Source organism: Streptomyces spinosus (assembly GCF_020400655.1).
Taxonomy (GTDB): Bacteria; Actinomycetota; Actinomycetes; order Streptomycetales; family Streptomycetaceae; genus Streptomyces; species Streptomyces argyrophylli.
In genome coordinates, this window is sequence record NZ_JAINRC010000009.1 from 57672 (window position 1) to 170177 (window position 112506).

104 protein-coding genes and 2 pseudogenes (1 of these 106 cut by a window edge) are annotated in these 112506 nt (G+C 73.4%); 64 read left to right on the top strand and 42 right to left on the bottom strand.

What is annotated here, in order from left to right; translation table 11 throughout:
* The 4 genes from LG395_RS18215 to LG395_RS18230 form a co-directional block, all read left to right on the top strand.
* Window positions 1-50 carry the 3' portion of a PucR family transcriptional regulator gene (locus LG395_RS18215; protein ID WP_225810465.1) on the top strand. It extends 1732 nt beyond the left edge of the window, so the window shows 50 of its 1782 coding nt (coding positions 1733-1782); its start codon lies off the left edge, out of view; its stop codon occupies window positions 48-50.
* Window positions 51-394: 344 nt separating this feature from the next.
* A complete protein-coding gene (locus LG395_RS18220) occupies window positions 395-775 on the top strand; it encodes a DUF2267 domain-containing protein (RefSeq protein WP_225810466.1) in 381 nt (126 codons plus the stop codon).
* Between the two features lie 269 nt (window positions 776-1044).
* Complete coding sequence (locus LG395_RS18225) at window positions 1045-1890, top strand: aldo/keto reductase (protein WP_225810467.1); 846 nt, start codon at window positions 1045-1047, stop codon at window positions 1888-1890.
* A 13-nt stretch (window positions 1891-1903) separates the two neighbouring features.
* The gene (locus LG395_RS18230; RefSeq protein ID WP_225810468.1) at window positions 1904-2512 is read left to right on the top strand and encodes an NADPH-dependent FMN reductase; all 609 of its coding nucleotides are present in this window, start codon (window positions 1904-1906) and stop codon (window positions 2510-2512) included.
* A gap of 48 nt (window positions 2513-2560) precedes the next feature.
* Here the strand turns inward: LG395_RS18230 and LG395_RS18235 are convergent, their stop codons facing one another.
* Window positions 2561-3613, bottom strand: a complete 1053-nt coding sequence (locus LG395_RS18235; protein WP_225810469.1) for an LLM class oxidoreductase — start codon at window positions 3611-3613, stop codon at window positions 2561-2563.
* Window positions 3614-3658: 45 nt separating this feature from the next.
* Window positions 3659-4036, bottom strand: coding sequence for a DUF2267 domain-containing protein (locus LG395_RS18240; protein ID WP_225810470.1), 378 nt, complete (start codon window positions 4034-4036; stop codon window positions 3659-3661).
* Window positions 4037-4568: 532 nt separating this feature from the next.
* Here LG395_RS18240 and LG395_RS18245 point away from each other — a divergent pair.
* From LG395_RS18245 to LG395_RS18315, 15 genes are all read left to right on the top strand, one after another.
* Window positions 4569-5018, top strand: a complete 450-nt coding sequence (locus LG395_RS18245; protein WP_225810471.1) for a DUF1931 family protein — start codon at window positions 4569-4571, stop codon at window positions 5016-5018.
* 225 nt (window positions 5019-5243) lie between these two features.
* Complete coding sequence (locus tag LG395_RS18250) at window positions 5244-5810, top strand: type 1 glutamine amidotransferase domain-containing protein (protein ID WP_225810472.1); 567 nt, start codon at window positions 5244-5246, stop codon at window positions 5808-5810.
* Between the two features lie 261 nt (window positions 5811-6071).
* Window positions 6072-6257: a hypothetical protein gene (locus LG395_RS18255; RefSeq protein ID WP_225810473.1), complete on the top strand. Its 186-nt coding sequence runs from the start codon at window positions 6072-6074 to the stop codon at window positions 6255-6257.
* A gap of 81 nt (window positions 6258-6338) precedes the next feature.
* Entirely contained in the window at window positions 6339-8243 is a 1905-nt protein-coding gene (gene dnaK / locus LG395_RS18260) for a molecular chaperone DnaK (RefSeq protein WP_225810474.1), read from the top strand.
* A 10-nt stretch (window positions 8244-8253) separates the two neighbouring features.
* Window positions 8254-8838, top strand: a complete 585-nt coding sequence (locus tag LG395_RS18265; protein ID WP_225810475.1) for a nucleotide exchange factor GrpE — start codon at window positions 8254-8256, stop codon at window positions 8836-8838.
* Between the two features lie 6 nt (window positions 8839-8844).
* Window positions 8845-9783 (top strand): DnaJ C-terminal domain-containing protein, encoded by a 939-nt coding sequence (locus tag LG395_RS18270; RefSeq protein WP_225810476.1) that lies wholly within the window; start codon window positions 8845-8847, stop codon window positions 9781-9783.
* Window positions 9780-10154, top strand: coding sequence for a chaperone modulator CbpM (locus LG395_RS18275; RefSeq protein WP_225810477.1), 375 nt, complete (start codon window positions 9780-9782; stop codon window positions 10152-10154). Before LG395_RS18270 ends, LG395_RS18275 begins: the two co-directional genes overlap by 4 nt.
* Window positions 10145-12784 carry an ATP-dependent chaperone ClpB gene (gene clpB / locus LG395_RS18280; RefSeq protein WP_225810478.1) on the top strand — a complete coding sequence of 880 codons (2640 nt, stop codon included), beginning with the start codon at window positions 10145-10147 and terminating at the stop codon, window positions 12782-12784. Before LG395_RS18275 ends, clpB begins: the two co-directional genes overlap by 10 nt.
* Window positions 12781-13227, top strand: coding sequence for a thioredoxin (gene trxA / locus LG395_RS18285; protein ID WP_225810479.1), 447 nt, complete (start codon window positions 12781-12783; stop codon window positions 13225-13227). The genes clpB and trxA (LG395_RS18285) overlap by 4 nt, the downstream gene beginning before the upstream one ends.
* Window positions 13228-13232: 5 nt before the next feature.
* Window positions 13233-13496 carry a UBP-type zinc finger domain-containing protein gene (locus tag LG395_RS18290; protein WP_225810480.1) on the top strand — a complete coding sequence of 88 codons (264 nt, stop codon included), beginning with the start codon at window positions 13233-13235 and terminating at the stop codon, window positions 13494-13496.
* The gene (locus LG395_RS18295; RefSeq protein WP_225810481.1) at window positions 13496-15310 is read left to right on the top strand and encodes an FAD-dependent oxidoreductase; all 1815 of its coding nucleotides are present in this window, start codon (window positions 13496-13498) and stop codon (window positions 15308-15310) included. Before LG395_RS18290 ends, LG395_RS18295 begins: the two co-directional genes overlap by 1 nt.
* A 48-nt stretch (window positions 15311-15358) precedes the next feature.
* Window positions 15359-15859, top strand: coding sequence for an Hsp20/alpha crystallin family protein (locus tag LG395_RS18300; RefSeq protein ID WP_225810482.1), 501 nt, complete (start codon window positions 15359-15361; stop codon window positions 15857-15859).
* Between the two features lie 161 nt (window positions 15860-16020).
* Window positions 16021-16413: a DUF2267 domain-containing protein gene (locus LG395_RS18305; RefSeq protein WP_171150655.1), complete on the top strand. Its 393-nt coding sequence runs from the start codon at window positions 16021-16023 to the stop codon at window positions 16411-16413.
* A gap of 127 nt (window positions 16414-16540) precedes the next feature.
* Entirely contained in the window at window positions 16541-16960 is a 420-nt protein-coding gene (gene panD, locus LG395_RS18310; RefSeq protein WP_171150654.1) for an aspartate 1-decarboxylase, read from the top strand.
* A 30-nt stretch (window positions 16961-16990) separates the two neighbouring features.
* Complete coding sequence (locus tag LG395_RS18315; RefSeq protein WP_225810483.1) at window positions 16991-17335, top strand: GNAT family N-acetyltransferase; 345 nt, start codon at window positions 16991-16993, stop codon at window positions 17333-17335.
* Window positions 17336-17889: 554 nt separating this feature from the next.
* On the opposite strand, the gene gnd is transcribed toward LG395_RS18315, so the two are convergent.
* Window positions 17890-19329: an NADP-dependent phosphogluconate dehydrogenase gene (gene gnd, locus LG395_RS18320; protein WP_171150652.1), complete on the bottom strand. Its 1440-nt coding sequence runs from the start codon at window positions 19327-19329 to the stop codon at window positions 17890-17892.
* A gap of 272 nt (window positions 19330-19601) precedes the next feature.
* Between gnd and LG395_RS18325 the strand changes: the two genes are divergently transcribed.
* Window positions 19602-20774 (top strand): transglycosylase family protein, encoded by a 1173-nt coding sequence (locus tag LG395_RS18325; protein WP_225810484.1) that lies wholly within the window; start codon window positions 19602-19604, stop codon window positions 20772-20774.
* 808 nt (window positions 20775-21582) lie between these two features.
* On the opposite strand, the pseudogene LG395_RS18330 reads toward LG395_RS18325, so the two are convergent.
* Window positions 21583-22419, bottom strand: a pseudogene (locus LG395_RS18330) (DMT family transporter); the annotation flags it as partial.
* Window positions 22420-22647: 228 nt separating this feature from the next.
* Between LG395_RS18330 and LG395_RS18335 the strand changes: the two are divergent.
* The 6 genes from LG395_RS18335 (at window position 22648) to LG395_RS18360 (ending at window position 31564) form a co-directional block, all read left to right on the top strand.
* Complete coding sequence (locus LG395_RS18335) at window positions 22648-23412, top strand: (2Fe-2S)-binding protein (protein ID WP_225810485.1); 765 nt, start codon at window positions 22648-22650, stop codon at window positions 23410-23412.
* A 40-nt stretch (window positions 23413-23452) separates the two neighbouring features.
* Entirely contained in the window at window positions 23453-24604 is a 1152-nt protein-coding gene (gene glgA / locus LG395_RS18340) for a glycogen synthase (protein ID WP_225810486.1), read from the top strand.
* Window positions 24605-24654: 50 nt separating this feature from the next.
* Window positions 24655-25875 (top strand): glucose-1-phosphate adenylyltransferase, encoded by a 1221-nt coding sequence (gene glgC, locus LG395_RS18345; protein WP_171150648.1) that lies wholly within the window; start codon window positions 24655-24657, stop codon window positions 25873-25875.
* A gap of 126 nt (window positions 25876-26001) precedes the next feature.
* Window positions 26002-28323, top strand: coding sequence for a GH92 family glycosyl hydrolase (locus tag LG395_RS18350; RefSeq protein WP_225810487.1), 2322 nt, complete (start codon window positions 26002-26004; stop codon window positions 28321-28323).
* Window positions 28324-28469: 146 nt separating this feature from the next.
* Window positions 28470-29801, top strand: coding sequence for a wax ester/triacylglycerol synthase family O-acyltransferase (locus tag LG395_RS18355; protein ID WP_171150646.1), 1332 nt, complete (start codon window positions 28470-28472; stop codon window positions 29799-29801).
* 245 nt (window positions 29802-30046) lie between these two features.
* The gene (locus LG395_RS18360; RefSeq protein ID WP_225810488.1) at window positions 30047-31564 is read left to right on the top strand and encodes an SDR family NAD(P)-dependent oxidoreductase; all 1518 of its coding nucleotides are present in this window, start codon (window positions 30047-30049) and stop codon (window positions 31562-31564) included.
* Between the two features lie 83 nt (window positions 31565-31647).
* Here the strand turns inward: LG395_RS18360 and LG395_RS18365 are convergent, their stop codons facing one another.
* Window positions 31648-32043 (bottom strand): hypothetical protein, encoded by a 396-nt coding sequence (locus LG395_RS18365; protein ID WP_171150644.1) that lies wholly within the window; start codon window positions 32041-32043, stop codon window positions 31648-31650.
* A 453-nt stretch (window positions 32044-32496) separates the two neighbouring features.
* On the opposite strand from LG395_RS18365, the gene LG395_RS18370 reads away from it, so the two are divergent.
* Window positions 32497-32670 (top strand): hypothetical protein, encoded by a 174-nt coding sequence (locus LG395_RS18370; RefSeq protein ID WP_171150643.1) that lies wholly within the window; start codon window positions 32497-32499, stop codon window positions 32668-32670.
* A 242-nt stretch (window positions 32671-32912) separates the two neighbouring features.
* Here LG395_RS18370 and LG395_RS18375 read toward each other — a convergent pair whose 3' ends face one another.
* Window positions 32913-34286: an amidase gene (locus LG395_RS18375; protein ID WP_225810489.1), complete on the bottom strand. Its 1374-nt coding sequence runs from the start codon at window positions 34284-34286 to the stop codon at window positions 32913-32915.
* A gap of 177 nt (window positions 34287-34463) precedes the next feature.
* Here LG395_RS18375 and LG395_RS18380 point away from each other — a divergent pair, with 177 nt between their 5' ends.
* Window positions 34464-36500 carry an endo-beta-N-acetylglucosaminidase gene (locus LG395_RS18380; protein ID WP_225810490.1) on the top strand — a complete coding sequence of 679 codons (2037 nt, stop codon included), beginning with the start codon at window positions 34464-34466 and terminating at the stop codon, window positions 36498-36500.
* A 90-nt stretch (window positions 36501-36590) separates the two neighbouring features.
* Here the strand turns inward: LG395_RS18380 and LG395_RS18385 are convergent, their stop codons facing one another.
* On the bottom strand, window positions 36591-37292 hold the full coding sequence (locus tag LG395_RS18385) for a FadR/GntR family transcriptional regulator (protein ID WP_171150640.1): 702 nt from the start codon (window positions 37290-37292) through the stop codon (window positions 36591-36593).
* A 163-nt stretch (window positions 37293-37455) separates the two neighbouring features.
* On the opposite strand from LG395_RS18385, the gene LG395_RS18390 reads away from it, so the two are divergent.
* From LG395_RS18390 to LG395_RS18425, 8 genes are read left to right on the top strand one after another with little or no spacing between them, the layout of a single operon-like run.
* Window positions 37456-38520, top strand: coding sequence for a sugar ABC transporter substrate-binding protein (locus LG395_RS18390; protein ID WP_225810491.1), 1065 nt, complete (start codon window positions 37456-37458; stop codon window positions 38518-38520).
* Window positions 38517-40055: a sugar ABC transporter ATP-binding protein gene (locus tag LG395_RS18395; protein ID WP_225810492.1), complete on the top strand. Its 1539-nt coding sequence runs from the start codon at window positions 38517-38519 to the stop codon at window positions 40053-40055. The genes LG395_RS18390 and LG395_RS18395 overlap by 4 nt, the downstream gene beginning before the upstream one ends.
* A complete protein-coding gene (locus LG395_RS18400; protein WP_225810493.1) occupies window positions 40048-41073 on the top strand; it encodes an ABC transporter permease in 1026 nt (341 codons plus the stop codon). Before LG395_RS18395 ends, LG395_RS18400 begins: the two co-directional genes overlap by 8 nt.
* 35 nt (window positions 41074-41108) lie before the next feature.
* Entirely contained in the window at window positions 41109-42449 is a 1341-nt protein-coding gene (locus LG395_RS18405; protein WP_171150636.1) for an L-fuconate dehydratase, read from the top strand.
* Window positions 42446-43219 carry an SDR family NAD(P)-dependent oxidoreductase gene (locus tag LG395_RS18410; RefSeq protein WP_171150635.1) on the top strand — a complete coding sequence of 258 codons (774 nt, stop codon included), beginning with the start codon at window positions 42446-42448 and terminating at the stop codon, window positions 43217-43219. The genes LG395_RS18405 and LG395_RS18410 overlap by 4 nt, the downstream gene beginning before the upstream one ends.
* Window positions 43216-44184 carry an aldo/keto reductase gene (locus LG395_RS18415; RefSeq protein WP_225810494.1) on the top strand — a complete coding sequence of 323 codons (969 nt, stop codon included), beginning with the start codon at window positions 43216-43218 and terminating at the stop codon, window positions 44182-44184. Before LG395_RS18410 ends, LG395_RS18415 begins: the two co-directional genes overlap by 4 nt.
* The gene (locus LG395_RS18420) at window positions 44181-44495 is read left to right on the top strand and encodes an L-rhamnose mutarotase (protein WP_171150633.1); all 315 of its coding nucleotides are present in this window, start codon (window positions 44181-44183) and stop codon (window positions 44493-44495) included. Before LG395_RS18415 ends, LG395_RS18420 begins: the two co-directional genes overlap by 4 nt.
* The gene (locus LG395_RS18425) at window positions 44492-45331 is read left to right on the top strand and encodes an amidohydrolase family protein (RefSeq protein WP_225810495.1); all 840 of its coding nucleotides are present in this window, start codon (window positions 44492-44494) and stop codon (window positions 45329-45331) included. The genes LG395_RS18420 and LG395_RS18425 overlap by 4 nt, the downstream gene beginning before the upstream one ends.
* Here the strand turns inward: LG395_RS18425 and LG395_RS18430 are convergent.
* Window positions 45319-46740, bottom strand: a complete 1422-nt coding sequence (locus tag LG395_RS18430; RefSeq protein WP_225810496.1) for a lipase maturation factor family protein — start codon at window positions 46738-46740, stop codon at window positions 45319-45321. The two genes, LG395_RS18425 and LG395_RS18430, sit on opposite strands and share 13 nt — an antisense overlap.
* 127 nt (window positions 46741-46867) lie before the next feature.
* Between LG395_RS18430 and LG395_RS18435 the strand changes: the two genes are divergently transcribed.
* The 3 genes from LG395_RS18435 (at window position 46868) to LG395_RS18445 (ending at window position 51677) form a co-directional block, all read left to right on the top strand.
* Window positions 46868-48202 carry a DUF6777 domain-containing protein gene (locus LG395_RS18435; protein WP_225810497.1) on the top strand — a complete coding sequence of 445 codons (1335 nt, stop codon included), beginning with the start codon at window positions 46868-46870 and terminating at the stop codon, window positions 48200-48202.
* Between the two features lie 417 nt (window positions 48203-48619).
* Window positions 48620-50686, top strand: a complete 2067-nt coding sequence (locus LG395_RS18440) for a SpoIIE family protein phosphatase (protein WP_225810498.1) — start codon at window positions 48620-48622, stop codon at window positions 50684-50686.
* Window positions 50687-50813: 127 nt separating this feature from the next.
* On the top strand, window positions 50814-51677 hold the full coding sequence (locus tag LG395_RS18445; RefSeq protein WP_171150628.1) for an Fpg/Nei family DNA glycosylase: 864 nt from the start codon (window positions 50814-50816) through the stop codon (window positions 51675-51677).
* Between the two features lie 76 nt (window positions 51678-51753).
* On the opposite strand, the gene LG395_RS18450 is transcribed toward LG395_RS18445, so the two are convergent.
* The 3 genes from LG395_RS18450 to LG395_RS18460 all read right to left on the bottom strand — a co-directional run bounded on the left by LG395_RS18450 (window position 51754) and on the right by LG395_RS18460 (window position 53772).
* Entirely contained in the window at window positions 51754-52407 is a 654-nt protein-coding gene (locus LG395_RS18450; RefSeq protein WP_225810499.1) for a zf-HC2 domain-containing protein, read from the bottom strand.
* 150 nt (window positions 52408-52557) lie between these two features.
* On the bottom strand, window positions 52558-53073 hold the full coding sequence (locus LG395_RS18455; protein ID WP_171150626.1) for a hypothetical protein: 516 nt from the start codon (window positions 53071-53073) through the stop codon (window positions 52558-52560).
* Between the two features lie 150 nt (window positions 53074-53223).
* On the bottom strand, window positions 53224-53772 hold the full coding sequence (locus LG395_RS18460; RefSeq protein ID WP_225810500.1) for a sigma-70 family RNA polymerase sigma factor: 549 nt from the start codon (window positions 53770-53772) through the stop codon (window positions 53224-53226).
* 239 nt (window positions 53773-54011) lie between these two features.
* Between LG395_RS18460 and LG395_RS18465 the strand changes: the two genes are divergently transcribed.
* A complete protein-coding gene (locus LG395_RS18465) occupies window positions 54012-55157 on the top strand; it encodes a CapA family protein (RefSeq protein ID WP_225810501.1) in 1146 nt (381 codons plus the stop codon).
* Here the strand turns inward: LG395_RS18465 and LG395_RS18470 are convergent, their stop codons facing one another.
* Window positions 55158-56579: an amino acid permease gene (locus LG395_RS18470; protein WP_225810502.1), complete on the bottom strand. Its 1422-nt coding sequence runs from the start codon at window positions 56577-56579 to the stop codon at window positions 55158-55160.
* A gap of 203 nt (window positions 56580-56782) precedes the next feature.
* A complete protein-coding gene (locus LG395_RS18475; protein WP_171150622.1) occupies window positions 56783-57262 on the bottom strand; it encodes a universal stress protein in 480 nt (159 codons plus the stop codon).
* Between the two features lie 910 nt (window positions 57263-58172).
* Here LG395_RS18475 and LG395_RS18480 point away from each other — a divergent pair.
* Window positions 58173-59009, top strand: a complete 837-nt coding sequence (locus tag LG395_RS18480; protein ID WP_171150621.1) for a polysaccharide deacetylase family protein — start codon at window positions 58173-58175, stop codon at window positions 59007-59009.
* Between the two features lie 49 nt (window positions 59010-59058).
* Here LG395_RS18480 and LG395_RS18485 read toward each other — a convergent pair whose 3' ends face one another.
* Window positions 59059-59730, bottom strand: coding sequence for a class F sortase (locus LG395_RS18485; protein ID WP_171150620.1), 672 nt, complete (start codon window positions 59728-59730; stop codon window positions 59059-59061).
* Window positions 59731-60062: 332 nt separating this feature from the next.
* On the opposite strand from LG395_RS18485, the gene LG395_RS18490 reads away from it, so the two are divergent.
* The gene (locus tag LG395_RS18490) at window positions 60063-61022 is read left to right on the top strand and encodes a hypothetical protein (RefSeq protein WP_171150619.1); all 960 of its coding nucleotides are present in this window, start codon (window positions 60063-60065) and stop codon (window positions 61020-61022) included.
* Window positions 61023-61183: 161 nt separating this feature from the next.
* Here the strand turns inward: LG395_RS18490 and LG395_RS18495 are convergent, their stop codons facing one another.
* Together LG395_RS18495 and LG395_RS41200 are read right to left on the bottom strand one after the other, a co-directional pair.
* Entirely contained in the window at window positions 61184-61948 is a 765-nt protein-coding gene (locus LG395_RS18495; protein WP_171150618.1) for a bestrophin-like domain, read from the bottom strand.
* 34 nt (window positions 61949-61982) lie between these two features.
* The gene (locus LG395_RS41200) at window positions 61983-62111 is read right to left on the bottom strand and encodes a hypothetical protein (RefSeq protein WP_263982716.1); all 129 of its coding nucleotides are present in this window, start codon (window positions 62109-62111) and stop codon (window positions 61983-61985) included.
* 797 nt (window positions 62112-62908) lie between these two features.
* Here LG395_RS41200 and LG395_RS18500 point away from each other — a divergent pair.
* From LG395_RS18500 to LG395_RS18510, 3 genes are all read left to right on the top strand, one after another.
* On the top strand, window positions 62909-63874 hold the full coding sequence (locus LG395_RS18500) for an SCO0930 family lipoprotein (protein ID WP_171159520.1): 966 nt from the start codon (window positions 62909-62911) through the stop codon (window positions 63872-63874).
* Window positions 63875-64146: 272 nt separating this feature from the next.
* Complete coding sequence (locus LG395_RS18505; protein WP_225810503.1) at window positions 64147-64959, top strand: SAM-dependent methyltransferase; 813 nt, start codon at window positions 64147-64149, stop codon at window positions 64957-64959.
* Window positions 64956-67100, top strand: a complete 2145-nt coding sequence (locus LG395_RS18510; RefSeq protein WP_171150615.1) for a putative bifunctional diguanylate cyclase/phosphodiesterase — start codon at window positions 64956-64958, stop codon at window positions 67098-67100. The genes LG395_RS18505 and LG395_RS18510 overlap by 4 nt, the downstream gene beginning before the upstream one ends.
* Here LG395_RS18510 and LG395_RS18515 read toward each other — a convergent pair.
* Window positions 67037-67957, bottom strand: coding sequence for a LysR family transcriptional regulator (locus LG395_RS18515; RefSeq protein ID WP_225810504.1), 921 nt, complete (start codon window positions 67955-67957; stop codon window positions 67037-67039). The two genes, LG395_RS18510 and LG395_RS18515, sit on opposite strands and share 64 nt — an antisense overlap.
* Before the next feature lie 153 nt (window positions 67958-68110).
* Here LG395_RS18515 and LG395_RS18520 point away from each other — a divergent pair, with 153 nt between their 5' ends.
* Window positions 68111-69001, top strand: coding sequence for an NAD(P)H-binding protein (locus LG395_RS18520; RefSeq protein ID WP_171150613.1), 891 nt, complete (start codon window positions 68111-68113; stop codon window positions 68999-69001).
* 457 nt (window positions 69002-69458) lie between these two features.
* Here LG395_RS18520 and LG395_RS18530 read toward each other — a convergent pair whose 3' ends face one another.
* Window positions 69459-70343 (bottom strand): LysR family transcriptional regulator, encoded by an 885-nt coding sequence (locus LG395_RS18530; protein WP_225810505.1) that lies wholly within the window; start codon window positions 70341-70343, stop codon window positions 69459-69461.
* 120 nt (window positions 70344-70463) lie between these two features.
* Between LG395_RS18530 and LG395_RS18535 the strand changes: the two genes are divergently transcribed.
* The 6 genes from LG395_RS18535 to LG395_RS18560 all read left to right on the top strand — a co-directional run bounded on the left by LG395_RS18535 (window position 70464) and on the right by LG395_RS18560 (window position 76764).
* Window positions 70464-71135, top strand: a complete 672-nt coding sequence (locus LG395_RS18535) for a succinate dehydrogenase (protein WP_225810650.1) — start codon at window positions 70464-70466, stop codon at window positions 71133-71135.
* 1 nt (window position 71136) lies between these two features.
* On the top strand, window positions 71137-73086 hold the full coding sequence (locus LG395_RS18540) for a fumarate reductase/succinate dehydrogenase flavoprotein subunit (RefSeq protein WP_225810506.1): 1950 nt from the start codon (window positions 71137-71139) through the stop codon (window positions 73084-73086).
* A complete protein-coding gene (locus LG395_RS18545; RefSeq protein WP_225810507.1) occupies window positions 73083-73832 on the top strand; it encodes a succinate dehydrogenase/fumarate reductase iron-sulfur subunit in 750 nt (249 codons plus the stop codon). Before LG395_RS18540 ends, LG395_RS18545 begins: the two co-directional genes overlap by 4 nt.
* 92 nt (window positions 73833-73924) lie before the next feature.
* Window positions 73925-74953, top strand: coding sequence for a hypothetical protein (locus LG395_RS18550; RefSeq protein WP_225810508.1), 1029 nt, complete (start codon window positions 73925-73927; stop codon window positions 74951-74953).
* A gap of 144 nt (window positions 74954-75097) precedes the next feature.
* Window positions 75098-75868 (top strand): GNAT family N-acetyltransferase, encoded by a 771-nt coding sequence (locus LG395_RS18555; protein ID WP_225810509.1) that lies wholly within the window; start codon window positions 75098-75100, stop codon window positions 75866-75868.
* Window positions 75868-76764 carry a lysophospholipid acyltransferase family protein gene (locus tag LG395_RS18560; protein WP_171150607.1) on the top strand — a complete coding sequence of 299 codons (897 nt, stop codon included), beginning with the start codon at window positions 75868-75870 and terminating at the stop codon, window positions 76762-76764. The genes LG395_RS18555 and LG395_RS18560 overlap by 1 nt, the downstream gene beginning before the upstream one ends.
* Before the next feature lie 64 nt (window positions 76765-76828).
* Here LG395_RS18560 and LG395_RS18565 read toward each other — a convergent pair whose 3' ends face one another.
* The 3 genes from LG395_RS18565 to LG395_RS18575 all read right to left on the bottom strand — a co-directional run bounded on the left by LG395_RS18565 (window position 76829) and on the right by LG395_RS18575 (window position 80474).
* On the bottom strand, window positions 76829-79165 hold the full coding sequence (locus tag LG395_RS18565) for an ATP-binding cassette domain-containing protein (RefSeq protein WP_225810510.1): 2337 nt from the start codon (window positions 79163-79165) through the stop codon (window positions 76829-76831).
* Between the two features lie 29 nt (window positions 79166-79194).
* Entirely contained in the window at window positions 79195-79392 is a 198-nt protein-coding gene (locus tag LG395_RS18570) for an antitoxin (RefSeq protein ID WP_171150605.1), read from the bottom strand.
* Between the two features lie 74 nt (window positions 79393-79466).
* The gene (locus tag LG395_RS18575) at window positions 79467-80474 is read right to left on the bottom strand and encodes an LLM class flavin-dependent oxidoreductase (RefSeq protein ID WP_171150604.1); all 1008 of its coding nucleotides are present in this window, start codon (window positions 80472-80474) and stop codon (window positions 79467-79469) included.
* 143 nt (window positions 80475-80617) lie between these two features.
* Here LG395_RS18575 and LG395_RS18580 point away from each other — a divergent pair, with 143 nt between their 5' ends.
* Window positions 80618-81109: a phosphatase domain-containing protein gene (locus LG395_RS18580; protein WP_225810511.1), complete on the top strand. Its 492-nt coding sequence runs from the start codon at window positions 80618-80620 to the stop codon at window positions 81107-81109.
* Window positions 81110-81129: 20 nt separating this feature from the next.
* Here LG395_RS18580 and LG395_RS18585 read toward each other — a convergent pair whose 3' ends face one another.
* Entirely contained in the window at window positions 81130-81345 is a 216-nt protein-coding gene (locus LG395_RS18585; protein WP_171150603.1) for a dodecin, read from the bottom strand.
* A 210-nt stretch (window positions 81346-81555) separates the two neighbouring features.
* Between LG395_RS18585 and LG395_RS18590 the strand changes: the two genes are divergently transcribed.
* Window positions 81556-82812, top strand: a complete 1257-nt coding sequence (locus tag LG395_RS18590; RefSeq protein ID WP_225810512.1) for an extracellular solute-binding protein — start codon at window positions 81556-81558, stop codon at window positions 82810-82812.
* A gap of 15 nt (window positions 82813-82827) precedes the next feature.
* Here LG395_RS18590 and egtD read toward each other — a convergent pair whose 3' ends face one another.
* The 4 genes from egtD to egtA are packed head-to-tail and all read right to left on the bottom strand — an operon-like array spanning window position 82828 to window position 87288.
* On the bottom strand, window positions 82828-83787 hold the full coding sequence (gene egtD / locus LG395_RS18595; RefSeq protein ID WP_171150601.1) for an L-histidine N(alpha)-methyltransferase: 960 nt from the start codon (window positions 83785-83787) through the stop codon (window positions 82828-82830).
* A complete protein-coding gene (gene egtC / locus LG395_RS18600) occupies window positions 83784-84599 on the bottom strand; it encodes an ergothioneine biosynthesis protein EgtC (RefSeq protein ID WP_225810513.1) in 816 nt (271 codons plus the stop codon). The genes egtD and egtC overlap by 4 nt, the downstream gene beginning before the upstream one ends.
* Window positions 84599-85942: an ergothioneine biosynthesis protein EgtB gene (gene egtB, locus LG395_RS18605; RefSeq protein ID WP_225810514.1), complete on the bottom strand. Its 1344-nt coding sequence runs from the start codon at window positions 85940-85942 to the stop codon at window positions 84599-84601. Before egtB ends, egtC begins: the two co-directional genes overlap by 1 nt.
* Window positions 85939-87288, bottom strand: a complete 1350-nt coding sequence (gene egtA / locus LG395_RS18610) for an ergothioneine biosynthesis glutamate--cysteine ligase EgtA (protein WP_225810515.1) — start codon at window positions 87286-87288, stop codon at window positions 85939-85941. Before egtA ends, egtB begins: the two co-directional genes overlap by 4 nt.
* Before the next feature lie 272 nt (window positions 87289-87560).
* Between egtA and LG395_RS18615 the strand changes: the two are divergent.
* Window positions 87561-88288 (top strand): annotated as a pseudogene (locus tag LG395_RS18615) (TIGR02452 family protein).
* Between the two features lie 237 nt (window positions 88289-88525).
* Here the strand turns inward: LG395_RS18615 and LG395_RS18620 are convergent.
* Together LG395_RS18620 and LG395_RS18625 are read right to left on the bottom strand one after the other, a co-directional pair.
* Entirely contained in the window at window positions 88526-89014 is a 489-nt protein-coding gene (locus LG395_RS18620) for a type II toxin-antitoxin system PemK/MazF family toxin (RefSeq protein ID WP_225810517.1), read from the bottom strand.
* 46 nt (window positions 89015-89060) lie between these two features.
* Window positions 89061-89534 (bottom strand): cupin domain-containing protein, encoded by a 474-nt coding sequence (locus LG395_RS18625; RefSeq protein WP_225810518.1) that lies wholly within the window; start codon window positions 89532-89534, stop codon window positions 89061-89063.
* 109 nt (window positions 89535-89643) lie between these two features.
* Here LG395_RS18625 and LG395_RS18630 point away from each other — a divergent pair, with 109 nt between their 5' ends.
* Window positions 89644-90327 carry a helix-turn-helix transcriptional regulator gene (locus LG395_RS18630; protein WP_171150595.1) on the top strand — a complete coding sequence of 228 codons (684 nt, stop codon included), beginning with the start codon at window positions 89644-89646 and terminating at the stop codon, window positions 90325-90327.
* Between the two features lie 225 nt (window positions 90328-90552).
* Window positions 90553-90981 (top strand): hypothetical protein, encoded by a 429-nt coding sequence (locus tag LG395_RS18635; RefSeq protein WP_225810519.1) that lies wholly within the window; start codon window positions 90553-90555, stop codon window positions 90979-90981.
* A gap of 283 nt (window positions 90982-91264) precedes the next feature.
* Here LG395_RS18635 and LG395_RS18640 read toward each other — a convergent pair whose 3' ends face one another.
* The 5 genes from LG395_RS18640 to LG395_RS18660 form a co-directional block, all read right to left on the bottom strand.
* Window positions 91265-92752 (bottom strand): SPFH domain-containing protein, encoded by a 1488-nt coding sequence (locus LG395_RS18640; RefSeq protein WP_225810520.1) that lies wholly within the window; start codon window positions 92750-92752, stop codon window positions 91265-91267.
* A 133-nt stretch (window positions 92753-92885) separates the two neighbouring features.
* Complete coding sequence (locus LG395_RS18645) at window positions 92886-93104, bottom strand: NfeD C-terminal domain-containing protein (RefSeq protein WP_189887123.1); 219 nt, start codon at window positions 93102-93104, stop codon at window positions 92886-92888.
* Between the two features lie 26 nt (window positions 93105-93130).
* Window positions 93131-94567, bottom strand: coding sequence for an amidase (locus tag LG395_RS18650; RefSeq protein WP_225810521.1), 1437 nt, complete (start codon window positions 94565-94567; stop codon window positions 93131-93133).
* 422 nt (window positions 94568-94989) lie between these two features.
* Entirely contained in the window at window positions 94990-95952 is a 963-nt protein-coding gene (locus LG395_RS18655; protein WP_225810522.1) for an alpha/beta hydrolase, read from the bottom strand.
* 325 nt (window positions 95953-96277) lie between these two features.
* Window positions 96278-96838 carry an NADPH-dependent FMN reductase gene (locus LG395_RS18660; protein WP_171150589.1) on the bottom strand — a complete coding sequence of 187 codons (561 nt, stop codon included), beginning with the start codon at window positions 96836-96838 and terminating at the stop codon, window positions 96278-96280.
* Window positions 96839-96937: 99 nt separating this feature from the next.
* On the opposite strand from LG395_RS18660, the gene LG395_RS18665 reads away from it, so the two are divergent.
* Window positions 96938-97618 carry a TetR/AcrR family transcriptional regulator gene (locus LG395_RS18665; protein WP_171150588.1) on the top strand — a complete coding sequence of 227 codons (681 nt, stop codon included), beginning with the start codon at window positions 96938-96940 and terminating at the stop codon, window positions 97616-97618.
* 364 nt (window positions 97619-97982) lie between these two features.
* Here the strand turns inward: LG395_RS18665 and LG395_RS18670 are convergent, their stop codons facing one another.
* Together LG395_RS18670 and LG395_RS18675 are read right to left on the bottom strand one after the other, a co-directional pair.
* Window positions 97983-99134: an FAD-dependent oxidoreductase gene (locus LG395_RS18670; protein WP_225810523.1), complete on the bottom strand. Its 1152-nt coding sequence runs from the start codon at window positions 99132-99134 to the stop codon at window positions 97983-97985.
* A complete protein-coding gene (locus LG395_RS18675) occupies window positions 99131-99859 on the bottom strand; it encodes a TetR/AcrR family transcriptional regulator (RefSeq protein ID WP_225810525.1) in 729 nt (242 codons plus the stop codon). Before LG395_RS18675 ends, LG395_RS18670 begins: the two co-directional genes overlap by 4 nt.
* 155 nt (window positions 99860-100014) lie before the next feature.
* Between LG395_RS18675 and LG395_RS18680 the strand changes: the two genes are divergently transcribed.
* Window positions 100015-101028, top strand: a complete 1014-nt coding sequence (locus LG395_RS18680) for a LacI family DNA-binding transcriptional regulator (protein ID WP_372463409.1) — start codon at window positions 100015-100017, stop codon at window positions 101026-101028.
* A 39-nt stretch (window positions 101029-101067) separates the two neighbouring features.
* Here LG395_RS18680 and trxA (LG395_RS18685) read toward each other — a convergent pair whose 3' ends face one another.
* Window positions 101068-101475 carry a thioredoxin gene (trxA, locus tag LG395_RS18685; protein WP_171150584.1) on the bottom strand — a complete coding sequence of 136 codons (408 nt, stop codon included), beginning with the start codon at window positions 101473-101475 and terminating at the stop codon, window positions 101068-101070.
* Window positions 101476-101615: 140 nt separating this feature from the next.
* Between trxA (LG395_RS18685) and LG395_RS18690 the strand changes: the two genes are divergently transcribed.
* Entirely contained in the window at window positions 101616-103046 is a 1431-nt protein-coding gene (locus LG395_RS18690) for a dihydrolipoyl dehydrogenase family protein (protein WP_225810527.1), read from the top strand.
* A gap of 7 nt (window positions 103047-103053) precedes the next feature.
* Here LG395_RS18690 and LG395_RS18695 read toward each other — a convergent pair whose 3' ends face one another.
* Window positions 103054-103698, bottom strand: coding sequence for a peptide deformylase (locus tag LG395_RS18695; RefSeq protein WP_225810528.1), 645 nt, complete (start codon window positions 103696-103698; stop codon window positions 103054-103056).
* Between the two features lie 133 nt (window positions 103699-103831).
* Here LG395_RS18695 and LG395_RS18700 point away from each other — a divergent pair, with 133 nt between their 5' ends.
* The 3 genes from LG395_RS18700 to LG395_RS18710 all read left to right on the top strand — a co-directional run bounded on the left by LG395_RS18700 (window position 103832) and on the right by LG395_RS18710 (window position 106788).
* Window positions 103832-105208 carry a PepSY-associated TM helix domain-containing protein gene (locus tag LG395_RS18700; RefSeq protein WP_225810530.1) on the top strand — a complete coding sequence of 459 codons (1377 nt, stop codon included), beginning with the start codon at window positions 103832-103834 and terminating at the stop codon, window positions 105206-105208.
* Window positions 105209-105435: 227 nt separating this feature from the next.
* A complete protein-coding gene (locus LG395_RS18705) occupies window positions 105436-105834 on the top strand; it encodes a BlaI/MecI/CopY family transcriptional regulator (RefSeq protein WP_171150580.1) in 399 nt (132 codons plus the stop codon).
* A 6-nt stretch (window positions 105835-105840) separates the two neighbouring features.
* Window positions 105841-106788 carry a M56 family metallopeptidase gene (locus LG395_RS18710; RefSeq protein ID WP_225810532.1) on the top strand — a complete coding sequence of 316 codons (948 nt, stop codon included), beginning with the start codon at window positions 105841-105843 and terminating at the stop codon, window positions 106786-106788.
* A 128-nt stretch (window positions 106789-106916) separates the two neighbouring features.
* Here LG395_RS18710 and LG395_RS18715 read toward each other — a convergent pair whose 3' ends face one another.
* The 4 genes from LG395_RS18715 to LG395_RS18730 form a co-directional block, all read right to left on the bottom strand.
* Window positions 106917-107366, bottom strand: a complete 450-nt coding sequence (locus LG395_RS18715) for a winged helix DNA-binding protein (RefSeq protein ID WP_225810534.1) — start codon at window positions 107364-107366, stop codon at window positions 106917-106919.
* On the bottom strand, window positions 107363-107854 hold the full coding sequence (locus LG395_RS18720; RefSeq protein ID WP_225810535.1) for a MarR family winged helix-turn-helix transcriptional regulator: 492 nt from the start codon (window positions 107852-107854) through the stop codon (window positions 107363-107365). The genes LG395_RS18715 and LG395_RS18720 overlap by 4 nt, the downstream gene beginning before the upstream one ends.
* 137 nt (window positions 107855-107991) lie before the next feature.
* Entirely contained in the window at window positions 107992-108819 is an 828-nt protein-coding gene (locus tag LG395_RS18725; protein ID WP_225810536.1) for a cytochrome c oxidase assembly protein, read from the bottom strand.
* Window positions 108819-109379 (bottom strand): DUF2243 domain-containing protein, encoded by a 561-nt coding sequence (locus LG395_RS18730; protein WP_225810538.1) that lies wholly within the window; start codon window positions 109377-109379, stop codon window positions 108819-108821. The genes LG395_RS18725 and LG395_RS18730 overlap by 1 nt, the downstream gene beginning before the upstream one ends.
* Window positions 109380-109652: 273 nt before the next feature.
* On the opposite strand from LG395_RS18730, the gene LG395_RS18735 reads away from it, so the two are divergent.
* Window positions 109653-110510 carry an MBL fold metallo-hydrolase gene (locus tag LG395_RS18735; protein WP_225810540.1) on the top strand — a complete coding sequence of 286 codons (858 nt, stop codon included), beginning with the start codon at window positions 109653-109655 and terminating at the stop codon, window positions 110508-110510.
* A gap of 86 nt (window positions 110511-110596) precedes the next feature.
* On the opposite strand, the gene LG395_RS18740 is transcribed toward LG395_RS18735, so the two are convergent.
* Entirely contained in the window at window positions 110597-112255 is a 1659-nt protein-coding gene (locus LG395_RS18740) for a catalase (protein ID WP_225810541.1), read from the bottom strand.
* Window positions 112256-112506: the final 251 nt, after the last annotated feature.

The following is a 112506-nucleotide window of genomic DNA, read 5'->3' on the forward strand; positions in this document are numbered from 1 at the left end:
TCCAGGTGGCGACCCGCGTGTGGAAGATCGTGCTGGGCGGGCCCGGCTGACGCCTCGCCGGAACGCCTGCGGGAGTGGTGTCGGCAGCGTCGCCCCGGTGACGAAGGCGTCGTGGACGTCGGCAAGGGCGATGAAGCGCTTGTACGACGCGCGGCACTCCAGGCTCTGATCGTCCAGCACGACGACACGACGACACGACGAAGGGATCACTGCCACCCAGAGCGAGGGCGGACCTCTTGACGTTGCGGCCCCTCCCCGGAGTCGGGGTACCCCGGGTTTCCGCGGCCGGACCCGCTCACACGTGCTGACGTGCGCGGGCGCGGCCCGGGTCGGTGTGGGAGGCTTGCAGGGTCCGCGCCGTTCGTCGCAACACAGCAGCGAAGGAGGACGACGCATGGATGAGCAGGAATTCGTCCGTACCGTCGCCGAGCGCACCGGACTGAGCCGGCAGGAGGCGGCGGACCTGACCTGGGCCACGCTCGAGACGCTGGCCCACAGGCTGAGCCCCGGGGAGGCCAGGGACCTGATCACCGAACTCCCCGAGGGCCTCGCGGAGCCGGTGCGCCGGGGGACCACGGACCGCATCGAGCGCTTCGGCCACCACGACAGCGTGCGGCGCGTCGCCGAACGCACCATGCTCAAGGAGGAGGAGGCCGACCGGGGTGTGCGGACCGTACTGGCCGTGCTCCGGGAAGCGATCAGCGAGAAGGAGTTCAGCGACCTGATGTCGCAACTCGGAACGGACTTCTCCCAGGCCCTCGAATCCGCTGGGTGACCCTGGAGCCTTCACCGCCCGCGCCACGCCGGTGGCTTGGAGCGCCCGGGCTCTCGACCTGCGTTGCCGGACCGTCTCCGCCGGGCAGTCCGTGTTCGGGTCGGATGGCAGGGGCTCGTCGCGCACGGGGAGACGCCCGGGCACCCGCGGGTGAGCGACCCCGCCCGACTTCCCTACGGCGCATGCGACACCGCTGTCTGGGAGGCGCGGACCTGGGCACCCGGTGCGGGCCCGCGTGACACGGATCCGCGGCGGACGGGAGGCCGGAGATGTCTGCGGAATCGGCCAGAACGATCGCGCTGCCCTCTGGTGAGGAGATCGCGGCGCTCGGACAGGGCACCTGGTACCTGGGCGAGGACCCGGCCCGGCGTGCACAGGAGATCGCCGCACTGCGGCTGGGTGTGGACCTGGGCATGACCGTCGTCGACACGGCGGAGATGTACGGCGACGGCACAGCCGAGGAGCTCGTCGGGGAGGCCCTCCGCGGACACCGGGAGGAGGTTTTCCTCGTCAGCAAGGTGCTGCCCGGCCACGCCGACCGGAAGGGCACCGTCGCCGCCTGCGAGCGCAGCCTGCGGCGGCTCCGTACGGAACGGCTGGACCTGTACCTGCTGCACTGGCGAGGGCGGTGGCCACTTGCGGAGACCCTGGCGGGATTCACCGACCTGATGGAGGCGGGGAAGATCCGGTACTGGGGCGTGAGCAATCTGGACGTGGCCGACATGGCCGAGCTGACCACCCTCCCCGGTGGCGACGCCGTGGCCGTCGACCAGGTGCTGTACAACCTCACCCGGCGCGGCATCGAGTGGGACCTTCTCCCCTGGTGCCGCGAGGCCGGGGTGACGGTCATGGCCTACTCACCGATCGAGCAGGGGCGGCTCCTGGAGGTTGAGGCACTGGATGCCGTGGCCCGGAGCCTAGGAGCCACGCCGACCCAGGTGGCACTCGCCTGGGTGCTGGAGCAGGGGGTGAGCGCGATCCCGCGTACCGGATCACCCGACCACGTTCGGGAGAACCGCGGCGCAGTGGACCTCCGCCTTCCCGCCGAGGCGCTCGACGTCCTCGACGAGGCGTTCCCGCCACCCGGCGGGCCCACGCCCCTGCAGATGCTCTGAAGGAGTTGACAGGATGACGCGCCCGCTCGTCGTCGGAATGGGAGGTTCGCTGCGCACCCCGTCGACCAGCCTCGCCGCACTGTGTGTGGCGGTCGAGGGGGCGGCCGATGCGGGCGCTCGCACCCTGGTGATCGACCTCAAGCGGCTGGCTCTTCCGTTCTACACGTCCGAGCACGGGATCCCGGCGTCCGCCCGCCGGTTCGCGGACACCGTCGAGGCCGCCGACGCCCTGCTGTGGAGCAGCCCGACGTACCACGGCTCGGTCAGCGGCGCGTTCAAGAACGCGGTGGACTGGCTCGCCCTCCTGGCCGACCACGACCCGCCCTACCTCAGCAACAAACCCGTGGGGATGCTGACGACCGCCGGTGGCGTGCAGGGCCTGCAGGCGATCAACGCGATGGAGTTCATCGTGCGGTCGCTGCGCGGCTGGGCCGTGCCGCTGGTGTTCGCGGTCCCGCGGTCCTCCCGGGTCTTCGACGGCGACGGACGCCTCACCGACCAGGCGGTCGCGGACCAACTGCGCGGCCTCGGCGCGGAGGTGACCAGGTCGGCCCTGCAGTTCCGGGCGGAGGGCACGTGCGACTACGCGCAGGAGCGGCCGTCCGGCGCCGTCCGGGACTGAGCCCGGCCCTGTCACGCGGGGGCGCCGGGGCCGTGCTTCCTCGCTTCCTCAGGGCCCGGTCCGCTCCACGGGCCGCTGCTCGCCGCGCGCCCCTGAGCGCCCGGGCGGGAAGTGCGGCAGCACGTGTTCGGCCAGTTCGTCGATCACTTCGGCGACCGGACGGCGGCTGTGCTTGAAGTTGATCATCAGCTGGTCGATGCCGATGTCCTGCCAGGCCCGCATCATCGCCAGGAACGACACCCGGCCCACCGAGAAGCCCTGGTGGATGCGCCGGGGCAGGGCCAGCGGGTCCTCGGCCAGATCGAGATAGGTGGCCTGCGCGTACGGCTTGAACCCGTCGCCGGCGCCCCGGGTCAGCTCCCGCCACCGCTCGATGTTCTCGGCCTGCTGCTGGAGCGGCGGGGTGTAGTACAGCCAGCCGTCCGTGTTCTCGGCGATCCACCGGACGTCCTGCCGGCCGTGTCCCGTCATCAGTACGGGGATCCGCCGGTACACCGGCTTGGGCAGCAGATCGGTGCCGCGCGTCCGGCCGAGCGGCGACTCCACGTGCGGGAAACGGTGCTCGAGGACGGCACGGAAGTACTCCAGCGACTGCCGGAACCTCTCGGCCCGGCCGCTCAGGTCCTGACCGAAGGCCGGGAACTCCACGGGCCGGTCACCGGTGGCCACCCCGAGCAGGAGCCGTCCGCCCGACAGCTGGTCCACCGAGGCGGCCGCCTTGGCGGTGTGCAAGGGATGCCGCAGCGGCATGACGATGCTGGCGGTCCCCAGTGTGATCGAGGTGGTGCGGGCACTGAGCTGCCCCAGGTACACCCAGGGGTCGAAGACCTGCCCGGCGTCCCCGAAACTCGGGTCAAGCAGCGGCACGTCACGGACCCACACCGAGGCGAAGCCGGCCCGCTCGGCCTGCTGGATCCGCTCGATGTGCCCGGCCAGGGACGGCACAGGCCCGTCGAAGCCCTCCAGGGGCGTGATGGCGCCGACGGTCATCCTGCCGCCGGGAAACGCCCTGGCCATGGCCGCGTGCTCGGAGAACGGCCGCTGCGCCCCGCCTTCGACGTCCACGGGTGCGCCGGCTGAAGGAACTGTCGATTGTGTCATGCGATCCTCCGGCGATTTCCTGCCGAGTCCGAGTCCGAGCCGCTTCTAGCCCTGGGCGCCGACCAGAGCCTCGAAGTCCCGGGGCAACTGGGACAACACCTGGCGGAACTCGCCATCACTGACCGCGTCCCTCAGGGTGCTTAGCTCCGCCCGTACGCCCTCGCGCGCCTCGTCCGGGCTCACCCCTGCTCGCCTGCTCACCCGGTTGATGAACTCGTCGAGTCCGAAGGGCTCGGCCTCCGGAGTGGGAGAGACCAGCGGTTCCTTCAGCGGCTTGGGCAGTTCGGACGCGAGGTCCTCCGCCTCACCCCTGGTGAGCCGCTCGGCCAGGGTTTCCAGGGTGGCACGGGTGAGGGGCTCCGCCTTCTCTGGGGGGACGGGGGCGCGCCGGGTGACGGTGTCGAGGAAGGTGTCGTAGTCCATGAGCCGTTCCCTTTCTGGGGCTTCGCGACTGCCTGGCGTGGGACCTGGGACAGCCACCGAAGGGTGCGTCGTGCGTGTGGGGGGGCGCGGGCCGAGGCGCGTCGTGGTGCACGCGCCTCGGCAGAGGCCATCTCCATGCTCGGGATGTGGGCCGCACCCTGCCTGCTCCCGACGGGGGGAAAAGCGGTGGGCTGCGTGGACCTCCGAGCACAAGTGCGGACGGCCTCCACCCTGGCAGGGGGGACACCGCCGCCGGTCTGCCGGATGTGCGTCGGGGCGCCGTGCCCGTGGGGCGCCGCCGGCTTTCCCGCCGTCTCGTTCCCGGCCGGCCGGTCGACCCGTTCGGCCCGTTGACCGGGGGACGCCCGCGCACTCCATGCTGCTCTGCCAGGGTGGGAGGGGGTGTTCATTTTCGGCCTCGGGTGCGGAGGCGCCCGGCAGGCGGGCTCTGCGAATCTCGACCGGTAACAGCCGATGGCAGCGCCGGCGGGAGCGAACGACGCCGTCCGTTCCCGGTGAGGAGGCGAGAGGCATGGCCGTGATGGGTGTGTCGAAGTTCGAGAGGTTCTTCCGCGCCGCCGCGGGCCTCGACGTGGACAAGAACGACCTGAAGCGGTACGGCGACTTCGTCGACGCCAAGCTCTACGACCTCCTGGTCGTCGGCCAGGCATCGGCCAAGGCCAACGGCCGGGATACCGTCGAACCGTGGGACCTGCCGATCACCAAGGGCCTCCAGGAGAGCATCCACCGGTTCCGGCGGCTCGACGAGGAGGTCGAGCTGAAGCCGATCGTGGAACAGCTCGCCGCGCACCCTCCCCTCGACAGGACACCCACGCAGGAGACCGAAGAGCGCTACCCCGAGATCATCGGCGGTCTCAGCGTCGCCCTGGCCGAGACGTTCAAAACCGTGTATCCGGACGTCAAGAACCCGCAGACCAGCCACTGGGACGGCGTGACCGCGGTGTTCGACCGGCTGCTGTAGCGGTCGCGCCCCGGTGCGTGTGACCGGTCTGAACCGACATGCCGGGCGGGCCGGAAGGTGGAGTCGGGAGCCTTAGCCGAGGCCGGGCCGCGCCGCAGTTGCTCGAGATTCGTGATCGGAAGCCCTCGATGCACGTGTCGAGAAACAAGGCAGCAGACGGATACCAGCACGGCACTCCCGGCCGAGCCTTGACGTCCCCGGTCGACTCGTGAAGGGAGCCATACGATGACACAGGAACTGCGGGGGATGCGGGTGGGGATTCTGGCCGCCGACGGCGTCGAGCGCGTGGAACTCGACCAGCCGCGCGGTGCGCTACAGGGCGCGGGGGCGAAGACCGAGATCGTCTCGCTCCGTCCCGGCGAGATCCAGGCCCGCCAGTTCGACCTCAATGCGGCAGGAACCTTCCCGGTGGACCGCGTGGTCGCCGACGCCTCCGTCGAGGACTACGACGCCCTGCTCCTGCCCGGCGGCACCATGAACCCCGACCAACTGCGCATGGACCGCGACGCGGTGCGGTTCGTGCGGGACTTCATGGCCAGCGGGAAACCTGTCGCATCGATCTGCCACGGCCCGTGGACCCTGGCGGAGGCCGACGCCGTGCGCGGTCGCCGTCTGACGTCCTGGCCCAGCATCCGCACCGACCTGCGCAACGCCGGCGCGGAGGTCGTCGCCGACCAGGAGGTGGTCGTCGACGGGCAGTTGGTCACCAGCCGCGGCCCGGCCGACCTGCCCGCCTTCTGCGCCGCCGTCGTGGAGCAGTTCGCCCGGGCGCACCACCCCATGCCCGGCTGAACCCAGCGGTCGGCCTGCTCTCCACCCCACGGGCCGGTCAGCCGTGGCGGTCGCACCGCGGTGCGCCGCATCACCCGCTACCTCGTGCCGGGCCGACCCGTCAGGAGCCGCGAACCCGAATCGTCGTCGCGCGTCCTGTCCTCGCAGACCGACCGCCGGTGCCACTTTTCGACCCGGTGGGCGCAGGCGGGGTGACCGGGCGGACAGCGACTCTGGGGCCTGGCGGGACCGCTCGGCGGTCCGTCGGCGGAAGGAGTGGCCGTGACCGAGCTGCCCGCGGACTTCGCCTCGGTCCGCTCGACGGAGCCGACCCGGTACGACGTCGTGGTGGACGAGGACGTCGCCGGTGAGGCTGTCCGGCTGGTCGCCGGGCCGGACAGCCGGGCCGGCGCGAAGACGGAGAGCGCCTCCTCCAAGGGCGGCCGTAGCGGCCCCGCCACCAGCTGAACGAGTTTCGAAGCCGGGCGGTCAGGGCCCGGAGGATGAGCGGTCGCCGACGGACGTCGACCGCCGCGGAAGGAGTTCCTCATGGCCAAGGCAGTGGGCATCGACCTGGGCACCACCAACTCGGTGATCGCCGTGTGGGAGGGCGGCGAGCCGTCCGTCGTACCCAACAGCGAGGGCAACCGCACGACACCGTCCGTGGTGGCCTTCACCGACACCGGGGAACGTCTGGTGGGCCAGCTGGCCCGGCGCCAGGCCATCCTCAACCCGAAGGGCACCATCTACTCGGCCAAGCGGTTCATCGGCCGGCACTTCGACGAGATTCCCGACGAGGCCAAGGCCGTCGCCTACGACGTCGTCCCGGGAGAGAACGGCGAGGCCCGCTTCAAGGTACGTGACAAGCTGTACGCGCCTGAGGAGATCAGCGCCCTTGTGCTGCGCAAACTCGCCGACGACGCCTCCAAGCAGCTGGGGGAGCGGGTCACGGAGGCGGTCATCACGGTGCCCGCCTACTTCAACGACGCCCAGCGCACCGCGACCCGTGACGCCGGACGGATCGCGGGACTGGAAGTGCTGCGGATCATCAACGAGCCGACGGCGGCCGCCCTCGCGTACGGCATGGACAAGAAGCAGCACGAGACCGTCCTCGTCTTCGACCTGGGCGGCGGCACCTTCGACGTGAGCATCCTCGATGTCGGCGACGGCGTGGTCGAGGTGCGTTCCACGGCGGGTGACAGCCATCTGGGCGGCGACGACTTCGACCGGCGGCTGGTCGACTACCTCGCGGACGACTTCCAGAAGGAGAACGGCATCGACCTGCGCAAGGACCCGCAGGCGCTGCAACGCCTGTTCGAGGCGGCGGAGAAGGCCAAGACCGAGCTGAGCTCCGTCACCCAGACCCAGGTCAGCCTGCCGTTCATCACCGCCGACGCCTCCGGGCCCAAGCATCTCACCGACTCGATCATGCGGTCCACGTTCGAGCAGATCACCGGCGACCTGGTGGAGCGCTGCCTCGGTCCGGTCCAGCAGGCCATGGCCGACGCCAAGGTCAGCGAGAGCGACATCGACGAGGTCATCCTCGTCGGCGGTTCCACCCGCATCCCCGCCGTCCAGGCGCTGGTGCGCCGACTGACCGGCGGCAAGGAACCCAACATGAGCGTGAACCCCGACGAGGTCGTGGCCCTGGGCGCCGCGATCCAGGCCGGGGTGCTCAAGGGCGAGGTCAAGGACGTCCTGCTGCTCGACGTCACCCCCCTGTCCCTGGGTGTGGAGACGCGCGGCGGAGTGATGACGAAGATCATCGAGCGGAACACCACCATCCCGGTGCGCCGCAGCGAGACCTTCTCCACCGCCGAGGACAACCAGCCGGCCGTCGACATCGTCGTCCTCCAGGGCGAGCGCGAGCGTGCCGCCGACAACCGGGTCCTCGGCCGGTTCCAGCTCACCGACATCCGGCCGGCGCCGCGGGGCGAACCGCAGATCGAGGTCACCTTCGACATCGACGCCAACGGCATCCTCAACGTCAGCGCGCGCGACAAGGACACCGGCAAGGAACAGGGCATCACCATCAGCGAGAGCTCCAACCTGGACCGGAGCGAGGTCGAACGCATGGTCCGGGAAGCCGAGAGCAACCGGGGCCAGGACCAGGCGCTCCGCGAGGCCGTCGACGCCCGCAACGAACTCGACGCGATCGCCTACCAGGTCGAAAAGCGCCTGAACGAACTGGCCGACGCCGCGCCCGCGCACGAGAAGGCCCGCGCCGAGATGCTGGTGGCGGAGGCCCGCGACGCGGTCAAGAACGAGGCCGGAGTGGACAAGACCAGGCCGCTGATCTCCGAACTCCAGCAGGTCTACGCCGGGCTCGCCGCCCACCAGGCCGAAGCCGCGGCGGCGAGTGGTCCGTCGGACACCGCCGGGCCGGACGGCTCCGGGCAGGGCGGAACCGGCACCGACGAAGACGTGATCGACGCAGAGTTCGACAAGGGCTGAGGTACCCGCCATGCCGATCCCTCCCCAGGACCGATCGTCCGACCCACCGCCCGAGGGCGCCGCACGACCGCCGCAGGGCAACCTGCCCGAGCCCGCGCCGCCGACCACGGAACCCGAACCGGGCCCCGACGCGGCCACCGGTCCGACCGGGGGCGAGGACGAGTACGCGGCCGCGCTGAAAGAGGTCGAGGACCGCTGGCGGCGTGCCCTCGCCGACCTGGACAACCTGCGCAAGCGACACGCCAGGGAACTGGACCGGGAGCGCGCGCTCGAACGCGCCCGCACGGCCGCGGCCTTCCTCCCGGTCATCGACAACCTCGATCTGGCCCTGAACCACGCGGGCTCCGACCCCGGGGCGATCGTGGAGGGGGTTCGCGCCGTGCGCGACCAGGCCGTGTCCATCCTCGAGCGCCTGGGCTACGAGCGTCACGGCGAGACCGGCGTCCCGTTCGACCCCTCCCGGCACGAGGTCGTCGGCGTGGTCCAGGACCCCGACGCCGAACCGAACACCGTGGCGCAGGTGCTGCGCCCCGGCTACGGCGAGGCCGACCGGCAGCTGAGGCCGGCCGCCGTGACCGTCGCCAAGCGGGAGTGAGCGGCCATGGCACGCGACTTCTACGAGGTTCTCGGGGTCCCGCGAGACGCCGACAAGGACGAGATCCAGCGGGCGTACCGCAAGCTGGCCCGCAGGTACCACCCGGACGTCAACAAGGACCCCGCGGCGGAGGAGCGGTTCAAGGAGATCAACGAGGCCTTCAGCGTCCTTTCCGACCCCGGCCAGCGGGCCCGTTACGACCGCTTCGGCGAGGACTTCCGCAAGGTCCCCGACGACTGGGAGGAGCGGGTCGGCGCAGGCGCGGGACCCGGTGGCGGCTTCCGCTGGTCCACCGGGGGCGGCCCCCGGGGCCGTTACGCCACCAGCGGCTTCGGCGCGGAGGGCGTCGACGTCGAGGACCTGTTCGGCTCGCTCTTCGGGGGCGCCGGACGGGTGCGTGTCCCCGGAGCCGACCAGGAGGCCGAACTGCCGCTCACCGTCGAGGAGGCCTACCGCGGAGGCCATCGCACCGTCACGCTCGCCGGTCCCACCGGGCAGCCGCGGCGGTACGAGGTCGACGTGCCGCCGGGTGTCACCGACGGGCAGCGTATCCGGCTGGCGGGCGAGGGCGGCCGGGGCCACGGTGACGCCCCCGCGGGGGACCTGTACCTGCGGGTGCGGATCCAGCCGCACCCCCGGTTCCGCCTCGACGGCCGGAACGTGTACGTGCAGCTTCCGGTCACCCCCTGGGAGGCCGCCCTGGGCGCGACGGTTCCGGTGCCCACGCCGAGCGGGGCGACGGCGAAGGTCGGCGTGCCCCCGGGCTCGTCCAGCGGCCGGCGGCTGCGGCTGCGCGGTGAGGGCATGCCGAACCCGCGTGGCACGAACGGCGATCTCTACGCCGAGCTCCGGATCATGGTTCCGTCCAGGCTCGGCGACCGGGAGCGCGCACTTTTCGAGGAGCTCGCCGCCGTCTCCTCGTTCGACCCCAGGAGGACACGATGAGTGACCCACGCGCCGCAGCACGCCAGGCGTCCCGGCCGGCGGCTTCCGCGCCGGCACGCGTCCGGTACGCGATCGTGCCGGTGCCCAGGCTCTCCCTGCAGACCGTGGCCCGCCGCTCCGGGGTCCATCCCGACCTCATCCGCCGGTTCGTCGCTCTGGGCCTGGCCGAGGCCGAGCGCGACGCCTCCGGAGAGCTGGTGTTCGAACCCACGGCCCCGGCCGCCCTCGCCCGTATCCAGCGGCTGCGCACCGGACTCTGCCTCAACTACGCATCCATCGGCCTGGTGCTCGACCTGCTGGACCGCATCAGCATGCTCGAAGCCGCCCTGCGCCGCGCCGGCACGAGGAGTGAAACACCCCCATGGACATGAACCGTCTCACGCAGAAGTCCCAGGAAGCACTCCAGGAGGCCCAGAGCGCGGCCGTCGGCATGGGGCATACCGAGGTCGACGGGGAACACCTGCTGCTCGCGCTTCTCGATCAGGAGGACGGTCTGATCCCACGGTTGCTGCGACAGGCCGGCACCGAGCCGGACGAACTGCGCGCGGCCGTGCGCGAGGAACTCTCCCGCCGCCCGAAGGCCACCGGTCCGGGCGCGGCCCCCGGCCAGGTCTTCGTCACCCAGCGCCTGTCCCGCCTGCTCGACGCCGCCGAGCGGGAGGCCAAACGCCTCAAGGACGAGTACGTGTCCGTGGAGCACCTCCTGCTCGCCCTGGCCGAGGAGGGCTCGGCGACCGCCGCCGGACGCCTGCTCAAGCAGCACGGCGTGACCCGGGATTCGTTCCTGGGCGCGCTCACCCAGGTCCGCGGCAACCAGCGCGTCACCTCCGCCAACCCCGAAGTGGCCTATGAGGCTCTGGAGAAGTACGGCCGCGACCTCGTCCTCGAGGCTCGGTCCGGGCGGCTGGACCCGGTCATCGGCCGTGACGCGGAGATCCGCCGCGTCACCCAGATCCTCAGCCGCAAGACCAAGAACAACCCCGTCCTCATCGGCGATCCCGGCGTCGGCAAGACCGCCATCGTCGAGGGCCTGGCCCAGCGCATCGTCCGCGGCGACGTCCCCGAGGGCCTGCGCGACAAGACGGTGTTCGCCCTCGACATGGGCTCCCTGGTCGCCGGCGCCAAGTACCGCGGCGAGTTCGAGGAACGCCTCAAGGCCGTCCTGTCCGAGGTGAAGGCCGCCCAGGGACGCATCCTGCTCTTCGTCGACGAACTCCACACCGTCGTCGGCGCGGGCGCCGCCGAAGGGGCCATGGACGCGGGCAACATGCTCAAGCCGATGCTCGCCCGCGGCGAACTCCACATGATCGGCGCCACCACCCTCGACGAGTACCGCAAGCACATCGAGAAGGACGCCGCCCTCGAACGCCGCTTCCAGCAGGTGCTGGTCGACGAGCCGAGCGTGGAGGACACCATCTCCATCCTGCGCGGACTGCGCGAACGCCTTGAGGTCTTCCACGGCGTGAAGATCCAGGACACCGCGCTGGTCGCCGCGGCCACCCTCAGCCACCGCTACATCACCGACCGGTTCCTGCCCGACAAGGCCATCGACCTCGTCGACGAGGCGTGCGCCCGGCTGCGTACCGAGATCGACTCGATGCCCGCCGAACTCGACGAGATCACCCGCCGCGTCACCCGCCTGGAGATCGAGGAGGCGGCCCTGTCCAAGGAGACCGACGCCGCCAGCAGAACCCGCCTGGAGGAACTGCGCAAGGAACTGGCCGACCTGCGCGGCGAGGCCGACGCCAAACGCGCCCAGTGGGAGGCCGAACGGCAGGCCATCCGCCGCGTGCAGGAACTGCGCCAGGAACTGGAGCAGGTCCGCCACGAGGCGGAGGAGGCCGAACGCGCCTACGACCTCAACCGCGCCGCCGAACTCCGCTACGGCCGCCTCCAGGACCTGGAGCGCCGGCTGAAGGCCGAGGAGGAGCAGCTCGCCGCCAAACAAGGGCAGAACCGGCTGCTGCGCGAGGTCGTCACCGAGGAGGAGATCGCCGAGATCGTCGCCGCCTGGACCGGCATCCCCGTCGCCCGTCTCCAGGAGGGCGAACGCGAGAAGCTGCTGCGCCTCGACGAGATCCTGCGCGAGCGCGTCATCGGACAGGACGAGGCCGTCAAACTCGTCGCCGACGCCATCATCCGCGCCCGCTCCGGCATCCGCGACCCGCGCCGCCCCATCGGCTCGTTCATCTTCCTCGGCCCCACCGGCGTCGGGAAGACCGAGCTGGCCAAGACTCTCGCGGCGGCCCTGTTCGACTCCGAGGAGAACATGGTCCGCCTCGACATGAGTGAGTACCAGGAGCGGCACACCGTCAGCCGGCTCATGGGCGCACCACCCGGATACGTCGGCTACGAGGAAGGCGGCCAGCTCACCGAGGCCGTGCGCCGCAAGCCGTACTCCGTCGTGCTGTTCGACGAGATCGAGAAGGCCCACACCGACGTCTTCAACACCCTGCTTCAGGTCCTCGACGACGGCCGCATCACAGACTCCCAGGGCCGGACCGTCGACTTCCGCAACACCGTGATCATCATGACGTCGAACATCGGCTCCGAGTACCTCCTCGACGGCGCCACCGCCGAGGGCGAGATCAAGCCGGACGCCCGTGCCCTGGTGATGGGCGAGCTGCGCGGCCACTTCCGCCCGGAGTTCCTCAACCGCGTCGACGACATCGTGCTGTTCAAACCGCTCGGCGAGCGGCAGATCGAGCGGATCGTGGAGCTGCAGTTCGACGAGCTGCGCCGCCGGCTCGCCGAACGCCGCATCACTGTCGAACTCACCCCAGCCGCTCGGGAGTTGATTGCCCACCAGGGCTACGACCCGGTGTACGGGGCCCGGCCGCTGCGACGCTACATCTCCCACGAGGTCGAGACGATGGTCGGGCGCGCCCTTCTGCGCGGTGACGTCCAGGACGGCGCGACGGTCCGCGTCGACGCCGAACACGGAGAGCTGGTCGTCACCTACGACCAGCCCGAGGACGTGAAGGGAGCGCGGGCGGCATGAGCACGACCCAGGCGACGACCGTCAGGTGCCCCCACTGCGGGCGCGCCAACCGGGTGCCCGTGGCCGCGGAGGGCCGCCCCAGGTGCGGACACTGCAAGCAGCCCCTGCCGTGGATGGCGGACGCCGGCGACGACGACTTCACCGAGGTCGCCGAGAGGGCCGACGTCCCCGTCGTGGTCGACCTGTGGGCCACCTGGTGCGGCCCCTGCCGCATGGTCAGCCCCGCACTGGAGAAGGTCGCCACCGATCTCGCCGGCCGGATCAAACTCGTCAAGGTCGACGTCGACAAGAACCCGCGCCTGTCTCAGCGTTTCGAGGTCCAGGCCGTACCGACACTGCTGATCCTCGACCAGGGCGAGACGGTCGCCCGGCAGGCGGGGGCGGCGCCCGCCCCCGTCCTGCGCCAGTGGGTGGAACAGTCGATCTCCGCCCGGAAAGGGTGATCCCGATGACCCTGCACGCAGACCCCCACCTCGCGCTCGTCCGGCCGGTCCAGCCACTGACCCCGCAAGGGTGTCAGGAGTGTCTGCTGCTCGGCTCCCCGTGGGTCCACCTGAGGCTCTGCCTGACCTGCGGGCACGTGGGCTGCTGCGACTCCTCCCCGAACAAGCACGCGCGCAGGCACGCGGCTGCCGACGCCCATCCGATCGTGCGGTCGTTCCAGCCCGGCGAGGAATGGCGCTGGTGCTTCGTTCACGAGGCGTTCGTCTGATGTCCGGCGACCAGTCGCTGCCCGGCGGACGACCGGGACCGGAGAAAGCGGACGGGGCCGCCTTCTGGGAGACCCCGGACATCTACGGCGCGTATCCGCGCCTCACGGAGGACCAGACGGCACGTCTGGCGGAGCACGGGCAACGCCGGAACACGGCTCCGAACGACGTGCTGATCCGGGAGGGGGAGCGCTGCGAGACGTTCTTCGTCGTCCTCAGCGGTACCGTCGCCGTCGTCGAGGACTACGGCACTCCCGAGGAGCACGTGCTGCGCGTGCACGGCCCCGGTCGCTTCATCGGCGAACTCGGCCTGCTGTACGGACAAGTGGCCTTCTACACCGCTGTCGCCAGGGAGCCGGGCGAGGTCCTCGTCGTCTCCTTGGACCGGTTGCGCCACCTGGTGTCCCAGGACTCCGGCATCGGGGACACCGTGCTGCGCGCCTGCCTGTGCCGTCGCGCCCTGCTCGTCGGACAGGGCGCCGGCTTCCGCATCATCGGCTCGCGCTACTCGCCCGACACCAGACGGCTGCGCGAGTTCGCCGTCCGCAACCGGCTGCCGCACCGCTGGATCGATCTGGAGACCGACGAGGAGGCCGAGGAACTGCTGCGCCGCTTCGGCGTCGGCCCGGCGGAGACACCACTCGTCATCTGGCGGGACACCACCTTGCTGCGCAACCCCAGCAACGCGGAACTGGCCAGGCTCATCGGCCTGCCGTCACTGCCCGCCGGAAACCGTCACGGCGACGTCCTGATCGTGGGCTGCGGACCCGCCGGCCTCGCTGCCGCGGTGTACGCCGCCTCCGAGGGCCTGAGCACCACGGTGGTGGAGGCGATGGCCACCGGCGGCCAGGCCGGCACGTCGTCCCGCATCGAGAACCTGCTCGGCTTCCCGTCCGGCATCTCCGGCGCCGAACTCACCGAACGCGCCGTGCTCCAGGCCGACAAGTTCGGCGCCAGGATCAGCCTTCCGCTGGAGGCGATCGGTCTCCATCCCAAGGACGACGACCACTACGTCGTGGCGTTCGCCGACGGCAGCGAGATCGCCGCCCGCGCCGTCGTCCTGGCCATGGGGGCCCGCTACCGCCGGCTCCAGGTGCCCGGCATCGAACGTTTGGAGGGTACGAGCGTGCACTACTCGGCGACCGTCTACGAGGCCCAGCAGTGCCGCACCGACCCGGTGGCCGTCGTCGGCGGAGGCAACTCTGCGGGCCAGGCGGTGCTGTTCCTCGCCGGGTACGCGCCGAAGGTCCACCTGCTGGTCCGAGGAGCCGGCCTCGAGGCCAACATGTCCCGCTACCTGGTCGACCAGGTCGAGCGCCATCCACGGGTGGAGGTCATGCTGCACACCGAGGTCACCGAGGTCATCGGCGAGGAGGTGCTGGAGGAGCTCGACGTGGTCGACAACCGCACGGGCGGGCACCGCCGGCTCGCGGTACGGAGCCTGTTCGTCTTCACCGGCGCCGAACCTCACACCGAGTGGCTCGCCGGCACCGTCGCCCTCGACTCCCGCGGCTTCGTCCTCACCGGGCCGGAGGCCCAGGAAGCCTGCGCCTCCCCCGAGGTGTGGCACGGCCGCGGACGCTCGAGCATGACCCTGGAGGCCAGCCTGCCCGGGGTCTTCGCGGTCGGGGACGTACGCAGCGGCTCGGTGAAGCGGGTGGCCTCCGCGGCCGGCGAGGGCGCGATGGCCATCCACTTCGTGCACCGGCACCTGGGGCACTCGGCCGTGCCCGGCACCACCGGCACGCCGGCTGTCGCGGGCCACTCGGACGTCTCCCCACGCATACGTCGCAAGGAGTCCGCATGGCTCGCATGACGCATGGCGGGCGATGAGATCACGAGAAGGAAGAAGGAGGCGATGGCGATGGCCATGCCCGTCCGCCGCCACCGCGGTGGCGGCCTGCAGGAGAGGCCCGTCTGGGCACCCGCCCCTCTCAATCCCCTCGTCGAGTTCGACGAACTGCTCAACCAGATGAGCGGCCTGCTGGAGTCGACGGTGGGCGCGGCGCCCGCGGTTGCGTGGACGCCCCTCGCGGACGTGTCGGAGTCCGAGGACGCGTTCCACATAGAGATCGAACTCCCCGGTGTGAAGAGCAAGGACATCGACGTAGAGGCCAACGGTCCCGAACTCGTGGTCACCGGAGAGATCAAGGAGCGGGAACGCAAGGGTGTCCTGCGCCGCAGCACCCGCCGCGTCGGAGCCTTCGAGTACCGCTTGCGGCTGCCCGGAGAACTGGACACCCACAAGATCAAGGCCGAGATGCAGGACGGAGTGCTCGGCATCACCGTCCCCAAGGCCGACGTCGCGAAGCCGCGACACGTCGAGATCACCGAGACGAGGGAAAGTACCGAGAGCAGCAGCTGAGACGCGAGCGCCGTTCCGGGCACCCATCGGGCGCCGCGGCCCGGCCCGCGCCCCGACGGCGGGGGGACGCGCTGCGCGTCTCCCCACCGTTGGTGGTTCTCCCTGCTGGTCTCGCTGACGTTCCAGGGACCAACGGCGACCAAGGCAGAAGGAAGTCAGCGATGAAATACGACGGATTCCTCGCCCGTGTCCGCGAGCGGGGCGAATACCACGACCAGGACGAAGCCGCGGACGTCACCAACGCCGTGCTGGAGGTGCTGGCCCAACGGATCAGCCCGGGAGAGGTCAAGGACCTCGCGTCCCAGCTGCCCGGCCCGCTGGGACATGTCCTGGACCATGCCGCGCCGCAGCAGGCGCGCAGCTTCGGCATCGAAGAGTTCTACCGCCTGGTCGCCGAGCGCACCCATGCCCGACCTCGTACGGCGCAGTGGGACGCCAGCGCGGTCCTGACCACCGTCGCCGACGCCGTCACCGGCGGAGAGCTGAATCAGATCATCAGCCAGCTCCCCTCCGGCTACGCGGTCCTGTTCGGCAAGGCCGACCTCGCGGACTGAGCGCCCGAGACGCGCGCTGCTGCGAGGGTCCTGGGACGACCATCGACTCCGGCGCATGCCCGTGTACAGTGAAGACCGCCCTTGACCTGCACAAAGCAGGCAGGGAGCCGTCTTTCAGGAGTTCGACATGCTGCGCACCATGTTCAAGTCCAAGATCCACAGAGCCACCGTCACCCAGGCCGACCTGCACTACGTGGGATCGGTGACCATCGACGCGGATCTCCTCGACGCCGCCGACCTGTTGCCCGGGGAACTGGTGCACATCGTGGACGTCACCAACGGCGCCCGGCTGGAGACGTACGTCATCGAAGGTGAGCGCGGATCCGGGGTCGTCGGGATCAACGGGGCCGCGGCCCACCTCGTGCACCCCGGCGACCTCGTGATCATCATCAGCTACGCTCAGGTCACCGACGCGGAGGCGAGGACGCTGCGGCCCCGGATCGTGCACGTCGACGCCGGCAACCGGATCGTGTCCCTCGGCGCCGATCCGTCCGAACCCGTGCCCGGCTCGGACCAGCAGCGCAGCCCGCAGGCCGTGGGAGCCTGACCGGGACGAGGACCAGGAGCGTGCGTGCCCATGAGCGAGACCGAGATCCGCGACGACCGGGCGGCCGGCCGCCTGGAGGCCGTCGGCGACGGTGAAGTCGTCGGTCACATCGAGTACTTCGTCCTGGAGGCGCCCGAGCGCGCCCTGGTCCCCGTCCACACGATCGTCGAGCCCGCCCACGAGGGCAAGGGCATCGCCGGATCGCTCGCCCGCGAGCTGTACGCCCTCGCCGCGCGCGAGGGCGTCCCGGTGGCCCCGCTCTGCCCGTACGTCGTGAGGTGGGCCGAGCGCCACCCCGAGGCGGCCCCGCCGGCCGACCCGCGGCTGCTGTCGGCCGCCAAGGACTGGCTGCGCGCCCACCCCGACCGCTTCTGACCTGGCGGCGGCCCACCCGGCCGGACCCGGTTCGAGCGCGCGGCACCCCCGGGGCCGTACCGCCGGCACCCGCCCGGACCCGTTCGATGCTGCCGTCGGGTGAGTGGCCGCGCGGTCGTCGGGTAGGCGGGGCAGTAGTCCAGAGGCGACGTGCCGTGACTGCCCGGAGGACAGCATGACGAACCCGCACCCCGACCCGGTACCGCCGGGCCCGACCCCGGGTCCGGGCCCGACCCCGCCGGATCCGTACCCGAGCCCGGTCCCGACCCCGGAACCGGTCCCTGAGCCCACGCCACCCCCACCGGGGCCCGACCCGAGCCCGCCCCCGCCCCACCCCGGCCCCCCGGAGCCGTCCCCGTCCCCCATCCCGCCGGGCCCGGAGCCCGTACCGAATCCGGAACCGGGACCTCCGCTCACCTGAGACAACGGGAGGAGCCGAGACACGGGAGGGGCCGGGCGCCCGCGTCAGGAGAGGCGCCGGGCCCCTCCCCATGTGCGGGGCGGGACCGAGACGTACGGCCGGGAGGGACCCGGCCCTCCGCGCCGGGCGCGCGCTAGGCGGTCACCTCGGTGCGGTCCCCGCCCCACAGCGTGTGGAACGTGCCGTCCCGGTCCACCCTCCGGTACGTGTGCGCACCGAAGAAGTCCCGCTGCCCCTGCGTCAGCGCCGCCGGCAGCCGTTCCGCGCGCAGCGCGTCGTAGTACGCCAGCGCCGCCGAGAAGCCCGGCGTCGGCACGCCCTGCCGGGTCGCCGTGACCAGGACCTCCCGCCAGTCGTCCTGCGCCTCGGCGATCTCGCGGGCGAACGTCTCGTCCGACAGCAGGCTCGGCAGGTCGGCCCGGGCGTCGTACGCGGCGCGGATGCGGTCGAGGAACGCGGCCCGGATGATGCAGCCGCCCCGCCAGATCGAGGCCACCGCGCCCAGGTCGATGTCCCAGCCGTACTCCTCGCTGCCCGCGGCGATCTCGTGGAAGCCCTGCGTGTACGACACGATCTTGGACGCGTACAGCGCCTGCTCCACCCGGTCGGCGAAGGCGGCCGCCTCCGACTCGCCCAGCGGGGACGGCTTCGGGCCGGCCAGGTCCCGCGACGCGGCCCGCAGCGACGCGTGGCCGGACAGCGAGCGGGCGAAGACCGCCTCGGCGATGCCGGACACCGGAACACCGAGGTCCAGCGCGATCTGCACCGTCCAGCGGCCGGTGCCCTTCTGCTCGGCCTGGTCCACCACGACGTCCACGAACGGCTTGCCGGTGGCCGCGTCCACGTGGGACAGCACCTCGGCGGTGATCTCGATCAGGTACGAGTCCAGCCGGCCGGTGTTCCAGGTGCGGAAGATGTCCGCGATCTGCGCGGGGGAGTACCCGGCGACGTCGCGCAGCAGCTGGTAGGCCTCGCCGATCAGCTGCATGTCGGCGTACTCGATGCCGTTGTGGACCATCTTCACGAAGTGCCCGGCACCGTCGGGACCGCAGTGCGTGACGCACGGCGCCCCGTCCTCCGCCTTCGCGGAGATCTTCTCCAGCATCGGGCCCAGCGACGCGTACGACTCCTTCGAACCGCCCGGCATGATGCTCGGGCCGTGCAGGGCGCCCTCCTCGCCGCCGGAGATGCCCGTGCCGACGAAGTGGATGCCCCGCTCGCGCAGCTCACGCTCCCGGCGCCGGGTGTCGGCGAAGTGCGCGTTGCCACCGTCGATGATCATGTCGCCGGGCTCCAGCAGCGGGGCGAACTCCTCGATCACCGCGTCCGTCGGCCGCCCCGCCTTGACCATGACGACCAGCCGGCGCGGACGCTCCAGGGCCGCCACGAACTCCTCGGCGGTCTCGGCCGCGACGAAGTCGCCCTCGTCCCCGAACTCCTCCACCAGCGCCTTCGTCCGCGCCACCGTACGGTTGTGCACGGCGACCGAGTAGCCGTTGCGCGCGAAGTTCCGCGCGAGGTTGCGGCCCATGACCGCGAGGCCCGTGACGCCGATCTGCGCTGAAGTGCTCATACCGCCTGCTCCCTGGTTGCCTCGTGTTCTACGGCTCCGTCAGTACGGGTCCCTGCCCATCCTGACGTGCCGCTACGGCGAGCGCACATCCGACCCGCCAGGCATGTGTACGCAGCGGGACCGCCGTCCGCCTCACCGACCGGCCCGTTGGATCAAGCGGGGGCCGTTCCCGGCCACTTGGATCGCACGGGAGGCCGGATTCCTGTCTTGTCATGGCCAGTTCGTGGCGCTTACCTTTGCCGCTCCTGACGCATGCCGAGGGGATTTCGGACATGGCCGTACGCGGCCGGCACCGCCGGTACCAGCCGAACAGGATCAACCGCGCCTCACTCACCGTCACGGCGGGCGGTGCCGGCCTCGCGATCCCGCTGGTCGCCGCCGGCACCGCGGACGCCGCCGACGTGGCGACCTGGAACAAGGTCGCCGCCTGCGAGTCCAGTGGCAACTGGAGCATCAACACGGGCAACGGCTACTACGGCGGGCTGCAGTTCACCCAGTCGACCTGGGAGGCCTACGGCGGCACCCGGTTCGCGCCGCGCGCCGACCTGGCGACCAGAGCCGAGCAGATCGCCGTCGCCGAGAAGGTCCTCGACGGGCAGGGTCCCGGCGCCTGGCCGGTGTGCTCGGTGCAGGCCGGGCTGACCCGGGGCGGACCCGCCCCCGGTGTGCACACCGAGACCAGCGCCACGCGCCCCGCGAAGACCGGTTCCGCGGCGCTCTCCGGCTCCGCGCACTCCGGCTCCGTCAAGGACGTGCGGCCGCAGACGACCCCGCAGTCCCGGGCCGGCCGGGCCGAGATGTACACCGTCGTGCACGGCGACACCCTCTCCGGCATCGCCGGCGACCACCACGTGACGGGCGGCTGGCGCACCCTGTACGCGGGCAACCGCGCCACCATCGGCGCCGACCCCGACCTGATCATGCCGGGGCAGCGGCTCAGCCTGGACGGCACCGCGACCCGCCCCGCGCCCCCCAACGCGCCGAGGAAGAAGGCGCCTTCGGAGCACCCCACCACCCACCGCACGCCGCCGCCGACCCGGCACGCGCTCGTCGCCCCGGTCACCGCGTCCATCGGCACCGGCTACCACGTGGCGGGCTCCCACTGGTCGAAGGGCTACCACACCGGCGTCGACTTCCTCGTGCCGACCGGCACCTCCGTGAAGGCGGCGGCGGCCGGGCGCGTGGTGGCCGCGGGCTGGGGCGGCTCGTACGGCTACCAGGTCGTGATCCGGCACGCCGACGGCCGCTACACCCAGTACGCCCACCTGTCGGCCATCGCCGTGCGCGACGGCCAGAGCGTCACCGCGGGCCAGCGCATCGGCCGCTCCGGCTCCACCGGGAACGTGACGGGCCCGCACCTGCACTTCGAGGTGCGGACGGGACCCGGGTTCGGCTCGGACGTCGACCCGCTCGCCTACCTGCGGGCCGGGGGCGTCAGGATCTGACGCCGGTACGGTGCAGGGCCGGCACCGGCAGCGGTACGGCGACGCCCGCGGGCAGCGGGGGGTACGACGCCGGGAGCACACCGCCGCCGACCGGCCCGGCACCGCCGGTGTCCACCGCTCCGTCACTCCCGGGCGGCCCGGACGCCGGCAACCCGGGCACGCCGGGCTCGGCGCTCCCCGCGAGGACCGCCTCGGTCGGCTCGGCGCCCACCAGGGCCTCGTCCGGCCCGGTGCGTACGACTCGTCGGGCCGGTCCTGGCCGGCCGGCCGGTCCGGCGATCGCCTCGATGGGCTCGGCGTACGCCATGACCTCGACGGGATCGGCGGGTACGACTGGCCGTGACGGTCCTGGCCGGCCGGCCGGTCCGGCTGTCGTGGCGTGGAGCGCCGGCTCGCCCGTCCCGCTACGCGTCACCGGCTCGGCGTCTTCCGCACGGACGCCCGCCGCGGCACGGACCACGGTCTCGGCCGCCCCCGCACGGACGCCCGCCTCGGTGCCGGCCGCGGCCCCGGTCGGACCCGTGCGGCCGGCCGGCTCGCCGGCCCCGGCCCGGACCGGGGCCGCCGCCCCGGGGGCGCGCAGCGGCTCGCCCGGCCCGGCGGGGAACGCCGAGACGCCCGGCCTCCCCGGCTCGGCCGCTCCGGTGCCGGTTGCCGCGCGCCCGCCCCGCTCCGTACCGGCACTCCCGCCCTCGCGTGGCTGCGGCACGGTGAGACGCGCCTGCTGCTGGGCCCCCGGTACTCCCGGCGCGAAGGGCCCGGCCGGTGCCGGAACGACGGACGCCGGCTCGCCCGGGGGCACCGCCGCGGCCGTCTCGCGGGTCAGCCGCTCCGTCGTCAGCATGATCAGGCCGCCGGCCGCCACCACACCGCAGCCGAGGGCGAGCGCGGTGCCCGTCGTGCCGTAGCGGAACGTCTCGCCGAACATCAGGATGCCGACCGCGGCGGCCAGCACCGGATTGACCACCGTCAGCGTGGCCAGCGGCGCGGCGAGGCCGCCGCCCCGGTAGGAGGCCTGGGACAGCAGGACGCCGGCGACCGCGAACAGAACGATCACCGCGAGCGAGGGCAGGTCGCCCAGCGCGATGCCGTCGCTCCAGTCGACGGCGACGGTCTTGGTGAACACCGACGACATGCCGAACGCTATGCCGGAGGCGGTGGCGAGGAGCACGCTGCGCACGGCGGGGTGCCGGTGCGCGGCCAGGCCCGCGAACATCAGCGCCACCACCGCCCCGCCGGTGACCAGCGCGACCGCCAGCCGCTGGGCCGGGGCCAGGGAGTGCGCGGAGGAGGAGCCGACCAGGGACAGCAGACCGGCGAGGCCCACGGTGGCCATGAGCGCGCCGCGCCAGGCGGTCGCACCGGCCCGGCGGCCGACGCACAGCGCCGCGAGGGGAAGTGCGAAGACGATGGTCAGCGCGCCGAGCGGCTGGACCAGGCTGAGCGGCCCGTAGGCCAGCGCCACGACGTGCAGCACGCCCCCGAGACCGTTGAGCGCCAGCGCACCCCACCATCCCGGCCGGCGCAGCGGCAGGACCCCGCTGTCGGGGGAGGACACCGCGACCTGCTCCTGCACGATCGCTCCGCCCGCGTAGGCGAGGGCGGAGACGACCGACAGGAGCACGGACAACGCCAGGGCGCTCATCGGTGTCTCCTCTGCGTGCGCCGGGCGTCCTGGGCCCGGCGCGGGGTACGGTCGGCTGACATGGGCAACACTCTGCCTGCCCGGCTGCTTCCCGTCGTCGTACCTGAGCACGCAATGCGTCCTACTGCCGATGGAGTACACCAGCGGTCTGATCATCCCCTGGAGGGGTGAACGCGGGCGGACACCCGCCCGGTCACGCCCGCGGCGCGCCTGGTACGAGTGTCTGCCGTGGACCTGGACCCCGATCTCTCCGCCCTGCGCGCGCTCGGCGGCTTCTTCCCGCTGCGCACCCTCCCGGGCACCGCCGACGGCACCGGCGCACGACGGCTGCCGGCCCTCGCGGACGGCTACGCGGCGGCGGCCGCGGAGACCGGCAGCGATCCGCTGGCGCTGCGCGTCGCCACCGTCGCCGGCCGGCTCCGGACCGGCGAGCCCCGGGTCGCCGCCTCCCTCGCCCAGCAGGGGCTGGCCGCCCGGCTGTGGTCGGCGGCCCTCGGCTGCGCCGTGCTGTACGGCCGGGTGCCCGACCTGGACCCGCGTCTGCTGCGCTGGGACGCCCGTGCCGCCGTCCCCGACGATCTGTGGCTCGCCGAGCTGCGCCCGCTGCCGGGCGACGCCGCCACGCTCGCCGGCACCGTGCTGCACGGTCATCTGGAGCCCCTGGCGGCGGCCCTGCGGGCCCGCTACGGCGTCGCGCCGGGCCTGCTGTGGGGCAACGCGGGCTCCGCGCTCGCCGCGACCGCCCGGGAACTGAGCCGCTGGGCCCGCGCCCACGGCCGCGGCGACGTCGCGGCCCGCACCCGGACGCTCACCGGCGACCTCTTCGCCCACCCCCTGCTGAGCGCCACCGGCACCCGCACCGGCACGGCGTTCCGGCGCCGCAGCTGCTGTCTGTACTACCGGGTGCCCGGCGGCGGGCTCTGCGGCGACTGCTGCCTCACCGCGGCGCCGCGCCCCTCCCCGCGCTCTTCCCCGGGCGCCGCATCTGGGTGACCATGAGGGGAACCTGCCGCCGAGACCAGGGGGTTGCCGGGTGCGAGTGGGACTGCTGAGCCGGGAGTACCCCCCGGATGTGTACGGCGGCGCCGGTGTCCACGTGGAGTTCCTCGCCCGCGAGTTGGCGGCCCTGGTGGACCTGGAGGTGCACTGCTGGGGCGAGGGCCGCGGCGTCGGCGTCGTACGGCACCGCCCCTGGTCCGTCCTCGACGGCTCCAACGACGCGCTGCGCACCTTCTCCGTGGACCTCGCCATGGCCGCCGCCCTCGAAGGCCGCGAACTCGTCCACTCCCACACCTGGTACGCCAATCTCGCCGGCCATGTCGCCAAGCTGCTGTACGGCATCCCGCACGTGGTCACCGCGCACTCGCTGGAGCCGCTGCGCCCCTGGAAGGCCGAGCAGCTCGGCGGCGGTTACGCGCTCTCGGGCTGGGCCGAGCGCACCGCGATCGAGGCCGCCGACGCGGTGATCGCCGTCTCCGGCGCGATGCGCGACGACATCCTCGCCTGCTACCCGGCCCTGGACCCGGCCCGCGTCCACGTCGTCCACAACGGCATCGACACCCGGCTGTACCGGCCCGACCACGGCACCGACGCGCTCACCCGGCACGGCATCGACCCCACCCGCCCGTACGTCCTGTTCGTCGGCCGCATCACCCGGCAGAAGGGCGTGCCCCATCTGCTGCGCGCGGTGAGGGACGTCGACCCCGGCGCCCAGGTCGTGCTGTGCGCGGGCGCGCCCGACACCCCCGAGATCGACCGGGAGTTCCAGGAGCTGTTCGAGGAGCTGCGCCGGGTGCGGGCGGGCGTGTTCTGGATCCCGCAGATGCTGCCGCGCACGGAGGTGATCCAACTCCTCACGCACGCGGCGGTGTTCGCCTGCCCGTCGGTGTACGAGCCGCTGGGCATCGTCAACCTGGAGGCGATGGCCTGCGGCACGCCGGTCGTCGCCTCCCGGGTGGGCGGCATCCCCGAGGTGGTGGACGACGGCCGTACCGGTCTCCTGGTCGACGCGGACGACGACTTCGAGTCCGGGCTCGCCCGCGCGCTGGACACCGTGCTCGGCGATCCGGACGCGGCGCGGCGGATGGGCGAGGCCGGACGGGCCCGCGCGGTGGGGGAGTTCGGCTGGGACGCGGTGGCCCGCCGCACGGCGGGACTGTACGAGGAGATCCTCAAGCAGGCTTAGTCCGGCCCGCTCGGGGCAATGATGGTTCAACCACGGTGAGGGGAGCGGCCATGCGTCGTGGAGGGCCTTCCGTACTCGGGATCGTGCTGGCCGGCGGCGAGGGCAAACGCCTGATGCCGCTGACCGCGGACCGCGCCAAGCCGGCCGTCACCTTCGGCGGCACCTACCGGCTCGTCGACTTCGTCCTGTCCAACCTCGTCAACGCCGACGTGCTGCGCATCTGTGTGCTCACCCAGTACAAGTCGCACTCGCTGGACCGGCACATCACCACCACCTGGCGGATGTCGAGCCTGCTCGGCAACTACGTCACCCCGGTCCCCGCCCAGCAGCGGCTCGGCCCGCGCTGGTACCTGGGCAGCGCCGACGCCATCCTGCAGTCGCTGAACCTGGTCCACGACGAACAGCCCGAGTACGTGGCCGTGTTCGGCGCCGACCACGTGTACCGCATGGACCCGCGGCAGATGCTGGCGCAGCACATCGAGGGCGGCGCGGGTGTGACGGTGGCCGGCATCCGGGTGCCGCGCGCGCAGTCCTCCTCCTTCGGGGTCATCACCCCCGGCTCGGACGGCCGTACCGTCGAGCGCTTCCTGGAGAAGCCCGCCGACCCGCCGGGCCTGCCGGACGATCCGGAGAGGGTCTTCGCGTCGATGGGCAACTACGTCTTCACCACCAAGGTCCTGATCGAGGCCCTGCACCGGGACGCCGAGGACAGCCAGTCCGTGCACGACATGGGCGGCTCGATCCTGCCCCAGCTGACCGCGCGCGGCGAGGCGCAGCTGTACGACTTCAGCGACAACCACGTGCCCGGCGAGACCAGCCGCGACCAGGGCTACTGGCGGGACGTGGGCACCCTGGACGCCTACTACGAGGCGCACATGGACCTGATCGCCGAGCGCCCGGCGTTCAACCTCTACAACCGGCAGTGGCCCATCTACACGCACTCCTACCAGCTCTCCCCGGCCCGCTTCAACGCGGGCGGCATCGCGAGCGAGTCCATCATCAGCGCGGGCTGCCTGATCCGCGGCCAGGTCACCCGGTCGGTGCTCTCCCCGGGTGTCCGCGTCGACCCCGGGGCGGTCGTCCAGGGCTCGGTCCTGCACGACAACGTCCGCATCGGCCGGGGCGCGGTGGTCCGCGGTGCGGTGCTGGACAAGAACGTCGAGGTGCCGCCCGGCGCGACGATCGGCGTCAACCCGGAGCGGGACGCCGAGCTGTACACCGTGTCCAAGGGCGGGGTCATCGCGTTGGGGAAGGGGCAGCGGGTGCCCTGACGGACAGCGCGTCAGCCGCCGCCACGGCGCGACGCGTTCGACATCACCCTCTCGGAATGCCCAGGTTTGCACCGTCGGCCGTCCAGGATGCAGGCAACGACGTCCAACCTGCGGAGGTCATCCGACATGAGAGGGACCCGGCGCACGCGGCTGTGCCTGGCCGGGGTGATGGCAGCGTCCGCGCTGATCGCCACCCCCGCCGCACGCGCCGCCGAGCGGACCGACGGCCACCTCACCGACCTGGTCAACCCCTTCATCGGGAGCCAGAACGAGGGCAACACCTTCCCCGGCGCGGCCGTGCCCTTCGGCATGGTGCAGCTCTCCCCGGACACCGGGCACAGCACCGGGTACGACTACGCGCAGAACCGTATCCGCGGGTTCTCGCTGGTCCACCTCTCGGGTGTCGGCTGCCGGATCGGCGGCGACCTGCCCGTGCTGCCCACCACCGGCGACGTCACCCAGACGGACTACGCCCGGTACGCGGCGGCCTTCTCGCACGAGGACGAGGAGGCGAGCCCCGGCTACTACCGGGTCGGTCTCGCCTCCGGCATCCGCGCCGAACTCACCGCGACCGCCCGCACCGGCGTCCAGCGCTACACCTTCCCGGCCACCGACAAGGCCAACGTCCTGCTGAACGCGGCCCAGTCGCTGCACAAGGCGGTGAGCAGCAGCGTACGGATCCTGGACGACCGCACCGTGCGCACCGAGATCACCGGCCACGGCTTCTGCCGGGACACCGGCCCCTACACGGTCTACACGATCACCCGCTTCAGCCGGCCCTTCACCGCCTACGGCACCTGGGACGGCGAGACCGTCACCCCGGGAGCCCGGAGCGGATCCGGCGGCGCCTACGTCCGCTTCGACACCACCCGGGACCGCACGGTCGAGGCGACCACCGCGCTGTCGTACGTCGACTCGCGCGGCGCCGTCGGCAACCTGCGCGCCGAGGGCGGACAGACGTTCGACGCCGTACGCCACCGGGCCCGCGAGGAGTGGGAGCGCCGGCTCGCCGCCGTCCGGGTGCGCGGCGGCACGCCCACGCTCCGCCGGACCTTCTACTCCTCGCTGTACCGCTCCCACCTCGCGCCCAACATCGGCAGCGACGCCGACGGCCGCTACTTCGGCTGGGACCGCCGTACCCACCGCGCCCGCGGCTTCACCTACTACCAGAACTGGTCGCTGTGGGACACCTACCGCACCCAGGCCCAGCTGCTCGCCCTGCTCGCCCCGCGCGAGGCCCGGGACATGGCCCGGTCGGTGGTCGCGGTCGACGAGGACGGCGGGTGGCTGCCCAAGTGGGGCTACGGGCCGGTCGAGACGAACATCATGAGCGGTGACCCGGTCACCCCGTTCCTGACCGCCGCGTACCACATGGGGCTGCTGAAGGGCTTCGAGGAGCGGGCCTACCGCGCGCTGAGGAAGAACGCCGACGGCGTGCCGCCCGCCGAGTACCCGGGCGTCGGCCGGGAGGCCAACGCCGAGTACATCGCCGGGGGTTTCGCCCCCTACGTCAAGGGCCGGCCGTACGCCAAGATGGGCGACTCCGACTACCACCACGGTGCCTCCGTCACCCTGGAGTACGCCCTCGCCGACGCGATGCTCGCCCAGATGGCGCGCGGTCTCGGCCACGCGGAGGACGCGGCCCGCTACGCCGCCCGCTCGCGCAACTACCGGAACGTGTTCGACGCCGGCACCGGATTCTTCCGCGCCCGCGACGCCTCCGGCGCCTTCACCGGCTCGCCCGACCCGGCCCGCGGCACCGGCTTCCACGAGGGCACGGCCTGGCAGTACCAGTGGCTCGTCCCGCAGGACGTCCCGGGCATGGTCGGTCTGATCGGCGGCACGCGCGCGGCCAACGCCCGCCTGGACGCCTTCTTCGCCTACGACCGGCTGCTCGCGGACCCGGAGCGGACCGCCCGCGAGGTGTGGGTGCACGGCGACCCGTACGCCTACTACAACGCGGCCGTCTACAACCCGATGAACGAGCCGGACCTCATCGCGCCCTACACCTACCTCTCCACCGGCCAGCCCTGGAAGACCACCGACGTGGTGCACGCCGCGCTGACCCTGTTCACCGACAGCCCCACCGGCATGACCGGCAACGACGACCTCGGCACGATGTCCGCCTGGAACGTCCTGTCGTCCATCGGCCTCTTCCCGGTCCAGCCCGGCTACGACACCTGGGGCCTGACCACCCCGGTCTTCGACCGCGTCGACCTGACCCTGGACCGCCGCCACTGGCCGGCGGGCCGGCTGACGGTGACCGCGCCCGGCACCTCGGCCGCCGACCGTTACGTCCAGGCCGTGCACACGGACGGCAGGCCGCACGGCCGGACCTATCTGACGACCGGCGCGCTGCGCTCCCTGCGCTCCCTCGCCTTCACGGTCGGCCCGCGCCCGTCGGAGTGGGGTACGTCACCCGAAGCGGCGCCGCCCGTCCTGAAATGACCTCAGCCGCCGCCTGCGTCCCGCCGCTCCCACCGGCGGCGGGACGTAACCCGGTCTTAACTGAGCGTAGTGTGATCGTACTTGACCGTAATCGCCAGCAGGGATTGACTGCTGATGCCCCCCTCGTCGACGCGTGAGGCAAGCCCTTGACTTCCGACCTGCTCGCTCCACTCGACCTGGCCTTCTGGAACATGGAGTCCGACCGGCACCCGATGCACCTCGGGGCGCTCGGCGTCTTCTCCGCGCACTCGCCCACCGCCGGGGCCCACGCCGCCGACCTGCTCGCCGCCCGGGCCGCCGCCGTACCCGGCCTGCGCATGCGCATCCGCGACCTGTGGCAGCCGCTCGCCTTCGGCGGCGCCACGCGCGAGACCGACCCCGACTTCGACCCCCTGAACCACGTACGGCTGCACGCCCCGACCGACGACTTCCACGCGGCCGCCGGCCGGCTGATGGAGCGCCCGCTGGAACGCGGCCGGCCGCCGTGGGAGGCGCACGTGCTGCCCGGCGAGGACGGCGTGTCCTTCGCCGTGCTGTTCAAGTTCCACCACGCCCTCGCCGACGGGCTGCGCGCGCTGAAGCTCGCCGCCGGCGTCCTGGACCCCGTCGACCTGCCCGAGCGGGCGCCCCGCGCGATCGAACCGCCGCGCGGCCTGCTGTCCGACGTGCGCCGGCTGCCCGCGCGGATGCCGGGGCTGTTCCGGGACGCGCTGTCCGACGTGGGCCGGGCCCTGGACATCGGCGCCTCGCTCGCCCGGTCCACCCTCGGCATGCGCCCGTGCGCCGCGCTGACCTCCGCGCCCAGCGGCACCCGCCGCACCGCCGGGGTCGTCCTCGACATCGACGACGTGCACCGGGTGCGCAAGAGCGCCGGCGGCACCGTGAACGACGTCCTCATCGCCGTCGTCGCCGGCGCGCTGCGCCGCTGGCTGGACGAGCGGGGCGACGGCAGCGGGGGCGTGGCGCCGCGCGCCCTGATCCCCGTCTCCCGGCGCCGTCCGCACACCGCCCAGCCACAGGGCAACCGGCTCTCCGGGTACCTGATACGGCTTCCGGTGAACGAGCCCGACCCGCTCGGCCGTCTGGAGACGGTGCGGACCGCGATGGTCCGCAACAAGGACGCGGGTCCCAACCGGGGCGCCGGCGCGGTCGCGCTGCTCGCCGATCACGTGCCGGCGCTCGGGCACCGGCTGGCCGGACCGCTGGTCGGCCAGGCGGCCCGGCTGTGGTTCGACATCCTCGTCACCAGCGTGCCGCTGCCCGGGCTGGGGCTGCGGCTCGGCGGCCACGAGCTGACCGAGGTGTACCCGCTGGCCCCGCTCGCGCCCGGCCAGGCGCTGGCGGTCGCGATCTCGACGTACCGCGGGCGCGTGCACTACGGCCTGGTCGCCGACGCGGAGGCCGTGCCGGACCTGGACCGGTTCGCCCACGCGGTGTCGGCGGAGGTGGAGACGCTGCTGACGGTCTGCGACGGCTGAGCCCGGGTACGGCAGCGCGCCGCCGGGTGCCGGGTGCCGGGCGGTGTTCGGCGCCGGGTGCGAGCCGGGGCGGCGGGCGGTGCGGGTGGCTCCGCGAGGCGCCCCCTCCCGGCCCGTCCGTCGTGATCGCTACCCACCCGGCACGGCAGCGGTTTGGTGCGGTGGGCCGGGCTCCGTAAAATTCGCTGTTCGAAAGCGGGCGCGAGTCGGAGCGCTGCGCGGGTGATCAGGGAAGCGGCAGCGCGATGACGGTGACAGACGACGGCTCGGCGGCGATGGACGTGCCCACGGACGCCGCCATGGACGAGGCGGTCCACGGGCCCGGTATCGACCCGGAGCGGCTCGCCGTCTGCCTGAGCGTGCTGGAGGAGCTCGACCGGATCGACGTCGACCACCCCGACGCCATCGCGGTCCGCCGTGCCACCTCGCACATCTACCGCGCGGTGAAGCAGCGCCGCCGCCAGGAGCGCCGGGCCGCCAAGACCGCGCACGACCGCGCCGTCACCGAGGCCACCGCCACCGGCTCCGCCGAGCGCATCGACGACGAGACCGAGGGCATCCTGCCCTCCTCCAAGGTCGAGGCCGGCCGGATCGCGGGCATACTCCAGCGCCCGCGCTCCTGCTACATCTGCAAGCAGCGCTACGTCGAGGTCGACTACTTCTACCACCAGCTGTGCCAGAAGTGCGCCGCCGAGAACCGGGCCAAGCGGGACGCCCGCGCCGACCTCACCGGCAAGCGCGCCCTGCTCACCGGCGGCCGGGCCAAGATCGGCATGTACATCGCGCTGCGCCTGCTCCGTGACGGCGCGCACACCACCATCACCACCCGCTTCCCCAAGGACGCCATCCGCCGCTTCAAGGCGATGGAGGACTCGGCGGACTGGATCCACCGCCTCGAGGTCGTCGGCATCGACCTGCGCGACCCCGGCCAGGTCGTCGCGCTGGCCGATCAGGTCGCCGAGGCCGGCCCGCTGGACATCCTGATCAACAACGCCACCCAGACCGTGCGCCGCCTGCCCTCGGCCTATGCCGCCCTGGTCGAGGGCGAGAGCGCCCCGCTGCCCGCCGGGGAGCTGCCCGCGCACCACGTCATCGGCGCTTTCAACTCCGGCGCGGTCGACGGTCTGGCCGCGCTGCCCGTCGGCACCAGCGGCCTCGACGCGCAGAAGGTCGCCGACCTCGCCCTGGTCGCGGGCAACGCCAGCGTCGCCCGGCACCTCGAAGGCACCGCCATCGACGCGGGCGGCCTGCTCCCCGACGTGGTGGAGTCCAACACCTGGGTGCAGACGATCGAGCAGATCTCCCCGGTGGAACTGCTGGAGACCCAGCTGTGCAACTACACGGCGCCGTTCATCCTGATCAGCAAGTTGCGGCCGGCCATGGCCGACGCCGCCCGGAAGGCGGCGAGCGGGCGGGCGTACATCGTGAACGTCTCGGCCATGGAGGGCGTCTTCAGCCGGGGTTACAAGGGCGCGGGCCACCCGAACACCAACGCCGCCAAGGCCGCCATGAACATGGTGACGCGGACCAGCGGCCACGAGATGTTCGAGACCGACCGCATCCTCATGACCTCGGTCGACACCGGCTGGATCACCGACGAGCGCCCCCACTACGACAAGCTGCGCCTGGCCGAGGCCGGCTTCCACGCACCGCTCGACCTGGTCGACGGCGCCGCCCGCGTCTACGACCCGGTGGTGCGCGGCGAGGCGGGCGAGGACCTGTACGGCGTCTTCCTGAAGGACTACGCCCCCGGCAAGTGGTAGACGACGGGGCGCGGCCGCCGCGGGAGCCGCGCCCGGGCACCGGTCACGGCCCCGGCGTGCGAGCCGGGGCGGCCGTCGTGCCCTCAGTCGACGGCGCCGAGCCGTGTGTGGCGGGCCGCCACCAGTTCCAGCACCGTGCGCCAGTCCTCCAGCACGCCCGCGTCGAGGCCCGCCGTGCGGCTCTCCTCGCCGGCCTGGCGCAGCCGCAGCGCATCGTCGTCCGCCGGGTCCGCGTCACCCCGGACCAGCCGGAACACCCGTTCCCCGAGCAGGGCGCGCACCGCATCGGCCGCGCCGTGTGCCCCGGCCGCCTCGTCACCCGGGCAGAGCACCGGCCCGATGCCCCGCACCAGCCCCGCCACCTGCAGTTCCTTGTCGGCGGGACGGCTGCGGCGCAGCAGTGCGGCGGTTCGCAGGGCCTGCCGGGGGCGGGCGGCGTGCAGCAGATCCATCAGCTCCTCGACACTGCGCAGCTCCATGCGTCAGCCCTTCCGCGAGACAGCCGTTGCGGCGTCAGCAGAACATGACGAGCTTGCCGCCGGGCCAACAGCACTTGAAGGAGTGTTCGGTCCGGTAGGCCACCTGGGTGATCCGCCGTGTCGGCAGAGTGTGCGGATTGTTTCAAAGAGCCCCATATTGGGGGGTATTGGGTAGCGGGAGGAAGTGCATCGGTTACAGGTTGTTTGCATTCCCTATCGAGCGGATGCCCGCTCATTTGGTTAGTCTGGAGCCGACGGACACCAGCACCGGGGTTCCACCCACACCCACCGTCCGTCCTGGGGCGAGCCGGCGGACAACGGCCTGCTCTGACAGAGGAACCGGCGCCACCGCGTCCGAACCGGCCTTCCATCCAGACCCGAGCGGGCGTCGAGCACCGGAGCGCGGACTGTCCGGTACGCCCCGAGGGTGACCCGACACATAAGGAGTGCGCGGTGACACCGGAGAAGACGAATCGCGAGCAGCGCCCCAAGGAGCACATGGAGCGCGCGGGCCGCCGGCCCGGACAACTCGGCAGCCTCGACGTGTGGGCCCGGTCCGCCCCGATCCGCCTCGCGGGTTACGAGGACGACCTCGCCGAGCCCCACATCCTGCCGAGCGTGGACTGACCCCAGGGCCGGTCCCGTCGCGATCGCCGCCCGCGTGGGCGTGACAGACGCACGCCCATGCGGACCACCCGGGCCGCGGCCCGGACACCGCCCTCGATCCGGCCTCCCGCACACGCCTGCCACCGCCCGCCGACGGCCCGCCGCGCCGCGGCCACAGGTCGTGGACACGCGGACTCCGCACCGCCCGCCGATCCGCCGCCCGCGCGCCTCGGCCGGCCCTTGCCGGCCCGGTCCTCCGCGCATCACCTACCCGGTGCCGGACCCTCGCCCGGCTCCGCCACCGGAGCCGTCCGCCGCCACGGGTCCAGCTCCTCCAGCTCCCGCGCCAGGTCCAGCAGGACGGCCTCCGTGCCCGGCCGGCCCACCAGCTGTACGGCACAGGGAGCACCCGAGGGCAGGGCGCCGGCCGGCACGGACATCGCGGGCCAGCCCGTCAGGTTCCACGGCGGGGTGAAGGGCGAGTAGGCGGTGTTGGCCAGGACGTTGCGCAGCCAGCCGCGCTCGTGCCACGGCCCGGCCTGCGGGGAGCGGCGGGCGAGGGCCGGGGTGAGCAGCACGTCGTACTCGGCGAAGAACGGCGTCAGCCGGGCGCGCAGCCGCTCGCGCGCCTCGCCGGTGCGCACCGGCGGGACGAACCGGCGGCCCACGGCCGCGTGCACCCGGGTCCGACGGGCCAGCCGCGCCCGGTCCAGGCCCTCGGCGTCCACCGCCGTGCCCGCCGTCCAGTGCCGGAGCGCGGTCACGCCCAGGGAGAGCGGGTACGGCGGCTCGGCCCGCCGCACCTGGTGCCCCGCCCGGGCCAGCGCCCCGGCCGCCTGCCGGGCCGCGGCCGTATACGACCGGTTCACGCTCACCCCGGCGAGCGGACTGCGCAGGCCGACGGCGATCTTGCGGCGCGTCCCCTCCCGCGGCCGGACGAACTCCGTGTCCGCGAGGACCGCCAGCATCAGCCGCAGGTCCTCGACCGTCGTGGCCAGCGGGCCGTTCTCCGACATGCCGAACCAGTCGCCGTCGCCGATCCCCGCCGGCACCACCCCGTGCCCCGGCTTCAGCGTGACCAGACCGCAGTTCGCGGCCGGGATGCGCAGCGAGCCCATCCCGTCGTTGCCCAGCGCGAGCGGCACGAGCCCCGCGGCCACCGCCGCCGCGCTGCCCCCGGAGGAGCCGCCGGCCGTGCGGGAGAGGTCCCAGGGGTTGCGGGCGATGCCGTACGGGCCCTCCGTGGTGCCGAAGACACACAGTTCGGGCACGTTCGTCAGCCCGACGACCACCGCGCCGGCCGCCCGCAGCCGGGCCACCGTGACATGGTCCTCGGCGGCCGGGGCGTCCGGGGTGGCGGCGGAACCGTTGCGGCACGACTCACCGCGCACGGCGAGATTGTCCTTCACCGCCAACGGCACGCCCGCGAGCGGCAGTCCGGTCAGATCGGCACGGGACGCCAGCGCGTCGGCCTCGGCGAGCGCCGCCTCGGCCCGGACCTTCCGGAACGCTCCGATCCGGCCGTCGAGCCGCTCGATCCGCGCGAGGTGCCCGGCCACCACCTCCCTCGGCGTCACCCGCTTCTCACGGACGGCGGCGGCGATCTCGGTGGCACTCCGGCCGGCCCAGCTGCTCACGGGCGCTCCTCGTTACTCATGGGTACGGAAGACGGGCAGGGAGAACTGTGCCGGTTCGGGGGGCCGCGCGTCGAGAGGCCGTGCACCGTCATTGACTTCCGCCGATCGCCCCGACAACGATGTCACGGCGCAGTCGTCACAGCAGGTACGTCCCGTCGCCCCTGGAGGCCTCCGCTCGTGAACCCCACCCGACGCACGGTCCTGATCACCGCCGGTGCCGCCGCCCTGACCCCCGCGCTGTCCGTGCCGTCCGCGCAGGCGGCCCCGCGAGCCGCCGCCGCAACCCCGCCGTACGCCTCCTACTGGTACCCGGACTCGCTGCCCGCCGGGAGCCCCGGCCCCGGCGTCACCTGGCGCAGCCTGAAGAACTGGCGCGCGGCCGACGACCCCAACCTCGCCTTCAACGCCGCCTCCATACCGCTCGCCGCCCGCTTCACCCCCGTCCCGGCGAACACCACCGCCCGCTCCGGACAGGCCCGCGTCCAGGCCCTGGTCTCCTTCGGACCCACCTCCGCCAACCCTTCCCAGGGCTCGGCCACCGCCGACTACTACGCCCTGACCCACTGGGCGTACATCGACGAGCTGGTGTTCTGGGGCGGCTCGGCCGGCGAGGGCCTGATCCTCGCGCCGAACGCGCCCGTCGTGGACGCGGCCCACCGGCACGGCGTCCCCGTCCTCGGGAACATCTTCCTGCCGCCGGTGGCCTACGGCGGACAACTCCAGTGGACCCGGGACCTGGTGCAGAAGGACGCCACCGGTCACTATCCGCTCGCCGCCCGGCTCGTCGCGGTAGCCGCGGCGTACGGCTTCGACGGCTGGTTCGTCAACGCCGAGACCAGCGGCGGCAACACCGCGCTGGGCACCGCCATGCTGGGCTTCCTCAAGGAGCTGAAGGCGCTCGCGGCGGCCAAGGGGCAGCGCGTGACCTGGTACGACGCGATGACCGTGAACGGCACGGTCAGCTGGCAGGGCGCCCTGACCAGCCAGAACCAGGCGTTCTTCCAGGCCGCCGACGACATGTTCGTGGACTTCCGGTGGAGCGCGGCCACGCTCGCGGCCTCCGGCACGAAGGCGGACCAGCTGGGCCGCGGCCGCTATGACCTGTGGGCGGGTGTCGACGTCGAGTCGAACGGGTCCGGTACGTCGGTTAACTGGGACGCGATCGTTCCGGCCGGCAAGGCGCACGTCACGTCGATCGGCCTCTACCGGCCCGAGTGGACCCGCAACCACCTGCCCGCCGACCAGCGTGCCCCCGAGGACTTCCACGCGGCCGACGACCGGTTCTGGACGGGGCGGTCACTGGATCCGTCGCGGCCCGACCCGAGCGATCCGTGGCGGGCGCCCGCGGTGTCCGTGGCGGACCGGTCGACGGTGACCTCGGTGCCGTTCGCGAGCGTGTTCAACACCGGTCACGGACTGCGGTGGTACGAGGAGGGGACCGTCACCTCGGAGGCGCCCTGGAACCACCTCGGGCTCCAGGACCGGCTGCCGTCGCGGCGGTGGGCGGTGCGCACGGCGGGGCAACGGCCGGCCGTCTCCTTCGACTTCGCCGACGCCTGGCGTGGCGGCAGCAGCCTGCTCGTCGCGGGTGAACCGGATCAGCCCGCGGTGGTGGATCTGTACGCGACCCGGCTGCCGATCGGTGCGAACACCGTTGTCGAGCTGACCTACCGGAGCGAGGCCGGGGAGGTGACCGTCGAGGCGGCGGTGGCGACGGCCGAGCCGGACGGGCCCGGGGCGACCCCGCCCTACACCTATCTGCCTGTGAACCCGGTCGACAACGAAGTCCGCGTCCGGTCGGTCAACGGCTGGCAGACCGTGACCGTACCGCTCACAGGACTGTCCGGTACCGTCCACGCGCTCGGCGTACGGCTCACCGCGACCGGGGGCCCGGTCCGCTGGCGCCTGGGCGGCCTCGCCGTACGCGACGGCGTCACCGCACCCGCCGCCCCCTCCGGGGCCCGCGTCACCGCGGCGAACGGCGGCGACCTCCGCCTCGCCTGGACCGCCGCCCCCGGCGCCGTCCGCCACTACACCCTCCACCGCCTCCTCCCCGACGGCACCCGCCGCTTCCTCGGCGCCACCGGCCAGCGCGCCTACTTCGTCGCCGGCCAGCGGCCGGAACAAGGCGAGACGGCCGCACGGTTCGAACTGCGCGCGGTGGGGGAGCTGTACAACGCCTCGGCCCCGGTGACCGTCACCCACCCCTGGTAGCCACCCGGAACCGCGGGGACACCACGGGGGCACGGGTGCTCCGCGGGGGCGGAGCCGGTCCGGGGGCCGCCTCGGAGCCGGCCGTCGCCGCTACCCGCCGAGCTGGGTCCGCAGCCACTCCTCCACCTCGCCCACGTGGGCCGCTGCCGCCGCCCGGGCCGCTTCCGGGTCGTGGGCGGCGAGGGCGCGGTGGATGGCGGCGTGTTCGCGGCGGGTGCGGGCGAAGGCGCCCTCCTCCTGGTAACCGCGCCAGACGCGGGCGCGGAACGTGCGGGAGGACAGGCCGTCGAGGATGGCCGCCATGGTCTCGTTGCCCGCGGCGGACGCGATCTCGCGGTGGAAGGCGAGGTCGTGGGCGAGGACCTCCTCGGGGTCGTCGGTGGCGTTCATCGCCGCCAGGTGCTTCTCCACGGCGGCCAGCCGGTCGTCCGTGATGCGCGCGGCGGCCAGCGCGGTCGCCGTCGACTCCAGGATCCGGCGCACCTCGAGGAGCTCCACCAGACGCGGGCCCCGGGACAGGTCGGCGACCACCCCGAAGGTCTCCAGCAGGTCGCCGGCCTCCAGCGCGGTGACGTAGATCCCGGAGCCGTGCCGTGCCTCCAGGACGCCCATGACCGTCAGGGCGCGGATCGCCTCCCGCATCGAGCTGCGCGAGATGCCCAGCCGGGCGGCGAGTTCCCGCTCGGTGGGCAGCCGCTGGCCCGGCTCCAGCCGGCCCTCGGCGATCATCGCCTTGATCTCCTCGATGGCGCGCTGGGTCACCGTGCCCTTCTGCGGGGCTGCCTCGTCCACGCCACTCCTCCAGTCACCGGGTGCGTCGCAGTCTAGCCAGCCGAGTGGTCCGACCACTATGCGTCCACGGCCGGAATTTCCGCTGCACGAGGGTGTTCCGGCGCCTGAGTGGTCTGATAAGTATGCGGTCGTCGCTCGAACCCCCTCGACGAGGAGCCGCGAGATGCCCGCCAGCACAGTGAGCAAACGCAGCAGGTCCCGGATCACCGGCGCGGCGGCCCTGGCCGTCGGCGCCTCGCTCGTGCTCGCCGCCTGCGGCAGCACCAAGGACACCGCGAGCGCGGGAAGCGGCGGCACCGGCAAGGTCGGCGTGATCCTGCCGCTGCTGACCTCGCCGTTCTGGCAGTCGTACAACGACTACGTGCCGAAGATGGCCACGTCCGAGGGCGTCGAGGTGCTGAAGACGGTCAACTCCAACAGCGACCCCTCGCAGCAGATCACCGACATCGACAACGAACTCACCCAGGGCGTCAAGGGGCTGGTCGTCGCCCCGCTGGACAGCGCCGCCATCCAGGCCGGACTCGACCAGGCCGAACGCAAGGGCGTGCCGGTCGTCGCCGTGGACGTGGCGCCCGACAAGGGCAAGGTCGCCATGGTGGTGCGCGCCGACAACGTCGCCTACGGCAAGAAGGCCTGCGACTACCTCGGGCAGCACGTGAGCAGCGGCAAGGTCGTGCAGATCATGGGCGACCTGGCCTCGGTCAACGGCCGCGACCGCTCCGAGGCGTTCCGGTCCTGCGTGAAGGAGAAATACCCGAGGCTCAAGGTGCTGGACATCCCCGCGAAGTGGGAGTCCGACACCGCCGCCGCCAAGCTCGACACCCTCCTCAACGCCAACCCCGACATCAAGGGCATCTACCTCCAGGCGGGCGGTGTCTACCTCGCGCCGACCCTGCAGACCCTGAAGTCGAAGAACATGCTCAAGGCGGCCGGGCAGAAGGGGCACATCGCGATCGTCTCCAACGACGGCATCCCGCAGGAGTACGAGGCGATCCGCAAGGGCCAGATCGACGCCACCGTCTCCCAGCCGGCCGACGCCTACGCCAAGTACGGCCTGTACTACATCAAGGCGGCGATGCGGGGGAAGAAGTTCCGGCCCGGCCCGACCGACCACGACTCCACGATCGTCAGGCTCCCCAGCGGCATCCTGGAGGACCAGCTGCCCGCCCCGCTGGTCACCAAGGACAACGTCGACGACCCCAAGCTGTGGGGCAACTCGGTCCGATGAGCCACGGTCCGCACAGCCACGGTTCGGTGGCCACCCCGCTCATCGACACCACGCCCCTCGTCGAGGCGGAGGGCGTCGTCAAGCGGTACGGCCCCACGGTCGCCCTCGCCGACGGCCGGCTCACCGTGCTTCCCGGCGAGTCCCACGCCCTCGTCGGCCGCAACGGTGCCGGCAAGTCCACCCTGGTGAACGTCCTCACCGGCCTCCAGGCCCCGGACGCGGGCACCGTCCGCTTCGACGGCGAGCCCGCGCCCCCGCTCGCCGACCGGGACGCCTGGCGCCGCAAGGTCGCCTGCGTGTACCAGAAGCCCACCGTCGTACCGGAGCTGACGGTCGCGGAGAACCTCTTCCTCAACCGGCAGCCGCGGGCACGCGGGCTGATCAGCTGGCGGCGGCTGCGCACCGAGGCCGCCGGCCTCCTCGCCACCTGGGACGTCCGCGTCGACCCGGAGGCCCGTACCGCCGACCTCAAGGTCGAGGACCGCCAGATGGTGGAGATCGCCCGCGCGCTGAGCTTCGGCGCCCGGTTCATCGTGCTGGACGAACCCACCGCCCAGCTCGACAAGCGGGAGATCGAGCGCCTGTTCGGCCGGATGCGGGCGCTCCAGGACTCCGGGGTGACCTTCCTGTTCATCTCGCACCACCTGCAAGAGGTCTACGAGGTCTGCCAGACCGTCACCGTGCTGCGCGACGCCCGCTGGATCACGACGGCCCCCGTCGCCGAGCTGCCCAGGGCGGCCCTGGTGGAGGCCATGGCGGGGGAGTCGGTCGCCGAGCGGGCCCGGCCGCGCGCCACCGTGAACGGCACCGCCCCGGTCGTGCTCGACGTACGCGGCCTGACCTCCACCGCGTACGACGGCATCGACCTCACCGTCCGCCGCGGCGAGGTGCTGGGGCTCGCCGGGACCAGCGGCAGCGGCAAGACCGAGCTGGCCGAGACCCTCGCCGGACTGCACACCCCGGCCGGCGGCTCGGCCCTGCTGCAAGGGGAACCGCTGCCGTTCGGCGACGTGCGGGCGGCGCTGGACGCGGGCGTCGGCTGGGTGCCCCGCGACCGGCACGAGCAGGGGCTGGTCCCCGGCATGACCGTCGGCGACAACACCACCCTGAGCGTCCTGGACCGGCTGGGCCGCCTCGGTTTCGTCGGCACCGGCCGCAGGAGCGGTTTCGCCACCGAGTTGATCGACCGCCTCGACATCCGCACCGAGGGCCCCGGACAGCCCGTCTCCGACCTCTCCGGAGGCAACGCGCAGAAGGTGGTCATGGCCCGCGCCCTGGCCTCCGACCCCCGCCTGCTCGTGCTGATCAACCCGACGGCGGGCGTCGACGTGAAGTCCAAGGAGTCCCTGCTGGCCCGCATGGACAGCGCCCGCGAGGACGGCACGGCCGTGCTCGTCGTCTCCGACGAACTCGACGACCTGCGGCGCTGCGACCGCGTCCTCGTCCTCTTCCACGGCCGCATCGTCGCCGAGCACCCGGCCGGCTGGCGCGACCACGAGCTGATCGCCTCCATCGAAGGAGTGGACCATGGCTGACACCAAGGCCCCGCCGCTCACCTCGCCCCGCCTGACCGACCAGCGCGCCGCCCGGGCCGTGCTGCTGCGCCGCGCACGCGAACTCGCCCTCGTACCCGCCCTGGTGCTGCTCATGGTGCTGGGCGCGGTGGTCAACGACTCGTTCCTCACCGAGCGGAACCTGATCTCGATCCTGGGCGCGTCGGCCGCCCTCGCCATGGTGGTGCTCGCCGAGTCGCTGGTGCTCATCACCGGCAAGTTCGACCTGTCCCTGGAGTCGGTCGTCGGCATCGCGCCCGCCGTAGGGGCGCTCCTCGTCCTGCCCTCGGCGCAGGCCGGCTGGGGCACCGGGCTCCCCGCGCCGGTCGCCCTGCTCGCGATCCTCGTCGTCGGCGCGGCCGTCGGCGCCTTCAACGGCGTCCTGGTCGTGAAGTTCAAGCTCAACGCGTTCATCGTGACCCTCGCGATGCTCATCGTGCTGCGCGGGCTGCTGGTCGGCGCCACCAAGGGCAAGACCCTGTTCGGCATGCCCGACAGCTTCTCCTCGCTGGCCACCACCACCTTCCTCAGCGTCCCGATGTCGGTGTGGCTCGCCGCCGTCGCCTTCGCCGTCACCGGAGGCGTGCTGAAGTACCACCGGGTCGGCCGCGCCCTGTACGCCATCGGCGGCAACGCGGAGGCCGCCCGCGCCGCGGGCATCCGCGTGGACCGCGTGATGCTCGGGGTGTTCGTCGTCGCCGGAGTCCTCGCCTCCGTCGGCGGCATCATGCAGACCGGCTACGTCGGCGCGATCAGCGCCAACCAGGGCCAGAACATGATCTTCACCGTGTTCGCGGCGGCGGTGATCGGCGGCATCAGCCTGGACGGCGGCAAGGGCACCATGTTCGGCGCCCTGACCGGCGTCCTCCTCCTGGGCGTCGTGCAGAACCTGCTCACCCTCGCCCAGGTGCCGTCGTTCTGGATCCAGGCCATCTACGGCGGCATCATCCTCGTCGCCCTGATGATCGCCCGTGTCACCACGGGCCGCGCCCAGGACTGATGAACCGTCACCTTCCCCCGGCAGAAAGGGCATCCGTGTCCGACGCTCCCGCCCGCGTCATCGCGGTCGACACCCACGACATCCGCTTCCCCACCTCGCGCGAGCTGGACGGCTCCGACGCGATGAACCCGGACCCCGACTACTCGGCGGCCTACGTCGTCCTGCGCACCGACGCCGCCGACGGGCTGGAGGGACACGGATTCACCTTCACCATCGGGCGGGGCAACGACGTCCAGGTCGCCGCGATCGACGCGCTGCGGGGGCATGTGCTGGGCCGCGACGTCGAGGAACTGTGCGCCGACCCCGGCTCGCTCTTCCGGGACCTGATCGGCGACAGCCAGCTGCGCTGGCTCGGCCCCGAGAAGGGCGTGATGCACATGGCGATCGGGGCCGTCGTCAACGCCGCCTGGGACCTCGCCGCCCGGCGGGCCGGAAAGCCCCTGTGGCGGCTGCTCGCCGACGCCGAACCCGAGTGGCTGGTCCGGCAGATCGACTTCCGGTACATCACCGACGCCCTCACCCCCGAGGAGGCCCTCGACCTGCTCAGGCGCGGCCGGGCGGGCGCGGAGGAGCGCCGGGCCCGCCTCCTGGAGCGCGGCTTCCCCGCCTACACCACCTCCCCGGGCTGGCTCGGCTACGACGACGACAAGCTCGGCCGGCTCGCCGCCCGCGCCGTCGCCGACGGCTTCCGGCAGATCAAGCTGAAGGTCGGCGCCGACCTCGACGACGACATCCGCCGCTGCCGGGTGGCCCGCGCCGTCGTCGGACCGGAGATCCGCCTGGCGATCGACGCCAACCAGCGCTGGAACGTGGACGAGGCGATCCGCTGGACCAACGCCCTGGCCGAGTTCGGCCCGTACTGGATCGAGGAGCCCACCAGCCCCGACGACGTCCTCGGCCACGCCGCCGTCCGCCGCGCGGTCGCCCCCGTGAAGGTCGCCACCGGCGAACACGTGCAGAACCGGATCGTGTTCAAGCAGATGCTCCAGGCCGGCGCCCTCGACATCGTGCAGATCGACGCGGCCCGCGTCGGCGGGGTCAACGAGAACCTCGCCATCCTGCTCCTCGCCGCCAAGTTCGGCGTCCCCGTCTGCCCGCACGCGGGCGGGGTCGGCCTGTGCGAACTCGTCCAGCACCTGTCGATGTTCGACTACCTGGCCGTCTCCGGCAGCACCGAGGACCGCGTCATCGAGTACGTCGACCACCTCCACGAGCACTTCGTCACCCCGGTCGTCATCCGCGACGGCCACTACACGGCACCCACCGCGCCCGGCTTCTCCGCCGCCCTGCTCCCGGAGTCCCTCGCGCGGTACACGTTCCCCGGCGGCACCTACTGGGCCGCCGATCCCGACACCCGGAAGGATGAGGCCGCATGAGCGACTTCGCGGGACTCAGGGCCCTGGTGACCGGCGGCGCGTCCGGCATCGGCCGGGCCACCGCCGACCTCCTCGCCGCCCGCGGCGCCCAGGTCGCGGTCCTCGACCTGGACCCGTCCGCGGTCGGCAAGCCCCTCCTCGGGCTGCGCGCCGACGTCACCGACGACGCCTCGGTGCGCACGGCCGTCCGGGACGCGGCCGAGGCGCTGGGAGGGCTGGACGTCCTCGTGAACAACGCGGGCGTCGGCGCCCAGGGCACCGTCGAGGACAACGACGACGCCGAGTGGCGGCACGTCTTCGACGTCAACGTCCTCGGCATGGTCCGCACCGCCCGCGCCTGCCTGCCGTACCTGCGCCGCGCCGCCACCGCCCGGCCGGGCAGCGCGGCCATCGTCAACACCTGCTCCATCGCGGCCACCGCCGGCCTGCCGCAGCGCGCCCTGTACAGCGCCACCAAGGGCGCCGTGTACTCCCTGACCCTCGCCATGGCCGCCGACCACGTCCGCGAGGGCATCCGCGTCAACTGCGTCAACCCCGGTACGGCGGACACCCCCTGGATCGGCCGGCTGCTGGACGCGGCCGAGGACCCGGCCGCCGAACGGGCCGCCCTGGAGGCCCGCCAGCCCACCGGCCGCCTGGTCTCCGCGGCCGAGGTCGCGGGCGCCATCGCCTACCTGGCGAGCCCCCTCTCCGGCGCCACCACCGGCACCGCCCTCGCCGTCGACGGCGGCATGCAGGGCCTCAGGCCGCGTCCGGCGGCGGACCGGTGACCCTCCTCGGCCGCGGCGGCGTCGACGTCACCTCCCTGGGCCTCGGCGCCGCCGCCCTCGGCAACCTCTACACCCCGGTCGGCGACGAGCAGGCCCACGCGGCCGTACACGCGGCCTGGGAGCGCGGCATCCGCTACTTCGACACCGCCCCCCACTACGGCCTCGGGCTGTCCGAACGCCGCCTGGGCGCGGCCCTGCGGGAGTACGACCGCGCCGCCTACACGGTCTCCACCAAGGTCGGCCGCCGCCTGCAACCGGCCGACGGCACCGGCGACGACCTGGCCAACGGCTTCGCCGTACCCGACGACCACCGCCGCGTCTGGGACTTCACCGCCGACGGCGTCCGCCGCACCCTGGAGGCGAGCCTGGAGCGCCTCGGTCTCGACCGTGTCGACGTCGTCTACCTCCACGACCCCGACGACCACGCCGAACAGGCCTTCCGCGAGGGCTACCCGGCGCTGGAGAAGCTCCGCGCGGAGGGCGTCGTGGGCGCCATCGGGGCGGGCATGAACCAGGCGGAGATGCTGACCCGGTTCGTCCGTGACACGGACGTCGACGTGGTGCTCTGCGCGGGCCGGTACACCCTCCTCGACCAGAGCGCGGCCACCGAGCTGCTGCCCGAGGCCCTACGACGCGGCGTGTCCGTGGTCGTCGGCGGCGCCTTCAACTCCGGGCTGCTGGCGGACCCGTCCCGTCACCCGACCTACAACTACACGCGCGCGCCCCGGGAGTTGCTGGACCGTGCACTGCGGATCAAGGCGGTCGCCGAGCGCCACGGCACCACCCTGCGCGCCGCCGCCCTCGCCTTCTGCTCCGCCCACCCGGCCGTGGCGAGCGTCCTGACCGGCGCCCGCTCGGCCGCCGAGGTCCGCGACTGCGCCGACCAGTTCGCGGCGCCGGTACCGGACGCCTTCTGGCGGGAACTGCGCGCGACCGGCCTGCTGCCCCCTCGGGAGCCGTCATGAGGGTCGCCCTGCACACCAAGGTCCGCGCGGACCGGGTCGAGGAGTACGAGGCCGCCCACCGCGCGGTCCCGGAGGACCTCACCGACGCCATCCGCGCCGCGGGGGCCACCTCCTGGACCATCTGGCGGTCGGGGACCGACCTCTTCCACGTCCTGGAGTGCGCGGACTACGCCCGTCTCCTCGCCGAGCTGGAACGGCTCCCGGTCAACGCGGCCTGGCAGACCCGGATGGCGGACCTGCTGGACGTGCCGCACGACTACTCCGCCGGGGGCGCGGCCGCGACCCTGCCCGTCGTGTGGGAGCTGCCATGAGCGTCGACGCCCACCACCACGTCTGGGACCTGACCGTCCGCGATCAGGACTGGATCCGGGGACCCGGACTCCGGCCGCTGCGCCGGAACTTCACCGTCGCCGACCTCGAACCCCAGGCACGTGCCGTGGGGGTCGACCGTACCGTCCTCGTCCAGACCGTCACCGTGCCCGAGGAGACCCCCGAGTTCCTCGCCCTCGCCGCCGCCCACGACCTGATCGCCGGGGTCGTCGGCTGGACCGACCTCACCCGCCCCGGCATCGCCGACGAACTGGCCCGGCTGCGCGAACTGCCCGGCGGCTCCCACCTGAAGGGCATCCGGCACCAGGTGCAGGGCGAACCCGACCCCGAGTGGCTGCTGCGGCCCGACGTCCTGCGCGGCCTGGCCGCCGTGGCCGACGCCGGCCTGGTCTACGACCTCGTGGTCACACCCCACCAGCTCCCGGCCTGCGCGGCGGCGGCCAAGGCCCTGCCCCAGCTCACCTTCGTCCTCGACCACCTCGGCAAGCCGCCCATCGCCTCCGGGGAGCGCGCGTCCTGGGCCGCCGCCCTGCGCGCCCTCGCCGCCCTCCCCAACACCGTCGCCAAACTCTCCGGCCTGGTCACCGAGGCCGGACCGGACACCCGCGACGCCGCCGGGCTGCGCCCGTACGTCGACACCGCCCTGGACGCCTTCGGCCCCGCCCGGCTGATGGCCGGCTCGGACTGGCCCGTGTGCACCCTGGCCATGAGCTACGCCGAGGTCCACGCGCTCACCCGGGAGGTGACGGCGGGGCTCGGCGAGGCGGAGCGCACGGCGCTGTTCGAGACCACCGCGAGCCGTGTCTACGACCTGTGAGCCACGCCCGCGAGCCGGGTCGGCGGCAGGTACTCCCGCACGAACGTGCGCTCCCAGCACGCCCCCGTCTCGCGCAGCTCCCGCCAGGTCGTGTACCGGTACCGGAACAGCCGGGCCCGGACATGGCGGGGTGGGGTGCCGGGCGGGAAGGGGGAGCGGCGCAGCAGCCGCAGCGTGTCCCGGTCGTTCTCCAGCAGGCGTTCCACCAGACCGCCGAACCACTCCCCGGCGTAGGCCGGCGACAGCGCCGCGAACCACATCAGCCAGTCCAGGCGCAGATGGTAGGGGGCGAACTGGCGCGGCCAGCGGCGGGGATCGCCGGGCTTGCCCTTGAAGACGTACTCCCGCCAGTCCGAGTCCGGGCGCGGGGTGTCGTCCAGCGTTCCCTCGATCACCACCTCGTAACGGACCCGGCTGACGCTGCCGAACGCACCGTAGGTGTTCACCAGGTGCAGCGGGTCGAAGGAGCGGTTCATCACCTGGCGGCGGGAGACCATGTTGACCACCGGGCGGTGGCTCAGGAAGAGCAGCAGCGCGCCGACCGCCAGCACCAGCACCTCGTACCACAGCGGCGCCGGCGGCACCGGCGGCGCGGTCGCCGGCAGCCGCAGCGCGGACAGCGCCAGCACGATGGTGATCCAGTTCAGCCAGGAGAAGTTGCCGGAGAGCACCAGCCACAACTGGGTGGCGATCATCAGCGCGGCGGCGGCCGAGGCGATCGGCTGCGGGGTGAACAGCAGGACCGGTACGACCAGCTGGGTGACGTGGTTGGCGGCCACCTCCACCCGGTGCAGCGGCTTGGGCAGGTGGTGGAAGAACCAGCTCAGCGGGCCCGGCATCGGCTGGGTCTCGTGGTGGTAGTCCAGACAGGTCAGCCGCCGCCAGCAGGCGTCGCCGCGCATCTTGATCAGCCCGGCACCGAACTCCACCCGGAACAGGATCCAGCGCAGCAGGAACAGCACGACGACCGGCGGCGCCACTTCGCCGTTGCCGAGGAACGCGGCCAGGAAGCCCGTCTCCAGCAGCAGCGACTCCCAGCCGAACGCGTACCACGTCTGGCCCACGTTGACGATCGACAGGTACAGCGCCCACGGCACCAGCCACAGCAGGATCCCGGCCCACAGCGGCAGCAGCGAGTCCGCCCCGGCCAGCAGGGCCGCCGACACCGCGCAGCCCGTCCAGGCACAGGCCGCGAAGAAACGGTCGGAGTAGTGCAGGTGGAACAGGCTCGGGGCACGCCGGAACCGCGCCTGGGCCAGGTACCGGGGGATCGGCAGCATCCCGCGCTCGCCCAGCAGGGCCCGGAACTGCAGGGCCGCCGTCAGGAACGCGACCAGGTACACGGCGGCCAGGGCCCGCTGGAAGACCAGCCGGCTCAGCCAGTAGTCGGGTGCGGTGAACCAGTCCACGGCTGTGCGCGCCCTCCTGTACGGCGACACCGGCGCCGCTGTCGTCACGGCGTTCCCCGAGTTGCCAGCCAAACCTGAGCGATGCCAACAATAGGGCGTTATCACCCACAGTGATGCGGAGTGTGCGGTGCGGATACCCACCCGATCCATCGTCGCGGCCTGGGCGCTCTCGGTGGCGCTCCTCGCCGGGGGCTGCGCGGGCGCCGGTGTCAAGCAGACCAAGGCGGGCGAGCTGGTCCTGCTGGAGGCCGCCACCGAGCGGGGACCGGACCCGTTCACCGATTCCGCGGACACCGCCATCCGGCCGGAGTCACCCCGTGGCACCGCCCGGATCGAGCCCGGCGAGGCCGAGGCGCCCCTGCGCGCGGCCCGTACCGTGTCCGGCGCCACCCCCGGCCTGTACCGGGGCACGCCGCGCGTCGCCGCCTGTGACGTCGAGCGGCACATCGACCGTCTGGCGGCGGACGGGGCCAGGGCCGACGCCTTCGCCCAGGTGGCCGGCGTCACCCGGTCGGCGCTGGCCGGCTACCTGCGCGGCCTGACCCCGGTCGTCCTGGGCGCCGACACCCGCGTCACCAACCACGCCTACCGCGACCGGGCGGCGGCCCGCTACCAGGCCGTGCTCCAGGCCGGCACCGCCGTCCTCGTCGACGACCGGGGCATGCCCCGGGTGCGCTGCGCCTGCGGCAACCCCCTCACACCGCCCGCCCCGACGCGCGGCGGCGCCGGGGCCCGGGGCACCCCCTGGGCCGGCTACGAACCGGACGAGGTGATCGTCGTGGCCCCGGCACCCCGGACCGTCACCAGCATCACCATCGTGGACCCCGCGACCCGTACCTGGACCGAGCGCCGGGTCGGCCCCGACGTCCGCCGGGACCGGATCGTGCCCCCGCCCGCGCGGGCCGCGGCCAGCCCGGTCCCGTCCGGCCCGGCGGACGCCGGACCGTCCGTCACCGGGCGGCCCAGCCCGCGCGCCAGCGGCCCGGCCGCGGCCGAGTCCCCGTCCGGCACGCAGCGGTCCCCGGCGGGTACGCCGTCGTCCCCGTCCGGCTCCGCCGTGCCGGACGGCCGTGGCGATCGCCCGGACAGTGCCAGCGGGCTCGCGGACCGGAACTCCGGGACGACGGCGCAGGACCCGCCGCCCGCCGAGGACGCCCCCGATCCCCACCCCGTACCCGATCCGGCCCGCGATCTCTCCCTCGACCTCACCGTGGACCCCTCGGACCCGGGCGCCGCCGACCCGGGCTCCTCCCGTGCGGACGGCCCCGTTCCGAGGGCCTCGGAGCCCGGTACGTCGGATCCGTGGGCCTCCGGCCTGGGTCTCACCGCTCCGGACGCCTCCGCCGGTACCGGCCCGTCCCATGTGCCCGGGATTCCCGGCCTCCCCGACGTCGGCGGCCCGGTCCCGCACGCCCCGCCCGCCGCCGTCCCCGTCCGCCCCACGGCCGGGCCCGGCGGGTGAGCGCGGCCCGGTGCACACCGAAGCCCACCCCCATACCGGGCCCTCGCCGAGCGCACGCCCCCGGCCGGGATCCGGGCGCCGCCGACCCGGGCTCCTCCCGTGCGGACGGCTCTGCTCCGAAGGACTCGGAGCCCGGTACCTCCGATCCGGGCGCCTCCGGCCTGGGCCTCACCGCTCCGGACGCCTCCGCCGGTACCGGCCCGTCCCATGTGCCCGGGATCCCCGGCCTCCCCGACATCGGCGGCCCGGTCCCGCACGCCCCGCCCGCCGCCGTCCCCGTCCGCCCCACGGCCGGGCCCGGCGGGTGAGCGCGGCCCGGTGCCCACCGAAGCCCACCCCCACCGGGCCCTCGCCGAGCGCACGCGTCCGGTCGCCGATCAGGTCGAAGAATCGGCCGGTTCCTGGCAAGGTGGCCCCATGGCCGATCGGGGAGCGAGCGCCCTGTCACTCCCGGAGGACTGGCCCGCACACCCGGACCCGATCCTCGCGCTCAACCGCATGGGCAGCTTCGACTGGGACCTGGACGTCGGTCTGTTCCACATGGACGCCCAGGCCTTCGAGGTGTTCGACCTGCTGCCCGAGGAGTACGACGGGCGCCCGGAGAGCCTGGCCGTAAGGGTGCCGCCGCCGGAGGCCGCCCGGCTCGACGCGGCGGTCGCCCGGGCGATCAAGGACGGCAGCGAGAACTACGGCGCCTACTTCCGCATCCGCTGCCGTGACGGCACCATGCGCTGGACGCACACCCAGGGCTACATCCGGCGCGACGACACCGGCCGCCCGCGCCGGGTCGTCGGCATCGTGCGCGACGCCACCGAGGAACTCGCCGACAGCGCCGCCCGCAGCCTGCGGGCCGCCCAGGACGAGGCCTTCCGGCAGCAGACCGGCGTCGTCCAGGTCATCTCCGCCGCGCTCGCCCACGCCCGCAGCGTCCAGGACGTCATCGACGTCCTCAAGGACACCCACGGCATCCGTCACCTGGGCGCGGCCAGCCTGGTGATGGGCCTGGTCGAGGCGGGCCGCATCCGGCTGGTGGCCGAGGGGCCCGCGGGCGCCTCCGTCCCCGGCACCCGGATCACCCGGATCGACGAGCCGTACCCGATGAGCGAGGTCGTCCGCACGCTCAGCCCCCGGTTCATCGAATCGCCCGAGGAGTTCGCCGGGGGCTACCCGATCCTCTGGCCGCACCTCACCGGCCTGCGCATCACCTCGGCCGCCTATCTGCCCCTGATCGCCCAGGCCCGCCCGATCGGCGCGATGGGCCTGCTCTACGACGACCGGCGCGGCTTCTCCGCAGAGGAGCGCGCCGTCCTCGTCGCACTGGGCAGCAGCATCGCCCAGAGCCTCATGCGGGCCATGCTCTACGAACAGGACAAGGACCTCGCGCAGGGCCTCCAGCAGGCCATGCTGCCCCGCACCATCCCCAGCGTCCCCGGCGCCGACGTCGCGGTCCGCTACCGCTCCGCGGCACTGGGCCGGGACATCGGCGGCGACTGGTACGACCTCATCCCGCTGCCCGGAGGCCGGGTGGGCGCGGTCATCGGCGACGTCCAGGGCCACGACACGCACGCGGCGGCCGTCATGGGCCAGCTGCGCATCGTGCTGCGCGCCTACGCCGCCGAGGGCCACCCCCCGGCCACCGTGATGGCCCGCGCCTCCGTCTTCCTGCACGAACTCGACACCGACCGCTTCGCCACCTGCCTGTACGCGGAGGCCGACCTGTCCACCGGAGTCGTCCAGGTGGTCCGCGCCGGCCACATCGACCCGCTGGTGCGGCACGACGACGGCAGCTGCGCCCGGGTCGGCGTCGAGGGCGGCCTGCCGCTCGGCCTGTCCGCCGAGTTCGGCCGGCTGGAGTATCCCGTCGCCACCCTCGAACTCGATCCCGGCCACACCCTGCTGCTGTGCACCGACGGGCTGGTCGAACAGCCCGGCGCCGACCTGGACGACGGCATGCGCGGCCTGGTCGCCCTCGTCTGCGACGGCCCCCGCGAGGTGCGCGACCTCGCGGACCGGCTGATCCAGCTGGCCGAGGAGCGGGGCGGCGACGACGACGTGGCGCTGCTCCTGCTGCACCGCCGCGGCCGGGAGGCCACGCGGGCTGGCGGCCGGCTCCGGCAGCACGTGGCGCCCGGCGACCCGGAGGCCCTCACCCAGGCCCGGCACATGATCCAGGCCGCGGTCCGCGCCTGGGGCGCCCATGAGCTCGCCGACGAGATCGAGCTGGTCGCCGGCGAGCTGATCACCAACGCGCTGATGCACACCGAGGGCTCGGCGATCGTCACCCTGCGGGCCCTGGACGGCGGCGACCGCAGGCTGCGCATCGAGGTCGAGGACGGCTCCAGCGCCCTGCCGCGGCGCCGCGACGCCGGCGAGACCGGGGTCTCCGGGCGCGGCCTGGTCCTCGTGGAGCGGCTCTCCGACAGCTGGGGCGTGGAGGCACGGGGCGGCGGCAAGGCGGTGTGGTGCGAGTTCCGGCTGCCCTAGGGTCTTCCGTCCGGATCACGCCGGGCTCGCGGGGCCCCGCTCCGGCCCGGTCCGGACGTAGGACCCCGGCCACCGGTCCGGGCGTGACGGCGGGGGCGTTGTCGGTGCCGGATGGCACTCTGGACGTATGCCCGAACTGCCCGAGGTAGCAGCGCTGACGGACTTCCTCACCGAGCACCTGGTCGGACGGCGGGTGGTGCGGGTGCTGCCCGTGGCCATCAGCGTCCTGAAGACCTACGACCCCCCGGTCACCGCCCTCGAGGGGGCCGGGGTGACGGCCGTGCGCCGGCACGGCAAGTTCCTGGACGTCGAGACGGACGGCGGCCTGCACCTGGTGGCCCATCTGGCCCGCGCGGGCTGGTTGCAGTGGAAGGACCGGCTGCCGGACGGCCCGCCGAAGCCCGGCAAGGGTCCGCTGGCGCTGCGCGTGGCGCTGGAGACCGGCGAGGGCTTCGACCTGACCGAGGCGGGCACCCAGAAGCGCCTCGCCGTGTACGTCGTCCGCGACCCGGAAGAGGTGCCCGGTGTCGCCCGCCTGGGCCCGGATCCGCTCGCCGGCGACTTCGACGAGGACCGCTTCGCCGCCCTGCTCCAGGGCGAACGGCGGCAGCTGAAGGGCGCCCTGCGCGACCAGTCGCTGATCGCGGGCGTCGGCAACGCCTACAGCGACGAGATCCTGCACGCGGCGAAGATGTCGCCGTTCAAGCTGGCCGCCTCCCTCACGCCGGAGGAGACCCACCGGCTGTACGAGGCGCTGCGCGACACGCTCACCGAGGCGGTCGAGCGGTCCCGGGGTGTGGCCGCCGGGCGGCTGAAGGCGGAGAAGAAGAGCGGCCTGCGCGTCCACGGCCGCACCGGCGAGCCCTGCCCGGTGTGCGGCGACACCATCCGCGAGGTCTCCTTCAGCGACTCCTCGCTCCAGTACTGCCCCACCTGCCAGACGGGCGGCAAGCCCCTGGCCGACCGCCGGCTGTCCCGCCTGCTGAAATGAGCCCGGGGCCCGGCGCCGGCCGATGTGCCGGCGGGGTGAGGGCGGCGCCGGGGAGTACGGTCACGTCGCGGTGCGGTCACCGCGCCCGTACCGTGACCAGCCGTTTGCCGTCCGTCGTGCGGACCTCGAACCGGGCGATCTGGTCCGGGCGCATCGCGGTGGCGCCCATCGCGGTGGTGGGCCGGGTGCCGTCGCCCGCGTTGGTCCAGCCGGCGACGACCTGTTCCGAGCCGTCGCGGCCGACCGCGACCAGCCGGCAGGCGTGTGCCCCGGAACCGTCCTTGACCTCCAGCCGCAGATCGCTGCCGAAGTCCTCCTCCGCCGAGGTGACCCGTGCCCACACCCCGGTGCCGGGATCGGTCGCCGCGACGACCCGCGCGGCCGCGTCCGGGTGCCCGGCGAACGCCACGATCCCGGGACCGGCCACGGCCAGCACCACGGAGGCGGCCAGGCCGTACAGCATCCGGCGGCGCCGCGTCCGCCGCAGGCGGACCAGCTCGCCGAGCAGCCGGTCCAGCAGCCGGGAACCGGGCTGTGCCATGGGGTGCACGAAGCGCGGCGTGGCCCGGCGGTACAGCATCAACTGCCGGGTCGTGGCTCCGAACTCGGTCACGTGCGCCGCGCACTGAGGGCACTCCATGAGGTGGTCCTCGAAGCGGAAGGCCTCCGCCTCGTCCAGCACGCCGAGCGCGTACGCGCCGGCGTCGCGATGCCTTTCCAGGGACCTCATGCCGAATCCTCGTGCCGAAGGGTGGGGGAAGGGTTACTCCTTGCTCCCACCCGTACGCAGCCGGCCGCCGAATCACTCAAGCCACGCCCAGAATCACGGCAAGAGATTCGGAGCGGTGCGGCCCGCGGATTGGTGTGAATTCCGGAAGGTTCAGAAGAGGTGGATCGCGAGGTGCCCGAGGGGCAGTCCGAGCCGCCAGGCCGGGGTCCACACCTTCGGTCCGTCGTCCTCCCCGGACACCGCCGCGCCGCCGGGCACCGCGTCCAGGTCCGGCGCGAGCAGCTCGGTCTCCTCCAGCCAGCGCCAGGCCTCCGCCGCCAGCGCCAGGTCCGGGCCGGGCGTGCCGGAGCCGGCCGCCCGCTCGGTCAGTTCGGCCAGCCGCCCGCGCACCCAGTCCTGCCACGGCTGGTCGTAGGCGGTCAGCGACAGCCAGTTCTCCAGCTGGGAGATCACCCGGATGCCGGACAGCTCCCCGTCGGTGTCGGACAGGAAGACGGTCAGCGCCAGCGCGTCCCGGCCGGCCCGGAACTCGAACGACGTCGGCGGCATCAGATCGCCGGTGCGCAGCAGCTCGTCGGCGATGTACTCGGCGTACAACCAGGCCATCGGAACGGCCAGTTCACCGCCGTCGGCGCCGTCCGTGCTCTCGTGCCCTCTGTGCAGCATCCCTTCCTGCCTTCCTCCGGTGCGTGCGCGTCGCCCGGGCCGCGTCGGGACCGCGGCCCCGGTGCCCGCAGGAACGCGGATGAGGACAGCCCATGCCCGAACGGGGGCCGCAGCAAGGCGCTTTACCGAGGTTTGACCCGGCTTCCGGTTTCACCGCAGGTCGGTCGCATAACCCGGAAGGACCCGGCGCAGGGCGCGCAACGCGTAATACGCGCGGGATTTCACGGTACCGGGTGGAATACCCAGGGTCTGCGCCGCTTCCGCCACACTGGCCCCGCGGAAATACACGAGTACCAGTACGTCACGGTGTTCGGGCGTGAGTGTCTTCACAGCCTCCCGGACGTCGAGCATCGCGGCGGCCCGTTCGGCGTGGTCGGCGGTGACCCGTGCGTTCTCCGGGACCTCGTCGCCGCTCTCGGGCGGTCGCGCCCGCCGGGCCCGCCGGGCGTCGATCGCCAGCCGCCGGGCCACGGTGAGCAGCCAGGGCCGAACGGAGTCGTAGCCGTCGGCGTGCAGTGCCTCCGGGTGCTGCCAGGCGCGTACCAGCGTCTCCTGGACGAGGTCCTCGGCGCGTTGCCGGTCTCCGTCGCAGAGCCGGTAGAGCAGGGCGAACAGGGGTCCGCCGTGCTCGCGCTGGAGCGCGGCCAGCTCGTGCTCGGCGGTCGTCGTCCCGTGGGTGAGTGAGGTTCCGGCCGTCATGGCCGTATGGCAGCGCAGGGCGCGGCCGGCGGACAGGGGGCGGGCCCGGTCGTGCGACGGACGGTCGAACGCGTCGGCGAACGGTCGGACGAGCGGTACGGCAGGCCCCCGGGCGGGCGGTGCGTCCGGACCCCGGACGGGCTAAGGCGGACTGTCGGGCTGTTTATCCGACTCGTCAGATTCATACGATATGCCCCTGACGGCTTCGTCTGTATATACGACAAATCTGGGGTGAGTTGATGATCGGACGCAGACAGCAGGTGGCCCTGGCCCTGACCGCCGTCCTCGCGGCCGGCGCCGCCTGCCAGAACCAGAACCGGGAGTCCGGCGCGCAGGGACACTCCGCGCCCGCCGCCGACGGCTTCACCCTCGTCGCCTCCGGAGACGTGCTGCCGCACACCTCCGTCATCGAGCGCGCCTCCTTCGACGCCGGCGGCAACGGCCACGACTTCCGCCCGATGCTCGCCGGCGTCGAACCGGTCGTCTCCCGCGCCGATCTGGCGCTGTGTCACATGGAGACCGTCTACGGCACCGACGGCGACTACACCGGCTACCCCGACTTCAAGTCCCCTCCACAGATCGCCCAGGCCCTCGCCGCCACCGGCTACGACGGCTGCTCCACCGCCTCCAACCACGCCCTGGACGACGGCGCCGCCGGCATCCGGCGCACCCTCGACGCCATGGACCGGGCCGGCCTGCGGCACGCCGGGACCGCCCGCAACGAGGCCGAGGCCCGCTCGGTCACGCTCCTGCGGGCGGGCTCGGCCAAGGTCGCCCACCTGTCGTACACCTTCGGCACCAACGGCAACGCGCTGCCGCCCGGACAGCCCTGGGCCGTCGACCTGATCGACACCGACCGGATGATCGCCGACGCACGCGCGGCCCGCCGGGCCGGCGCCGACGTGGTCGTGCTCTCCGTGCACTGGGGCACCGAATGGCAGGACGAGCCCGACCGGCAGCAGCTCACCCTCGCCCAGCGGCTCACCTCCTCGGCCACGGCCGGCCGCCCGGACATCGACCTGATCCTCGGCACCCACGCCCACGTCCCGCAGGCGTACGAGAAGGTCAACGGGACCTGGGTGATCTACGGGATGGGCGACCAGATCGCCGGGGAGATGTACAACGGCGAGGGCGCCCAGGACCCGCGCGGCAACGAGTCCACCCTCGGCCGCTTCACCTTCGCCCCGCCCGCCCGGCCGGGAGAGGCCTGGCGGGTCACCAAGGCCGAGTTCGTCCCGCAGCTGTACGACCTCGACGCCGGCCGGGTCGTCGACCTCAACAAGGCCATCGCCGAGGGCGCCGAACTGGAGGGGGTGCGCGACCGGATCAGGGACGTCGTACTCAGCCGGGGTGCCGGGCAGGACGGCCTGGTCATGGCCGAGTGACTACGGGGCCTGCCGCTGCGCCAGCACCGAGCGGCGGTAGGAGTAGCCGAAGTAGACACCGCAGCCGATCACGAACCACACCGCGAACCGCACCCAGGTCTGCCACTGCAGGAACGTGATCAGCCAGATCGAGAAGACGACCCCCAGCGCCGGCACGACGGGCATCCCCGGCGTCCGGAAGGTGCGCGGCAGCTCCGGCTGCCGGTAGCGCAGCACGATCACCGCCGTGCACACCACCACGAACGCCAGCAGGATGCCGATGTTGGTCAGCTCGGCCGCCTCGCCGATCGGTACGAACCCGGCGATGGCGGCCGAGGCCAGCCCCACGATCCAGGTCACCCGGGTCGGCACGTGCCGCGTCGGGTGCGTTTTGGCGAACCACCGGGGCAGCAGTCCGTCCCGGGACATCGAGAACCACACCCGGGTCACCCCCAGCATGAACGTGAACATGACCGTGAGGATGCCGATGATCGCCCCGACGGCGATCACGTCGGCCAGCGCGTCCAGACCCACCGACTTGAACGCCGTGGAGAAGCCGCTCTCCTTGTCGATGTCCTTGTAGTTCTGCATGCCGGTCAGCACCAGACAGGCCGCCACGTACAGCACCATGGAGATCACCAGCGAGTAGATGATCGCCTTCGGCATGTGCCGCTGCGCGTCCTTCGACTCCTCCGCCGCCGTCGACATCGCGTCGTACCCGAACACGGCGAAGAACACCGTCGCGGCCCCGGTGAACGCCCCGCTGACGCCGAACGGGAAGAACGGGTGGTAGTTGCGCGCGTCGATGTGGAAGGAACCCACCCCGATCACCAGCAGCACCACCAGCACCTTCAGCGCGACCACCAACGTCTCGAAGCGGGCCGCGCTGCGGATGCCCTGGTTCAGCAGCCAGGCGATCAGCAGGCAGAGCAGGGCCGCGAACAGGTCGACCCGGTGCCCGGCCCCGGTGCCGGGCGCGCCCAGCATCCACCGGGGCAGGCCGGCGCCCATCTGCTCGACCAGGAAGCTGAAGTAGCCGGAGATGCCGATGGCCACCACGGCCACGATCGCGGTGTACTCCAGCAGCAGGTCCCAGCCGATGAACCAGCCGGCGAACTCGCCGAGCACCGCGTACCCGTAGGTGTAGGCCGACCCCGCCTTCGGGATCAGCCCCGCGAACTCGGCGTACGACAGCGCCGCGCACGCGCTCGCGACACCCGCGATCAGGAAGGACACCAGCACCGCCGGCCCGGCCGTGCCGTTCGCCACCGTCCCGGCCAGCGTGAAGATGCCCGCGCCGATGATGCCGCCCACACCGATCGCGGTCAGCTGCCAGAGCCCCAGCGACTTGTCCAGCCGGGTGCCCTCGCCGACCTCCGTCTCCTCGATGTGCTCGATGGGTTTGCGGCGCAGAATCCCCTCACCCGCACGGAGCCTGTCCATGGGCCTCACCTCTTCGCCGACGGCAAACGGCTGACGGCCGATCATGATGGCTCAGCGAAGAGTGCCAGGGAAGACGCCACGCACGGCCCCGGCGGCGCCCGGAACCGGGTCCGCGCACCGGGAGAGGGCGGCGAGCCGCCGGGCGGCGACGGCACGGGTGCCACCCGGTCGCCGGGGCCGGCCCGCACCTCCGCCGCGCCGTCCTACGGCACGACGGTGACCGGCCAGCGGCCCGTCTTCACCAGGCGGACCGCCACCGAGCCGATGATCCGGTGGCCGGCCTGTTCCGAGGCGCCCACCACCACCGCGTCCGCCTTCAGCTCGTCCGCCGCCTTCACCAGCCCGTTGTAGGGGTCGCCGCGGAAGGTGTGGAACTCCCAGCGCACCTCGAACGTCCCCTTGAGCCGCTCGGCCGCGTCCCGGATCTGCGCGACCAGGTCCTCGGCGATCTCGTCGGTGGTCTCCGCCACCGGCACCCCGAGCGCCGCCCCGGCCGCGAGCACCGGCTGCACGTACACCACCGCCAGCAGCGCGCGCTGGCGCCGGGCCAGACCCGCCGCGTACGCGGCGGCACGCATCGAGGAGTCGGAGCCGTCCACACCGACCAGGATGACCTTCGGTCCGTCCGTGCCCCGCTCGAACCGGTGCGCGTGCGAGTGCTGCTCGTGATGCTGTTCCGTCACGCCACGAGGCTATCGGAACCGACCGTTCCTGGTGAACGCCGGTTCACGAGGACCTGCGCGACCCTCGTCGCCGCTCCCGGCCCGCTGTGCGCCCCGCGCGCGGTCGCCGGCCCGCCGGCCGCCGCTGCGCCCGGTCGCCGGCCGCTGCGCCCGGCCGCAAGGAGATCCCCCGGTGGCCGGCCGCCGTCCGTCTCGGCCCGCTCGTGCCCGCCGGCGCGCTCGGCACCGCCGCCGGCCCGTGCGCCGGGTCGCTGCCGTCCCTCGTGCTGTGCGCGCTGCTCCTGCTCCTGCCCGTCCTCTCTCCTTCGCCCCCTGGGGCCGCGACGGCGTCTGTCGGACCTGATGCGCCGTGACCTCGCCGCCGCCGGCGGGGTCGTGGAGTTCCACGGTCGCCGAACCGTGCGCGGCTGCGGCGCCGGGCTGCCGCTGTTCCCGTCCCGCCGGTGGCAGTCGGAGGACCGTCGCCGAAGACTTCGGCTCCGGCCCCTTCGCCGTGCGGACTCCGCGGAAAAGGGCACCCGGAGAGCGGACGGCGGCCCGCCACCCCCGGCGGGCCCGCCGTCCCTGCCGGTGTCCGGCCCCGCCGGAGGGGACGGGGCCGGGCCCGCCGACCCCGTACACGGGCCCGTCCGGCCAGGTCCGGGCGTGCTGCCGCACCCTCGGCCGGCCGGCCGCACGCCACCGGCTCCTCCTCCCGCGGGCGCGCCCCCGGCCAACGCCCTCGCCGCCGTCACCCCCGGCGCGGACGGCACCCTGGCCGGACGCGTCCCGCGCCTCCGCGACCTCGGCGGCACCGTCCTCGCCGTGCCGGGCGGCGGGTCCGGCGCCCACTGCGCCGTCCGGGTGTATTACCGCCGCCGCACCGGTGCCGTTGTGGTGCGGCGGACTCCGGCGGGGCGACTGATGGGTCATGCAGAAGGATCAGTTGTTCACCCGGCGCCGGATGCTCCTCGCAGGCGTCGCCGCCCTGGGAGCCGCGGGCACCGCCGGAGCCGTCCTGGCGCAGAGCGGCGAGGAGACCGCCCGCAGCGCCGCGGCCCCCGTCGCCGGCCCGCAGGCCCGCCAGGCGCTCAAGCCCTCGGCCTTCCGGCTCCAGCCGCTCACCGGAGACGGGCCGCCACGCGCAGCGCCCCGCAAGCTGAAGGTGCGCAAGGAACCCATCATGCGGGTCTCCACGAGCGGCAGGCACATGGTGCTGACCTTCGACGACGGCCCCAACCCGGCGTACACCCCGCACATCCTGGACACCCTCGCCAAGCACGACGTCCGGGCGATGTTCTTCGTCTGCGGCGAGTGCGTCGTGCAGAACAGGGAACTGCTGGCCCGGATGGCCGACGAGGGCCACGTCGTCGGCAACCACACCTGGACGCACCCGCTGCTGACCGAGCTGGACCGCCGTGAGATCCGCTCCGAGATGGAGAGCACCAGCGACGCCATCGAGGACGCCTACGGAGAGCGCCCGCAGTGGTTCCGCGCGCCCTACGGCGCCTGGAACCGCGCCGCGTTCCAGCTGGGCGCCCAGATGGGCATGGAGCCGATGGCCTGGACCGTGGACACCACCGACTGGATGGTGCCCGGTACCCGCACCATCATCGACCGTGTGGAGAACGGGGCCGCCCCCGGCGTCGTGGTGCTCTCCCACGACGCCGGGGGCGACCGCTCGCAGACCGTCCGCGCGATCCGTGAGTGGCTGCCCTATCTGATCGACTCCGGGTACCGCCTCACCGTGCCGCGCCGCCGCGTGTGACGCCTTCCGGGAGGACCCGCTCCTCCTTCGCCCGCCTGGCCGCGGTGGTTCAGACGACCGCGGCCAGGCGGGCGAAGACCACGACGTTCCCGTCGTAGCCGTTCTGCTTCGAGAAGCCGCCGCCGCAGGTGATGACCCGGAGCTCCGGCGCCCCCTTCGAGCCGTACACCCGGTCGCCCGGGAAGTTCTTCTTCTCGAACACCTCGACCCCGTAGATCTCGAACACGGCGGTCCTCCCGTCCTGGCGCAGGACCTCGACCTGGTTCCCCTTCTTCAGCGCCCCGAGGCCGTAGAACACGGCGGGGCCCTGCTTGTTGTCGACGTGTCCGACGATGACCGCGGTGCCCTTCTCCCCCGGGGACACGGCTCCGGTGAACCAGCCGGCCAGGCCCGGGTTCTCCGGCGGCGGCGCGGCGACCCAGCCGTCCGCGTCCAGCCCGACCTGCACCACGGGCGCGTCGACCCGGATCGCCGGGATCCGCACCCGCTGCACGGGGGAGAACGGCAGGGAGGCGGGCGCCGGTGCGAGGGTGTCCAAGACGGCGCGGTTGTCCGGGGCCGCGGCGGTGGCCGGCTGCGGCGGCCCGACGTCGAACTCGCCCGAGCCGTTGCGAATGAGCGCCAGGCCGGTCAGCAGAACCAGCGCTATCACGCCCCAGGGGGCGCGCCTCCTCCGCCGCTCCTCCTCTTCGGCAAGCTGGGCCAGCTTGGACGCAGTCATTCGTCACCCCTCTCGACGCGGGCCTCGCCACGTCCCTCGCGCATGGGAAAACGCTAAGTCCCGCGCGTGCGGCGGGCGACGGGTCGAACGGCGAACGGGTGGCCTCGCAGCCGGTCGGTGCGCCATCCGAGTTGCCGTTTCCAGGAAATTTCTGACGGTCTGTGACCTGCGGCAATATCCGATTGTGTGGTTGTCCGTCGGCGTGTCGGATCACCAGGACGGACCATTCTCGACATGCGGGCGTGTTCTGCGCGTCTGAGGGTCTACCCGGGAGGTGTTTTCTCGCCGATCCACCGGGGACGGGACCCGGGGCGCCTCCCGCGGAGGATCACATGCGCAACCAACGCGCCCTGGCGGCGGCGTGCACCGCGGTCGCCGTGCTCGGGCTCGCCGCCCCTGACGCCGTCGCGGACGGCATGGGCAACGGCGGCGGGCCGAGCAGCACCGACAACAACGCCCCGGTCATCGTGCCCGGCACCGGCAACATCGGCACCTTCAGCGGGAACGGCGTCATCCCCGGGACCGGCGTCATCCCCGGGACCGGTGTCTTTCCCGGAAACGGCGTCTTCCCCGGGAACGGCAACTTCAACGGCAACGGGAACTTCAACGGCCACGGCAATTTCAACGGCAACAACAACGGCCACGGCAACGGGAACTTCAACGGCCACGGCAACTTCAACGGCAACGACAACGGCCACGGCAACGGGAACTTCAACGGCAACAACAACGGCCACGGGAACTTCAACGGCAACAACAACGGCCACGGCAACTTCAACGGCAACGGCCGTGGGCATGAAGGCAACGGCCGTGGGGGCGAGGGCAACGGCCGCGGCAACGGACACGGGGACGAGTTCGGGGACCGGGGCGAGGAGTTCGGAGGCCGGGGCGACGAGTTCGCCAACTCGCAGGACATCTTCGTCACGCCCGACATCGTCTCGGCCGGGGGCCGCCTCACCGTCATCGTGAACGGCTGCCGGCGCGGTACGGCCAGTTCCGACGCCTTCGGCACCATCGACCTGGAAGAGGTCCGCGACGACACCGCGCGGGGTGTCGCCATCGTGGACCGCGACGCGGGCCGTGGCCGGTACGACGTCACCGTCCGCTGCGACGGACGCACCCTGACCCGGCGCGGGGCCTTCAGCGTCATCGGCGGCGTCAACGGCGGCCTCGGCGGAAGCAGGACCAGTGGCGCGACGCCCACCGACATGGCCATCGGCGGCGGCCTCGTGGGCGCGGCCGTGCTCGGCAGTGGTGCCTTCTGGATGCGCCGCCGCCACGAGAAGCGCGCCTGAGTCCCCGGTGCGCCGCCGAGGCCACCGGATCCCTCCGTCCCCGAGCCCGCACGTCGGCAGGCCTTCGCCCCGGTTCCGCACGGAAAGCGGGGGCGGAGGCCTGCCATGGTTGCCGCCTCCGCTTTCCGTGGCGGACACCGCCGGTGCGGGGCGGCCGGGGGCTACCCGGTGAGGCCCGGGAACAGGCTCTGGAACGGCTCCGCCGTCACCGCGATGCCCCGGCTGTAGGGCGCGTCGAAGTCCCAGATGAGGAACAGCATGAAGGCGATGGTCGCGGAGAACAGCCCGGCCAGGACCAGTTCGCGCCCGGTGCGCCGGATCTGGAGCGCGAACACCATGCCGATGGTGATCAGCGCACCGGTCAGCAGTCCCCACCACACGACCGGCGGCATGGTGGCCCCGGTGGAGTCGGCGCGCGCGTTGCGGGCCTGGTCGGCGGTGGCCATCTGGTCGAGCAGGGGCTGGTAGGCCTGCGCCTCGAAGTCGTTCTTCGGCTGGTAGTCGGTGACGGCCTCCCGCACCTTGTGCAGCAGTTCGGTGCCGCGGTCGGTGACCCGCTCGTCGTCCGCCATCGTCCGCCACTCGGTGTGGACGACGTAACCGACGTAGGCGTCGATGTCCGCGCGGATCCCGTCCCGAACGTCCGGCGGGTAGACCCGGACCCGCTCGGAGATCTCGTGCAGTGCCTGGGCCTCGGTCTGCACGTGGTCCTGGGCGCTGTTGCGCGCCTCCCACACGCCCGCGATGGCCAGACCCAGGACGATGGCGTAGATGACACCGATCCACATCGTCATGTACTCGATGACGTCCGGGGTCTCGTTGGGATCCTCGTCCTCGGCGGCCGCCCGGTGCCGTAGCAGCGTGATGACGACCACCACGGCACAGGCCCCCAGCATCGCGAGGACGAGAACAAGCCAATCCGACAACTGATGCCTCCAGGGAGTGAGGGGTGCCGGCGCGTCAGCGCGGGCGCAGCGCCGCGACGGCGACGATCGCGGGGACGGTGATGAGCAGGACGTAGGTGACGGGCGAGGTGTGGCCGCGCGTGGGGCGGCTGACGGTGTGCGGGTGGTACTCCGGGTAGCTCACCGGGGCCGCGGAAGGCCGTGGGGCGGGCTTGGGCGTCGGCTTCGGCGTGGGTCTCGGCGGCGGCGTGGGGGTGGGGGTCGGCCGGGGTGCCGGGGCGGCCGGGGGCGCCGGGGCGGGCCGGGCGGGCGGTCGCGGCGGTGGCTTCGGCACCGGCCGGGGTGACGGTTTCGGCGTCGGCGTCGGCTCGGGCGGAGGCGTCGGCTTAGGCGGCGGGGTCGGCGGGGGAGTGGGGGTGGGCGTCGGTGTGGGAGTGGGAGTGGGAGTGGGAGTGGGCGTCGGCGGACACGGTGGCGGGGGCGGCTTCGGACAGGGCGGGTCGGGCCAGTGGTGGCCGCCGGCACGGGCCACCGCCACCGTGCCGTCCGGGCCCGTGGAGGCGTACGCGCAGGCGTCGGCCGACGCGCTGCCGGCCGGCCAGCCCACCAGGGCCCAGGTCAGCGTCAACAGGGCCAGCACCCGTGTGGTGGGCGCGCGTCGGGTCACTTCGGGTCCAGGCACGACCGAGATCATGAGGCGCGGGAGGCCGCCGTACCCCGCAGTGGGCCGAGATTGCTCCGAAAGAGGGAGATGGGGTGATCAGAGGTTTGACGAGCGGAAGTGCCCGCTATCGCCCCGTCTGTCCATCTGCTGCCTCCGCTCCGGCGCCGCGGTCGCACACGATCCGGGCCGCAGCCGCACAGGATCCGGAAAGAAATTCCGGCGGCCGTTGAACGCAGGGCCCCCCGCGGTGCGTACCCATGGCCGTGCGGCGGCACATCAGGGCGCTGCAACATCCAGGCGATAATGGGGAGTTGACGATGAAGACCTCCTGGCGGACCGCCTCACTGGTGGCGACAGCCGCTTCCGTGCTGGCGCTGACGACGGCGTGCGGTCAGGACAATGCCACCACTCCCGCTTCGGCGGCCCAGAACGTCGGGGCCACGGCGGCGGCCGGCGACTACGGCAACCCGGGCAGCGGCACGGCGCCGGGCGCCGGCAACGGCTACGGCGCCGACGGCAGCCAGAGTTCCGCCTCCCCGGCCCCGGTCACCCCCGCGGGCAAGCTCGCCGTGGCCAGCAATCCCCAGCTGGGCAGCGTGCTGACCGACGCGGCGGGCCTCACCCTCTACCGGTTCGACAAGGACACCGCCAACCCGCCCAAGTCCAACTGCGCCGGCGACTGCGCCACCACCTGGCCGCCGGTCCCCGCCGACGACGCCACCGCCGGTGCCGGCATCGACAAGGCGCTGCTCGGCGAGGTCACCCGTGCCGACGGCTCCAAGCAGCTGACCATCGGCGGCTGGCCCGCCTACCGCTACGCCAAGGACGTCAACGCCGGTGACGTCAACGGCCAGGGCGTGGGCGGCAAGTGGTTCGCGCTCGCCCCCACCGGCAAGAAGGCCAAGCTGTCCGACCTGCCCGGCCTGTCCGTCCGCAAGGACGCCGAACTGGGTGACATCGTCGTCGACAAGAACGGCATGACCGTCTACCGGTTCATGAAGGACCAGGCCTGGCCGAAGTCCGTCTCCAACTGCACCGGCGCCTGCCTGGAGAAGTGGCCGGCGGTCGGCCCGGTCAACGCCGACGACACCGACGGCGTCAAGAAGAAGGGCCTGATGCCCTTCACCCGCCCCGACGGGGTGAAGCAGATGACCGTCAACTGCTGGCCGATCTACACCTTCTCCGGGGACAAGGCCCCGGGCGACACCAACGGTCAGGGCGTGGGCGGCACGTGGTACGCCGTCTCGCCCGACGGAAAGCCGGTCGGCGCGCCGGGCAACTGATCACCTCCCCAGGTCGATCGCCCCGCCCGCCCCGGCGCGCGGCCGAAGATCCGCCCCCTCCGCACCGCACGGAGGGGGCGGATCGTTGTGTGCGGTGAACGCGCGCGCTGCCCGTACAGCCGTCACACAGCGGGGCCATACGGGCACTTGCCGCAGGCAGTGACCGGGAACGGACGGTCAATTTCCGGTTCAGGTCGCTCCATTGGCGGGCGATCAGTAGCCTCGGCTCGAACACCGGATCGCCTGCACCCGTCCACGCCTTGGAGAGATACATGGAGCGACCCGCCTGGGCCCCACGGAGCATCGACATCTCGGTGCCCAGCGTCTCGCGGATCTACGACTACTACCTGGGCGGTTCGCACAACTTCGAGGTCGACCGGGAAGCGGCCCGCAAGGCCATGGAGTTCATGCCGGGCCTGCCGAAGATCATGCAGGCCAACCGGGCGTTCATGCGCCGGGCCGTGCGGTTCGCGGCCGGGGAGGGCATCACCCAGTTCCTCGACGTCGGGTCCGGCATCCCCACCTTCGGCAACGTCCACGAGGTGGCGCAGGCGGCCGTACCGGGCGCGCGGGTGGTCTACGTGGACAACGACCCGGTGGCCGTCGCGCACAGCCAGGCGGTCCTGGCGGGCAACGACGACGCCGACGTGGTCGCGGCGGACCTGCGCAAGCCCCGGGACATCCTCTCCAGCCCCCGACTGGACCGGCTGATCGACCTGAATCGGCCAGTGGCCCTCCTCCTCGTTGCCATACTGCACTTCGTGGAAGACGCGGACGACCCGTACGGTGCGGTGGCCGAGCTGCGCGAGGCGCTCGCGCCCGGCAGCCTGCTGGTCCTCACCCATGCCTCGTACGAGGGAATCCCGCTGCCCGCCGAGCGGGCCGGGGGCGCGGTGGACGTGTACAAGGACATTCGCAACCCGCTGATCATGCGCTCGCGCGAGGAGATCGCGCGGTTCTTCGAGGGGTACGACATGGTGGAACCCGGACTGGTGCCGATGCCGCGCTGGCGCCCGGACTCGGCGCCGGAGGACGAGGACCCGTATGCCTTCTCCGGATTCGCCGGCGTGGGGCGTACGGCGTGAGCGCGGAACCGGACCAGCCGGAGGGCAGACTGCGCCGGCTGACGACGATCTGGAGCCGGGCGCTGTTCCCGGTGACCTCCACGTCGCTGACCCGCACCGAGTTCGAGGAACGGCTCCTCCCGCTCGCACGCCGGCTGAGTGAACTGCTGCGGGCCCGCGCCTTCGACGCGGACGCGGCGAAGGCCGTCGGCGCCGCCCTGGTCGGGGCGCACTGCACCGACCCCGAGGCGCTGGCCCGCACCCTCGACTGCGTCGACGCCTACCTGGTGCTGTACTGCGGCGAGGACGGCCCCCAGGACGAACTGCGCATCCGCTCCTCCCGGTTGCAGCACGCCATGGCCGCCGGCTACGCCCAGGCCCTGCGCGAGCGCACCCTCGCCGAGCAGGAGGCCATCGCCCAGGCCGCGTTGCGCGCCCAGGGCGTGGTGGCCCAGGCGCTGCACGCGAGCGAGGCCCGCTTCCGCGCGGTCTTCGAGGGCGCCGCGATAGGAATCGGCATCGCCGACCTCGAAGGCAACGTCCTCCAGGTCAACGAGGCGCTGCTGCGCATGTTCGGCCTCTCCGAGCAGACCCTGCGCGGCCGGCGCGTCCAGGACTGGGCGCACCCCGACGACGCCCCGCAGACCTGGCGGCTCTACGACGAACTCGTGCGCGGCGAGCGCGAGCACTACCACGTCGAGAAGGCCTTCAACCGCCCCGACGGGACGGTCCTGTGGACCAACCTGACCGTGTCCCTGCTGCGTGACGCCGACGGTGACCCGCAGTACCAGCTCGCCCTCATGGAGGACACCACCGAGCGCCGGCTGCTCAACCTCCGGCTGCGCTACGAGGCCACGCACGACGCCCTCACCGGCCTGCCCAACCGCTCTCTGTTCTTCGAGCGGCTGGAGAAGGCCCTCAGCGCGGGCGAGGGCCAGCGCTTCGGCCTGTGCTACCTGGACCTGGACGGCTTCAAGACCGTCAACGACAGCCTCGGCCACGCGGCCGGCGACCGGCTGCTGGTGGAGGTCGCCGACCGGCTCCAGTCCTGCGCGACCGCGCCCGGCGAGATGGTCGCCCGGCTCGGCGGCGACGAGTTCGTGGCCCTGACCACCGGCCCCGGCACCGAACGGAAGGTGGACGAACTCGCCGAGCGCATCATGAACGCGCTGGTCACCCCGATCAGCATCGACGGCCGCGACCTCATGGTGCGCGGCAGCCTCGGCATCGTGGAGGGCCCGGCCGGGGAGCGCACCGCCGCCGAGGTGCTGCGCAGCGCCGACATCACCATGTACCGGGCCAAGTCGGCGGGCGGCAACCGCTTCGAACTCGCCGACCCCGAGGCCGACGCCCGCGCCATCACCCGGCACGGCCTGACCACGGCCCTGCCGACCGCGCTGGAGCGCGGCGAGTTCTTCATCGAGTACCAGCCCCTGGTCCACCTCGGCGACGGCAGCGTGCGCGGCGCCGAGGCCCTGGTGCGCTGGCTGCACCCGCAGCACGGCGTCCTCGGCCCCGACCGTTTCATCCCGCTCGCCGAGCACACCGGCCTCATCGTCCCGCTCGGCCGCTGGGTCCTGGAGGAGTCGATCCGGCAGGCCCGCGCCTGGCGGGAACTCCACGGCGAGCAGCAGGCGGCCGGCCCGCTGCGGATCAACGTCAACCTCTCCCCGTGCCAGCTCAGCCACCCCGGCCTGGTACAGGACACGGTGGACATCCTCGAACGGTCGGGCGTCACCCCGGACGCCCTGTGCCTGGAGGTCACCGAGTCCGCGCTCATCGGCGCCGACGACGACCTGCTCAAGCCCCTGCGCCGGCTCGCGGAGATGGGCGTCGACATCGCACTGGACGACTTCGGCACCGGCTACTCCAACCTCGCCAACCTGCGCCGCCTGCCGGTGAGCATCCTCAAGCTGGACCGCTCCTTCACCCAGGGCATGCAGCAGTTCCCCGCCGACCCCGTCGACCTGAAGATCGTGGAGGGCATCGTCTCGCTCGCCCACAGTCTCGACCTGGCGGTCACGGTCGAGGGCGTGGAGACCGGCGCGCAGGCCGAGCAGCTGCGGGTCCTGGGCTGCGACACGGCCCAGGGCTGGTACTACGCGCGTCCGGGCCCGCCCGAGAGGCTCCACGACCTCGCCCTGGTGGACGCGACGGGCTGATCCGCCGGAGCCGCTCCGCCGTCCTCCTCCCGGGCGGCCGCGGCGACGGCGGCCGCCGCCCGGACGAGGGCCGCGGTCGCCATGGAACGGGACTGCTGCGGCCAGGCGACCGCCAGGAGCGAGGGCGGCGCGTCCGGGACGGGCCGGTAGACGGCACCCGGGCGCGGATAGCGGTCGGCGACGGACGCCGGCAGCAGCGCGACCAGCTCGCCGAGGGCGACACGGGTGAGCAACTGGGCGAGGTCACGGCCCTCGTTGCGCATGTCCTCCAGGAACCGGTGCACATCCCCGGGGCGCAGCCCCAGGTCGGCGAGGAGGACGTGGTCGCGTGCGGCGAGCGGGTGGGCGGCACCGAGCACCGCCACACGCGGCTCGGCGATCAGGGTCTCGCTGTCCAGGCCGGTGCGGTCGAAGGGCTCGTGGACCAGTGCGGCATCGGCCTCGCCGCGCCGCAGCAGCCGTGGCTGCTCCAGCCAGCCGCACAGCCGTACCGTCACCGGGACGGCGGCGGGGTCGGCGGCATAGCGCTCCAGGAGCGGCTCCAGCAGTCCCGCGTCGCCGTCGGCCTTGACCGCCAGGACGAGCTTGCGTTCCGGGTCCGCTGCGCGCCGGGCCCGCCGACCGGCGGCCTCCAGGGCGTCCAGCGCGAACCGCGCCTGGGTGAGGAGTACTTCGCCCGCGCGGGTCAGGACCACGCTGTGGGTGGTCCTCTCGAAGAGGGTGACCCCGAGCTCGGCCTCCAGCGCCCGGATCGCCCGGGACAGCGGCGGGGCGGAGATGCCCAGCCGCTCGGCCGCGCGGGCGAAGTTCAGCTCCTCGGCGACGGCGACGAAGTAGCGCAGCGGGCGGGACTCCATGGCTCCACCCTCCCTCCGGCGGTGCCTCCGACTCGGTCCCGCGCTCGGCATTACCCTCAGGGTAACAACCCGGAGCGAAGTGGTCCTTCAGTCGACGGGCGCCGGACGGCAGGCTCGATCACGTCCATCCCCCCGTTCTTCCAGGAGCGTTCCGTGATCCTCGTCACCACCCCGACCGGCCAGATCGGCAGCCGGGTCCTCGACTCCCTCCTCGACGCCGGGGACGCGGCGGGGGAGATCCGCGTCATCGTGCGCGATCCCGGGCGCCTGTCCGCGCGCGTGCGCGCCCGCGTCGAGGCCGTCACCGGCTCGCACGCCGACCCCGACGTCACCGCCAAGGCGTGCGCGGGCGCCGACCGGGTGTTCTGGCTGGTGCCGCCGGCGCCCACCGCCGACAGCGTCGACGGCCACTTCCGCGCTTTCACCCGGCCCCTGGTCGACGCGATCCGCACCGGGGGCGTCGAGCGGGTCGTCGCCGTCTCCACCCTGGGCCGTGGCGTCGCCCGCGACGCCGGGCAGATCTCGGCCTCGCTGGCCATGGACGACGAGATCCGGGCCAGCGGGGTCCACCACCGGGCGCTGTGCCCGCCGTACCTCATGGAGAACCTGCTCCACCAGGCCGGGGTGATCCGCGACGACGGTGTGATCGCCATGGCGGCCCCCGGCGACCGGGTGCTGCGCACCTGCACCACCCGTGACATCGGCGCCACGGCGGCACGGCTGCTGCTCGACGGCTCCTGGACCGGCCAGGAGGACGTCCCGATGGTCGGTCCCGACGCGCTGACGCCGGAGGACATGGCACGCGTCGTCTCCGAGGTGCTGGACCGGCCGGTCCGCTTCCAGCGGATCAGCGCGGCGGAGTACCGGACGTCGGTACTGCGGTACGGCGCGAGCGAGAACTGGGCCCAGGCCCTGACCGACCTCGCGACCGCGACCGCCGAGCAGGGCTTCTACGGCAGCGCGGCGCCCAGCACGCCCGAGACGGCACCCACGTCCTTCCGCCGGTGGTGCGAGGAGGTCCTCAGGCCGGCCGTCCTGGCCTGACGGCCGCCGTCCGCGGTTCCGCGGTTCCGCGGGCACGGGCTGGGTGCGGGGCGACCGGCGCGGTCCCCGGTCGCGCCGCCACCGCGGGCGGTCCCACCGACGGTCCGACCGAACACCGCCACGGGCTCCGTCGGCGCCGTTCCCCGGGCTGTTCCACGGGCACGGCCCACGGCTTCACCGGCGCGTTCTGCGCTGCCGCCGGCGCCGACGGCGGAACCGTCCGCGCCACCGCCGGCACCCCTCCGCCCCCTGCCACCGGCGGCCCGCCCGGACAAACCGCTGATCACCCGCGCCCCGGCGGCGTCCTCGGCTACCGCTCCGGCGGCCCCATCCCCGCGGCCGGCGGCCACTCCCACCGCCCCGGCGCCGCCACCCGCGTGCCTCGGCGGCGCTGCCACCGCCCCCGGTGGGCCCTCGCCCGGACCAGTGGTCGCCCGCGCCCCGGCGGCGCCGTCGGCTACCGCTCCAGCAGCATCCGCTGTAGTTCCCGGGCCGCCCGTGGCGGAGCCACGTCGCTGCGGTGGGCCAGGCCGATGGTGCGGTGCAGGCCGGGGCGGGCCAGCGGGGTGACCCGTAGGCCCCGGCCCGCCCGGGCGGCCACCATCCGGGGCACGACGGCCACGCCGAGCCCCGCCCGGACGAACCCGAGCACCGCGTCCATCTCCCCGCCCTCCACCGCGAAGTCCGGCTCGAACCCGGCGGAGCGGCACGCGGCGACGGTCAGTTCCCGCAGGTCGTACCCGTGCCGGAACATCACCAGCCGTTCCCCCTCCAGATCGGCGATCTCCACGGCCCGCCCGCCCCGGCCGGGTTCCGGTGCCTCCGGCGAGGACACCACCACGAGGTCCTCGCGCAGCAGCTCCACGGTCGTCAGCGCGGGCGCCGGCGTCGGCAGCGGCAGCACGATCAGCGCGAGGTCGAGCGCGCCGCGCGCCAGCTCCCGCACCAGGTCGTGGGAGCCGCTCTCCTCGATCAGGAGCTGGATACCGGGATACCGGTCGTGGAAGGCCCGCAGCACGTCCGGCAGCAGTCCCGTGCACAGGCTGGGCGTCGCGCCCAGCCGTACCCGCCCCCGCCGCAGCTGCACCAGTTCCTGCACCTCGTGCCGGGCGGTGTCGGCGTCGGCCAGGATGCGCCGGGCCAGCGGCAGCAGCGCCTCGCCGGCGTCGGTGAGCGTGATGTTGCCCCGGGCGCGCAGGAAGAGGTCCGCACCCAGCTCCCGCTCCAGCGCCCTGATCTGCTGGGACAGCGAGGGCTGGGCGACATGGACCAGCTCGGCGGCCCGGGTGAAGTGCCGGGTCTCGGCGACGGCCACGAAGTACTGGAGCTGTTGGAACTGCATCCAGCAAGAATAGCTTCAGCCTATGGAAACAAGCCGGACCATGTCTTGGACCGATCGGGTCGTTCGCCCCTAGCGTGCTGTTCCATGGCTCTGGCAACGCGGACGGACCGACGGCCGTCCATGGCGCGCACGCTGTGGGACTCCTCCGTCGGCAAGAAGACGGTGATGGCCGTCAGCGGCGTGATCATGCTGCTGTACCTGGTCGCGCACATGATCGGCAATCTGAAGATCTACTTCGGCGCGGGCGAGTTCAACCACTACGCGCACTGGCTGCGCACCGTCGGCGAGCCCTTCATGCACTACGAGTGGACGCTCTGGCTCATCCGGATCGTCCTCGTGGTCGCCGTGGTGGCCCACGCCACGTCCGCCTACCAGCTCAGCCGGCGCGACATCAAGGCACGGCCCAGCAAGTACGTGCACAAGAAGCCGCGGGCCAGTTACGCGACCCGCACCATGCGCTGGGGCGGCGTCATCCTCGGCCTGTTCATCGTCTGGCACCTCCTCGACCTGACCACCGGCACCGTGCACTCCGGCGGCTTCCAGGAGGGCCATCCGTACCAGAACGTGGTGGACACCTTCTCCACCTGGTACGGCGACGTGATCTACATCGTCGCGATGCTCGCACTCGGCCTGCACATCCGGCACGGCTTCTGGAGCGCCGCCCAGACCCTCGGCGTCGGCAGCCGCAGCCGCGACCGCGCCCTGAAGACCCTCGCGAACGTCCTCGCGCTGCTGCTCACGGCGGGCTTCATCGCCGTACCCGTGGGCGTCATGACCGGAGTGGTGAGCTGACATGAGTACCTACGCCGACTACACGACCGGCGCGCCGGTCACCGACACCAAGGCCCCCACCGGGCCCATCCACGAACGCTGGGACAAGCGCCGCTTCGAGGCGAAGCTGGTCAACCCCGCCAACCGGCGCAAGCACACGGTCATCGTGGTCGGCACCGGTCTGGCAGGCGGCTCCGCCGGCGCCACCCTGGCCGAACAGGGCTACCACGTCGTCCAGTTCTGCTACCAGGACTCACCGCGCCGCGCCCACTCCATCGCCGCGCAGGGCGGTATCAACGCGGCGAAGAACTACCGCAACGACGGCGACTCCATCCACCGCCTGTTCTACGACACCGTCAAGGGCGGCGACTTCCGGGCCCGCGAGTCCAACGTCCACCGGCTCGCGCAGATCTCCGTCGAGATCATCGACCAGTGCGTGGCCCAGGGCGTGCCGTTCGCCCGCGAGTACGGCGGCCTGCTCGACACCCGCTCCTTCGGCGGTGTCCAGGTCTCGCGCACCTTCTACGCCCGCGGCCAGACGGGCCAGCAGCTGCTGCTGGGCGCCTACCAGGCGCTGTCCCGGCAGATCGCGGCGGGGAACGTGGAGATGCACCCGCGCACCGAGATGCTCGACCTGATCGTCGTCGACGGACGGGCCCGCGGCATCGTGGCGCGCGACCTCGTCACCGGCAGGATCGCCACGTACTTCGCGGACGCCGTGGTCCTCGCGAGCGGCGGCTACGGCAACGTCTTCTACCTGTCGACCAACGCGATGAACTCCAACGCGACCGCCGTCTGGCGGGCGCACCGGCGCGGCGCGTACTTCGCCAACCCCTGCTTCACCCAGATCCACCCGACCTGCATCCCGCGCACCGGCGACCACCAGTCGAAGCTGACGCTGATGAGCGAGTCGCTGCGCAACGACGGCCGCATCTGGGTGCCCAAGGCCCAGGGCGACAACCGTCCGCCGAACGAGATCCCCGAGGACGAGCGCGACTACTACCTGGAGCGCATCTACCCGTCCTTCGGCAACCTCGTGCCCCGGGACATCGCCTCCCGCGCCGCGAAGAACGTCTGCGACGAGGGCAGGGGAGTGGGCCCCGGCGGACAGGGCGTCTACCTGGACTTCGCCGACGCCATCCGGCGCATGGGCCGCAAGGCCGTCGAGGCCAAGTACGGCAACCTCTTCGACATGTACCAGCGGATCACCGACGAGGATCCGTACGAGGTGCCGATGCGGATCTACCCGGCCGTGCACTACACGATGGGCGGGCTGTGGGTCGACTACGACCTCCAGACCACGATCCCCGGTCTCTTCGCGATCGGCGAGGCCAACTTCTCCGACCACGGCGCCAACCGGCTCGGCGCCTCCGCGCTGATGCAGGGACTCGCCGACGGCTACTTCGTGCTGCCGGCCACCATCAACGACTACCTGGCCCGCAACCCGCACCAGGAACCGGTCACCGAGCAGCACCCCGTCGTCCAGGAGGTGCTGGCCGAGACGGAGGACCGGATCAACCTCCTTCTCGCGGTGGACGGCGACCGCACCCCGGACTCCTTCCACCGCGAACTCGGCGAGCTGATGTGGGAGTTCTGCGGCATGGCCCGCTCCGACACGGGGCTGCGCAAGGCGCTGGAGCGCATCCCGCAGATCCGCGAGGAGTTCTGGCGCCGGATCAAGGTGCCCGGCACCGGCGAGGAGTTCAACCAGTCGCTGGAGAAGGCCAACCGGATCGTCGACTACCTGGAGCTCGCCGAGCTGATGTGCCTCGACGCGCTGCACCGCGACGAGTCCTGCGGCGGCCACTTCCGCGAGGAGTCCCAGACCCCGGACGGCGAGGCCGCCCGCAAGGACGACGCGTTCGCGTACGCCGCCGCCTGGGAGTTCACCGGCACCGGCGAGGCGCCCGTCCTGCACAAGGAAGACCTGGTCTTCGAGTACGTCCATCCCACCCAGCGGAGCTACGCATGAAGCTCACCCTGCGCGTCTGGCGGCAGAAGAACGCCGACGCCGAAGGAGCGATGTCCACCTACGAGGTGGACGACATCTCGCCCGACATGTCCTTCCTGGAGATGCTGGACGTCCTCAACGAACAGCTCATCCTCTCCGGCGAGGAGCCGGTCGCCTTCGACCACGACTGCCGCGAGGGCATCTGCGGCGCGTGCTCGCTCGTCATCAACGGCGACGCGCACGGACCGGAGCGGACCACCACCTGCCAGCTGCACATGCGGTCCTTCCGGGACGGCGACACGATCGACATCGAGCCGTGGCGGGCGTCCGCGTTCCCCGTGATCAAGGACCTGGTCGTGGACCGGTCGGCGTTCGACCGGATCATCCAGGCCGGCGGCTACGTCACCGCGCCGACCGGCTCCGCGCCCGAGGCCCACGCCACGCCGGTGCCGAAGGCCGACGCCGACTTCGCGTTCGAACACGCCGAGTGCATCGGGTGCGGGGCGTGCGTCGCCGCGTGCCCGAACGGCGCGGCGATGCTGTTCACCTCCGCCAAGGTCAACCACCTGAACGTCCTGCCCCAGGGCGCGCCCGAGCGGGAGACGCGGGTGCTGGACATGGTGGCCCAGATGGACGCGGAGGGCTTCGGCGGGTGCACGCTGACCGGTGAGTGCGCGACCGCCTGCCCCAAGGGCATCCCGCTGGTCTCGATCACCAGCATGAACAAGGAGTGGCTGAGGGCCACCCGGAAGGCCGGCAAGAGGTAACACCCGAGAACGTTCGCCGACCGGTGGACGGGCGGGGCCGGGTGGTGCTCCCCGGCCCCGTCTGGCTTCTCCGGCCTCGGCAGTCTCCGCGCATGATCTTCGGGAACAAGGGGAAGCCGCGGTTCCTCGACGCCGTCACCGGTTTCGAGGCCGCTGTGCGCGAGCGGGACGCCGACCGGTCCCAGCAGTACTTCCAGGACATGCACCGGTACTTCGGTGAGGCGGCCGGCACGGAGTTCCACCAGGCCGGGCCACGGCTCGCCGCGGTACTCGACGAGGTCCCGCCGGGGCCGCGCGCCACCGTCGCCGTGATCGTCGGCGCTTGCGTCGAGCGCGGCGCCGACGCCTCGCTCTGCGGGCCGCACGTCCTCGCCGGGCTCGCCGGGACGCTCGACGGCGCCCGCGAGTTCTGCGTGCGCTGGGCGGCCACCGGCGGGGGCGACTTCCCCGACCCGGAGGCCGAGGAACCGCACGAGGGCCTCTTCGACCGGGTCGGCCCGGAGGCTGCCCTGGCCTGGCTGACCCTGCACCAGTGGGAGATGGCCGCCGTCGCCATGCTCAACCACGCCGCCGTCCGCACCGCCCTCGACGCCGGGGCCCGCGCCGGCCTCCTCCAGGCGCTGCGCGCGGTCGAGGAAGCCTCCGGCCACGACTTCAAGTGCCTGGCCTACGCCCTGCTCGTCCTCGACGACGAACCGCTGGTCGTCCTGCACCGCCCCACCGGCACCGGCTACGCGATGCGCATGACCGGCATCGGTGACAACTTCCAGCTGCACACCCTGCTCGCCGACGTCCTCGTCGGCGGCGGCCACCTGCCCGGCCGCGCCCCCTCCGCCGAGGAGGCCGCCGTCTGCCGCGACCAGCCCGGCCAGGTGGACACCACCGGCTCCTTCAACCTCGTCACCCCCTCCGGTGACTGGGTGTGGAACGAGGGCACCCCCTCGGACATCCCCGTCGTGGACGGCGTACGCCTGCTCGTCCTGGACCCGCCGCCGTACGAGCGGAGCCGGCCCGCGGGCCGCTTCTTCCCGCACATGCGCGGCGACCTGGTCCTGGAGCGGGTGCTCGACGAGGGCGAGGCCGGGCGGCTGCTCACCGGATGCGTCGCCAAGGACGGCTGACCGAGGCGTTCACCACCCCCACATCCGCCCTCCCGGCACCGGTCACGCGCACGCCAACCGGCCTCGGAAGAACAGGAGCGGCGGGCCGTACGCACCGGGCCCGCCGCCCCCGCCGCCGACCCGGCCCGTGCCCAGGAGTAAGCCATGACCGGCGTTTCCACCCTCGACCGTCCCCCGCAGCCCGCGGCACCCACCCGCTACACCGTCACCCTCGCCCGCGACGAGGCCGACGTGCGCGCCGCCCAGCGGCTGCGGCACGACGTCTTCGCCGGGGAGATGGGGGCCCTGCTGGCCACCGTGGAACCCGGGCACGACGTCGACGCCTTCGACTCCTACTGCGACCACCTGCTCGTCCGCGAGGAGGTGACCGGACAGGTCGTCGGCACCTACCGGCTGCTGCCGCCGGAGCGGGCCGCGATCGCCGGCCGGCTCTACTCGGAGGGCGAGTTCGACCTGGCCGCGCTGGACGCGATCCGGCCCGGCCTGGTCGAGGTCGGCCGCTCCTGCGTCCACCCCGACCACCGCGACGGCACCGTCATCGGCCTGATCTGGGCCGGCATCGCCCGCTACATGACCGACCGGGGCCACGAGTGGCTGGCGGGCTGCTGCTCGGTGCCCCTCGCCGATGGCGGCGCCCTCGCCACGGGCACCTGGGAGCGGGTCAGGAACAAGCACCTGGCACCCGAGGAGTTCCGGGTCCGGCCGCTGCTGCCGTGGACCCCGAACGCCCAGGTCCCGGCCGCCCGCACCGAACTCCCCGCCCTGCTGCGCGGCTATCTCCGGCTCGGCGCCTGGGTGTGCGGCGGGCCCGCGCACGACCCCGACTTCGGGGTCGCCGACCTGTACGTCCTGCTGTCGATGCGCCGGGTCGACCCGCGCTACCTGCGGCACTTCCTCTCCCTCGTCCCGGCCTGATGAACGCCTGGCTGCCCACCGCGCCCTGCACCCCGCGCGCCTGCCTGGAGCCGGTCCGGGCCGCCGCGGCCGTACCCCGTGCCGTGCTGCGGCTCACCGCGGTCGCCGTCCTGCTGCTGGCCGGGATCGCGCTGACCCCGCTCGGCGGGAGGATCCCCGCCGAGTGGGTCGGGCGGTGGTGCCGGACGATCGTGCGGGCCATCGGGGTCCGGGTCCGGATCACCGGAGCCGCCCCGCGGGCCGGCGGGCTGCTGCTGGTCGCCAACCACGTCTCGTGGCTGGACGTCCCGCTGCTCACCGCGGTGCGCCCGGCCCGGATGCTCGCCAAGAGCGAGGTCCGGGGGTGGCCCCTGGCGGGCGCGCTCGCCGCGCGCGGCGGGGCCCTGTTCATCGAACGGGACCGGCTGCGCGCCCTGCCCGGTACGGTCGCCGAGATCGCGGGCGCCCTGCGCGCGGGCGCGGCCGTGGCCGCGTTCCCCGAGGGCAGCACCTGGTGCGGGCGCGCCCACGGCCGCTTCCGCCGGGCCGTCTTCCAGGCCGCCCTCGACGCGGGCGTGTCCGTGCAGCCGGTCGGCCTGCGCTACCGGCGGCAGGACGGCGGGCCCGGCACCGCGGCGGCCTTCGTCGGCGAGGACACCCTGCTCGCCTCCCTGTGGCGGGTGGCCCGGACCCGCGGTCTGGTCGCCGAGGTGGAGGTCCGGCCGGTGATCCCGCCGGGCACCCACCCCGACCGCCGCGCCCTCGCCCTCGCGGCCCAGCCGGCCGCACCCGAACCGGCCTGGACCCACACGGCGCTGGTCGCGAGCGCGCCGGAGGCGCCCTGCGACCGGTTCGGCCGGCCACGGACAGGCACGCAGGACGGCCGGGCGGGAGCCTCCCGGCTCCCGGCGCGCTGACCGCGGCGTGCCGCGCCGCACGGTCGTGCCGGGCGACCGGTCCGGCCGCGCGGGCCACCCGCGCTCAGGGCACCACCCGCTCCAGATAGGGCGCCGTGGCGCTGCCCTCCGCGCGGGCGACCCGCTCCGGTGGTCCGGCCGCCACGATCCGGCCGCCCCGGTCGCCGCCGCCCGGGCCCAGGTCGATCACCCAGTCGGCGCCCGCGACCACCGTCATGTCGTGCTCCACCACGACGACGGTGTGCCCGGCGTCGACCAGTCCGTGCAGGCGGTCCGTCAGGACCTCCACGTCGGCCGGGTGCAGACCGGTCGTCGGCTCGTCCAGCAGGTACAGGGTGTGGCCCCGGCGCCCGCGCTGGAGCTCGCTCGCCAGCTTGATCCGCTGTGCCTCGCCGCCGGACAGCTCGGTCGCCGGCTGGCCGAGCCGCAGGTAACCGAGGCCCACGTCGAGCAGGGTGGCAAGGCTGCGGACGGCGGCGGGGGAGTCCGCGAAGAACTCCGCGGCGGCCTCCACGGTCAGGTCGAGCACGTCGGCGATGGTCCGCCCCCGGTACGTCACCTGGAGCGTCTCGGGGTTGTAGCGGGCTCCGCCGCAGTCCGGGCAGGGCGCGTAGGTGCTCGGCAGGAACAGCAGTTCCACGCTGACGAACCCCTCGCCCTGGCAGGTCTCGCAGCGTCCGCCGGCCACGTTGAACGAGAACCGCCCGACGCCGTAACCGCGTTCCCGCGCCTGACGCGTGCCGGCGAACACCTTCCGCACGACGTCGAACAGGCCGGTGTAGGTGGCCAGGTTGGACCGCGGGGTGCGCCCGATGGGCTTCTGGTCGACCCGGACCAGCCGCTCGACGCCGTCCAGGCCCTCCGTCAACTCGCCGACGAGCGTGGACTTGCCGGAGCCGGAGACACCGGTCACCGCGGTGAACACGCCGAGCGGGAACGCGGCCGTCACCCCCCGCAGGTTGTGCCGGGTCACCGGGCCCACCGTCAACCAGCCGCGCGGTGAACGGACTTCGCGTCGCGGACCGGGCGACTCGTCGAAGAGGAACACGGCCGTCGCCGACTCCTCGACCGAGGCCAGCTCGGCGACCGGCCCGCTGTACAGCACCCGCCCGCCGTGCTCGCCCGCGCCGGGGCCCACGTCGACCACCCAGTCGGCGCCGCGCACGACCTCCAGGTGGTGCTCCACCACGAACACCGAGTTCCCGGCCGCCTTCAGCCGGTCCAGCACGGTCAGCAGCGCCTCGGTGTCCGCCGGGTGCAGCCCGGCGGACGGCTCGTCCAGCACGTACACCACGCCGAACAGCCCGGACCTGAGCTGCGTGGCGAGCCGCAGCCGTTGCAGCTCGCCCGCCGAGAGGGTGGGGGTGGCCCGGTCCAGGCTGAGGTAGCCGAGCCCCAGCTCGACCACCGGTGCGATCCGGGACGCGAGGTCGGCGGTGAGCACCCGGGCCGTCTCGGTGCCGGCGCCGGCTCCGAGCAGTCCCGCGAGGTCGGTCAGCGGCAGTGCGGCCAGCTCGGCGATGGTCCGCCCGCCGAAGGTCACCGCGAGGGCCTCGGGTCGCAGCCGGCTGCCCCCGCAGGCCGGGCAGGGCGCGCTGGTCAGGAAGCGCTCCGCCTTCGCCCGCAGGGTCGGCGACTTGGTGTCGGAGAACGTCTTCAGGACGTACCGGCGGGCGCTCGTGTAGGTGCCCTGGTACGGCCGTTGGATGCGGTCGGCGTCCCGGACCGGGTGGACGGTGACCACCGGCTGCTCGTCGGTGAACAGGATCCACTCGCGCTCACGCGCGGGCAGTTCGCGCCAGGGCCGGTCCACGTCGTGGCCGAGCGCGTCCAGGATGTCCCGCAGGTTCTTGCCCTGCCAGGCACCGGGCCAGGCCGCGACGGCGCCCTCCCGGATGGTCAGCGAGGGGTCCGGGACCAGCAGTTCCTCGGTGGTCTCGTGCACCTGCCCGAGGCCGTGACAGGTGGGGCAGGCACCGGCAGCCGTGTTCGGCGAGAACGCGTCCGAGTCCAGCCGCTCGGCTCCGGGCGGGTAGGTGCCCGCGCGCGAGAACAGCATGCGCAGCGAGTTGGAGAGGTTGGTGACGGTGCCCACCGAGGAGCGGGAGCCGGGGGCGGAGCGGCGCTGCTGGAGCGAGACCGCGGGCGGCAGCCCGGTGATCTCACCGACCTTGGGCGCCCCCACCTGGTGGATCAGGCGGCGCGCGTACGGGGCGACCGACTCGAAGTACCGCCGCTGCGCCTCCGCGTAGACGGTGCCGAACGCCAGGGACGACTTGCCCGAGCCGGAGACGCCGGTGAAGACGGCCAGGACGTCCCGGGGGATGTCCACGTCGACGCCCTTGAGGTTGTGCTCGCGGGCGCCGCGGACGCGGACGTAGGGGTCATGGGGGATGTGCATCGGGGGGAAACTTTAACCGCCCCGGTGCGTCAGACCTGCGGAGGGTTGTCCCGGTCCTGCGGCCGGGTGCCGAACTCGTCGCGCAGCTTGTCCTGGCCGGTGTCGACCTGCGACCGGTACTTGTTCCCGGTGCGCTGGTCGACGTAGTCGCCGCCCTTGTCGATGCCCTTGTCGGCCATGCCCTCACGGCCCTTGAGCATGCCCTTGATCTTGTCCTTGAGGGACATGGCAGCCCTCCTCGTCGCTAGGGGTTCGCCCTCCCAGGGTCACCGGCCCGGGCCGGGTTCGCATCTCGGGCGGGTCACCGGGCCGGCGCGAAGAGCGCGGCGAGGCGCCGGTGGGAGTCGAGCAGGGCCGTACGGTCGTAGGTGCTGGTGGTGACGAGCACCTCCTCGGCGCCCGTCTCCTTGAGCACGCTCTCCAGTTCGTGGGCGACCTGGTCGGCGGTGCCCGCGATGTGCCCGGCGAGCCCGGACACGTACAGGTCCCGTTCCTTCGCGGTCATCGCGCGGGCCTCGACCGCTTCGGCGGGGGCGAGCGGCGGGAAGGTGCCGTGCGTGCGGGAGTACGCCATCGCCCAGGCCTCGGGGACCAGCAGCCGGCGCGCCTCCGCCTCGGTGCCGGCGACCGCGACCGTGCCGGAGATCACGACGTACGGCTCGGACGCCCAGCGGGAGGGGCGGAACAGGGAGCGGTACTGGTCGATGCCGCGCAGCATCCTCTCCCGGGCCCGCAGGTCCCCGATGACCATGGGCAGGCCGGCGCGGGCCGCGATCCGCGCGCCCTCGCCCATGGCCAGCACGAACGGCGGCACGGTCAGGCCCTCCGCGGGACGGGCGTGCACCCCGGTCGGCGAGCCTGCGGTGAACCAGTCCAGCAACTCGCCGAGCTGCGCCGCGAAGTCCTCGGCGTCGCCCTTGTCCCGGCCGAGCGCCCGGCGCACCCCGTCCGTGAAGCCGACGGAGCGGCCGAGCCCCATGTCGACACGGCCCGGGAACAGGGACTCCAGCACCCCGAACTGCTCGGCGACGACCAGGGGCCGGTGGTTGGGCAGCATGACCCCGCCGGTGCCGACCCGGATGGTGCGGGTGGCGGCGGCGACCGCGGCGGCGAGCACGGTCGGCGCGGAACCGGCGACACCCGGCACGCCGTGGTGCTCCGACACCCAGAACCGGTGGTATCCCAGCGCCTCCGCCTCGCGGGCCAGCGCGACGGTGTCGCGCAGCGCCTCGGCGGGCGGGTGGCCCTCGCGGGTGCGGGAGCGGTCGAGGACGGAGAACCGGGTCCGGCTGATCACTGTGCTGCTCACACCAGGGTTCAACGCCGGAGGGGGCCCGGGATTCCCGTGGCCACGCCCGGTGGGTGCGCGGGTACGCACCGTACGGCCCCACGGGCGTGGCGCCGCCGGTGGCGCGCCCCCGGACCGGGCCGGGGCTGGTTAGGGTGGCCGGTGTGACCGACAGCAGCGCGCGCCCGCTCGCCGTGTTCGACCTCGACAACACGCTTGCCGACACCGCCCACCGCCAGCGCTTCCTGGAGAGCCGGCCGCGGAACTGGGACGCGTTCTTCGCCGCCGCGCCCCAGGACCCGCCGATCGCCGAGGGCGTGGCGCTGGCCGTGGAGAGCGCCCGCGCCTGCGAGGTCGTCTACCTCACCGGCCGCCCCGAGCGGTGCCGCCGCGACACGCTGGAGTGGCTCGCCGCCCACGGTCTTCCCGAGGGGCGCGTGCACATGCGCGGCGACGCCGACCGCAGGCCGGCCCGGTTCACCAAGCTGGAGACCTTGCGCCGGCTCGCCTGGGACCGGGAGGTCCGGGTGGTCGTGGACGACGACGAACTGGTCTGTGACGACGCCGAGCGGGCCGGGTTCACCGTCGTACGGGCCCGCTGGGCCGCGAAGTCGGCCGCGCTGGAAGAGGCCCAGGAGCGGGAGGGACGTACCTGAAGGGGCCTGCGTGGGGCGGCTCAGTCGCCGTCCTCCAGGCGGAACCCCACCTTCAGGCCCACCTGGTAGTGCTCGACCCGGCCGTTCTCGATCTGGCCGCGGATCTGGGTCACCTCGAACCAGTCCAGGTTGCGCAGGGTCTGGTCGGCACGGGCGATGCCGTTGCGGATGGCCTGGTCGAGGCCCTCGTGCGAGGTGCCGACGATCTCGGTGACCCGGTAGGTGTTGTTCGTCATGCGGGTGCTCCTCTCGTGTCACGCCGTACTCCACCGTGCCGTATCCCCGCCCCGCGCGCACGGCGTCGCGGGCCGCCCGGGGGCCGGGCCTTGACCTCCGCATTGGTCCATACCAAAATCCAGCACACCCGTACGAGCCGTGCGCTCGTCCCCCCACGCCGGGCCCCCGCCCCTGTCCCAGCACTCCCGCCAGACAGAACAGGACCCCTCGTGAGACGTCGTCTGCTCGCCCTCCTCTGCGTCACCGGCTCCCTCGTCAGCGGCTGCGGGATGCTCCCCGGCGACCACGGCCGCAAGACCGTGACCGTGTGGCTGATGAAGGGCAGCGCCTCCGGTGAGTTCCTGCGGCGGTTCACCGAGGACTTCGAACGCACCCACGAGGACCTGCGGCTGGACATCCGCATCCAGGAGTGGACCGGCATCGTCGACAAGGTCCGCGGCGCGCTCAAGGCGGGCTCGCAGGACGGCCCCGACGTCATCGAGGTCGGCAACACCCAGGTGCCGCTGTACGCGGACGGCGGCCGGCTCGTGGACCTGACCCTGGAGTCGATGCGTGACTGGGGCAAGGACAAGTGGCTGCCCGGTCTCGCCGAACCCGGCAAGGACGGCAACAAGCAGTACGGCATCCCCTGGTACGCCGCCAACCGCGTCGTCATCTACCGCAAGGACCTGTTCGAGCAGGCCGGCATCACCAGCCCGCCCCGGACCCGCGACGCGTGGCTCGCCGCCACCGAGAAGCTCGACTCCGGCGGCAACCAGGGCATCTACCTCGCCGGGCAGGACTGGTACACGCTCTCCGGCTTCATCTGGGACGAGGGCGGCGACCTCGCCCGCGAGAAGGACTACGAGTGGCAGGGCGCCCTGGACACCCCGGCCGCGCTGCGGGGCATGGACTTCTACCGCCGGCTCCAGGCGCTGGGCGAAGGGCCCGTGGACGCCGACGAGGAGCACCCGCCCCAGGCCGGGGTGTTCGCCGGCGGCAAGGTCGCGCAGATCGTCGCCGTACCCGGGCTCGCCCAGGCGGTCGTCCGGCAGAACCCGGGCCTGAAGGACAAGCTCGGCTTCTTCCCGGTGCCCGGCCGGACCGCCGGGCGGCCCGGCACGGTCTTCACCGGAGGCTCGGACCTGGTCGTCCCGGGCAACACCGACGACCAGTTCGCCGCGACCGCCGTCGTCGGGGCGCTCACCGGCGCCAAGTGGGACACCGAGCTCGCCCGCACCATGAACTACGTGCCCAACAAGACCACACTGGCCGGCGCGGTCGGGGGCGAGGAGGGGGTCGCCGCCATGGCCGCGGGCGCGGCACACGGCCGGGCGACCCCCAACACCCCTCAGTGGGCCGACGTGGAGGCCGACAACCCCATCAAGGAGTACATGACCCGGGTGCTGCGCGGCGCGGACCCGGCGACCGAGGCCCACCGCGCCTCACGCCGGATCACCGAGGCCCTCGCCCCGAACGTGGGCTGAGCGGGCACGCCCGGCTCACCGCACCACGCTCAGCGACAGCGCGAACCGGCCCTCGGCGTCCGTCCACCAGTGGGTCAGCTCCAGGCCGGCCGCGGCCAGTTCCCCGGACACGCCCTCCTTGCGGAACTTGGCCGACACCTCCGTGCGCAGCTCCTCGCCGGCCGCGAAGTCGACGGCGAGATCCAGCGCGGGCACCTTCACGGTCTGCGCGGTACGGGAGCGCAGCCGCATCTCGATCCACTCCCGCTCGGCGTCCCAGAGAGCCACGTGGTCGAACGCGTCCGGGTCGAAGTCGGCGCCCAGTTCGCGGTCGACCACGGCCAGCACGTTCTTGTTGAAGGCGGCCGTCACCCCGGCCGCGTCGTCGTACGCCCGGACCAGCACCCGTTCGTCCTTCACCAGGTCCGTGCCGAGCAGCAGCCCGTCGCCCGGGGCGAGCAGCGCGCGCACGGAGGCCAGGAACTCCGCGCGTTCGGCGGGCAGCAGGTTGCCGATCGTGCCGCCGAGGAAGGCGACCAGCCGGGGTCCCGGTGTGGCGGGCAGGGTCAGCGGGGCGGTGAAGTCGGCGATCAGCGCGTGCACTTCGAGCTCGGGACGCTCCGCGGTCAGAGCCTCGCCGGCCTGGGTGAGGGCGCTCTCGCTGACGTCGACCGGGACGTACGCCGCGAGGGGCAGCGCGTCGATCAGATAGCGGGTCTTCTCCGAGGAGCCCGAGCCCAGTTCGACCAGGGTGCGGGCACCGCTCGCGGCGGCGATCTCACCGGACCGGGTGGCGAGGATCTCCCGTTCGGCGCGCGTGGGGTAGTACTCGGGCAGTTCGGTGATCCGCTCGAACAATTCGCTGCCCCGGGCGTCGTAGAACCACTTGGGCGGCAGCCACTTGGGCGTGGCGGTGAGGCCGTGCAGGACGTCGGCGCGCAGCGCGGCGTCCGTGGCGTCCTCGGCGAGCGTGCGGGTGACGTGCAGGGGGCTCAACGGCAGGGCTCCTTCGGTGATCGGGGTGCCAGCGCTCGGGCCGAGCCGTGCGCGGGGGAGAGAGCCGGGTCCTCCAGTGGGGCGAGCAGCACGCCGGCGCGGCTCGCGGTGAGCACCGTGCGGTCGGGGACCTCCCGCCAGATCGGGTCGTCGTCGTACGGCTCGGAGGCGACGACCGTGCTCCGGCCGGGCTCCGTGCGGTACCAGAGCGAGTCGCCCCAGGCGGTGGCGGTGATCGTGGCTCCGTCGGTCAGCAGCAGGTTGAGGCGGGAGGCGGGGGCCGCCCGCGCCAGCTGGCGAACCGTTTCACCCATGGCCTGGTCCGGTTCGTCGCCGCCGCGCAGCCGGTGCAGCACCAGCGCCCAGACGAACGCCGAGTCGTTACGGGCCTGGAGCGAGAGCAGTTCGACCGGCGGCAGCGCGGACACCAGGGGCGCCGCCGCGTCCGGCCAGCCTGCGACCGCGCCGTTGTGGCTGAACAGCCACCGCCCGGCCGCGAACGGCGCCGCGGCGGCCTCGGCGTCCGCCCCCGCGAAGGTCGCGTCCCGCACGGCCGCCAGCACGGCACCCGAGCGCACCACCCGGCACAGGTCGGCGAAGGACAGGTCGGCCCAGATCGGCCCGGCCCGCCGGTAGCGCGCCGGTACCGGGTCCTGGGAGGCGTACCAGCCCACCCCGAAACCGTCGGCGTTGACCGTGCCGTGCCGCTGCCGGCGCGGCGCCCACGACTGGCGGAACAGGCTGTGCGGCGGCTCCGTGAGGATCCGGCCGAGCGGCTCCTCGGGGCCGAGATAGGCAAGGTGACGGCACATCAGACCGCCTCCGAGCGCGCGGTGCGGAACCCGGAGAAGATCTGCCGGCGGATCGGGTAGTCCCAGTTGCGGAAGGTGCCCCGGCAGGCCACCGGGTCCACGGCGAACGAACCGCCGCGCAGCACCTTGTGCTCGGGGCCGAAGAACACCTCCGAGTACTCCTTGTACGGGAAGGCCCGGAACCCCGGGTAGGGCAGGAAGTCGCTCGACGTCCACTCCCACACGTCACCGATCAGCTGCCGGACGCCGAGCGGCGAGGCACCGGCCGGGTAGCTCCCCGCGGGAGCGGGCCTGAGGTGCCGCTGGCCCAGGTTGGCGTGTTCCGGTGCCGGGTCGGCGTCCCCCCACGGGTAGCGCCGCGAGCGGCCGGTGGCCGGGTCGAAGCGGGCCGCCTTCTCCCACTCCGTCTCGGTGGGCAGCCGCCGCCCGGCCCAGCGGGCGTAGGCGTCGGCCTCGTACCAGCACACGTGCAGCACCGGCTCGTCCGGCGGGACCGTCTCCGTGATCCCGAACCGGCGCCGCAGCCACTGGCCGCCGTCGCGCCGCCAGAACAGCGGGGCGGAAATGGCGTGCTGCCTGATGTGCGCCCAGCCCCGCGGTGACCACCAGCGCTCGGTGTCGTAGCCGCCGTCCTCGATGAACGCCTGGTACGCCGCGTTCGTCACCGGGGTGGTGTCGATCCAGAACGGCGCCACCTCGCGCGGGTGCGCCGGGCGCTCGTTGTCCAGCGCCCAGGGCTCGCTGGAGGTGCCCATGGTGAACGGGCCGCCGGGCACGAGGACTTCGGCCGGCCCGGTGAACAGCGGGGCCGGTTCCGGGTCCGGGGCGGTCAGCGCCTGCGGGCCCTTGCGGAGCTGATGGGTGATCAGCATGGTCTCGTCGTGCTGCTGTTCGTGCTGGGCGATCATGCCGAAGGCGAAACCGGCCTCGGTCAGCCGGGTGCCGTGGAAGTCCGCGGTCTGGAGCAGGTCCAGCGCCCGGCCGCGCACCTCCGCCGCGTACCCGCGGGCCTCGGCGGGCGGCAGCAGCGGCAGGGTGGGGCGCTCGGCCCGCGGGTGCTCGAAGGCGTCGTAGAGGCTGTCTATCTCCGGCCGCATCGCCTCCCGGCCGCCGACCGTCCGCAGCAGCCACAGCTCCTCCTGGTTGCCGATGTGCGCCAGGTCCCAGACCAGGGGCGACATCAGCGGCGAGTGCTGGGCGGTGAGGTCCGGTTCGTCGACGCAGGAGGTCAGCAGCGTGGTGCGGTCGCGGGCGGTGGTGAGGGAGGCCAGCGCGCGCTCCCGCAGCGCCTCGGCGTCCGTCTCGGCCGTCTGGGTGTCGATGTCGGTCTCCGGGGCGGTCATGTACGGATGTCCTTCCTCCCGTGGGCGGTGCGGGTACCCCCGGCCGGGCCGGGCCCGGACGACGGCGGGCCGGTCACGGAGAACCGGTCCAGCAGGTCGTCGGCCGGGCAGCGGCCCCGGGCGACGTAGCGGTCCCGGTACGCCGCCACCGCGTCGGTGACCCGGGCGGTGGCGCCGAGCCGGGGCAGCGCGTCCAGGGCCGCCGCGAAACAGACGTCGGCCGCCTCGCGCAGCTCCGGGTCGGCGAGCCCGAACCGGGCCGCGTCGACCCACAGGGGGTTGTGCGGGGCGGGCAGGTTCAGGGCGCGTTCGCGCAGGGGCTTCACGGCCCGGTAGGCGGTCTCCGCGGCTTCCGGGTCGTCGAACAGCGCCGCCGTCACCGCGAGCGGCACGATCCAGCCGTCCTCGCCGGGCTGCGCGTCGATCATGCGCAGCTCCAGGTGGCCGCGCGGCCGGACCGGCGGGAACAGCGTGGTCAGGTGGTAGTCCAGGTCCGCCCGGGTGGGCGGCCTGGGTGTGCCGGAGCGGGTCCACTCCCGGAAGGTGAGCCCCTCGGGCACGTCCCAGGGCCCGCCGTCCCGGCGCACGCACATCACCGGCGCGTCCAGCACGTGCCGGGCCCAGGCGGCCCGTGGCTCGCCGTCCAGCGGTGGAGCGCCGGCCCGGCCGGCACCTATCTCCGTCCACACCAGCTGCCGGGTGGACTGCCAGCCCGTGGGGCGGCCTTCGATCAGCGGCGAATTGGCGAACGCGGCCACCAGGACCGCGCCCAGCTGGTGCGCCAGCCACCAGCGCCGGGTGTGGCCCAGCGGGCCGGGCTCCTCGTGGCCGGCGTCCACGCAGACCTGGACGGACGCCGAGGCGCACATCATGTGCCGGCCGGCCGGACCGGTGCGGTCCAGGCAGGTCTCCATGGCGTCGTAGCGGGGCTCGTGCAGGAACCTGCGCGGCGCGTGCCAGGGATCGTGGCCGATGCCCGCGAGGCCGAGACCGTCCCGGGCCAGCACGTTCCGGACGGCGTCCAGGTCGGCTGAGACGGTGTCGACGCACTCCATCAGGGAGGCGGCGGGCGGCGAGCTCAGCTCCAGCTGGCCGCCGGGTTCGACGGTGAGCGCCGATTCCAGAGGTACGGCCCGCACACGGGTGTAGGCCGCTTCGAGTCGTTCGGGTGTGACCGGGAGCCGTGGCAGCTCCAGCGGGTGGACGAGCCACTCCAGCTCGACACCGAGGGTACGGGGCGGTCCGGTCTTGAAGCAGATGCCCCGGACCAGGGCCTCCACCTCGGCCTCGGTGACGGCGGTGCGGTGCTCGGTACAGTCACCACCGTCGCTCTGCGTATGAGACATGTCGGGATCCTCCTGAGATTCCACCATGCCGCCGACCCGGGACGCGGGCCGGGCAGGCACTCGTCCCACCCAAGACCTTCGCTCCGATTCGCACAAGAGTGCCAGCCGGGATGTTCCTGATTTATTACTTTTGTTTCTTCACGTGTCTCCCGGCCGTAGGGGAGCCGGGAAACTCCGTTGCACCGTCCCACCAGCATCACCCAGGATGCGTGAATGAGCACGACGGGGGAGACCGCGCGGGCCGCGGCCACGGCGCCCACGGGGGTGGTGCCGTGAGCGCACGCCTGCGCGGGATCGCCGAGGAAACGGAACGTGTCGTGGCCGCGGGCCGGTACCGCGCGCCGGACGGCCGTGCGGTGTCGCTCGCCGCCTCGGTGCGGGCCGCGCGGGCGGGCACCCGGATGCTCGGCCCCGCCCCGGTGCCCGTGACACCGGCGACCGGAACCGACGGAACCCCGGCGGCGGTTACCTGGGCGGAGCCCAGGCCCAGGAGGAGGCATTGTGCCGCGCCTCCGCGCTGCACACCTGCCTGTCGACGGCCCGCGCCTTCTACGACCACCACCGTGCCGACCACGATCCGTTCTACTCGGACCGCGTGATCCACTCCCCGGCCGTCCCCGTCTTCCGCGACGACCGGGGCCGGCTGCTCGCCGAGCCGTACCACGCGGGCTTCCTGACGGCCGCCGCCCCCGACGCGGGTGTCGTCCGGCGTACGACGCCCGAGCGGGCCCTCGCGCTCCCGGCAGCCCTGGCCGTCAGGGCCGAACGCGTCCTGGAGACGGCCGCGGCCCAGGGGTACCGGCGGCTGGTGCTCGGCGCCTGGGGCTGCGGGGTCTTCCGGAACGAACCGGCGCAGGTCGCGGGCGCCTTCCGCGCGCTGCTGGAGCCCGGCGGCCGGTTTGCCCGGACCTTCGGGCACGTGGTGTTCGGCGTGCCGGACCGGACGCCGGGGGCGCCGGTGCGAGGGGCCTTCGCTCGGGCGTTCCCGGAACCGGTGTAGGCCAGGCGGGAGTTGGGGGCACCGCCGCCGGATCGGTTCCGGTCGGGGACCAGGTGGGCGGTCGGACCCGGCCGTAGCGCTTGAGCCGTGGCCCGGTCGTGGGACCTGTGCTGTGGGCCCGGCCGTGTGCGGCAGGCCCGGCCGTGGGACTTGCGCTGTGGGCCTGACCGTGGGACCTGTGCTGCGGCCCGACGCGTCACGTCCTGTCCCGCCACTCGTACAGCGGCCCCGCGCCGGTCAGGTCCACCCGTAACGCTCGTGCAGGCGTTGGCGGACCAGGTTGAAGCGCATGCGGTCCAGGGCGCACGCCTCGCGGCGCATGCCCTGCTCGTGCAGCCGCAGCACCCGGTCCACGTCCACCCACGAGTCGCGGCCCGACCGGTCCCACGGCCCGCTTCCGATCGGCACCCACCGGTGCGAGTCCCGGCTCCGCTGGAGCGGCTTCGCCGCGCCCCCTGTCGCACCGTCGTGCCGCTTGCTGGAGAGCTGCACGGCGAGCAGGGTGCCGGCCGCCTCCCGGGCCACCACCAGCACCGGGCGGTCCTTGCCCCGGCCGTCGTTCTCCTCGAACGGCACCCAGGTCCACACGATCTCGCCGGGGTCCGGGTCGCCGTCGTGGGCCGGGGAGTACTCGGTGCGCACCCGGCCGACCTCGGGCGGGTCGGCCTCGGTGGTGGCGTGCGGGCCCTGACGGCCGGGGACGTCCTCTTCGGTAAACGTGCTCACGGAGGCACCCTAGTGGTGCGCGCAACCCGGCCCTGGAGCAGGTGGGTTACCGCGGGAGCGGACCGGGGTGCCGGGCAGGCGCGGAACCGGGGACCTGGACCGGTGCCGTGGCCGCGGGGCGTGCGCCGATCCGCAGGCCGGGGCGCCGGCCGTGCACCGTCACATAGGTGAGCCCGGACTCGCCGGCGGTGATGCTGCGGGCAGCGCCGCGCGGCAGCCAGACGAGGGCGCCCTCGCTGAGCGCCTCCACCGCCTCCGAGGAGCCGTTGCCGAGCGTGCCGTCCCCGGCGACGACGAGGACCAGCACGTCCAGTTGGGTCTCGGTGTGGGCCGTGATCCGTCCGCCCGGGGCCAGCCGGACGACGTTCGCGTCGAGCTGCCGGCCGCTCTCCGCGAGCTTCCACAGCACCCCGGACGGCACCGGGGGCGCGTCGGCCGGCGCGCGGGTGTCGCACAGCACGCGCGGGCCCGCCGTCGGACGGCCTGTTGCTGCGGTGTCGGTCGCGGACGGCGACGTCATCTGGTGATCCCCCCGGCTCTTCCCATCCCTGCCACGGTATGCGGTCACCCTACAATTAGAACATGTAGGATTCGTGAAAATGAGCGCAGGCGGGAGAGGGGGTCCGGACGTGACCACGCGGGAGAGCCCGCGCCGCCGGGAGGTGCTGGAGGTGCTGCGCACCGCGCCCGCGCCGCTCGGGGTCGCGGAGACCGCCCGGCGGATGGGGCTCCACCCCAATACCGTGCGGTTCCACCTGGACGCCCTCGTGGCCGACGGCCTGGTGGAACGCAGGACCGTGGCGCCCACGGGACCGGGCCGGCCCCGCACCGTCCACACCGTGCGCCCCGGCATGGACCGCGCCGGCCACCGCGACTACCGGTTGCTCGCCCGGATGCTGCTCAGCCGGTGGGCCGCCGCCGACCCGGCCGGGGCACGGGAGGAGGCGATGGAGACGGGCCGGGCCTGGGGCCGCTTCCTGGTGGACCCCCTCCCGCCGTACGAGCCGGCGACGCCCGGCCGGTCGGTGGCCGCGTTGCTCGACCTGCTGAACGGCCTGGGCTTCGCGCCGCAGCCGGAAGGGGAGGAGCGAGCGAACGGCGAGTCCGGCCGGACGCCCGAGCGGATCCGGTTGCGGCACTGCCCCTTCCTGGAACTCGCCGAGGAACAGGGCGGGTTGGTGTGCCCGCTCCATCTGGGCCTGATGCAGGGCGCGCTGGCGGAGCTGGGCGCGCCACTGACGGCGACCACGCTGGAACCGTTCGCCACACCGGATTCCTGCGTGGCCCACTTGGCGGGGGCCGCCCCCGGCTGATCCGTCCCGCGCGCTCCGGGTGCCTCACGGCTGGGCCCACCGCTCCGGACCGAGCCACCGCGCCGCTCGCCGGATCCGCAGCCACCGTGCCGCTCGCCGGAATCGCAGCCACCGTGCCGCTCGCCGGATCCGCAGCCACCGCACCGCCGTACCACCGCACCGCCGTACCACCACACCCACCGCACCATCCGCCTCGATCAGCCCCTGCGGAGAAAGGCCCCTTGCATGAACACCACCGCCGCCGCCACCGCCGGCGCGGTCACCTTCGTCTGGCTCGGGATGGTGCTGGCGATCTCCTTCCTGGAGGCGCCGCTGAAGTTCCGTGCCCCGGGTGTGACGATCCCCGTCGGTCTCGGCATCGGGCGACTGGTGTTCCGCGCGCTGAACGCCGTGGAGACCGTCCTCGCGGCCGTCGTGGTCCTCACGGTCGCGCTGGGTGACGCCCCGGCCGCCGTCATCTCGCTGACCGCGGCGGTGGCGGCCCTCCTCCTCGCCCAACTGGCCTTCGTCCGCCCCCGCCTCAACCGCAGGTCCGACCGGGTCCTCGCGGGAGAGGAACTGCCCCGCTCGCGCAGCCACCTGTGGTACGTGGCGCTGGAAGTCCTCAAAGCGGGCGGCCTGATCGCCCTCGGCGTCACCCTGCTCACGACCTGACCCCCGCGGGGCACCGGCCGGAACCCGGTCGCCCGCCCGCCGTGCAGGCCTTCCCGCCCGCCGGGCTCTCCCCAACTCGCCGTGCACGCCGGCCCCGGGGCACGGGCGGCCCCGGCCCGGCACCCGGACCTCCCGCCCCCGGCTCACGGAACTCCCCGCCGACCCGGAACTCGCCCACCCCGCCGCGAACCCGGCCCGAGCCCCCCAGACGGCCGGCCGGTTCGCGTACGCGCGCGGCCGGGGCCCCCGGTGAGGGATCCCGGCCGCGCACAGCACCCCTTCCTCAGCCCTCCTGCTGCACGGGCACCTTCTGCGAGGCAGGCGCCACCACGCCGTTGAGCGAGGGCGAACCACCGTTCACCGGCTGCCCGTCGTCACCCATCGTGGCGAGCAGCTTGCGGGCGAGGCCCAGCCCCGTGCCGCCCATCGTCAGCGCCTTGGCGAACAACTCGCCCATGCCGTCGGCGCCGTTGAGCAGCACCATGTTGTCCACGTTGCCGAACGCCGACGCGCCCGCCTGGACGATCTCCGGCCACTTCTCGGCGAGTTGCTGGGCGACGACCGCCTCCTGGTTCTCCGCGAGGGCCGCGGCCCGCGCCTTGATGGCCTCCGCCTCCGCCAGACCCTGGGCGCGGGTCGCCTCGGCCTCCGCCAGGCCCTTCGCCTGCTGGGCGGCGGCCTCGGCCTCACCGGTGGCCCGGGTGGCGTCGGCGGTCGCCGCCCCCCGGGTCTTGGTCGCCTCGGCCTCGGCCGCGGCGGCGGCCTTCACCCGGGTCGCCTCGGCCGCCGCCGCCAGCTCCGTCTCCTTCGCCTTGGCCTGGGCCGCCGAGATCCGCGCGTCACGCTCGGCCTCGGCCAGCGTCCGCTTCTCGTACGCCTTGGCGTCCGCCGGCTTGCGGACGTCCGCCTGGAGCTGCTGCTCGCGCCGGTGCGCCTCCAGTTCGGCGACCCGCGTCTCCTGCACGACGACCTCCTGCCGGGCCGCCGCCGCGGCGAGCGGGCCGGCCTGCTGGGCCTTGGCCGCCGCCTTGTCCCGCTCGGCTTGGTAACCGGCCTGGAGGATCTCGCTGTCCCGGGTGGCCTCCGCCATCCGCGCGAACGACTGCTGCTCGGCCTCCGTGGCCAGCCGGTTGGCCTCGGCCTGCGCGATGCGCGCGTCCCGCTGGACGGCCGCCGCGTGCGGCATCGCCAGGTTCTGGATGTACCCGGTCGGATCCTCGATCTCGTGGATCTGCAGCGAGTCCACGATCAGACCGAGCTTCTCCATCTCCGTACCGCAGGCCGCCCGGGTCTGCCCGGTCAGCTTCTCCCGGTCGCGGATCATGTCCTCGACCGTCAACCCGCCCACGATGGACCGCAGATGGCCCGCGAAGACGTTGTGCACCCGCTCCGACATCAGCTTCTGCTGGTCCAGGAAGCGACGGGCCGCGTTCGCGATCGACACGAAGTCGTCGCCGACCTTGAAGATGACCACGCCCCGCACCTTCAGCGGAATGCCCTGGTGCGTCACGCAGTCCACGTGCAACTCGGTCTCGTTCAGGTCCAGCGACAGCTTGCGCACCGCCTGCACACCGGGCAGCACCAGCGTGCCGCGCCCGGTGACGATGCGGAAGCCCATGCCCTCCTCCAGGCCCTCGGTGCGGTGCTTGGACCCGGAGATGATGAGCGCCTCGTTCGGCTCGGCGACCCGCCACATCATCTTGAACAGACCGATCAACACGAGGACGGCAACGACGACCGCCCCCGCAACGACGCCGACAACCATCGGCATACGCCCCCTTTGCATGGTGCCCTTTCGGCACCGAACGAAGGGAGTGTGCGCCTGCCGTGAGCCCGGGTGAAGACGCCGGGGAATCCTTGTTGCAATCTTGACGCACGCCGCCCTCACCTGGGGCGACGGGGGCTCAACTGTCGTACGCCGCCGTCACGTAGACCGTCCTCGGCGGCAGGTACTCCACCACCATCACGACCGTCCCGGTCGCGATCCGGCCCGTGCCGTCGGCCGGATAGGCGAGGAAGTGCTCCGCGCCGCCGCGCACCCGCACGATCACCTCGCCGACCAGACCGGGCCCGACCGTCCCCGTCACCCGCCCCATCAGCCCGACCATCGACGCGTCGTCCATGACCCCAGCGTACGGGCGGAACGGCGTCACGCGGCCGGAGTGCCGGCGTCCGCGCCGGCGTCCACCCCCTCCGGCGGCCACCGCTCGTGCCAGCGCAGCTCCGCCTCCACCTGCGCGGCCAGGGACACCAGGAGTGGCTCGCTGTCGGCCGGACCGAGCAACTGCGCGCCCACCGGCAGTCCGGGGCCCGCGAACCCGGCCGGCACGTTCACCCCCGGCCAGCCGAGCACGTTCCACGGCCAGGCGTACGGGCAGGCGGCGATGATCGCCCGGTCCGTGGCCAGCCCGCCGAGCCGGGCGAGCGCACCGAGCCGGGGCGGGGGCATGGCGGTGGTCGGGGCGAGGACCACGTCGTACGACTCGAAGAACGCGCCGATCCGCCGGTGCAGCACCGCCTCGGCGCGCCGGGCCGCCCGGAGCGGGGCACCGGCGAGCAGCCGGCCGAGCCGGGCCGCGCCCCGGGTGCGCGGATCGAGCAGCGCGGGATCCGGGGCCTCACGGACCCGCTCGGCGATCCCGGCGGTGGCCCGGGGCAGGAAGGCCAGCCCGATCCGCCCGTACGGCGGATCGGCCTGCTCCACGACGTGCCCCAACCGGGCCAGCCGCTCGGCGAGTTCGACGACCCGGGAGCGGATCACCGGGTCCAGCCGGGCGGGTACGGCGGTGAACGGCGGCTTCAGCGACAGGGCGACGCGCAGCCGCCCCGGGTCGCGGCCGACCGCGTCCGCCACCGTCAGCGCGGGCGGCCGGTGCGGGTCCAGGGGGTGGTTGCCGCTCGCCGCGTCGAGCAGCACGGCCGCGTCGGCGACGGTACGGGCGAGGGTGCCGTTGACCGTGATGCCGTGGAAGGACTCGCCGCGCGGCCAGGTCGAGATGCGGCCGCGCTGCGGTTTGATGCCGATCAGATGCGTCCAGGAGGCCGGGATGCGCACCGAGCCGGCGCCGTCGGAGCCGAGGGCGGCCGGGACGAGCCCGGCGGCGACGGCGGCGGCCGAACCACCGGACGAGCCGCCGGGCGTGTGCTCGGTGTTCCACGGGTTGCGGGTGTCCCCGAACGCCGGCCCCTCCGTGAACGGCCACTGCCCCAGCTCGCAGGTGTTCGTCTTGCCGACGATCACCGCACCGGCCGCGCGCAGCCGCCGTACCGCCTCCCCGTCCGCGGCCGCCGGGGGGAACTCGCCGCAGCAGCCGAACGCGGTCGGCTCACCGGCCACGTCCATGTCGTCCTTCACCGCCACCGGCACCCCGAGCAGCGGGCGCCGCACACCGGCGGCCAACTCCCGGTCCGCCGCGTCCGCTTCGGCGAGCGCGGCCTCGGCCCGCACGATCCGGAAGCAGTTCAGCGTCGCCTGCGCGGCCTCGATCCGCGCCAGCGTCCGCTCCACCACCTCCCGCGAGGTCACCTCCCCCGCGGCGAGCGCACGCCGGGTCTCCACGAGTCCTGCGGAACGGTCGGGCGTCATGGACGAGCACCTCCGGGAGACTCCGGGCACGATGTCTACCGCACGGTAACGTCGAACCGGCGCGGGAGCGTGGTTTTCCCGGGGGTGTTTCCCGGGGGCGCGGGTTCTTCCGGGGAACGGGGTGGTGTTCGCCAGGGCAGGGGCCGCCTCGTCCTGTCCGGCGGATCAGGGGGCGGACCCGGAGGCGCGTAAGCAGCCGTGCTCGGGCGACTCGTGAGGATCGAGGAGCTGGTCGCGGACCTGCGCGCGGTTCACCCGCCGGGTGCAGCCGGGCGCGCCTCTTCGAGGAGGCACACGTGGACGAGCGGCAAGGACCTGTCCTCGGGCCGGACGCCCGGCCGTGCAGGGGCGGCGCGTTCCGCCTCGCCGATCAGTGACCAGGACCGTCGTGGCCGGGTGGCCGGTGGGTGGTGTGGTGGGGGTCAGCCCAGGAGCCGTCGCAGCCAGGCCAGGCGGGCCGCTCGGGCCGTGCGGGACAGGGCCGCCTCCGGCGCGAGGGCGTCGAAGCCGTGGCAGCCGCCCGGCCAGACGTGGAGCTCCGCCTCGCCGCCGGCCTGCCAGATCCGGGACGCGTAGCCGACCACCTCGTCCCGGAAGGTCTCCGCCGAGCCCACGTCCAGGAACGCCGGGGGCAGGCCGGACAGGTCGGTCGCGCGGGCCGGGGCCGCGTACGGGGAGACGTCGGGGCCGCCGCGGCGGTCGCCCAGCAGGGCCGTCCAGGCGGTCTCGTTCGCGGTACGGTCCCACACGCCCCGACCGGCCATCTGCCGGCTGGAGACGCTGTCGTTGCGGTCGTCCAGCATCGGGCACATCAGCACCTGGCCGAGCGGACGCGGACCCCGCCGGTCCCGGGCCAGCAGGGCCAGCGCCGCGGTGAGGCCGCCGCCCGCGCTGGCGCCCGCGACGACGATCCGGTCCGGGTCGCCGCCGATCTCCCGCGCGTGCTCCGCGGTCCACACCAGCCCGGCGTACACGTCCTCGATCGGCGCCGGGTGCGGATGCTCGGGCGCGAGCCGGTACTCCACCGACACCACGACCGCGCCCAGCTCACGCGCCCAGGCCAGCGGTTCGGTCACACCGGCCCGGTTGGTGCCGGCCACCAGGCCGCCGCCGTGCACGTGGTACAGCACCGGCAGCGGGGCCGGGACGGGAGCGGCCACCGGCCGGCACAGGAGGAGGGAGACACCAGGGGCGCCCCGCGGACCGGGCACCGTACGGTCCTCCGCCTCGAACGCGCCGTCCAGGGTCACGTCGACCAGCTCGACGGCCGCGCCGCGCCGGGCGGCCTCGACGTCGTCCGGCGTCAGTCCGGGCCCGATCACGCCCCGGAACGACTCCAGCACGGCGGCGAGTTCCGTATCGAACGGCGGGGGGATCAGGGACATGGCTCCTGCTGCTCCTAGGGGTCACGAGAGGTCATGAGCCGTCTACCCCTCAGCGTCCTGGTCAGCCCCATGGTGACCTCCCGGACACGGTGATCCCGGTGCCGCGCCGCGGCAGACGCCCCGGTGGAGTGAACGGTTCGCGGCTGCGGCGGTGGAGCGGCTGACGGCGCTGGAGCCGCGAGTGCGGTGAGCGGCCGGGTCGCGGGCCCGACCGGGCGGCGGGCGCGGGCGGGTTGCGGGTACGGCGAAGGGCCGGAGCCGTGGTGGCTCCGGCCCTTCGCCGGGAACGTACGGCGCCGGCCCCCGTGGCGACCGGCGGCACGGCTCAGGCGGCGGCAGCGCCCACGTTGCCGTGCAGACGGGCGACGACCTCGGTCAGCTGGGCGGCGACCTCGGCGTCGTCGACCGGGTGGGTCTCGGCGAAGCGGGTGACCGAGCCGGGGATGGACAGCTTGATGTCCTCGATCACCTTGCCGCCGGCGATGCCCACGGCCTTGCGGGCCTCGTCCTGCGCCCACACGCCGCCGTACTGGCCGAAGGCGGTGCCGATCACGGCGACGGGCTTGCCGCCGAAGGCGCCGGCGCCGTAGGGGCGGGACAGCCAGTCGATGGCGTTCTTCAGCACGGCCGGGATGGTGCCGTTGTACTCGGGGGAGAAGATCAGGAAGGCGTCCGCGGCCTGGGCTGCCTCGCGCAGCTTGGCGGCGGCGGCCGGCACCTGGCCCTCGACGTCGATGTCCTCGTTGTAGAAGGGGATGTCGGCCAGGCCCTCGTACAGCTCGACCTCGGCGCCCTCCGGCGCGAGCTTCACGGCCGCCTCGGCGAGCTGGCGGTTGTGCGAACCGGCGCGAAGGCTGCCGACGAGCGCGAGGATGCGAACAGACATGGGAACTCCAAGGGGCTGAAACATCGCTGTAACGATCCGGACCGGGGTCCGTTTAAGTGTGTACCACCCTAACCGGACCGCGGTCCAGTTTTGTTCCCGATGCTTTACGCTGTCGACATGTCCAGCGCTCTGCCGCCCTTCCCGAAGCCTGAGGAGCCCGTCGACACGCCGTGGTTGCTGGAGGTCGGCCCGGCGTCCGAGGAGCCGCTCCTGCGTGCCGACGCCGCCCGCAACCGGGCCAGGCTGCTGGAGGCCGCCGCGCGGCTGATCGCGGAGCACGGGGTGGCCGGGGTCACCATGGAGGCGGTGGCGGCGGCGGCCAACGTGGGCAAGGGCACCGTCTTCCGCCGCTTCGGCGACCGCACCGGGCTGCTGATGGCCCTGCTCGACCATTCGGCCAGGCAGCTCCAGGCCGACTTCCTGAGCGGGCCCCCGCCGCTCGGTCCCGGCTCGCCGCCCCTGGAGCGGCTGCGGGCCTTCGGTGTGGCGGTGCTGTACCGCACGGCGGAGCAGCTGGACCTCCAGCTCGCCGCCCAGCCGGAGCCGACCCGCCGGTTCGCGCACCCGGCCGCCGGGTCGCTGCACATGCACGCGACGATGCTGCTCCGCCAGATCGTCCCGGACGCCGACTGCGACCTGCTGGCCCACACCCTCCTGGCCTCGCTGGACCCCGCGCTGATCCACCACCTGACCCGGCAGTGCGCGATGCCCATGGAGCGCCTGGAATCCGGCTGGCTCGACCTGGTCGCCCGGGTGACCGGCACGGAACCGCTGCGCTAGGGCCTTTCGTTTGGATCAGGCCGGATCAGGGGGCGGGGTCTGGTGCCGCGCGTCGCAAGGCGGAGGAGGGCGCCAAGCCGAATCCCCGGCCCGTTCACGAGCCCAAGGACCAGGCCGTGTCGCCCCGGCCCGTGGGCAAACCCAGGACCAGGCCGAGTCCCCGGCCCGTTCGCCAGCCTCAGGACCAGGCCGTGTCGCCCCGGCCCGTTAGCAACCCCCGGCGTCGGGCCGGGTCCCCTGGGCCTGTCCGGGATTTCCGGCGCCGGGCCAAGGCGCCCCGGCCGCCCCGGCCCGCTCGGGCCGTCTCGTCCGGCCGGTCTCGCCCGGCCTGGGGGACCGCCCGGGCAGGCCAGGGGCCGCCCGGTCAGTCCCCCAGGCCGGTGAACATGTTCACCAGGCCCCGTGGCGCGTCCGTGCGGAACAGCAGGGACTGGCTGTGGGCGGAGTCAGCCGCGGAGGTCTCGGCGCGGGGGAACATCCGCGACTCGTAGGCGGCCAGCGCGGCCTCCGTGTCCCCGGGGTGCGCGGCCAGGGCGAGGCCCAGTTCGGCGCCGTCGATCAGGGCCAGGTTGGCGCCCTCGCCCGCGAACGGCGACATCAGGTGCGCCGCGTCGCCGAGCAGGGTCACCCCGGGCACCCGCTCCCAGCGGTGCCCGGCCGGCAGGGCGTGGATGCGGCGGGGCACCAGCGCGCCGTCCGCGTCGGCGACCAGCGCCCGCAGGCTCTCGTCCCAGCCGTCGAACTCCTTCAGCACGGCCGCCTTCGCCGCCTCGGTGTCGGTGAAGTCGATGCCGTCCAGCCAGTCCTCGGGCGCCACCACGGCGGCGTACACGTGCAGGCTGCCGTCGGTCTCCCGGTGGGCGAGGAAACCGCGGCCGGGGCCGAGCGCGAAGAGCATGCCGCCGCCGACCACCTCCGCGCTCACCGGGTGGCGCGCCTCCGCCTGCCACAGGTCGGCCTCCACGAACGACACGCCGGTGTACGCGGGCCGGGCCGTGGAGACCAGCGGCCGTACGCGCGACCAGGCGCCGTCCGCCCCGACCAGAACGCCGGTGGTGAACTCGGTGCCGTCCACGAGCGTCACCCGGTGCCGGCCGCCGTCCAGCGGGCGGACGCCGGTGACCTTGGCGCCCCAGCGGACCGTGCCGGCGGGCAGGGAGCGGAGCAGCAGGTCCCGCAGGTCGCCGCGGTCGATCTCGGGCCGGCCGCCGGAGCCGTCGTCGGGTTCGGCCAGCCGGACCGTGCCGTGCCGGTCGAGGACCCGTACGGCCTGGCCGCCGGAGTGCACCCGGGTCAGGAACTCCTCGTGCAGGCCGGCGGCCCGCAGCGCCTCCTGGCCGGTGTCGTCGTGGATGTCGAGCATGCCGCCCTGGACCCGGGCGTCCGCCGACGCGTCCAGGTCGAACAACGCGGCCTCGATGCCGTGCACGTGCAGCACCCGGGCGAGCGTGAGCCCGCCGAGACCCGCGCCGACGACGGCGACCGGGTGGTGGGGGAGGGAACCGGGGGTCGTCATGTGGCCTCCTGGCCGTCGATGGTGACGTCGGTCGGCACGTCGGTCGGCACGTCGGTCGGTGCCGGGGTCGGTACGGCGGTCCGCTCGATGCCGTTGATCAGCGTCTGGAAGGCCCACGACACTCGGGCCTCGGGCGTGCCGGACAGCAGCGCTTCGGCGCCGGCCGCGATGTGCGGATGGGTGGCGGCGGGCGCCTCGCGCAGGGCCCGGGCCGCCGCCTGCCAGTCGCCCTGCGGCTGCTCCCCGGCGTGCTCGGCGGCGGTCGCCGTGGCGTGCTGGAGCAGCAGGTCCACGCCCCAGGCCGCCTGGGCGAGCGGCACCCCGCCCGCGTGGAGCAGTTCCAGCAGGGTCTCGACCAGGCGTAGGTAGTGCGGGCCGCTCGGCCGGGCGGTCAGCGCCGAGCGAGCCAGGGTGGGGTGCTCCAGGAGCATGTCGGTGTAGCCGGTGAGCACCCGCTCCAGCCGCTCCCGCCAGGTGCCCCCGGCCGGTGCCGGGGCGAGGGTGCCGAGCAGTTCGTCCAGGACGGCGGCGTGCAGTTCGTCGGTGTTGCGGACGTACACGTAGAGCGAGGCCGGGCCGGTGTCGAGTTCCTGCGCGAGCCGTCGCATGGTCACCTTGCGGAGCCCTTCCGCCCGCAGGATCGCGACGGCGGCGGCGATGATGCCCTCCCGGGTCAGGGCGGGTTTGGCGGGACGCTCCCGGCGGGAGCGGGGGGCAGCGTTCATGCCCGATACCGTAACGAACATGTTCGTCGCGAACAAGTTCGGGGCGAACATGTTCGTCACCAGTCACGTGGGCGTCCTCTTCGCGTGGGCGTCCTCTTTGTCGAACGATGAACCACCTTGCCCCGCCCGTCCCCGGCCCCCGCCCCTCTGCCAGGATGCGGTCTGTCATGGTGCAGATACCGAACACGCCCACGAGTGCCGATGTGGCCCGCCTGGCCGGCGTCTCGCGCGCGACCGTCTCCTACGTCCTCAACAACACCGGCGCCGTACGGATCAGCGAACCGACCCGCCGGCGCGTGCACGAGGCCGCGCGCGAACTGGGGTACGTCCCCCACGCCGCCGCCCGCAGCCTGCGCGCCGGACGCAGCCGTATGGTCCTCATGCCCGCCCCGGCGATCCCGGTGGGCCCCCTGTACAGCCGGTTCCTGAACGAACTCCAGTGGGCGCTGGGCCGTCTGGACTACACCGTCGTCCAGTACGGCAGCGTCGGTCTGGAGGGGGACGAGGCCGCCCGGGCCTGGGCGGAGCTGCGGCCGGTCGCCGTCCTGGTGCCCGGTGCCGGCCTCGGCCCCGAAGGCGTCGCCGTCCTCAAGCGGTCCGGCGCCCGCGCCGTGGTCACCCTCGGCCCCGGCCGGGTGGAGGGAGCGCACGCGCTGCAGATGGACCACGACGCCGTCGGTCACTGCGCGGGCGCCCACCTGTACGCCCGGGGGCGGCGCCGGATCGGTGTGGTGCTGCCCGGGGAACCGGGACTGGAGGCCTACTCACGGCCCCGGCTCGCGGGCGTGCGCGAGGCGCTGCGGGGCACGGACGCCACCGTCACGGAACTGCCGCTCGCCTACACCGAGGAGGCCGCCGCCGCACTGGCCTCACGCTGGTCCGGGTCCGGCCTGGACGCGGTGTTCGCCTACAACGACGAGTACGCGATGCTGCTCATGCGTGCCCTCCAGGACGAGGGCGTACGCGTCCCCGAGGACGTCGCCGTCGTCGGCGCCGACGACCTGATGCTGGGCCGGCTGCTGCGGCCCCGGCTGAGCACGGTCCGCATCGAACTGCCCTCGGGGCAGGACCTCGCCGGACTCGTCGACCGTGCCGTGCGCGACCCGGGCGGCGAGCCCGAGGTGCGCACCGTGCTGGGGGCCTCGGTGATCCGGCGGGAGTCCAGCTGATCCGCTCCCGCACGCGGTGTCACCGCGGCCCCGCACGCGTTACTGCTGCGCCTGACCCGGCTGCTCCTGCCCCTCCTGGGCCTGACCCTGCTGGGCGGCGATGTCCTTGCGGACCTCGTCCATGTCCAGCTTGCGGGCCTGCCCGATGAGGTCGGCGAGCATCGGCGCGGGCAGAGCGCCCGGCTGGGCGTAGACGGCGACCTGGTCGCGCACGATCATCAGCGTCGGGATCGACTGGATGTCGAAGGCGGCGGCCAGCTCCGGCTGCGCCTCGGTGTCCACCTTGGCGAAGACCAGGTCCGGGTTCTCCTCGGCGGCCTTCTCGTAGACGGGCGCGAACGACCGGCACGGCCCGCACCAGGACGCCCAGAAGTCGATGAGAACGAACTCGTTCTCGGAGACCATCTGGTCGAAGTTCTCCTTGGTCAGCTCCACAGTGCTGCTCATGGCGTGTTTCCCTCTTCCTGGTGTGGGGTGTGCCGACGGCGGAAACACGGCGGCCCGGCCGCCTATTCCACCCGTGCACGCCCCTGTTCCGCGTGCGTACCCGTGTGGCCACGGCGCACACCACCCACCAGACTGACTCCATGACGGAAACGGAATCCATCGCTTACGACGTCGTGGTGATCGGGGGCGGTCCCGTGGGGGAGAACGTCGCCGACCGCACTCGCGCGGCCGGCCTCACCACGGCCCTCGTGGAGAGCGAACTGCTCGGCGGCGAATGCTCGTACTGGGCCTGTATGCCCAGCAAGGCCCTGCTCAGGCCGGTCATAGCACAGGCCGACGCCCGCCGCCTGCCCGGCCTCGCCCAGGCCGTCCAGGGGCCGCTCGACGCCCCGGCCGTCCTGGCCCGCCGGAACTACTTCGCCGCCGACTGGAAGGACGACGGCCAGGCCCGCTGGCTGGAGGGCACCGGCGCCGTCCTGTACCGCGGCCAGGGCCGGCTGGCCGGTCCCCGCACGGTCACGGTCACCGGCCCCGACGGCACGGTCACCACCCTCACCGCCCGGCACGCCGTGGCCGTGTCCACCGGCACCCGGGCCCAACTGCCCGACCTGCCCGGACTCGCCGAGGTCAAGCCCTGGACCAGCCGCGAGGCCACCAGCGCCCAGGCGGTCCCGGGCCGGCTGATCGTCGTCGGCGGCGGTGTCGTCGCCACCGAGATGGCCACCGCCTGGCAGGCACTCGGCTCCCGGGTCACCATGCTGGTGCGCGGCAAGGGCCTGCTGAACCGCATGGAGCCGTTCGCCGGCGAACTGGTCGCCGAGGCCCTCACCGAGGCGGGCGTCGACGTGCGCACCGGCACCTCCGTGGAGAGCGTCGGCCGGGAGAACGGCACGGTCGTGGCCGTCACCTCCGCCGGTGACCGGATCGAGGGCGACGAGATCCTCTTCGCCACCGGCCGCGTCCCGCACACCGACGACATCGGCCTGGAGACCGTCGGCCTGGAACCCGGCTCCTGGCTGGACGTCGACGACAGTCTGCGCGTGACCGGCACCGACTGGCTGTACGGGGTCGGCGACGTCAACCGCCGCGCCCTCCTCACCCACCAGGGCAAGTACCAGGCCCGCGTGGCCGGTGCCGCCATCGCCGCCCGCGCCACCGGCGGCACGGTCGCGGAGGAGCCCTGGGGCGCCCACGCCGCCACCGCCGACCACCACGCCGTTCCCCAGGTCGTCTTCACCGACCCGGAGGCCGCCGCGGTCGGACTCTCCCTCGCCGAGGCGGAACAGGCCGGCCACCGCGTCCGCGCCGTCGACGTGGAGTTCTCCTCCGTCGCGGGAGCCGGCCTGTACGGCGACGGGTACAAGGGCCGCGCCCGGATGGTCGTGGACCTGGAGGACGAGATCCTGCGCGGGGTCACCTTCGTCGGTCCCGGCGTCGGCGAGCTCATCCACTCGGCCACCGTCGCGGTCGCGGGACACGTCCCGGTCAGCCGGCTCTGGCACGTCGTTCCGTCGTACCCGACGCTGAGCGAGGTGTGGCTGCGGCTGCTGGAGGCCTACCGGGACAACTGAGCGGCGGCTAAGGCAGTTCGAAGCCCAGGGCCTCGGCCGCCGCCTCCGGCGTCGGCTGGGCCCACAGGGCAAGGGCCGCCTCGGCGGTGGACAGCGAGCGCGGCTCCGCGCGGTCCAGGTACAGGGTGCCGTCGAGATGGTCCGTCTCGTGCTGGACGATCCGGGCCGGCCAGCCGGTGAACACCTCGTCCAGCGCGCGCCCGTGTTCGTCCGTGCCGCGCAGCCGTACCCCGGCGTGCCGGGCCACCACCGCGACCCACCCCGGCACGCTCAGGCAGCCCTCGAAGAACGCGGCCCTGGCGGTGCCGACGGGCTCGTACGAGGGGTTGACCAGGACCCGGAAGGGCTGCGGCACCCGGCCCCGGGCCACCGCCACCTCCTCGGGCACCTGCGCGGGGTCCTCGATGACCGCGATCCGCAGCGGCACACCGACCTGCGGGGCGGCGAGACCGACACCGGGGGCCGCGCGCATGGTGACGCGCAGGGCCTCGACGAACCGGGCGAGCAGCGCGGGGCCGAGCTGGCCGTCGTACGGCTCGGTGCCGCGCCGCAGCACCGGCTGTCCGGCCGCGACGATGGGCAGGGGGCCGCCGGAGGCGAGGAGTTCCTCGACCCGCTCGGCGAGCGGTGCGTGATCACGGGGAGGTGCCATCGCGTCAGCATGCCACGCCCGCCCGCCGTCCCCTGTGGCCCAGGTCACCAACACCCCGGGGAACTCGGCCCTTTCGCGGTCCGACTACGGGACCGCCCTCGCTTTTCGCCCCGAGCCCCGGAGAACCCCGCCGATGACCACCGCTCCTCCGGCCACACCGGCCGAGGCGTCCCGCCGCGCCGCCCGCGGCCGCTGGGCGCCCCTGCGCCCCCTGGTGCTGCGCCTGCACTTCTACGCCGGCGTGCTCGTCGCGCCCTTCCTGCTCGTCGCCGCCGTCACCGGACTGCTGTACGCGGGCTCCTTCCAGGCCGAGAGGCTCGTCTACGGCCATGAGCTGACCGTTCCGGCCGGCGGGCGCGCGCTGCCCGTCTCCGACCAGGTGACCGCCGCCCGCGAGGCCCACCCGGAGGGCACCGTCGCCGCCGTCCGCCCCGCGCCCGAGGCCGGCGCCACGACCCGGGTGCTGCTCGCCGGGGTCGAGGGCGTGGACGCGGAGCACACCCTCGCCGTGTTCGTGGACCCGTACACCGGCACGGTCCGCGGCGCCCTCGAACAGTACGGCGCGACGGGGGCGCTGCCCCTGCGCACCTGGATCGACGAACTCCACCGCGATCTGCACCTGGGCGAGACCGGCCGGCTCTACAGCGAACTGGCCGCGAGCTGGCTGTGGGTGATCGCGGGCGGCGGCCTGGTGCTGTGGTTCTCCCGGCGCCGCGCCCTGCGCAGGGTGCGCGGCACCGGCGGCCGGCGCCGCACCCTCGGCCTGCACGGCACCGTCGGCGTCTGGACCGCCGCCGGGTTCCTGTTCCTGTCCGCGACCGGCCTGACCTGGTCGGCGTACGCCGGCGCGAACATCGACGAACTGCGCACCTCGCTCGGCCAGGCCACCCCGTCCGTCTCGACGGCCACGGCCGGCGGCGACCACGCGGGCCACGGCCCGGCCGCGTCCGCCGGCGGCACGGTCGAGCACGGCGTGGGCCTTGACCGGGTCCTCGCCGCGGCGCGCGCCAAGGGGCTCGGCGACCCGGTGGAGATCGTGCCGCCCGCGGACGCGGACAGCGCCTACGTCGTCCGGCAGATCCAGCGGAGCCGGCCCGAGAAGCAGGACGCCGTCGCCGTCGACCCCGCCACCGGGCAGGTCACCGACGAACTGCGCTTCGCCGATCACCCCTTGCTCGCCAAGCTCACCCGCTGGGGCATCGACCTGCACACCGGCGTCCTCTTCGGGCTCGTCAACCAGATCGCCCTCGCGCTGCTCGCGCTCGCCCTGATCCTGCTCGTCGTCTGGGGCTACCGCATGTGGTGGCAGCGCGGCCGGGGCACCGCCTTCGGCCCGCCGATCCCGCGCGGCGCCTGGGCGGACGTGCCCCCGTACCTCCTCGTGCCGGCGCTCGCGGCCGTCGCCGTGCTCGGCTGGTTCGTACCGCTGCTCGGCATCCCGCCGGCCTGTTTCCTCGCCGTAGACGTCCTCCTCGGCGAGATCGCGCACCGTCGCGGGCGCCGCGCCTAGGGTCTTCCGTCCGGATCAGGCCGGATCAGGGCACGGTGCCGGGGCCCGCGAGCCCGGCATGATCGAAACGAGAGGCCTCAGGTGTGCTGCCCTCGAACTCCTACCCTCGTACTGGACGTACGCGCGGCAGACAGGACCTCGACGACGGGGCCCACGGGAGTGTCAGTGGCGTGAAGTAGCGTGGAACGGCGGGTGAGCGCAGCAGGATGACGGGGGAGGAGCCTCGGATGACGAGGGAAGGCGGCCGGGCCCGGCGGCGCGGGCAGGGAGAGCTGGAGGGACAGGTCCTCGGCGCGCTGCGCGAGGCGGACGCACCGGTCACCGCGGCCTGGGTGCAGCAGCGCCTCGGCGGTGACCTCGCCTACACCACCGTCGTCACCATCCTGACCCGGCTGCTCGCCAAGGACGTCGTCTCCCGCGAACGGCAAGGGCGGTCGTTCCTGTGGACGCCCACGGCCGACGTGGCCCGGCTGGCCGCGCTGCGCATGCGCCGCCTGCTGGACGGCGAACGGGACCGCGAGGCGGTCCTGGCCAGCTTCGTCACCGCCCTGCCGCCCGGCGACGAACAGGTGCTGCGGGCCCTGCTCGACATCCCCGGCCCGGACGCCGGCGGCACGGAGGGCTGACCGCTCATGGGGGTCTTCGTCTTCCTGCCGCTGGTGCTGCCGCTGTCCGCGTGGCCGGTCGCCCGCCTCGCCGAGACCCGGCTGCACCCGCGCACCGCCACCCGGCTGCTGACCGCGGTCGCCGTCGTGATGGCCGGGTGCAGCACGCTCTGCCTGGCCCTGCTCATGGTGGTCGGCACCGCCCAACTGCCCGGCAACCCGTTGCCGGACGGCTGGTCCGACCCGGAGGTGCGGGCCGCCGTCCCGCACGACGAGGTGGCCGGCCGGGCCGCCATCCCGGCGCTCGCCGTCGTGGCCGCGGCCTGCGCCCGCACCCTGTGGCGGCACCGAAGGGTCACCCGCCGCGCCCGCCGCGCCCTCACCGGGGTGCCGGGGGCCACGGTCGCGGTCCTCCCCGACGGCACGCCGTACGCGTACGCCCTCCCCGGGGGCCGCGGCCACAGCCGGAGCCGGGGACGGATCGTCGTCAGTACGGCGCTGCTGGCCGGGCTGGCACCCGCCGAGCGGCGCGCCCTGTTCGCCCACGAGCGTGCCCATCTGAGCGCCCGTCACCACCGCCACCTGCTCGCCGCGCACCTCGCGGCCCGCGCCAACCCGTTCCTGAGACCGCTGCGCACCGCCGTCGTCTACACCGCCGAACGGTGGGCGGACGAGGAGGCGGCCCGCGCGGTCGGTGACCGGCGCACGGTCGCCCGCGCCATCGGCAAGGCGGCCCTGCTGTCCCCGCGCACGCCGGTGCCGACCGTGGCCGCGCTCGCGGCGACCGGCCCCGTGCCGCGCCGGGTGGCCGCGCTGCTGGCGCCTGCCCCCACGGCCCGGACCTGGCCGTCGGCGTTCACCTCGGTGGGCCTGGCCGCCTGGGGCGCCGCTGCCGGGGCGCTGGTCTCGGCGATGTCGTCGGCGAACTCCGCCGTCACCCTGTTCCTGATCCTGCACGCGGCGACGCCGCTGTGACGACGCAGGGGGCCGGACCGGCGCCGTCCTGGCCGCGTGGGCCGGCGCCGGCCGGGTCCACGGGCACGCGGCCGTTCGAGGAACCCCGCAGGGGGCGGCCGGGGCGTCACCGCCGGGGTCGGGCGGCCCTACCGCTGCCGTAGGCCGGCCAGCTCCGCCTCCGCCCGCTCGGTGAGCAGGGCGAGCACACGGCCGGCCACCGCCCGGTCCTCCTCGCGGACGCCCGCGTACAGCCGGGCGGAGACCGTCGCGGCCTCGGCGGAGCTGGTGGTGTACACCCCGCGCCCCGCGTCCGTGAGCCGCAGGGCGCGGGCGCCCTCGGGGGCGAGCAGGCCGGCGGCCGTGAGGTCCTCGACGGCGCGCTCGGCGTCGTTCTCGGCGACCTTCACCGTGTCGACGACGCCCGCCACCAGCGCGGCCCGCTCGACAGGCCCGTCCGCGAGGGACGCGAGCCGCAGGGTGACGGACTGCAGGAAGGAGATGCCGTGCGGGGCGAGGACGCGTTCCAGTACGGCCCGCAGGGCGTAGTGGGCGAGGCCGATGACGCGGCTGTCGACGCGGGGTGCGGTGGTGGTCATGACTGCTCCGTCTCGTGATCGGTGGTGCCGAACGGGTCAAGCGGTGCGTCGAGCAGGGCCGTCAGGTCCCGGGTGAACTCCTGGGCGCGCGGGCTGTCGGGCCCGCCGAGGGGTGCCAGCAGCTGGCGCAGCAGTCCCTGGACGACGTCGATCGCCTGCCGGGTGGTCTCGCGGCCCGGCTCGGTGAGGGCGAGTTGAACCGCCCGCGGGTCGGCCGGGTCCCGGGTGCGTGCGATGAGGCCGGCCGATTCCAGGCCACGGGCCAGTTTGGAGACGTACAGGGCTTCCAGACCGGTGTGGTCGGCGAGGCGCCGCTGGCTGGGGCGCACCCCGGAGCGCTGCATGCCGTACAGCGACGCCACCAGGGAGTACTGCGCGTGTGTCAGCCCGAGCGGGGCCACCGCGCGGTCCACCGCGACCCGCCACTTCATCGACAGCCGCCACACCAGGAAACCCGGCGTGGCTCCTTCGGACACCTTGTCGCTCATGCCGAATAGAGTACATGGCTACTATGTCCATGGCTACTATTTTCGTGGCTGCTACCTTCCTGGCCGCCACCTTCCTGGCTACTGATTGCCCGGGGTGTCCCCCCCCGGCCGTACGGGCCGCACGCCTCCCGCACGTCCTACCGCGCGGCCCGCACCGCGTGCCCCGCGACCGCGCCGCGTGCCGGGCGCCAGGTGGCGACCAGGGCGGCCGCCAGCAGGAGTTCGGCGATGTCACCGCCGTAGTACATGATCTCGGCAGCACCCTGGACCTGGGGGACCGGAGCGTCGACGGCCACCCAGTAGCCGCCGTACATCAGTTGCGCGATGCTCGCGTGCACCGCGATGGCGCAGCCCAGGCAGACCAGCCGGGCGCGCACACCGGGGCGGCCCGGGGCGGGGTCGGGTCCGGCGACGGCGTGCGCGAACAGACAGCCCGCCAGCAGGAAGTGCGCGTGCAGCAGCCAGTGGCCGGCCGGACGGGCCGAGACGGCGTCGTAGAGCGGGGTGAAGTACAGCGGCGCGAGGCTGCCGGTGGACAGCAGCAGACCGGTGACGGGGTGGGCGAGCAGGCGGGCCGGGCCGCTGTGCAGGAGCGCGGTGAGACGGCGGGCGCGGGATGCCGGCAGGGCGCGCAAGCCGAGGGTCGTCGGGGCGCCCAGCACCAGGGCCGTCGGCGCGTACATGCCGATGAGCATGTGCTGGGCCATGTGGCCGCGGAAGTCACGGTGGGCGAGGGCGGCGACGGGCGGCAGCAGCGCCGCCGCCAGCAGGAGGAGGCCCGTGCAGAAGGCGGCCGTGCGCCAGGGGTTCCAGCCCCGGACGGGGTTGCGGCGGCGGACCCGGCGCACCAGCAGCAGATAGCCGCCCGCGCACGCCAGCAGGGCCAGGACGGGGAGCACGGCCTCCCACGCGCCGCCGCTCCCCGCGCCGTGCGTGTGCGTGTGCATGTGCGTGCCGTCGGGCATCAGACGGCGTGTCCGGGGCGTGCGGCGCGCGGCGCGGCGGGATCGAAGGGCCGGGCGCCGCGCCGCAGGAGCATGCCGCCCGCCAGCAGCAGCGCGCCGAGCACGAGGAAACCGATGTCCCACCACACCTGGTAGGGGCCGCCGTGGACGTGGTGGATGCCCAGAATGTGATGGTCGAGGACGCCCTCCACGAGGTTGAACAGGCCCCAGCCGGACAGCACCCAGCCCCAGAGCACCCGCGAGGCCCACACCTGCCGTCGGCCGGTGGCGACCCGTGCGTACAGGACGGCGAGGCCGCCGAGGACGGCGAGCCAGCAGACGGTGTGGAAGACCCCGTCCCAGACGGTGTTCATCTCCAGCCCGGAGACGGTGTGGGGGTCGTAGTACTTCACCCCGATGTGGTCGTGGTCGGTACTGGTCAGCATGTGGTGCCACTGGAGGAGCTGGTGCAGCAGGATGCCGTCGACGAATCCGCCGAGCCCCACCCCCAGCAGCAGGCCGGGCAGCCTGAGGCTGGGCGGTGTGTTCTCGGTTCCGGTCTCGCGCACGGTGGTAGTCATCGCTCCTCGTCTCGGTCGGCTCCCCGGTCGGTCCCCCCGCCCGGGCGGGTACGGCAGCGGCTGCCCTACGAGAGCTACCAGCTCCCCGGCTCGACCGCTGCGGCACGCTCGGCCATCTGTGCGGACGCGGGCGGCACCGGACCGGAACCGGCCGGGACAGGCCCTCTCATGCCCTCCGCCCGCCAGGGGTACCCGGCCGCCCCGGGAGGAACCCGGCACGCCCGCGACGGTGCGGGCGCCTGTGACGGCTCGGACGGAAGGGCGGCGGAACCCATGCCCGCTACCACGGACACACCCACCGACGACACGGTCGACCTGCACTTCCTCGGCAACGCGACCGTCCTGCTGCGCTACGGGCCGCTGACCCTGCTCACCGACCCGAACTTCCTGCACCTCGGCCAGTACGCCTACCTCGGCAACGGCCTGCTCACCCGGCGCCTGACCGAGCCCGCCCTGCAACCGGAGGACCTGCCCCGCCTCGACGGGATCGTGCTGTCCCACCTGCACGGGGACCACTGGGACCGCCGGGCCCGGCGCCACCTGGACCCCTCGGTCCCGGTGCTGAGCACCCCGCACGCCGCGCGCCGCCTGAAGGTGCTGCACGGGCGCGAGCGGGTGGCCGGACTGCGCACCTGGCAGGGGCTCACCCTCCGGCAGGGCCCGGTCCAGGCCACGGTCACGGCGTTGCCCGGACGGCACGCCGGACATCCGGTGCTGCGGCGACTGCTGCCCCCGGTGATGGGCAGCATGATCGAGCTCGGCCCCGCCGGCGGCCCGCCGCGGCTCCGGCTGTACGTCTCCGGCGACACCATGCCCTACGACGGCCTCGACGAGATCACCCAACGCTTCCCGGCCGCCGACCTCGCCGTCCTGCACCTGGGCGGCACCACGCTGCCCGGCGGTTTCCTGGTCACCATGGACGGCCGGCAGGGTGCGGAACTGGCCCGGCGTCTCGGCCCCCGCGCCGTCCTGCCCGTGCACTACGAGGAGTACACGGTGATGTGCTCGCCCCTGTCCGCCTTCCTGGCCGAGGCCGGCCGGCTCGGCCTCGGCGACCGGATCGTGCACTGCCCGCGCGGGCACCACGCCCGGCTCGTGACCGAGCCGGGAGCGGCGCCCGTCGTCGGCTGACCGGCGTTCCGGGGCGCCGGGCGCCCCGGCGTGTCAGGGCCGCGGGCTCAGCGGGCCACCCCGTCACCCCGTCACCCCTCAGCCCGTCACCTCGTCACCTCATGGCGCGCGTCCGGGACGCAGTGCGTCATGGTGAGGCCCTCGACGTCCCGCGGCGGGTTCTTGCCGAGGTTCGCCAGCCGCTCCTTGTCCTCCTCGGTGAGGTCCTGGCCGGCCAGCGGCTCCAGGTCGGCGACGTCCTCCGGACGGATGCCGAGGCCCTCGCCGACGCGCAGCCCGAGGTCGTTCTCCACCAGCAGGAAGTGCCAGACCATCCGCTCCTGGATGGACCGGTCGCACCGGGAGAGCTGACCGGTCAGGTTCCGCACCAGGTCGTCGCGCTCCCACTGCTCCATCAGCAGGTACCGCTGGCCCGCCTGGAGGTAGTCGTTGGTGCGGGGGATGCGCTTGCGGGTGAGCCGGCCGCGGATCTCCGGGCCCTGCTCGTCGTGCGCCGGGTACTCCGCCTCGCGCAGGCCTCCCCGGACCGAGGGCTCGTAGTTGACGCTGGGGTTCTCCCCGCCGCCGTCGACGTGGTACGTCATCTGCCCGTCGCGCTGGTTGGTGCGCACCTGTGCGTTCTTCGCCTGGTTGACCGGGAGCTGGAGGTAGTTCGGGCCGACCCGGTAGCGCTGGGTGTCGCTGTAGGAGAAGGTCCGGCCGACCAGCATCTTGTCGTCGGAGAAGTCCAGGCCGTCGACGAGCACACCGGTGCCGAAGGAGATCTGCTCGTTCTCCGCGAAGAAGTTCTCTGGCATCCGGTCCAGCACCATCCGGCCCACCGGCCTCGGCGGGAAGTCCTGCTCCGGCCAGGTCTTGGTGTCGTCCAGCGGGTCGAAGTCGAGTTCCGGGTGCTCGTGGTCCTCCATGACCTGCACGAGCAGCTCCCACTCGGGGTACTCACCCCGCTCGACGGCCTCGTACAGGTCCTTGGTGGCGTGACCGAGGGAGCCGGCCTGGACGTTGGCCGCGTCCTCCTCGGTCATCGAGCGCACGCCCTGCCTGGGCATCCAGTGGTACTTGACGAGCACGGTGTTGCCCTCGGCGTTCACCCACTTGTAGGTGTTGACGCCGAAGCCCTGCATGTGGCGGTAGTCGGCGGGGATGCCGCGCGGGCTGAACAGGTTGACCAGCATGTGCATGGCCTCGGGCGTCTGCGACATGAAGTCGAAGATCCGGTTCGGCTTCTGCTCGAAGTCCACCGGGTCCGGCTTCAGGGCGTGGATGACGTCCGGGAACTTGATGGCGTCCCGGATGAAGAACACGCCCAGGTTGTTGCCGACCAGGTCCCAGTTGCCGTCCTCGGTGTAGAACTTGACGGCGAAGCCGCGCGGGTCGCGCGCCGCCTCGGAGGAGTCGCGGCCGCCGATGACGGTGGAGAAGCGGACGGCGACGCCGGTGCGCTTGCCGCGTTCCTGGAACAGCTTCGCGCGCGTGTAGCGGGCGATCGGCTCGTCGCCCCAGGCGCCGTACGCCTCGAAGAAGCCGTACGCCGTGACGCCGCGGGCGTGCACCACCCGTTCGGGGATGCGTTCGCGGTCGAAGTGGCTGATCTTCTCCAGGAACTGGTAGTTCTCCAGCGTCGCGGGCCCACGGGCGCCGACGGTGCGCTGGTTCTGGTTGTCATGGACCGGGTGGCCCTGCCGGTTGGTCAGGATCCTCCGGCCGTCCCCGGGGGCGGGGCCGGTGCCTGCTGCGTCACTCATGTCGAGGGCTCCTAGAAACGGGAGAGGCGGTACGACAAGCGTCGCCAAGACCACCTGCCGAGTACCCGAAGGCGCGCGGCCATGCCCGGGCCGAACCCCCGGACGGCTCTCGGGCGCGGACGAGGCGCGGACACGCCCACCGGGCCGTCGTATAGGGCAAAAGGCTGAAAAACCATAACTTGCAGGTGTACGGCGGCGTTTCCTCCGGTGCGGGTGAGTGCCCGCGACCGTGTCTGGAAGGGCTGGGAACC

What these genes read in the sequence shown, in the direction of transcription:
- glgC (WP_171150648.1), top strand. Translation starts at nt 24,655, where the DNA reads ATGCGTCGTGGAGGGCCTTCCGTACTCGGGATCGTGCTGGCCGGCGGC.
- LG395_RS18275 (WP_225810477.1), top strand. Translation starts at nt 9,780, where the DNA reads ATGAGTGACCCACGCGCCGCAGCACGCCAGGCGTCCCGGCCGGCGGCT.
- LG395_RS18240 (WP_225810470.1), bottom strand. Translation starts at nt 4,036, where the DNA reads ATGGACTACGACACCTTCCTCGACACCGTCACCCGGCGCGCCCCCGTC.
- LG395_RS18350 (WP_225810487.1), top strand. Translation starts at nt 26,002, where the DNA reads ATGAGAGGGACCCGGCGCACGCGGCTGTGCCTGGCCGGGGTGATGGCA.
- LG395_RS18550 (WP_225810508.1), top strand. Translation starts at nt 73,925, where the DNA reads ATGATCTTCGGGAACAAGGGGAAGCCGCGGTTCCTCGACGCCGTCACC.
- LG395_RS18390 (WP_225810491.1), top strand. Translation starts at nt 37,456, where the DNA reads ATGCCCGCCAGCACAGTGAGCAAACGCAGCAGGTCCCGGATCACCGGC.
- LG395_RS18305 (WP_171150655.1), top strand. Translation starts at nt 16,021, where the DNA reads ATGAAATACGACGGATTCCTCGCCCGTGTCCGCGAGCGGGGCGAATAC.
- LG395_RS18715 (WP_225810534.1), bottom strand. Translation starts at nt 107,366, where the DNA reads ATGACCACCACCGCACCCCGCGTCGACAGCCGCGTCATCGGCCTCGCC.
- LG395_RS18665 (WP_171150588.1), top strand. Translation starts at nt 96,938, where the DNA reads ATGCTTTACGCTGTCGACATGTCCAGCGCTCTGCCGCCCTTCCCGAAG.
- LG395_RS18560 (WP_171150607.1), top strand. Translation starts at nt 75,868, where the DNA reads ATGAACGCCTGGCTGCCCACCGCGCCCTGCACCCCGCGCGCCTGCCTG.
- LG395_RS18505 (WP_225810503.1), top strand. Translation starts at nt 64,147, where the DNA reads ATGGAGCGACCCGCCTGGGCCCCACGGAGCATCGACATCTCGGTGCCC.
- LG395_RS18640 (WP_225810520.1), bottom strand. Translation starts at nt 92,752, where the DNA reads ATGCCGATGGTTGTCGGCGTCGTTGCGGGGGCGGTCGTCGTTGCCGTC.
- LG395_RS18235 (WP_225810469.1), bottom strand. Translation starts at nt 3,613, where the DNA reads ATGACACAATCGACAGTTCCTTCAGCCGGCGCACCCGTGGACGTCGAA.
- gnd (WP_171150652.1), bottom strand. Translation starts at nt 19,329, where the DNA reads ATGAGCACTTCAGCGCAGATCGGCGTCACGGGCCTCGCGGTCATGGGC.
- LG395_RS18695 (WP_225810528.1), bottom strand. Translation starts at nt 103,698, where the DNA reads ATGGCACCTCCCCGTGATCACGCACCGCTCGCCGAGCGGGTCGAGGAA.
- LG395_RS18220 (WP_225810466.1), top strand. Translation starts at nt 395, where the DNA reads ATGGATGAGCAGGAATTCGTCCGTACCGTCGCCGAGCGCACCGGACTG.
- LG395_RS18420 (WP_171150633.1), top strand. Translation starts at nt 44,181, where the DNA reads ATGAGGGTCGCCCTGCACACCAAGGTCCGCGCGGACCGGGTCGAGGAG.
- LG395_RS18735 (WP_225810540.1), top strand. Translation starts at nt 109,653, where the DNA reads ATGCCCGCTACCACGGACACACCCACCGACGACACGGTCGACCTGCAC.
- LG395_RS18710 (WP_225810532.1), top strand. Translation starts at nt 105,841, where the DNA reads ATGGGGGTCTTCGTCTTCCTGCCGCTGGTGCTGCCGCTGTCCGCGTGG.
- LG395_RS18635 (WP_225810519.1), top strand. Translation starts at nt 90,553, where the DNA reads ATGAACACCACCGCCGCCGCCACCGCCGGCGCGGTCACCTTCGTCTGG.
- LG395_RS18655 (WP_225810522.1), bottom strand. Translation starts at nt 95,952, where the DNA reads ATGTCCCTGATCCCCCCGCCGTTCGATACGGAACTCGCCGCCGTGCTG.
- LG395_RS18700 (WP_225810530.1), top strand. Translation starts at nt 103,832, where the DNA reads ATGACCACCGCTCCTCCGGCCACACCGGCCGAGGCGTCCCGCCGCGCC.
- egtA (WP_225810515.1), bottom strand. Translation starts at nt 87,288, where the DNA reads ATGTCTCATACGCAGAGCGACGGTGGTGACTGTACCGAGCACCGCACC.
- LG395_RS18545 (WP_225810507.1), top strand. Translation starts at nt 73,083, where the DNA reads ATGAAGCTCACCCTGCGCGTCTGGCGGCAGAAGAACGCCGACGCCGAA.
- clpB (WP_225810478.1), top strand. Translation starts at nt 10,145, where the DNA reads ATGGACATGAACCGTCTCACGCAGAAGTCCCAGGAAGCACTCCAGGAG.
- LG395_RS18290 (WP_225810480.1), top strand. Translation starts at nt 13,233, where the DNA reads ATGACCCTGCACGCAGACCCCCACCTCGCGCTCGTCCGGCCGGTCCAG.
- LG395_RS18410 (WP_171150635.1), top strand. Translation starts at nt 42,446, where the DNA reads ATGAGCGACTTCGCGGGACTCAGGGCCCTGGTGACCGGCGGCGCGTCC.
- LG395_RS18455 (WP_171150626.1), bottom strand. Translation starts at nt 53,073, where the DNA reads ATGCTGCACAGAGGGCACGAGAGCACGGACGGCGCCGACGGCGGTGAA.
- LG395_RS18625 (WP_225810518.1), bottom strand. Translation starts at nt 89,534, where the DNA reads ATGACGTCGCCGTCCGCGACCGACACCGCAGCAACAGGCCGTCCGACG.
- LG395_RS18460 (WP_225810500.1), bottom strand. Translation starts at nt 53,772, where the DNA reads ATGACGGCCGGAACCTCACTCACCCACGGGACGACGACCGCCGAGCAC.
- LG395_RS18450 (WP_225810499.1), bottom strand. Translation starts at nt 52,407, where the DNA reads ATGAGGTCCCTGGAAAGGCATCGCGACGCCGGCGCGTACGCGCTCGGC.
- LG395_RS18265 (WP_225810475.1), top strand. Translation starts at nt 8,254, where the DNA reads ATGCCGATCCCTCCCCAGGACCGATCGTCCGACCCACCGCCCGAGGGC.
- LG395_RS18660 (WP_171150589.1), bottom strand. Translation starts at nt 96,838, where the DNA reads ATGTCTGTTCGCATCCTCGCGCTCGTCGGCAGCCTTCGCGCCGGTTCG.
- LG395_RS18705 (WP_171150580.1), top strand. Translation starts at nt 105,436, where the DNA reads ATGACGAGGGAAGGCGGCCGGGCCCGGCGGCGCGGGCAGGGAGAGCTG.
- LG395_RS18315 (WP_225810483.1), top strand. Translation starts at nt 16,991, where the DNA reads ATGAGCGAGACCGAGATCCGCGACGACCGGGCGGCCGGCCGCCTGGAG.
- LG395_RS18250 (WP_225810472.1), top strand. Translation starts at nt 5,244, where the DNA reads ATGACACAGGAACTGCGGGGGATGCGGGTGGGGATTCTGGCCGCCGAC.
- LG395_RS18395 (WP_225810492.1), top strand. Translation starts at nt 38,517, where the DNA reads ATGAGCCACGGTCCGCACAGCCACGGTTCGGTGGCCACCCCGCTCATC.
- LG395_RS18530 (WP_225810505.1), bottom strand. Translation starts at nt 70,343, where the DNA reads ATGCAGTTCCAACAGCTCCAGTACTTCGTGGCCGTCGCCGAGACCCGG.
- LG395_RS18225 (WP_225810467.1), top strand. Translation starts at nt 1,045, where the DNA reads ATGTCTGCGGAATCGGCCAGAACGATCGCGCTGCCCTCTGGTGAGGAG.
- LG395_RS18325 (WP_225810484.1), top strand. Translation starts at nt 19,602, where the DNA reads ATGGCCGTACGCGGCCGGCACCGCCGGTACCAGCCGAACAGGATCAAC.
- LG395_RS18480 (WP_171150621.1), top strand. Translation starts at nt 58,173, where the DNA reads ATGCAGAAGGATCAGTTGTTCACCCGGCGCCGGATGCTCCTCGCAGGC.
- LG395_RS18400 (WP_225810493.1), top strand. Translation starts at nt 40,048, where the DNA reads ATGGCTGACACCAAGGCCCCGCCGCTCACCTCGCCCCGCCTGACCGAC.
- LG395_RS18740 (WP_225810541.1), bottom strand. Translation starts at nt 112,255, where the DNA reads ATGAGTGACGCAGCAGGCACCGGCCCCGCCCCCGGGGACGGCCGGAGG.
- trxA (WP_225810479.1), top strand. Translation starts at nt 12,781, where the DNA reads ATGAGCACGACCCAGGCGACGACCGTCAGGTGCCCCCACTGCGGGCGC.
- LG395_RS18360 (WP_225810488.1), top strand. Translation starts at nt 30,047, where the DNA reads ATGACGGTGACAGACGACGGCTCGGCGGCGATGGACGTGCCCACGGAC.
- LG395_RS18650 (WP_225810521.1), bottom strand. Translation starts at nt 94,567, where the DNA reads ATGACGCCCGACCGTTCCGCAGGACTCGTGGAGACCCGGCGTGCGCTC.
- LG395_RS18295 (WP_225810481.1), top strand. Translation starts at nt 13,496, where the DNA reads ATGTCCGGCGACCAGTCGCTGCCCGGCGGACGACCGGGACCGGAGAAA.
- LG395_RS18230 (WP_225810468.1), top strand. Translation starts at nt 1,904, where the DNA reads ATGACGCGCCCGCTCGTCGTCGGAATGGGAGGTTCGCTGCGCACCCCG.
- LG395_RS18425 (WP_225810495.1), top strand. Translation starts at nt 44,492, where the DNA reads ATGAGCGTCGACGCCCACCACCACGTCTGGGACCTGACCGTCCGCGAT.
- LG395_RS18555 (WP_225810509.1), top strand. Translation starts at nt 75,098, where the DNA reads ATGACCGGCGTTTCCACCCTCGACCGTCCCCCGCAGCCCGCGGCACCC.
- egtC (WP_225810513.1), bottom strand. Translation starts at nt 84,599, where the DNA reads ATGTGCCGTCACCTTGCCTATCTCGGCCCCGAGGAGCCGCTCGGCCGG.
- LG395_RS18680 (WP_372463409.1), top strand. Translation starts at nt 100,015, where the DNA reads ATGCGGTCTGTCATGGTGCAGATACCGAACACGCCCACGAGTGCCGAT.
- LG395_RS18245 (WP_225810471.1), top strand. Translation starts at nt 4,569, where the DNA reads ATGGCCGTGATGGGTGTGTCGAAGTTCGAGAGGTTCTTCCGCGCCGCC.
- LG395_RS18515 (WP_225810504.1), bottom strand. Translation starts at nt 67,957, where the DNA reads ATGGAGTCCCGCCCGCTGCGCTACTTCGTCGCCGTCGCCGAGGAGCTG.
- LG395_RS18270 (WP_225810476.1), top strand. Translation starts at nt 8,845, where the DNA reads ATGGCACGCGACTTCTACGAGGTTCTCGGGGTCCCGCGAGACGCCGAC.
- LG395_RS18570 (WP_171150605.1), bottom strand. Translation starts at nt 79,392, where the DNA reads ATGTCCCTCAAGGACAAGATCAAGGGCATGCTCAAGGGCCGTGAGGGC.
- LG395_RS18300 (WP_225810482.1), top strand. Translation starts at nt 15,359, where the DNA reads ATGGCCATGCCCGTCCGCCGCCACCGCGGTGGCGGCCTGCAGGAGAGG.
- LG395_RS18365 (WP_171150644.1), bottom strand. Translation starts at nt 32,043, where the DNA reads ATGGAGCTGCGCAGTGTCGAGGAGCTGATGGATCTGCTGCACGCCGCC.
- LG395_RS18440 (WP_225810498.1), top strand. Translation starts at nt 48,620, where the DNA reads ATGGCCGATCGGGGAGCGAGCGCCCTGTCACTCCCGGAGGACTGGCCC.
- LG395_RS18485 (WP_171150620.1), bottom strand. Translation starts at nt 59,730, where the DNA reads ATGACTGCGTCCAAGCTGGCCCAGCTTGCCGAAGAGGAGGAGCGGCGG.
- LG395_RS18690 (WP_225810527.1), top strand. Translation starts at nt 101,616, where the DNA reads ATGACGGAAACGGAATCCATCGCTTACGACGTCGTGGTGATCGGGGGC.
- LG395_RS18535 (WP_225810650.1), top strand. Translation starts at nt 70,464, where the DNA reads ATGGCGCGCACGCTGTGGGACTCCTCCGTCGGCAAGAAGACGGTGATG.
- LG395_RS18465 (WP_225810501.1), top strand. Translation starts at nt 54,012, where the DNA reads ATGATCGGACGCAGACAGCAGGTGGCCCTGGCCCTGACCGCCGTCCTC.
- LG395_RS18585 (WP_171150603.1), bottom strand. Translation starts at nt 81,345, where the DNA reads ATGACGAACAACACCTACCGGGTCACCGAGATCGTCGGCACCTCGCAC.
- LG395_RS18470 (WP_225810502.1), bottom strand. Translation starts at nt 56,579, where the DNA reads ATGGACAGGCTCCGTGCGGGTGAGGGGATTCTGCGCCGCAAACCCATC.
- LG395_RS18490 (WP_171150619.1), top strand. Translation starts at nt 60,063, where the DNA reads ATGCGCAACCAACGCGCCCTGGCGGCGGCGTGCACCGCGGTCGCCGTG.
- LG395_RS18730 (WP_225810538.1), bottom strand. Translation starts at nt 109,379, where the DNA reads ATGACTACCACCGTGCGCGAGACCGGAACCGAGAACACACCGCCCAGC.
- LG395_RS18540 (WP_225810506.1), top strand. Translation starts at nt 71,137, where the DNA reads ATGAGTACCTACGCCGACTACACGACCGGCGCGCCGGTCACCGACACC.
- LG395_RS18720 (WP_225810535.1), bottom strand. Translation starts at nt 107,854, where the DNA reads ATGAGCGACAAGGTGTCCGAAGGAGCCACGCCGGGTTTCCTGGTGTGG.
- LG395_RS18675 (WP_225810525.1), bottom strand. Translation starts at nt 99,859, where the DNA reads ATGAACGCTGCCCCCCGCTCCCGCCGGGAGCGTCCCGCCAAACCCGCC.
- LG395_RS18565 (WP_225810510.1), bottom strand. Translation starts at nt 79,165, where the DNA reads ATGCACATCCCCCATGACCCCTACGTCCGCGTCCGCGGCGCCCGCGAG.
- panD (WP_171150654.1), top strand. Translation starts at nt 16,541, where the DNA reads ATGCTGCGCACCATGTTCAAGTCCAAGATCCACAGAGCCACCGTCACC.
- LG395_RS18645 (WP_189887123.1), bottom strand. Translation starts at nt 93,104, where the DNA reads ATGGACGACGCGTCGATGGTCGGGCTGATGGGGCGGGTGACGGGGACG.
- LG395_RS18670 (WP_225810523.1), bottom strand. Translation starts at nt 99,134, where the DNA reads ATGACGACCCCCGGTTCCCTCCCCCACCACCCGGTCGCCGTCGTCGGC.
- dnaK (WP_225810474.1), top strand. Translation starts at nt 6,339, where the DNA reads ATGGCCAAGGCAGTGGGCATCGACCTGGGCACCACCAACTCGGTGATC.
- trxA (WP_171150584.1), bottom strand. Translation starts at nt 101,475, where the DNA reads ATGAGCAGCACTGTGGAGCTGACCAAGGAGAACTTCGACCAGATGGTC.
- LG395_RS18500 (WP_171159520.1), top strand. Translation starts at nt 62,909, where the DNA reads ATGAAGACCTCCTGGCGGACCGCCTCACTGGTGGCGACAGCCGCTTCC.
- LG395_RS18725 (WP_225810536.1), bottom strand. Translation starts at nt 108,819, where the DNA reads ATGCCCGACGGCACGCACATGCACACGCACACGCACGGCGCGGGGAGC.
- egtB (WP_225810514.1), bottom strand. Translation starts at nt 85,942, where the DNA reads ATGACCGCCCCGGAGACCGACATCGACACCCAGACGGCCGAGACGGAC.
- LG395_RS18445 (WP_171150628.1), top strand. Translation starts at nt 50,814, where the DNA reads ATGCCCGAACTGCCCGAGGTAGCAGCGCTGACGGACTTCCTCACCGAG.